General features: G+C 53.2%; 115 protein-coding genes, 1 pseudogene and 1 riboswitch (1 of these 117 cut by a window edge). Of the genes and pseudogenes, 88 read left to right on the top strand and 28 right to left on the bottom strand.

Annotated elements, in window-relative coordinates:
• The 30 genes and pseudogenes from KGP16_RS18355 to KGP16_RS18215 form a co-directional block, all read left to right on the top strand.
• A protein-coding gene (locus tag KGP16_RS18355; protein WP_223500149.1) for a DUF6236 family protein crosses the window boundary here: on the top strand, positions 1–297 show its 3' portion. The gene continues 564 nt to the left of window position 1, outside the view; the window shows 297 of its 861 coding nt (coding positions 565–861); the start codon falls outside the window, past its left edge; it ends in the stop codon at positions 295–297.
• Between the two features lie 110 nt (positions 298–407).
• Complete coding sequence (locus KGP16_RS18350) at positions 408–1,052, top strand: hypothetical protein (RefSeq protein WP_223500148.1); 645 nt, start codon at positions 408–410, stop codon at positions 1,050–1,052.
• A 143-nt stretch (positions 1,053–1,195) separates the two neighbouring features.
• Positions 1,196–1,807, top strand: a complete 612-nt coding sequence (locus tag KGP16_RS18345; protein ID WP_223500147.1) for an RNA polymerase subunit sigma-70 — start codon at positions 1,196–1,198, stop codon at positions 1,805–1,807.
• Complete coding sequence (locus KGP16_RS18340; RefSeq protein ID WP_223500146.1) at positions 1,779–3,755, top strand: phage terminase large subunit family protein; 1,977 nt, start codon at positions 1,779–1,781, stop codon at positions 3,753–3,755. The genes KGP16_RS18345 and KGP16_RS18340 overlap by 29 nt, the downstream gene beginning before the upstream one ends.
• 6 nt (positions 3,756–3,761) lie before the next feature.
• Positions 3,762–4,001 carry a gpW family protein gene (locus KGP16_RS18335; protein WP_223500145.1) on the top strand — a complete coding sequence of 80 codons (240 nt, stop codon included), beginning with the start codon at positions 3,762–3,764 and terminating at the stop codon, positions 3,999–4,001.
• A 2-nt stretch (positions 4,002–4,003) separates the two neighbouring features.
• On the top strand, positions 4,004–5,638 hold the full coding sequence (locus tag KGP16_RS18330) for a phage portal protein (RefSeq protein ID WP_223500144.1): 1,635 nt from the start codon (positions 4,004–4,006) through the stop codon (positions 5,636–5,638).
• 5 nt (positions 5,639–5,643) lie between these two features.
• On the top strand, positions 5,644–6,498 hold the full coding sequence (locus KGP16_RS18325) for a S49 family peptidase (RefSeq protein WP_223501548.1): 855 nt from the start codon (positions 5,644–5,646) through the stop codon (positions 6,496–6,498).
• Position 6,499: 1 nt separating this feature from the next.
• Positions 6,500–7,093 (top strand): hypothetical protein, encoded by a 594-nt coding sequence (locus KGP16_RS18320; protein ID WP_223500143.1) that lies wholly within the window; start codon positions 6,500–6,502, stop codon positions 7,091–7,093.
• Positions 7,093–7,485 (top strand): head decoration protein, encoded by a 393-nt coding sequence (locus KGP16_RS18315; protein WP_211136565.1) that lies wholly within the window; start codon positions 7,093–7,095, stop codon positions 7,483–7,485. Before KGP16_RS18320 ends, KGP16_RS18315 begins: the two co-directional genes overlap by 1 nt.
• Positions 7,486–7,561: 76 nt before the next feature.
• Positions 7,562–8,608, top strand: a complete 1,047-nt coding sequence (locus KGP16_RS18310) for a major capsid protein (RefSeq protein WP_223500141.1) — start codon at positions 7,562–7,564, stop codon at positions 8,606–8,608.
• 101 nt (positions 8,609–8,709) lie between these two features.
• Positions 8,710–8,841, top strand: coding sequence for a hypothetical protein (locus KGP16_RS27600; RefSeq protein ID WP_256461124.1), 132 nt, complete (start codon positions 8,710–8,712; stop codon positions 8,839–8,841).
• 44 nt (positions 8,842–8,885) lie between these two features.
• A complete protein-coding gene (locus tag KGP16_RS18305; RefSeq protein ID WP_223500139.1) occupies positions 8,886–9,053 on the top strand; it encodes a hypothetical protein in 168 nt (55 codons plus the stop codon).
• The gene (locus KGP16_RS18300) at positions 9,053–9,400 is read left to right on the top strand and encodes a hypothetical protein (RefSeq protein WP_223500138.1); all 348 of its coding nucleotides are present in this window, start codon (positions 9,053–9,055) and stop codon (positions 9,398–9,400) included. Before KGP16_RS18305 ends, KGP16_RS18300 begins: the two co-directional genes overlap by 1 nt.
• Positions 9,397–9,939 carry an ATP-binding protein gene (locus tag KGP16_RS18295; RefSeq protein ID WP_223500137.1) on the top strand — a complete coding sequence of 181 codons (543 nt, stop codon included), beginning with the start codon at positions 9,397–9,399 and terminating at the stop codon, positions 9,937–9,939. The genes KGP16_RS18300 and KGP16_RS18295 overlap by 4 nt, the downstream gene beginning before the upstream one ends.
• Before the next feature lie 4 nt (positions 9,940–9,943).
• Complete coding sequence (locus KGP16_RS18290; RefSeq protein ID WP_223500136.1) at positions 9,944–10,141, top strand: DUF2635 domain-containing protein; 198 nt, start codon at positions 9,944–9,946, stop codon at positions 10,139–10,141.
• Positions 10,141–11,643, top strand: coding sequence for a phage tail sheath subtilisin-like domain-containing protein (locus tag KGP16_RS18285; RefSeq protein ID WP_223500135.1), 1,503 nt, complete (start codon positions 10,141–10,143; stop codon positions 11,641–11,643). The genes KGP16_RS18290 and KGP16_RS18285 overlap by 1 nt, the downstream gene beginning before the upstream one ends.
• 9 nt (positions 11,644–11,652) lie before the next feature.
• Positions 11,653–12,021, top strand: a complete 369-nt coding sequence (locus KGP16_RS18280; RefSeq protein WP_223500134.1) for a phage tail tube protein — start codon at positions 11,653–11,655, stop codon at positions 12,019–12,021.
• Between the two features lie 2 nt (positions 12,022–12,023).
• Complete coding sequence (locus KGP16_RS18275) at positions 12,024–12,314, top strand: phage tail assembly protein (protein WP_223500133.1); 291 nt, start codon at positions 12,024–12,026, stop codon at positions 12,312–12,314.
• A 120-nt stretch (positions 12,315–12,434) separates the two neighbouring features.
• On the top strand, positions 12,435–14,327 hold the full coding sequence (locus KGP16_RS18270; RefSeq protein WP_223500132.1) for a hypothetical protein: 1,893 nt from the start codon (positions 12,435–12,437) through the stop codon (positions 14,325–14,327).
• 8 nt (positions 14,328–14,335) lie between these two features.
• A complete protein-coding gene (locus KGP16_RS18265) occupies positions 14,336–15,091 on the top strand; it encodes a hypothetical protein (protein ID WP_223500131.1) in 756 nt (251 codons plus the stop codon).
• 71 nt (positions 15,092–15,162) lie between these two features.
• Complete coding sequence (locus KGP16_RS18260) at positions 15,163–16,566, top strand: DNA circularization protein (protein ID WP_223500129.1); 1,404 nt, start codon at positions 15,163–15,165, stop codon at positions 16,564–16,566.
• Entirely contained in the window at positions 16,563–17,636 is a 1,074-nt protein-coding gene (locus KGP16_RS18255) for a phage baseplate assembly protein (protein WP_223500128.1), read from the top strand. Before KGP16_RS18260 ends, KGP16_RS18255 begins: the two co-directional genes overlap by 4 nt.
• Positions 17,633–18,220, top strand: a complete 588-nt coding sequence (locus KGP16_RS18250) for a phage baseplate assembly protein (RefSeq protein WP_223500127.1) — start codon at positions 17,633–17,635, stop codon at positions 18,218–18,220. Before KGP16_RS18255 ends, KGP16_RS18250 begins: the two co-directional genes overlap by 4 nt.
• On the top strand, positions 18,217–18,654 hold the full coding sequence (locus KGP16_RS18245; RefSeq protein ID WP_223500126.1) for a phage GP46 family protein: 438 nt from the start codon (positions 18,217–18,219) through the stop codon (positions 18,652–18,654). The genes KGP16_RS18250 and KGP16_RS18245 overlap by 4 nt, the downstream gene beginning before the upstream one ends.
• Before the next feature lie 3 nt (positions 18,655–18,657).
• Positions 18,658–19,806: a baseplate J/gp47 family protein gene (locus tag KGP16_RS18240; RefSeq protein WP_223500125.1), complete on the top strand. Its 1,149-nt coding sequence runs from the start codon at positions 18,658–18,660 to the stop codon at positions 19,804–19,806.
• Positions 19,803–20,483, top strand: coding sequence for a YmfQ family protein (locus KGP16_RS18235; RefSeq protein ID WP_223500124.1), 681 nt, complete (start codon positions 19,803–19,805; stop codon positions 20,481–20,483). The genes KGP16_RS18240 and KGP16_RS18235 overlap by 4 nt, the downstream gene beginning before the upstream one ends.
• A 263-nt stretch (positions 20,484–20,746) precedes the next feature.
• Positions 20,747–21,373 (top strand): annotated as a pseudogene (locus KGP16_RS27620) (glycine-rich domain-containing protein); the annotation flags it as partial.
• Positions 21,370–21,588, top strand: a complete 219-nt coding sequence (locus tag KGP16_RS18225) for a hypothetical protein (protein WP_223500122.1) — start codon at positions 21,370–21,372, stop codon at positions 21,586–21,588. The pseudogene KGP16_RS27620 and the gene KGP16_RS18225, both read left to right, overlap by 4 nt.
• A gap of 72 nt (positions 21,589–21,660) precedes the next feature.
• Positions 21,661–23,520, top strand: coding sequence for a hypothetical protein (locus KGP16_RS18220; RefSeq protein WP_223500121.1), 1,860 nt, complete (start codon positions 21,661–21,663; stop codon positions 23,518–23,520).
• 1 nt (position 23,521) lies between these two features.
• On the top strand, positions 23,522–24,448 hold the full coding sequence (locus KGP16_RS18215; protein ID WP_223500120.1) for an arabinofuranosidase catalytic domain-containing protein: 927 nt from the start codon (positions 23,522–23,524) through the stop codon (positions 24,446–24,448).
• Positions 24,449–24,490: 42 nt separating this feature from the next.
• Here KGP16_RS18215 and KGP16_RS18210 read toward each other — a convergent pair whose 3' ends face one another.
• Positions 24,491–26,446, bottom strand: a complete 1,956-nt coding sequence (locus KGP16_RS18210; protein WP_223500119.1) for an acyltransferase family protein — start codon at positions 26,444–26,446, stop codon at positions 24,491–24,493.
• A 388-nt stretch (positions 26,447–26,834) separates the two neighbouring features.
• Positions 26,835–27,785 carry a formate/nitrite transporter family protein gene (locus tag KGP16_RS18205; RefSeq protein WP_021806076.1) on the bottom strand — a complete coding sequence of 317 codons (951 nt, stop codon included), beginning with the start codon at positions 27,783–27,785 and terminating at the stop codon, positions 26,835–26,837.
• A 237-nt stretch (positions 27,786–28,022) separates the two neighbouring features.
• Here KGP16_RS18205 and ccmA point away from each other — a divergent pair, with 237 nt between their 5' ends.
• From ccmA to mlaA, 10 genes are all read left to right on the top strand, one after another.
• Positions 28,023–28,655: a cytochrome c biogenesis heme-transporting ATPase CcmA gene (ccmA, locus tag KGP16_RS18200; RefSeq protein WP_037375630.1), complete on the top strand. Its 633-nt coding sequence runs from the start codon at positions 28,023–28,025 to the stop codon at positions 28,653–28,655.
• Positions 28,655–29,314 carry a heme exporter protein CcmB gene (ccmB, locus tag KGP16_RS18195; RefSeq protein ID WP_094982019.1) on the top strand — a complete coding sequence of 220 codons (660 nt, stop codon included), beginning with the start codon at positions 28,655–28,657 and terminating at the stop codon, positions 29,312–29,314. Before ccmA ends, ccmB begins: the two co-directional genes overlap by 1 nt.
• A 117-nt stretch (positions 29,315–29,431) precedes the next feature.
• Entirely contained in the window at positions 29,432–30,169 is a 738-nt protein-coding gene (locus tag KGP16_RS18190; protein WP_021806073.1) for a heme ABC transporter permease, read from the top strand.
• A complete protein-coding gene (gene ccmD / locus KGP16_RS18185; protein WP_021806072.1) occupies positions 30,166–30,417 on the top strand; it encodes a heme exporter protein CcmD in 252 nt (83 codons plus the stop codon). Before KGP16_RS18190 ends, ccmD begins: the two co-directional genes overlap by 4 nt.
• A complete protein-coding gene (ccmE, locus tag KGP16_RS18180; RefSeq protein WP_021806071.1) occupies positions 30,414–30,908 on the top strand; it encodes a cytochrome c maturation protein CcmE in 495 nt (164 codons plus the stop codon). Before ccmD ends, ccmE begins: the two co-directional genes overlap by 4 nt.
• Positions 30,905–32,875, top strand: a complete 1,971-nt coding sequence (locus KGP16_RS18175) for a heme lyase CcmF/NrfE family subunit (protein ID WP_223500118.1) — start codon at positions 30,905–30,907, stop codon at positions 32,873–32,875. The genes ccmE and KGP16_RS18175 overlap by 4 nt, the downstream gene beginning before the upstream one ends.
• The gene (locus tag KGP16_RS18170) at positions 32,872–33,423 is read left to right on the top strand and encodes a DsbE family thiol:disulfide interchange protein (RefSeq protein WP_021178627.1); all 552 of its coding nucleotides are present in this window, start codon (positions 32,872–32,874) and stop codon (positions 33,421–33,423) included. The genes KGP16_RS18175 and KGP16_RS18170 overlap by 4 nt, the downstream gene beginning before the upstream one ends.
• Positions 33,420–33,887 carry a cytochrome c-type biogenesis protein gene (locus KGP16_RS18165; RefSeq protein ID WP_065683037.1) on the top strand — a complete coding sequence of 156 codons (468 nt, stop codon included), beginning with the start codon at positions 33,420–33,422 and terminating at the stop codon, positions 33,885–33,887. The genes KGP16_RS18170 and KGP16_RS18165 overlap by 4 nt, the downstream gene beginning before the upstream one ends.
• The gene (gene ccmI, locus KGP16_RS18160; RefSeq protein WP_223500117.1) at positions 33,887–35,101 is read left to right on the top strand and encodes a c-type cytochrome biogenesis protein CcmI; all 1,215 of its coding nucleotides are present in this window, start codon (positions 33,887–33,889) and stop codon (positions 35,099–35,101) included. Before KGP16_RS18165 ends, ccmI begins: the two co-directional genes overlap by 1 nt.
• Positions 35,102–35,136: 35 nt before the next feature.
• On the top strand, positions 35,137–35,898 hold the full coding sequence (gene mlaA / locus KGP16_RS18155; RefSeq protein ID WP_021178624.1) for a phospholipid-binding lipoprotein MlaA: 762 nt from the start codon (positions 35,137–35,139) through the stop codon (positions 35,896–35,898).
• A 72-nt stretch (positions 35,899–35,970) separates the two neighbouring features.
• Here mlaA and KGP16_RS18150 read toward each other — a convergent pair whose 3' ends face one another.
• Entirely contained in the window at positions 35,971–36,141 is a 171-nt protein-coding gene (locus tag KGP16_RS18150; protein ID WP_021806069.1) for a hypothetical protein, read from the bottom strand.
• Positions 36,142–36,224: 83 nt separating this feature from the next.
• Between KGP16_RS18150 and KGP16_RS18145 the strand changes: the two genes are divergently transcribed.
• Together KGP16_RS18145 and KGP16_RS18140 are read left to right on the top strand one after the other, a co-directional pair.
• Positions 36,225–36,851 (top strand): OB-fold-containig protein, encoded by a 627-nt coding sequence (locus tag KGP16_RS18145; RefSeq protein ID WP_223500116.1) that lies wholly within the window; start codon positions 36,225–36,227, stop codon positions 36,849–36,851.
• A 51-nt stretch (positions 36,852–36,902) separates the two neighbouring features.
• On the top strand, positions 36,903–38,690 hold the full coding sequence (locus KGP16_RS18140) for a flotillin family protein (protein ID WP_094982015.1): 1,788 nt from the start codon (positions 36,903–36,905) through the stop codon (positions 38,688–38,690).
• An 80-nt stretch (positions 38,691–38,770) separates the two neighbouring features.
• On the opposite strand, the gene fadL is transcribed toward KGP16_RS18140, so the two are convergent.
• Positions 38,771–40,093 (bottom strand): long-chain fatty acid transporter FadL, encoded by a 1,323-nt coding sequence (gene fadL / locus KGP16_RS18135; RefSeq protein WP_021806066.1) that lies wholly within the window; start codon positions 40,091–40,093, stop codon positions 38,771–38,773.
• A gap of 407 nt (positions 40,094–40,500) precedes the next feature.
• On the opposite strand from fadL, the gene KGP16_RS18130 reads away from it, so the two are divergent.
• The 4 genes from KGP16_RS18130 to sixA all read left to right on the top strand — a co-directional run bounded on the left by KGP16_RS18130 (position 40,501) and on the right by sixA (position 45,363).
• Positions 40,501–40,797, top strand: coding sequence for a YfcZ/YiiS family protein (locus tag KGP16_RS18130; RefSeq protein ID WP_074032198.1), 297 nt, complete (start codon positions 40,501–40,503; stop codon positions 40,795–40,797).
• A 198-nt stretch (positions 40,798–40,995) separates the two neighbouring features.
• Positions 40,996–42,309 carry an acetyl-CoA C-acyltransferase FadI gene (fadI, locus tag KGP16_RS18125; protein ID WP_024485084.1) on the top strand — a complete coding sequence of 438 codons (1,314 nt, stop codon included), beginning with the start codon at positions 40,996–40,998 and terminating at the stop codon, positions 42,307–42,309.
• Positions 42,306–44,474 (top strand): fatty acid oxidation complex subunit alpha FadJ, encoded by a 2,169-nt coding sequence (gene fadJ, locus KGP16_RS18120; RefSeq protein WP_223500114.1) that lies wholly within the window; start codon positions 42,306–42,308, stop codon positions 44,472–44,474. Before fadI ends, fadJ begins: the two co-directional genes overlap by 4 nt.
• 406 nt (positions 44,475–44,880) lie before the next feature.
• A complete protein-coding gene (gene sixA, locus KGP16_RS18115) occupies positions 44,881–45,363 on the top strand; it encodes a phosphohistidine phosphatase SixA (RefSeq protein WP_021806062.1) in 483 nt (160 codons plus the stop codon).
• A gap of 55 nt (positions 45,364–45,418) precedes the next feature.
• Here the strand turns inward: sixA and KGP16_RS18110 are convergent, their stop codons facing one another.
• The 3 genes from KGP16_RS18110 to smrB form a co-directional block, all read right to left on the bottom strand.
• Positions 45,419–47,080, bottom strand: a complete 1,662-nt coding sequence (locus KGP16_RS18110) for a ShlB/FhaC/HecB family hemolysin secretion/activation protein (RefSeq protein WP_223500113.1) — start codon at positions 47,078–47,080, stop codon at positions 45,419–45,421.
• Positions 47,081–47,240: 160 nt separating this feature from the next.
• The gene (locus KGP16_RS18105; protein ID WP_115158239.1) at positions 47,241–49,343 is read right to left on the bottom strand and encodes a filamentous hemagglutinin N-terminal domain-containing protein; all 2,103 of its coding nucleotides are present in this window, start codon (positions 49,341–49,343) and stop codon (positions 47,241–47,243) included.
• 451 nt (positions 49,344–49,794) lie between these two features.
• On the bottom strand, positions 49,795–50,325 hold the full coding sequence (smrB, locus tag KGP16_RS18100; RefSeq protein ID WP_021806058.1) for an endonuclease SmrB: 531 nt from the start codon (positions 50,323–50,325) through the stop codon (positions 49,795–49,797).
• Between the two features lie 182 nt (positions 50,326–50,507).
• On the opposite strand from smrB, the gene prmB reads away from it, so the two are divergent.
• From prmB to KGP16_RS18070, 6 genes are all read left to right on the top strand, one after another.
• Positions 50,508–51,440: a 50S ribosomal protein L3 N(5)-glutamine methyltransferase gene (gene prmB / locus KGP16_RS18095; protein WP_021178614.1), complete on the top strand. Its 933-nt coding sequence runs from the start codon at positions 50,508–50,510 to the stop codon at positions 51,438–51,440.
• 84 nt (positions 51,441–51,524) lie between these two features.
• A complete protein-coding gene (aroC, locus tag KGP16_RS18090) occupies positions 51,525–52,610 on the top strand; it encodes a chorismate synthase (RefSeq protein ID WP_021806057.1) in 1,086 nt (361 codons plus the stop codon).
• 9 nt (positions 52,611–52,619) lie between these two features.
• Entirely contained in the window at positions 52,620–53,447 is an 828-nt protein-coding gene (gene mepA, locus KGP16_RS18085) for a penicillin-insensitive murein endopeptidase (protein WP_021806056.1), read from the top strand.
• Between the two features lie 105 nt (positions 53,448–53,552).
• A complete protein-coding gene (locus KGP16_RS18080) occupies positions 53,553–54,353 on the top strand; it encodes a sulfite exporter TauE/SafE family protein (RefSeq protein ID WP_021806055.1) in 801 nt (266 codons plus the stop codon).
• A 76-nt stretch (positions 54,354–54,429) separates the two neighbouring features.
• The gene (locus KGP16_RS18075) at positions 54,430–54,975 is read left to right on the top strand and encodes an elongation factor P hydroxylase (RefSeq protein ID WP_021806054.1); all 546 of its coding nucleotides are present in this window, start codon (positions 54,430–54,432) and stop codon (positions 54,973–54,975) included.
• Between the two features lie 32 nt (positions 54,976–55,007).
• Positions 55,008–55,289, top strand: a complete 282-nt coding sequence (locus KGP16_RS18070) for a YfcL family protein (protein WP_021806053.1) — start codon at positions 55,008–55,010, stop codon at positions 55,287–55,289.
• A 42-nt stretch (positions 55,290–55,331) separates the two neighbouring features.
• Here KGP16_RS18070 and mnmC read toward each other — a convergent pair whose 3' ends face one another.
• Entirely contained in the window at positions 55,332–57,353 is a 2,022-nt protein-coding gene (mnmC, locus tag KGP16_RS18065) for a bifunctional tRNA (5-methylaminomethyl-2-thiouridine)(34)-methyltransferase MnmD/FAD-dependent 5-carboxymethylaminomethyl-2-thiouridine(34) oxidoreductase MnmC (protein ID WP_223500112.1), read from the bottom strand.
• A gap of 170 nt (positions 57,354–57,523) precedes the next feature.
• Between mnmC and fabB the strand changes: the two genes are divergently transcribed.
• The 7 genes from fabB to KGP16_RS18030 all read left to right on the top strand — a co-directional run bounded on the left by fabB (position 57,524) and on the right by KGP16_RS18030 (position 67,130).
• The gene (gene fabB / locus KGP16_RS18060; RefSeq protein WP_021178607.1) at positions 57,524–58,738 is read left to right on the top strand and encodes a beta-ketoacyl-ACP synthase I; all 1,215 of its coding nucleotides are present in this window, start codon (positions 57,524–57,526) and stop codon (positions 58,736–58,738) included.
• A 289-nt stretch (positions 58,739–59,027) separates the two neighbouring features.
• Positions 59,028–59,198, top strand: a riboswitch (M-box (ykoK) riboswitch).
• Positions 59,199–59,257: 59 nt separating this feature from the next.
• The gene (locus tag KGP16_RS18055) at positions 59,258–60,268 is read left to right on the top strand and encodes a magnesium transporter (protein ID WP_021178606.1); all 1,011 of its coding nucleotides are present in this window, start codon (positions 59,258–59,260) and stop codon (positions 60,266–60,268) included.
• 192 nt (positions 60,269–60,460) lie between these two features.
• On the top strand, positions 60,461–60,889 hold the full coding sequence (locus tag KGP16_RS18050; RefSeq protein WP_223500111.1) for a hypothetical protein: 429 nt from the start codon (positions 60,461–60,463) through the stop codon (positions 60,887–60,889).
• Positions 60,890–60,959: 70 nt separating this feature from the next.
• Positions 60,960–61,280 (top strand): copper-binding protein, encoded by a 321-nt coding sequence (locus KGP16_RS18045; RefSeq protein WP_021806049.1) that lies wholly within the window; start codon positions 60,960–60,962, stop codon positions 61,278–61,280.
• Between the two features lie 11 nt (positions 61,281–61,291).
• Positions 61,292–62,548 (top strand): TolC family protein, encoded by a 1,257-nt coding sequence (locus KGP16_RS18040; protein WP_223500110.1) that lies wholly within the window; start codon positions 61,292–61,294, stop codon positions 62,546–62,548.
• Complete coding sequence (locus tag KGP16_RS18035) at positions 62,548–63,990, top strand: efflux RND transporter periplasmic adaptor subunit (protein ID WP_223500109.1); 1,443 nt, start codon at positions 62,548–62,550, stop codon at positions 63,988–63,990. The genes KGP16_RS18040 and KGP16_RS18035 overlap by 1 nt, the downstream gene beginning before the upstream one ends.
• A complete protein-coding gene (locus KGP16_RS18030; protein WP_223500108.1) occupies positions 63,987–67,130 on the top strand; it encodes an efflux RND transporter permease subunit in 3,144 nt (1,047 codons plus the stop codon). Before KGP16_RS18035 ends, KGP16_RS18030 begins: the two co-directional genes overlap by 4 nt.
• Positions 67,131–67,180: 50 nt before the next feature.
• Here the strand turns inward: KGP16_RS18030 and apbE are convergent, their stop codons facing one another.
• Complete coding sequence (gene apbE, locus KGP16_RS18025; RefSeq protein ID WP_223500107.1) at positions 67,181–68,212, bottom strand: FAD:protein FMN transferase ApbE; 1,032 nt, start codon at positions 68,210–68,212, stop codon at positions 67,181–67,183.
• A 145-nt stretch (positions 68,213–68,357) separates the two neighbouring features.
• Here apbE and KGP16_RS18020 point away from each other — a divergent pair, with 145 nt between their 5' ends.
• Together KGP16_RS18020 and KGP16_RS18015 are read left to right on the top strand one after the other, a co-directional pair.
• Positions 68,358–69,473: an SLC13 family permease gene (locus tag KGP16_RS18020; protein ID WP_179251737.1), complete on the top strand. Its 1,116-nt coding sequence runs from the start codon at positions 68,358–68,360 to the stop codon at positions 69,471–69,473.
• A gap of 48 nt (positions 69,474–69,521) precedes the next feature.
• Positions 69,522–69,974: a rhodanese-like domain-containing protein gene (locus KGP16_RS18015; protein ID WP_021806043.1), complete on the top strand. Its 453-nt coding sequence runs from the start codon at positions 69,522–69,524 to the stop codon at positions 69,972–69,974.
• Here KGP16_RS18015 and flk read toward each other — a convergent pair.
• Positions 69,971–70,996, bottom strand: coding sequence for a flagella biosynthesis regulator Flk (gene flk / locus KGP16_RS18010; RefSeq protein ID WP_115158230.1), 1,026 nt, complete (start codon positions 70,994–70,996; stop codon positions 69,971–69,973). The genes KGP16_RS18015 and flk overlap by 4 nt on opposite strands.
• 180 nt (positions 70,997–71,176) lie before the next feature.
• Between flk and KGP16_RS18005 the strand changes: the two genes are divergently transcribed.
• From KGP16_RS18005 to KGP16_RS17990, 4 genes are read left to right on the top strand one after another with little or no spacing between them, the layout of a single operon-like run.
• A complete protein-coding gene (locus tag KGP16_RS18005; RefSeq protein ID WP_166733032.1) occupies positions 71,177–71,545 on the top strand; it encodes a copper resistance protein in 369 nt (122 codons plus the stop codon).
• 49 nt (positions 71,546–71,594) lie between these two features.
• Positions 71,595–73,628, top strand: coding sequence for a protein-disulfide reductase DsbD (locus KGP16_RS18000; RefSeq protein ID WP_223500106.1), 2,034 nt, complete (start codon positions 71,595–71,597; stop codon positions 73,626–73,628).
• The gene (locus KGP16_RS17995) at positions 73,628–74,344 is read left to right on the top strand and encodes a DsbA family protein (protein WP_021806039.1); all 717 of its coding nucleotides are present in this window, start codon (positions 73,628–73,630) and stop codon (positions 74,342–74,344) included. The genes KGP16_RS18000 and KGP16_RS17995 overlap by 1 nt, the downstream gene beginning before the upstream one ends.
• The gene (locus KGP16_RS17990; protein WP_021178592.1) at positions 74,337–74,837 is read left to right on the top strand and encodes a protein disulfide oxidoreductase; all 501 of its coding nucleotides are present in this window, start codon (positions 74,337–74,339) and stop codon (positions 74,835–74,837) included. Before KGP16_RS17995 ends, KGP16_RS17990 begins: the two co-directional genes overlap by 8 nt.
• Here KGP16_RS17990 and KGP16_RS17985 read toward each other — a convergent pair.
• Positions 74,834–76,288, bottom strand: a complete 1,455-nt coding sequence (locus KGP16_RS17985; protein ID WP_021806037.1) for a PLP-dependent aminotransferase family protein — start codon at positions 76,286–76,288, stop codon at positions 74,834–74,836. The genes KGP16_RS17990 and KGP16_RS17985 overlap by 4 nt on opposite strands.
• Before the next feature lie 168 nt (positions 76,289–76,456).
• Here KGP16_RS17985 and KGP16_RS17980 point away from each other — a divergent pair, with 168 nt between their 5' ends.
• Positions 76,457–77,443 carry a DMT family transporter gene (locus KGP16_RS17980; protein WP_094982003.1) on the top strand — a complete coding sequence of 329 codons (987 nt, stop codon included), beginning with the start codon at positions 76,457–76,459 and terminating at the stop codon, positions 77,441–77,443.
• A gap of 183 nt (positions 77,444–77,626) precedes the next feature.
• Complete coding sequence (locus KGP16_RS17975; RefSeq protein ID WP_021178589.1) at positions 77,627–78,256, top strand: CatB-related O-acetyltransferase; 630 nt, start codon at positions 77,627–77,629, stop codon at positions 78,254–78,256.
• Positions 78,257–78,337: 81 nt separating this feature from the next.
• Here KGP16_RS17975 and KGP16_RS17970 read toward each other — a convergent pair whose 3' ends face one another.
• Genes KGP16_RS17970 through KGP16_RS17960 form a run of 3 tightly spaced genes read right to left on the bottom strand, consistent with a single transcriptional unit; the run spans position 78,338 to position 81,296 of the window.
• Complete coding sequence (locus KGP16_RS17970) at positions 78,338–79,858, bottom strand: tripartite tricarboxylate transporter permease (RefSeq protein WP_021178588.1); 1,521 nt, start codon at positions 79,856–79,858, stop codon at positions 78,338–78,340.
• Positions 79,859–79,869: 11 nt separating this feature from the next.
• A complete protein-coding gene (locus KGP16_RS17965) occupies positions 79,870–80,301 on the bottom strand; it encodes a tripartite tricarboxylate transporter TctB family protein (RefSeq protein WP_021806035.1) in 432 nt (143 codons plus the stop codon).
• Positions 80,302–80,315: 14 nt separating this feature from the next.
• Positions 80,316–81,296 (bottom strand): tripartite tricarboxylate transporter substrate binding protein, encoded by a 981-nt coding sequence (locus KGP16_RS17960; RefSeq protein ID WP_021806034.1) that lies wholly within the window; start codon positions 81,294–81,296, stop codon positions 80,316–80,318.
• Between the two features lie 123 nt (positions 81,297–81,419).
• Here KGP16_RS17960 and tctD point away from each other — a divergent pair, with 123 nt between their 5' ends.
• Both tctD and KGP16_RS17950 read left to right on the top strand, forming a co-directional pair.
• A complete protein-coding gene (gene tctD / locus KGP16_RS17955; RefSeq protein WP_223500104.1) occupies positions 81,420–82,094 on the top strand; it encodes a transcriptional regulator TctD in 675 nt (224 codons plus the stop codon).
• Positions 82,081–83,493 carry a sensor histidine kinase gene (locus tag KGP16_RS17950; RefSeq protein ID WP_223500102.1) on the top strand — a complete coding sequence of 471 codons (1,413 nt, stop codon included), beginning with the start codon at positions 82,081–82,083 and terminating at the stop codon, positions 83,491–83,493. Before tctD ends, KGP16_RS17950 begins: the two co-directional genes overlap by 14 nt.
• A 33-nt stretch (positions 83,494–83,526) precedes the next feature.
• On the opposite strand, the gene KGP16_RS17945 is transcribed toward KGP16_RS17950, so the two are convergent.
• Positions 83,527–84,420 carry a DMT family transporter gene (locus KGP16_RS17945; RefSeq protein WP_223500101.1) on the bottom strand — a complete coding sequence of 298 codons (894 nt, stop codon included), beginning with the start codon at positions 84,418–84,420 and terminating at the stop codon, positions 83,527–83,529.
• Between the two features lie 108 nt (positions 84,421–84,528).
• Between KGP16_RS17945 and KGP16_RS17940 the strand changes: the two genes are divergently transcribed.
• Positions 84,529–85,302: a helix-turn-helix domain-containing protein gene (locus KGP16_RS17940; RefSeq protein ID WP_223500100.1), complete on the top strand. Its 774-nt coding sequence runs from the start codon at positions 84,529–84,531 to the stop codon at positions 85,300–85,302.
• A 16-nt stretch (positions 85,303–85,318) separates the two neighbouring features.
• Here the strand turns inward: KGP16_RS17940 and KGP16_RS17935 are convergent, their stop codons facing one another.
• On the bottom strand, positions 85,319–85,900 hold the full coding sequence (locus KGP16_RS17935; protein ID WP_223500099.1) for a common pilus major fimbrillin subunit EcpA: 582 nt from the start codon (positions 85,898–85,900) through the stop codon (positions 85,319–85,321).
• A 214-nt stretch (positions 85,901–86,114) separates the two neighbouring features.
• Here KGP16_RS17935 and pdxB point away from each other — a divergent pair, with 214 nt between their 5' ends.
• The 7 genes from pdxB to dedD all read left to right on the top strand — a co-directional run bounded on the left by pdxB (position 86,115) and on the right by dedD (position 93,204).
• Positions 86,115–87,236, top strand: coding sequence for a 4-phosphoerythronate dehydrogenase PdxB (gene pdxB, locus KGP16_RS17930; protein WP_223500098.1), 1,122 nt, complete (start codon positions 86,115–86,117; stop codon positions 87,234–87,236).
• A gap of 103 nt (positions 87,237–87,339) precedes the next feature.
• Positions 87,340–88,350: an aspartate-semialdehyde dehydrogenase gene (locus KGP16_RS17925; RefSeq protein ID WP_223500097.1), complete on the top strand. Its 1,011-nt coding sequence runs from the start codon at positions 87,340–87,342 to the stop codon at positions 88,348–88,350.
• Positions 88,350–89,171 (top strand): tRNA pseudouridine(38-40) synthase TruA, encoded by an 822-nt coding sequence (gene truA, locus KGP16_RS17920; RefSeq protein WP_223500096.1) that lies wholly within the window; start codon positions 88,350–88,352, stop codon positions 89,169–89,171. Before KGP16_RS17925 ends, truA begins: the two co-directional genes overlap by 1 nt.
• An 80-nt stretch (positions 89,172–89,251) precedes the next feature.
• Complete coding sequence (locus KGP16_RS17915) at positions 89,252–89,914, top strand: DedA family protein (protein ID WP_024485601.1); 663 nt, start codon at positions 89,252–89,254, stop codon at positions 89,912–89,914.
• 231 nt (positions 89,915–90,145) lie between these two features.
• On the top strand, positions 90,146–91,054 hold the full coding sequence (gene accD, locus KGP16_RS17910) for an acetyl-CoA carboxylase, carboxyltransferase subunit beta (protein WP_021178576.1): 909 nt from the start codon (positions 90,146–90,148) through the stop codon (positions 91,052–91,054).
• 155 nt (positions 91,055–91,209) lie between these two features.
• The gene (gene folC / locus KGP16_RS17905) at positions 91,210–92,475 is read left to right on the top strand and encodes a bifunctional tetrahydrofolate synthase/dihydrofolate synthase (protein ID WP_223500095.1); all 1,266 of its coding nucleotides are present in this window, start codon (positions 91,210–91,212) and stop codon (positions 92,473–92,475) included.
• Entirely contained in the window at positions 92,476–93,204 is a 729-nt protein-coding gene (dedD, locus tag KGP16_RS17900) for a cell division protein DedD (RefSeq protein WP_223498131.1), read from the top strand.
• 426 nt (positions 93,205–93,630) lie between these two features.
• Here dedD and KGP16_RS17895 read toward each other — a convergent pair whose 3' ends face one another.
• Positions 93,631–94,806: an IS4 family transposase gene (locus KGP16_RS17895; protein ID WP_059199164.1), complete on the bottom strand. Its 1,176-nt coding sequence runs from the start codon at positions 94,804–94,806 to the stop codon at positions 93,631–93,633.
• A gap of 318 nt (positions 94,807–95,124) precedes the next feature.
• Here KGP16_RS17895 and cvpA point away from each other — a divergent pair, with 318 nt between their 5' ends.
• The 7 genes from cvpA to hisP all read left to right on the top strand — a co-directional run bounded on the left by cvpA (position 95,125) and on the right by hisP (position 101,242).
• A complete protein-coding gene (gene cvpA, locus KGP16_RS17890; protein WP_024485212.1) occupies positions 95,125–95,625 on the top strand; it encodes a colicin V production protein in 501 nt (166 codons plus the stop codon).
• A gap of 21 nt (positions 95,626–95,646) precedes the next feature.
• The gene (purF, locus tag KGP16_RS17885; protein ID WP_021178572.1) at positions 95,647–97,164 is read left to right on the top strand and encodes an amidophosphoribosyltransferase; all 1,518 of its coding nucleotides are present in this window, start codon (positions 95,647–95,649) and stop codon (positions 97,162–97,164) included.
• Positions 97,165–97,312: 148 nt separating this feature from the next.
• On the top strand, positions 97,313–97,885 hold the full coding sequence (locus KGP16_RS17880) for a UbiX family flavin prenyltransferase (RefSeq protein WP_024530661.1): 573 nt from the start codon (positions 97,313–97,315) through the stop codon (positions 97,883–97,885).
• A gap of 297 nt (positions 97,886–98,182) precedes the next feature.
• A complete protein-coding gene (hisJ, locus tag KGP16_RS17875; protein ID WP_223500093.1) occupies positions 98,183–98,965 on the top strand; it encodes a histidine ABC transporter substrate-binding protein HisJ in 783 nt (260 codons plus the stop codon).
• Positions 98,966–99,061: 96 nt separating this feature from the next.
• Positions 99,062–99,748, top strand: a complete 687-nt coding sequence (locus KGP16_RS17870) for a histidine ABC transporter permease HisQ (protein ID WP_223500091.1) — start codon at positions 99,062–99,064, stop codon at positions 99,746–99,748.
• A complete protein-coding gene (locus KGP16_RS17865) occupies positions 99,745–100,452 on the top strand; it encodes an ABC transporter permease (RefSeq protein WP_024485209.1) in 708 nt (235 codons plus the stop codon). The genes KGP16_RS17870 and KGP16_RS17865 overlap by 4 nt, the downstream gene beginning before the upstream one ends.
• A gap of 16 nt (positions 100,453–100,468) precedes the next feature.
• Complete coding sequence (gene hisP / locus KGP16_RS17860; RefSeq protein WP_021178567.1) at positions 100,469–101,242, top strand: histidine ABC transporter ATP-binding protein HisP; 774 nt, start codon at positions 100,469–100,471, stop codon at positions 101,240–101,242.
• A 46-nt stretch (positions 101,243–101,288) separates the two neighbouring features.
• Here the strand turns inward: hisP and KGP16_RS17855 are convergent, their stop codons facing one another.
• The 3 genes from KGP16_RS17855 to yfcG form a co-directional block, all read right to left on the bottom strand.
• Positions 101,289–102,194, bottom strand: coding sequence for a TIGR01777 family oxidoreductase (locus KGP16_RS17855; protein WP_024485206.1), 906 nt, complete (start codon positions 102,192–102,194; stop codon positions 101,289–101,291).
• A gap of 27 nt (positions 102,195–102,221) precedes the next feature.
• Complete coding sequence (gene folX / locus KGP16_RS17850) at positions 102,222–102,599, bottom strand: dihydroneopterin triphosphate 2'-epimerase (RefSeq protein ID WP_021178565.1); 378 nt, start codon at positions 102,597–102,599, stop codon at positions 102,222–102,224.
• 160 nt (positions 102,600–102,759) lie between these two features.
• Positions 102,760–103,389, bottom strand: a complete 630-nt coding sequence (gene yfcG / locus KGP16_RS17845; protein WP_223500089.1) for a GSH-dependent disulfide bond oxidoreductase — start codon at positions 103,387–103,389, stop codon at positions 102,760–102,762.
• Between the two features lie 376 nt (positions 103,390–103,765).
• Between yfcG and KGP16_RS17840 the strand changes: the two genes are divergently transcribed.
• From KGP16_RS17840 to KGP16_RS17825, 4 genes are all read left to right on the top strand, one after another.
• Positions 103,766–106,459, top strand: coding sequence for a ZirU family protein (locus KGP16_RS17840; protein ID WP_223500088.1), 2,694 nt, complete (start codon positions 103,766–103,768; stop codon positions 106,457–106,459).
• Positions 106,460–106,540: 81 nt separating this feature from the next.
• Entirely contained in the window at positions 106,541–107,239 is a 699-nt protein-coding gene (locus KGP16_RS17835) for a ZirU family protein (RefSeq protein WP_223500087.1), read from the top strand.
• Between the two features lie 76 nt (positions 107,240–107,315).
• Positions 107,316–108,932 (top strand): Ig-like domain-containing protein, encoded by a 1,617-nt coding sequence (locus KGP16_RS17830; protein WP_223500086.1) that lies wholly within the window; start codon positions 107,316–107,318, stop codon positions 108,930–108,932.
• A gap of 107 nt (positions 108,933–109,039) precedes the next feature.
• Complete coding sequence (locus KGP16_RS17825; protein ID WP_223500085.1) at positions 109,040–109,330, top strand: chorismate mutase; 291 nt, start codon at positions 109,040–109,042, stop codon at positions 109,328–109,330.
• A gap of 355 nt (positions 109,331–109,685) precedes the next feature.
• On the opposite strand, the gene KGP16_RS17820 is transcribed toward KGP16_RS17825, so the two are convergent.
• The 8 genes from KGP16_RS17820 to KGP16_RS17785 all read right to left on the bottom strand — a co-directional run bounded on the left by KGP16_RS17820 (position 109,686) and on the right by KGP16_RS17785 (position 115,266).
• Positions 109,686–109,955 (bottom strand): PAAR domain-containing protein, encoded by a 270-nt coding sequence (locus KGP16_RS17820; RefSeq protein ID WP_223500084.1) that lies wholly within the window; start codon positions 109,953–109,955, stop codon positions 109,686–109,688.
• A 76-nt stretch (positions 109,956–110,031) separates the two neighbouring features.
• Positions 110,032–110,784, bottom strand: a complete 753-nt coding sequence (locus KGP16_RS17815) for a hypothetical protein (protein ID WP_223500083.1) — start codon at positions 110,782–110,784, stop codon at positions 110,032–110,034.
• A gap of 43 nt (positions 110,785–110,827) precedes the next feature.
• The gene (locus KGP16_RS17810; protein WP_223500082.1) at positions 110,828–111,790 is read right to left on the bottom strand and encodes a hypothetical protein; all 963 of its coding nucleotides are present in this window, start codon (positions 111,788–111,790) and stop codon (positions 110,828–110,830) included.
• 17 nt (positions 111,791–111,807) lie between these two features.
• Entirely contained in the window at positions 111,808–112,692 is an 885-nt protein-coding gene (locus tag KGP16_RS17805; RefSeq protein WP_223500081.1) for a hypothetical protein, read from the bottom strand.
• Positions 112,693–112,727: 35 nt separating this feature from the next.
• Entirely contained in the window at positions 112,728–113,756 is a 1,029-nt protein-coding gene (locus tag KGP16_RS17800) for a hypothetical protein (protein ID WP_223500080.1), read from the bottom strand.
• Between the two features lie 51 nt (positions 113,757–113,807).
• Positions 113,808–114,008, bottom strand: coding sequence for a hypothetical protein (locus KGP16_RS17795; RefSeq protein ID WP_223500079.1), 201 nt, complete (start codon positions 114,006–114,008; stop codon positions 113,808–113,810).
• 81 nt (positions 114,009–114,089) lie between these two features.
• Positions 114,090–114,674 (bottom strand): DUF4123 domain-containing protein, encoded by a 585-nt coding sequence (locus KGP16_RS17790; protein WP_223500078.1) that lies wholly within the window; start codon positions 114,672–114,674, stop codon positions 114,090–114,092.
• Positions 114,664–115,266, bottom strand: a complete 603-nt coding sequence (locus tag KGP16_RS17785) for a hypothetical protein (protein ID WP_223500077.1) — start codon at positions 115,264–115,266, stop codon at positions 114,664–114,666. The genes KGP16_RS17790 and KGP16_RS17785 overlap by 11 nt, the downstream gene beginning before the upstream one ends.
• Between the last annotated feature and the right edge of the window lie 77 nt (positions 115,267–115,343).

Raw genomic sequence — 115,343 nt, 5'->3', positions numbered from 1 at the left:
AGGCTGGTTAAAGCTATACAAGATATAAACTCACTTAATAACGAAGGGTGGAGAACTCCGTTTAAAATAAATATTACGGCGTCATTTGAAACAGATGTAAATAGTATTTTAACGGGTGCGTTATCTGCGTACACTGCTGCTTCATTGACAGATGCGGTAACGACTGTATTGACAGGAATAGGTGGTTTTGTTTTAGGTGGTTTGAAATTAAACCCAGTAAGACAGCGGGTTTTAAATGGTAATTCTGGAAGCCTTGTATATCTATCCAATGCTTCGAAAGAGAATATAACTGCTTAGTGATTTTTGTTAATGATAATGTATTTTATTTTTTAGGGCTGGGTTGTTACAGCCCTTTTCGTAACGATCTTTGTCTTGGATTTAAATTGGTTCTGTCTGGTGGGTAATATATGGCTGGAATAAAAGAACTATCAGCTCAACTCAAGAATATAAAAAAACAGGTGCCATTTGCAACAGCACAGGCATTAACAAGCGTAGCCAGAAAGATTGAGGCTGCAGAGAAAGTTGCATTTCAGCGTCATCTAGATAATCCAACACCTTTTACAGTCAATTCTGTTCGATCGTTCGGTGCCCGAAAGAACAGTCTCACGGCCAAGGTGTTCGTGATGGATACCGCTGCCAGCTACCTAGAGCCATTCGAGTTTGGCGGGCAGCATAAGTTGAACAGCCAGGCCCTGTTAAACCCTAAGAACATTAAGCTGAACAAATACGGCAACCTGACACGCAACAAGATGACGCAGCTTAAGGCTAAGCCAGATGTGTTTGTTGGGGCGGTTGGTGGTGCAAACGGCGTGTGGCAACGTACCAAGGCGAAGAAAGGCAAGAAGGGTAAGAAGCGGCGCAAGCGCTCAGCTAACGGTACCAGGCAGCCGCGCATGAAGATGCCAGCGCCGAAGCTGCTGATCCAGTTTGGTGATGCGCTGTCGGTCAAACCGACACTTGGTTACTTCGATCGGGCGCAGGCCATGGCCAGTGCATTGATGCCGACCGAACTGAGCAGAGCAATGGCTGAGGCGATGCGAACGGCGAAATAATACCAGGCAGCCACCCCTCTGGGCCTCCAGAAAAAAATGGGTCCTTCCTAGCACTTTTGTAAAGCACGGGCATTGCGCGCCGCGTTCTGCGTCTAGCTATCAACTTTTGAAATTTGGGTAACAGGTAACACCTGAGGTAACACATGAACCAGTCAGATTTTGCCAAACTTCACAGCGTCAGCCGCAAGACGGTTACAACCTGGAAGGCCCGTGGTTGGCTGGTTCTGGACGGTGACGACATCGATGTTGACGCGTCTAATGCCAACATTGAGCGCTTTCGAAAAACTGTTACCCAGCCTGCTAAAAAAACAGCAGGTAACACGCAAGGTAACAAACAGGGTAACAAGACGGGTAACAGATCGTCAGGTAACAAGTCGGGTAACAAAAAAGATAAAGACTCTGCCGAACCAGCCGCCAAAGTTATCGAGCGAATGATCGCTGAAAACGGCGTGACGATGACACGCGATGAAGCATTGACGATGAAAGAAAACTTTCTCGCTCTGCTTACTCAACTGGAATACGACATCAAATCCGGGCAGGTACTTCCCTACAAAGACATGATCGAAGCAGTTGGCAAAGAGTATTCCCGCATGCGCACCCGTTTGATTGCGATTGCTCCTGAACATGGCCCCCGACTTCGGGTGCTGGCTTCAACCACCAACGACGCGGAGTTTGTACAGGCACTGCAAGAGGTGGTTTACGAGGCGATGGAGGAATTAAGCCTTGATGCAGATAACAACCGAGGAGAGAACTAACGCAGCCTGGCATAACTTCACGCAGGAGTTGCGCCAGCGCCGCTCCGATATTCGTCCTCCTGAGCCGCTCTCACTGAGCGAATGGGCAAATAAATACGCCGTTCTATCAAAAGAAACCAGCGCACAGACTGGCCGCTTTCGTTCATTTGCCTATCAAGATGGCATTATGGATGCCATCACTGATCCCTCTGTAACCCAAGTATCGGTGATGAAGTCTGCCCGTGTTGGGTATACCAAGATTCTTGACCACGTTGTGGGCTATTACCTGGCCCATGACCCTTCGCCGATCCTGATTGTTCAGCCTCGTGTTGAGGATGCTGAGGATTACAGTAAAACTGAAATCGCGCCCATGCTGCGTGATACGCCGGTTTTGGCGGAGATTTGTGGTGCTCCAAAAGCAAAAGATAGCAACCAAACCATTCTCAAAAAAACGTTTGTGAATGGAGCCAACTTAACGCTGGTGGGGGCTAATAGTCCCGGTGGATTCCGCCGTATTACCTGCCGGGTGATCCTGTTTGATGAGGTAGATGGTTATCCGTCTGGTGGTGCCGGTGTTGAGGGTGACCAGATAGCTCTGGGAATCAAGCGTTCGGAAACGTTCTGGAATCGCAAGATAGCGCTGGGTTCAACTCCAACGGTTAAAGGTACAAGCAGAATAGAAAAGGCGTTTGAAGAAAGTGATCAGCGTCGCTATTACGTTCCCTGCCCTCAGTGCGGTGAATATCAGGTACTTGAATGGGGTGGGCCTGATACTCCATATGGCATCAAGTGGGATAAGGATGAACATGGGGAAGGTATTCCTGACTCAGCTTATTACGTATGCCGCCACAATGGTTGTGTTATTCACCATAACGAAAAGGCTTCAATGGTTAAGCTCGGTGAATGGCGGGCAGCAAAACCATTCAAAGGACATGCTGGTTTTCATATCTGGGCGGGATATAGCCTGTTTCCAAATGCCGCATGGAAATACCTCGTAGCTGAATGGTTACGGGTTAAAAACGATCCGCTCATGCGGCAGACCTTCATTAACTTGGTGTTGGGGGAACCGTATGAAGACCGTGGTGAGAAAGCACTGAGTGAAAAACGGTTGCTGGAGCGATGTGAGGTTTATGCGGCTGAAGTCCCTGATGGAGTGGCCGTGCTGACCGCTGGCATTGATACCCAGGATGGTCGCTTTGAAATTGAGGTTACTGGCTGGGGCCGCAACGAGGAGAGCTGGTCCATTGCCTTTGACGTTATTGAAGGCGATCTGGAGACTGATGAGCCATGGCAGCGCCTTGATGTCTATCTCAAACAGATTTGGCGTCGTGCTGATGGCCGAGGATTCACGATCATGGCGGCTTGCATAGATTCAGGCGGGCATCATACCCAAAAGGTGTACGAGTTTGCTAAAGAGCGTCTTGGTCGCCGTATTTGGGCAATCAAGGGTGAGTCCGCACGCGGGGGTAAACGTTCGCCGGTTTGGCCAACTAAAAAGCCCACCTCTAGATCGAAATCCAGTTTCAAGCCAATCATCATTGGCGTGAATGCGGCAAAAGATACCGTTCGTGGACGTTTGCATATTGAGGCACCTGCTCCCGGCGAGTCGGCCGCCAGCTTTATGCATTTTCCTGCCGATCGTGACTTGAACTATTTCGGCCAGTTGCTGGCGGAGCGATCGGTGCTCAAAGTGTCAGGCGGCCAGCGTTATCGCGTTTGGGAGCAAATACCTGGGCGAGCTAACGAGGCATTGGACTGCCGGGTATACAGCTATGCGGCGTTATGTGGGTTGTTCTATCTCGGCTTTAAACTGAATAAGCTAGCAGACATTATCTCTGTCAATCCTGATCGCTTGTTGCCAGTACCACAGCAGCCGGAGGATAAGCCGAACCTTCGTCTACCAGGTGTAATTATTCAGGAGGCAACACAGCCTACCCACCGCAAACGTATCTCTCAATTATTACCGTGAGGACTTATGTCAACATTAACCGGGATACCGGCTGAGCGGCTTCGCATCATTCTTGGGGAAGCCCAGCAAGCAAAATTTGACCTCATGCTGGGTAAGCGAGGGATTTCATTCTCATATACACAGGGGGATGGCACTCGCTCAGTCACGTACCAACAGACCAATATAGATCAACTAAATGAGTTGATTACAGAAATTCAAACCGCGCTCGGTATTGGTCGCCGCCGCGCAGTGAGATTCAGGTGGTAGGTATGGGTGAAGTCAGAATATTAGGACTAAATGGACAGCCTCTGGCTCCGTCCCGGCCAAAAATATCAGCGCTTAATAGCTCAAGTGGAATTCCCTATGATGCTGCGGATATCAGCGGCGATCATATGGCTAACTGGCAACCGTCGTTGTGGTCCTCTGATAATGAGATCAACATCTATCGTGACCGCATTGTTTCCCGCGTTCGCGATATGGTTCGTAATGATGGGTGGGTCAGCGGCAGTGTTACGCGAATACTTGATAATGCAATGGGGGCGAACTTCCGGCCCATTATCAAACCTGATTACCGGGCATTAGCATTGATGACCGGAAATAATGCTTTTGATGCTACATGGGCTGATGAGTATGGCCGAGTGGTTGAGGCACATTGGCGTACCTGGTCAGGGGATTCCGGGCGTTATTGCGATGTGGAGCGCAAGCAGACGGTTTCACAGATGCTGCGGTTGGGATTTCGTCACAAACTGGTTGATGGTGATTCATTGCTGGTTATGCAGTATCGCACTGATCGACTGGGCAATGGTCGGGCGCAATACGCAACCACGGTTCAGGTTATCGACCCCGATCGACTGAGCAATCCTAATGGCGTTTTTGACATGCCAAACATTAGAGGTGGTGTAGAGATTGATGCTGATGGTGCTCCCATTGCTTACCACATCAGGGAAGCTCATATGGGGGACTGGTGGAGCGGTGCCAAAACAATGACGTGGCAGCGTGTACTACGTGAAACAGATTGGGGTCGCCCGATAGTCATTCATGATTTTGATCATGAGCGTGGTTCTCAGCATCGAGGCACAGGGATTTTAACCCCTGTTGTCCAGCGAATGAAAATGCTGATCAAGTACGATCAGACGGAACTTGAAGCAGCAATAATAAATGCGATTTTCGGCGCATTTATTGAATCACCCTACGATCGCGATATGGTTGAATCAGCCCTAGACACCGAACATACAGAACTTGGTGAGTATCAAAGTGGTCGAGTGGAGTTTCATAATGATCGCCGCCTATCGCTTCAAAATGGTGCTCGAATGCCCATTCTTTATCCGGGAGAAAAAATAGGAACAGTTACTGCTGAACGACCAAACAGTAATTTCAAAGAGTTTGAGTCAGCCGTATTGCGTAACTTTGCGGCTGCTACCGGGTTGTCTACTCAACAGGTAACCCAAGACTGGAGTGATGTTAACTACAGTTCCGCCCGGTCGGCGTTACTGGAGGCATGGAAAACACTCACCCGCCGCCGCACAGACTATGCGAACGGCACCGCCCAACCTGTTCTCTCCGCATTTATTGAGGAGTTGCATGATACACAAGACCTACCGCTTCCGGCTGGTGCTCCTGATTTTCTAGAAGCAAAAACCGCCTATTGCCGTGCGCAGTGGATGGGACCGGGTCGCGGATGGGTTGATCCTGTCGCAGAGAAAAAGGGGGCAATTCTGGGCATGGAAGCAGGGTTATCCACACTTGAAATCGAAGCTGCTGAAAACGTAGGGGAGGATTGGGAAGAATTACTCGATCAGCGACAGCGTGAGATTGCCGCATATAAAGAGCGCGGTTTACCGCTTCCAAGTTGGGCGCAGGCAGATGCCTTTGCTCCTGAGCCACAAAAACCGGAGGTACAGTGAAAGGCATAAACCTGCCGCACCTGGCACAGAGAATGTTCAACACGCCACTGGCTATACATCCGCGTAAAGCTGAAGTAGTTATGGCGGCGATGGCTGAACGTTTTGGTATTACACGTATACGTGCGATGCCGGATGATTTTTGGGGGGATGACGACGACTTCAATTCTGAAGCTGAAGATAAGGGGTATGAGGTTGTGGGGGGAGTGGCTGTTATTCCCATCCAGGGGACCCTAGTTCAGAAGTTGGGAACGTTGCGACCCTACAGTGGAATGACGGGGTACGACGGAATCCGGCAATCATTCCTGACAGCGCTTTATGATCCTGAGGTATCTGCTATTTGCCTTGATATTGATTCACCCGGTGGGGAGGTCGCCGGGTGCTTTGACTTGGTTGATGAGATTTATGGGGCCCGAGGGCAAAAGCCTATTCACTCTATTCTGAGCGAAAGTGCTTATTCAGCCGCCTATGCTCTCGCCAGTGCGGCAGACCGTATTACTGTACCGCGTACCGGTGGCGTTGGCTCAATTGGCGTAATCGTTATGCATGTTGATTGGTCACAACGTATTAAAGCTGATGGGTTTCAGGTCACCATAATTACTTACGGTGACAGGAAAGCAGAGACTAATCCCTATACACCGCTATCTGAGCAGGCCGCTAAAGCTATTCAGGATGAGGTTAACTCAGTTGGTCAGCTTTTTGTCAGCACCGTTGCTCGCAATAGAGGAATAACTGAGAAGGTTATACGCGATACACAAGCCGCATGCTTTATGGCTGCGGATGGCGTCGCTCTTGGGCTGGCGGATGAAATTATCACCCCTGACAGGGCATTTTTAAATTTGTTAAATAAAATAGGTAATTGAAATGGCTAAGCAGAAATTATTTAGTTTTGCTCACTTAATCGGGCGCGGTGCTTCTGCGTCGGAAGAGGATGAAAGTAAAAAGTCTAAGGCAAAAAAAGCAGAGGATGATGATAAGGAAAAAGATGATCCGGATGCCGATAATGGGGAGGCGGGCGACGATAAGGATAAGGACTCCAAGGCAAAAGGTTCTGATGATAATCCCGATGATCCAGACGCTGATGATGATCCAGACGCTGAAGAGGGTGATGATGATGGCGAAGATGATGACGACAATAAGGATGTTAAGAAGGGACGTCGTGCGGAACGCCAGCGTTGTGCTGCTATTTTTGGCAGTAAGCACGCGGCCAAAAATCAGGCTTTGGCAGCATCGCTGGCATTTAACACTGCAATGAGTTCTAAAGATGCAATTAACGTTATGGCTACCTCGGGTAGTGTAAGCGTTGCGTCGCCTCCTCGCCGTCAATCTCTTGATGAGCGCATGCGTGGAAATAGCCCACATATCGGGCCTGACGCCACGAATGCAGAAAAAGGCACTCCCCAGGCGCTGGCCGGAAGTATGACCAGTCTCTATAACAAGATGAAGGGTAAGAAATAATGGCCGGACAAAATCCTTTTGCACCTGGCATGACCAGCGATGTTTTTATTCCCGATCAGTTGGTCAGTGGGCCGTTACAGGTAGTGACTGAAAACGGCACTATCGGGCAGGCTGGTTTGCTAAAACGCGGTACTATCCTTGGGAAAATCACCGCATCAAAAATCTATGTGGCGTGTGTGAAAACTGCCAGTGATGGTAGTCAGTCGCCAGTAGCAATCTTGGTTGACGATATTGATACAACGGCAGGTGCCAAAAACGGTGGCGTGTATTTGATGGGTGAGTTTAATGCTGCGCGGGTGATTTATGACCCCAGTTGGACATCTGTCGATGATTTGCGCATTGCAATGCGCCCCCTGGCTATTTTCCTGCGTAACGCTACACCTGCCGCATAATTTCGGGCACTCCTTCTAAAATCATTTTTGCCCACTCTCCGGGTCGGGCTGCACTCGTCTAAATTCGAGGATATTCATGGATATTTACAGCACAAACGTGTTGGTTCAGGTCGTGCCTAATTTGCTGACCTCGCAAAACTGGCTCCTGGACCGTTTTTTCCCGAACGTTGTGGAATATACAACTGAAGAGGTTAGCATCGATGTCGATGTTGGCCGCCGTCGTATGGCCCCGTTCGTTTCTCCGCTGGTTCAGGGTAAGTTGGTTGAGAGTCGCCGCTTTCAGACCAATACCTTTAAGCCAGCATACATCAAAGACAAGCGCGCCCCAGACCTGCGCAAGCCTATTCGCCGTCAAATTGGAGAGCGTATTGGTGGTGAACTGACACCGGCAGAGCGTGAACAGCTGAACCTCATGTATGAAATGACCGATCAGATCGACATGATTAACCGCCGCTTGGAATGGATGGCTGCAAACGCACTGGTATCAGGGAAAATTACCGTTATCGGTGATGGCTTCCCAACTACCGTCATTGATTTTGGGCGCTCCAGCAGTCTGACGATCACGTTGAGTGGCGCTGATAAGTGGCCGCTGAGCGTAGCGGCAAATGCCACAAATAACGTGCCATCACAGGCCATTGAAAAATGGCAAACTCAGGTGCTGAAAGAGTCCGGTTCCGTTGTAACTGACTTGGTATTCACAAACAGTTCATGGACGGCATTCCGCCTGGATACATCAATCAAGGATAACGCGATCACGTTTCCTGCATTGAGTCCATTTGGTAATCAGGTCGATGCCGGGCCGCGTGTTGAGAAAGGGGCGGTTTATAAAGGCCGCTGGGGCCAGTTTGATTTGTGGCTGTACAACGACTGGTTTATTGACCCGCTCGACGAAATTGAAAAGCCGATGATCCCCGATGGTGCCGTTATTATGTCCGGCGCTGATTTAATGGGTACGCGGGCATTTGGGGCAATTATGGACCCGGCATTCAATTATGGCCCGATGGCATTCGCGCCAAAATCCTGGCTGGTGGAAGACCCTGCTCAACGCTTCCTGATGATGCAGTCTGCACCTTTGGTCATCCCAAGCCGGGTAAACGCCGCGCTGTGCGCGATGGTGGTCTGATATGGCAAAACTAACCAAAACTGTGCAAAACCAAACTGACTTGGGCGGCTTGCCTCCCGAGTTAATGGTTGATGGGCAAATAGCAGCGGTTGATTTGCCTAATGGGCCCGTGTTCGATAACGCTGGTGACGCTGGTGACGCTGGTGACGCTGGTGACGCTGGTGACGCTGGTGACGCTGGTGACGCTGGTGACGCTGGTGACGCTGGTGACGCTGGTGATCTGGACGGTCTGACCTCAGTCGTCGTGCTGAAAGGGAACCTTATTCGGCATAACGGGGTGGACTATGCAGAAAATGCAAGTTTTTCCCTTGATGGCAATGATGCTGAGCGCCTTATAACTCTGGGTGTTGTAGCTGATGTTGCCCAATTGCGTCAGCAAGCTGTAGCCAACGATGGACCAACAATCACTGTAGCCGATGGTGTTCAGGTAAACCGGGGGCCGTAATGGGCATCGATTGGGATAAACATCTGCTTGAACCATTGCAAAAGGTGTTCGGTGACTCTGTGGAGTATCGCCCCCACGGGGGGGGCACTCCTTACACCATCAGTGGTATCTTCGATCGTGCCTATACCCAGGATGTTGAACCTCTTGATGACGGTTCAACAATCAATACTACATCCCCTGTACTGGGTATTCGCGATATTGAAATGAAGTCTAAGCCTAAGCAGGGGGATAGGGTATTTATCAGCGTTGTTGGCGGAACGGTGGTTAATACATTGTTCACGGTATCCGACGTTCAGCCTGATAGCCACGGAGGCACGAAACTTATCCTGAATAGGGTTAAATCATGAATGCTGCCGGTATTAGGGACCTGGTTGTTTCAGCTCTGGTGGGTAAGACGGATGCAGCGGAACGTGTTTACTCGCCACGTACCTGGCCGACCACGGAAAGTATGTACCCTGTAATTCTGGTACAGACCCCGATCGACGTTAAAAACTCGCTGGGGCGTAATGTCCCTCAATTCAATACAGTGACAACCGTTCGCATTACTGGCCGTCTGCAAGAACTTGATGATGAAGCTGAGGATAACGGCGCTATTAAAGCAGAAATAGCGCTAGAGCGGCTACGTGAACAAATTGAGCGGGCCGTGATCAACAGTTATGAGTTGACCCGCAAAACTCAACAATATTTGCAGGTCCGTTCAACTATCGATGTTGATGCAAGCGGGGAAGGGCATACCGCGCAACTACTGATGGAGCTGGATATTGAATATTACCAAGGCCCCGAAGAGTTTTATGAAATCGAAGCAGAGCCTCTTAAAGGGATGGACGTAACGATTTCTATGCCTGACGGCACCCCTGAACCTCTCGTAAGAATCGACCTGGAGTAACCCTATGTTTGTGAAACCCGTACCGGGCCGCGTTGTGCGCGATCCGGTCAAGGGCACCTTTTTGCCTGAATCCGGCGAACTGGTCCCCAACAATATTTTTTGGAGTCGTCGCCTACATGATGGTGATGTCGAAATAGTGGCCCCTGAAGAAGCTGCGCCATTAAAGGCGGTGAAAGGGAAAAATAGCCAGGAGAGTGAGTAATGATTCCATTTAACCGCCTCCCTTCAAATCAACGTGCCCCGTTCTTCTATGCTGAGTTTGATAACTCGATGGCGAACCGGGCAACGGCAATTCAGAGAACGTTGTTGATCGGGCAAATGCTGACGTCTGCAACTCCGCCGTTTTCGCCGGGAATTCCTCAGCGGATGTCGTCTGACTCAGCTGTAGCTGGTACATGTGGCAGTGGCTCGATGTTGCATAACATGATGACGGCTTATCTCGCTAATGACACATCGGCAGAAATCTGGATTTTACCGCTGGTAGATGCTACGACAGGCATGACAGCCGCGAAAGGCGGGATTCAGGTGACATCCGGTGCTAGCGCAACCGGTGTGTTGTCATTGTATATTGCGGGGATGCGCGTTCAGTTGACAGTTGTCGAGTCAGACGCTCCAGCCGCTGTAACTGCTGCAATCGTTGCAGCGGTGAATGCACAGAGCCGTTTACCTGTAATTGCTACTGTAAAAGCCCCTGACTCTGTGGAGTTCACTGCAAAAAATAAGGGGGCGCATGGCAACATGATCGACATCCGCCTCAATTACCACGGGACAGCAGGCGGTGAGGAAACTCCTGCTGGGTTAGCATTGGTGATCACCCCGATGGCGAGTGGTGCAGGTGCGCCTGAGTTAATGGGGGCCTTGGGTAATTTGCAGGATCGGGAGTTTGATTTCATTGTAAACCCATACACCGATACCACTTCCTTGGATGCTCTTAAGGAGTTCCTATCAGATACGGTAGGCCGTTGGGCGTACAACCAGCAGATTTACGGTCACGCCTTCAGCGCCATATCTGGCACCTATGGGTCATTGGCGGCAGCGGGTGAGTTACGAAATAACCAGCATGAAACCCTGCTTGGCATTTCTGATTCACCTACACCGGCTTACTTGTGGGCGGCAGCGCATACTGGAGCCATTGCACCGAGCTTGCGTATCGACCCAGGCCGACCAACACAAACACTGACGATTAGCGGCGTATTGGCACCACCGCTGGAAAGCCGCCTGATGCTCACCGAGCGAAACAATCTGCTATTCAGCGGGATTTCCACCTTCAATGTGGCTGATGATGGTTCTGTGCAGGTTGAAAAAACGATTTCAACGTACCAGAAAAACAAGTTTGGCGATCCTGATGATAGCTACCTGAACATCGAAACGCTGTTTACTCTGATGTTCGTGACGCGATTCCTTCGGACGCAAATCACGTCTAAATTCGGCCGTATGAAGCTGGCGAATGATGGCACCCGGTTTGTACCAGGCTCCGCAATTGTTACGCCGAACGTTATCCGTGCTGAACTTATCGCGCAATATCGAACGCTGGAGAGGAATGGCTACGTGCAGGATGCTGCTGCATTTGCCAAGTCTTTACAGGTCGAGCGTAACAGCAGCAATACTAAGCGCATTGATGTGTTGTGGACTGGTACGCTGATCGACCAGTTGGAAATTTTCGCATTGCTCAATCAATGGCGTCGGGCAGAAACCGTAGCCTAAGGGGGATTCATGGGAGATACAAGCAATCGCCTGGCCGGTACTGCCTACGTGACCGTTGATGGCGTCACGGTAATGGTTGCAGGCCAGTTCAAGTACAGCGTTTCTAAAGTAGAGCGCACAACGTTAACCGGTATGGATTGGGTTCATGGGTATAAAGAAAAGCCCCGTGCACCGTTTATTGGCTACCAGGGTCGTGATAGTGGCGGAACCTCATTGGAGGGGTTGAACGATGCCACAAACGTTACGGTTGTAGTTGAGCTCGCAAACGGTAAGACGATTATTGGCGAAAACATGTGGTCTGTTAACACGCAAGATGTTGACAGTGAAGAAGCAACCTTCGATATGCGCTGGGAAGGCGGATCGGTCACGGAGTATTAATTATGTTGGAAGAAGCCAAAACTATCACGCTTAAGAAGCCCTTGGAAACGGCGGGGGGCAAGCTCGTATATTCAGAATTAGAACTGAAAGAGCCTGTACTTGTGCAGGCGGAGCAGTTTTACGAGCGCAGAGAGCAAAAGGGGGCGCTCAACGCCATGCGCCTGCTTATCAGCCTGGTTTCTGGCGTACCAGAAGGCCCGTTAGCCAACATGCATTTTACCGATTACAAGCGTTGTGAGGTGTACATGTTGGGTTTTTTGAGCTTCGATCCCTCGAAGGATGGCAGCAGTTAGCCGCTGAGGTAACGAAGTATTATGGATGGGGGCCACAGGATGCGTGGGCCCTGAGCCGTACCAGGTTGAATTTCTGGGCCGAGCAGGCACGCAGGATGAATAAGATAAAGGCAGGCAAAAATGGCTAACTCGTTTGACTTTGAACTGCATGCCGATGATCAAGTTTCGGCTGCTATTCAACGGATTGATGATGTCGTTAAACGGCTAAATCCATTATTGGAAACGACAACCGACAATCTGAAGCTTGGTGGCCAGGACTCTCTTGATGGTTTGGATTCATTGAGCGAACGCCTGTCACAAATATCAACCTTTGCGCGTGATAACGTCCAGTTTATCGGCGATATGGTGCCGCCGTTGAAAATGGTAGGCGAACTGGGGGGGAAGCTTGGCGGGGCACTAAAATTCGGTGCAGCAGGAGCGGCTGCGTACGGTATTGGTAAAGGGGTTGCCTACATGGCTGGCAGTTTGCAGGATGCCAGCCATAGCGCCTATGAGCTAGATGTAGCAGCGAAAAACGCAGGCATGCGGGTTGATGATTTCTCCCGTTTGTCTGGTGCTATGCAGATTTTGGGTATAAACGCCGAATCCGCCAATCAGTCAACCGAGGGATTGTTTTATACATTTAACGAGGCATTGCAGGGTAGAAACAATGGCACTCTTGCTGCGTTACAGCAAATAGGCGTACAGATTGTACAAAATAAAAATGGCACAGCAGACGTGGTGGCTACTATGGAACGCATGGCGCGAGTATTACCCACTCTCACATCAGAAAAACAAAAAACAGTTACTGATGCCATAGGGCTTGATGCAAATCATTTAGCGTTACTGCGTGAAGGGCTCAGGCTCAAGGAATTACTTTCTAAATCGGATAAATTCGGCTTAACTGTTGACCCAGATCTGAGCGGTGAATTAACAGCATTAAGTGGCACCTTTAATGAGTTGGGGGCAGCATATGAAGGGCTTAAAAAAAGGACAAAGAGTGGTATTTTTGAATGGTTGTTATCTGACGGTTCGGTTAAGGATGGCCTGGAGGGTATAACAGATGTACTCTCTAACGGATTGGACAGTATTTCTCTCGGCCACGCAATTGGTTTAAATAGAGGCAAGGAGTCTGAACAATTACGGTGGGGTTATAATAATCCTGAATTTTATAAAACGCTTGGTGAGTGGGATAAAATCGCCCTTGATTATGGCTATATGACTGACGGTTACCGTGATAAGTACCAAGCTTGGCAGCGACCAAACGAAGCAGTTAATCAGCTTCAGGCGGATATTTCAAATAGTGCAGAACCATTTTACGGTTCTGGCGTGTCTTATGAACAACAGAAAAATAATGCGAGGGGGTTGCGGAACAACAATCCAGGTAACGTTAGAGCTGCACCAAATGCTATAGGTTATGATGGTAGTTTCCCAATCTTTGCTTCAGCGAAAGATGGTAATGCTGCTATGGCTCGTCAACTGATGCTTTATGGTGATCGGGGCAATAACACTCTGAATGGCATAATCCATACCTATGCACCCTCCAATGAGAACGACACTCAGGCATATGTCAATGATGTTGCGAAACAAACAGGCTTTGATCCAAGAGCAAGACTTGACCTGAGCTCACCTGAGACTCTCAATAAATTAATGGCTGCAATGATTAAGCATGAAAATGGGTCCCAACCGTTCAGTAACGATGACCTTATGGGTTCTATTCATGATGCAGTGTTTGAGCCTCGATGGAGTGGAAAAAGAGATAAAAATACTTTAATTAATCAACGCGATGGATGGGAGTCATCACTTGCTGGGGATGGTAGTCCAACCCAAGATGCAGGGAAAGCATCAATACTCGCTCCAGTTAGTATTCAGCAAGAGGACCTAAGTAAGGTTTCAGAAGCCATGTCTAAGGCCATCAGTGAGAATAAATTCCAGCTTGAGGTTACCCTGATAAACAGCCAAACTGGTGAGCGACATAAGGTGCAAGCCGATGGTGGTGGCCGAGTTTCTTTACCGATGCAATATAATGGATAGAGGGTGCTATGGGTAGATTATTAAAGGTGTTATTTACTATTTCCTTTTTGCTATTTTCTCATGCGGGATTATCAGCTAATTTAGGGTGTAATTATAGTAATGATGAACACCCTTTTTTTTCGTTCCTCCAACAAAATGATAATAATGGTGAGTATCGTTCTAAAGTCGTTAATGCCTGTCTTGGTAACCGAGATGTGACTTCGTGGATTGCTGATAGTAAAACTGGGGTGGTGACATCTTCAATTAAGCCTAATAAAAATATGGAGTTCTTTTATGTAACAACATTCGACCCGCAAACTGATAAGAGCATGATTGTAGCAGTATATCTCTTGTCAAATGGTCAGCCGATGAAAAAAACGTTAATGGTGGGGAACAGGAATTACGAAAACCCCAAAGCGCTACTTCGGGAGATGTTGCTAGAGGGATTTGATGAATTACATAAGGTTTTATATTTTTCAGTGCCAGCATGGGCCACAAGTGACGCAATTCACTCGTTTTCTGTACCCGTAGATATGGATGCAAGACTTCTTCCTATAAAACCGATATTTGTGACAGATGGTAATTACAAATATATGAATGTCCTGGCAGATGAGTGCCGAGGATGTATTGCGGTGACAAAGATCAAACATGATGATGTTGGAGCATATTTCCCTGTGTTTATGATCGATTGGAAGGGTAATACAGTATGCCAACTGGATACGAGAACTGAAGAATTTGGCGATCTGAAGTGCCTCCCTGCTGGGGTTGATTTTAGGCCTAGATAAGACCGCTTTTCTTGCGAAAAAAATCGTTATTAAAACCCGCCACCTGAGCGGGTTTTTTTATGGGGGGAGTAATGGCACTAATTACAGATGCATTGTCATCTCTGCTGGGGAGTGGGCAGAAATGGAACTGGCAAGCGCATATTCATCCTGCTTCATTTCGTGGGGTGCCATTTGCAATCGTTAGCGGTGAAGGGGTTTTTGGCCGCCGCCAGGCCGTGCATGAATATCCCTACCGCAATACCGCGTGGGTGGAGGACTTGGGGCGTGGTACCAGAAAGTTAACTTTGCGCGGCTTTATCGTGCAGGATAGTTTGGTATATGACGCACCAGATGTCATGACTCAACGAGATTCGCTGGTGGCCGCATGCGAAATGGAAGGGGCGGGTATTTTGGTTCACCCAACGTTGGGTGAATTGACGGTCAGCATTCCAGACGGCGGGTTACGGGTTCAGGACAGCATGGAGACTGGCCGAGCTTTCGAGTTTACGTTAACTGTTATCGAGTCAGGGCTAAAGGTGTTCTCCATCACCGGTAACACTGCTGCCAGTTCCACGGTTAATGCCAATTGGCTACGCACGGCTGCAACATCAGCGGTTAAGTTTATTGCAACGGTTCGCAGTGAACTGAGAACAGTTACCCAAGCTATTAAAACTTTGAAGAATACGGCGGCGTTCTGGGGCGGTTTTGTGCGAGGTACAACCAATGAGGTAACAAACCTCAGTAATGTATTGAAATCAACGTTCGGCAGTGCCCGTTATGGTCGCTACAACAAGGGAACAGTAGGCGGCAGCGTATCTGGTCTAACAGGTGTTGTGACCAGAAAAGAAGACACAAATGATTATGCCGGTCTGGTGCAGATTAAAATGGCTGAAGCGGTCACCGGACGGGCAAAACTGCTAGCTGAAGTCGATGCATTGGAAAATATCAATTCGATTGAGGCGTTCTCGGACGGTGTGAGGGCTATTGTTGATCAGATAATTTTTCTGAGCGGCAGTATTGAAGAAAAAATCCGTATGTTAGAAACGCTTGCGGCATTCCGAAATAACACGTTTTACTCGACAGATAGCGATTCAGCTATTTCAAACAGTGCCACAATTCTAATTTGTACGCTCTCTGCTGGCGCGATGGCCGTAGTTGCCGTTGATTATGAGCCAGACAGCTACGACGATGCGATCGCCATGCTTAACCGCGTGTGTGACACGCTCGATAATGTTTTACTGACAGTGGCTGATTCGGGGAACGATGAGAGCTATCTCAGCCTGTTGAGAACGCGTGATGCGCTTGTTAATGCTTTCACGGTAAAAGGGGCGCAACTCAGTTCATTGACTCAGGTTTCTATGCCTGCATCACTACCCGCACTCACCTTAGCTAACCGGCTCTATCAAGATGGTGCCCGTGCAGATGAACTTATCCAGGCCGTACAGCCGCGACACCCTGCCTTCATGCCATTAACTTTTAGGGCGTTGAGAAAATGACAGATGAGCTGATTCTGAAAGTGGGCAATCGGTTAATTCATGGGTGGGATTCGGTAAGGGTTACGCGTGGCATTGAGCGATTGCCTTCAGATTTCGACTTGTCTCTCATGGACTACTACCCCGGTTCTGGAGAGGAACAACTTGTTAAAAAAGGGGAACCGTGCCAAGTAACGTTGGGAGGCGACCTGGTAATTACTGGCTATATAGACCGCTGGAACCCATCAATATCCAAATCTCGGCATGAAGTCAGAGCTACTGGGCGCAGCAAGTGCCAAGACCTGGTTGACTGCTCGGCAGAGTGGCCGAACAACGTGATCAGCCAAGCCAACGCGCTGCAAATTGCCCAGCGACTGGCCGCGCCCTACGGTATCAGCGTTTCCTCCGATGTAACTGATATGGCTACCGTACCTCAATTTACACTGAATTGGGGCGAGTCGTCACAGGAGGTTATCGATAGGATCAGCCGGTGGGCGGCACTTCTATATTTTGATACCCCTGACGGTAATTTGCTGTTAACCCGAGTTGGTACCCGTAAAGCAGCCAGCGGTGTGGAATTGGGGAAGAATATCGAATATGCCTCATTTACCGATGCCATGGACGAGCGATTTTCAGATTATGTGGGTGTATCGATGTCGATGACTCCGGTAATGGAAATATCACCAAACAGTGGATATTCATCGGTAACGCTTGCCCGAGCTCGTGATCCAGAAGCGGCAGAAATGCGATATCGCAACCGCATAATTATTGTCGAAAGCACCATGATCGCAAATCAGCAGGCGCAAAACTGCATTGATTGGGAAATGAATCGGCGATATGGCCGTTCAAAGCAGCTACAGGTAACGGTTGATAGTTGGCGGGATAGCGAAGGGAAATTATGGGAACCTAATACCCTTATCCCGATCAGTATTTCTAAGTTTGGTTTACGTGACGAACTTTGGTTGCTATCAGAAGTGACGTTTATTCGCGATGGCAACGCAGGTACAACAGCTCGAATGGTATTAATGCCGCCTGCTGCATTCTCAGTTCAACCCTATCAATTTTATAGCCAGATGCTGGAGCTAACCCGATGAACGATGTTATCAGGCAACTGGGAAGACGTGTATCAATGATGCTAGGTATTGGCCGGATCACTGCGCACAATGATTCTGGTGGTGTTCAGGAGGTACAGTATCAAACACCGCTTGAGGTTCGTGATAAAACTCCGCGCATGGCTGAATTCGGCTTTTCATCCGGGTTACCCGTAGGAACGGATGTTGTGTTGGCATTTTTGGGAGGGGATCGCTCAAGTGCGGTGATCGTAGCCAGTAATAACCCATCATTCCGGCATACGGGGCTGAGTTCTGGGGAGACAGTGATTTATAACCAGTGGGGTATGTACGTAAAGCTGACGGAGAAAGGGATTGTGATTGAAGCCCAAGGCAAGCCAGTTGATATCAATAATGCGTCAACTGTCACGGTAAAGGCTACCGAGTCCATTCGCCTTGAAACGCCATCCATATTCTCTACTGGAGACATAACCGATCATTGTGATGAGAACACAGTCACGCTAAAGCAGTTGAGGGATGCATATAACCGCCACAATCACGACGTTAAAAATGTTCAGGGTGGTAGCGAGACGAAAACCAGTGAGAGGCCGAGGGAGATAGTTGAATGAGCGATATCAGTTCTTTTTGGGATGTTGACCGGCTGCGAGCTGAGTGGCGAGAAGGGCAAGGTGACCTAGTATCTGGTAATGACCTGCAAACTGCCATTATCATCAGTTTGTTTACCGATCTTCCGGCCCGGCCTGATGATGATTTTGACGGCAACGATCGCCGAGGGTGGTGGGGCAATGCCGGAGAGGAAAAGGCGGTAGGGTCATTACTCTGGCTGCTGCGTCGTAGCAAACTCACCCCCGCAGTGGCACTTAAAGCCGAAGGGTATTGCAGCGATGCATTATCCTGGCTGGTTTCTGATGGTGTGGTTGCATCTATTGATGTTGCCACACAAATTATATTTCCCCGCCGCTTAAACATTTTTCTCCGCTATCAGCAACCAGGTGCTACAGACAGCACAGATCTGCGTTTCTTTTGGGTATGGGAGCAATAATAAATGCCATTCAAACGGCCCACTCTAACCGAATTACGTGAGCAGAATCGCACACAGTTACAGGCTGAGTTAAGAAAAACCGGCTCCCTGTTGCGATTTTCAAACATGAAAATATTGGCCGATGTTGATGCTGGGATGGCGCATTTACATTACGGCTATCTCGATTACATCGCGCTTCAAGCAACACCTTACACGGCTACAGACGAATGGTTATCTGGCTGGGCGGCTATGAAGTCTGTATATCAGAACGCAGCCACAGCAGCCCAAACGGAAAATTATCAATTTACCGGTACTGTTGGGGCCAGTATTGGCTCTGGGGCCATTCTAAACCGTGGCGATGGCTATCAGTATCGCTTGGATGACGGTGTGGCGATTGGCTCTGATCGCACGGCAACAGGCAAATTGACTGCAATTCTACCTGATATCGTTAATGACCCTACTGGTGGTGGGTATGCGGGTAATGCCCCCACAGGAACTATCCTTACACTTGACACAGCAACCCCTGGAATAGACTCAACGGGCAGGATGATAGAGCCAGCAGTAGGTGGGGCTGATATTGAGGATAAGGAGAATTTCCGGGCTCGTATGCTGCTGGCATATCAAAACCCACCCCAAGGTGGTAGCGATACAGATTATAAGCAATGGGCTCTTGCTGTGCCTGGTGTTACCCGCTGCTGGATAAAGCGTCGCCTGATGGGTGCAGGGACTGTTGGCGTGTATATCATGTGTGACGGCAACGACGAAACAAACCACGGTTTTCCGGTGGGTACTGACGGGATCAGCCAGTTAGATGATTGGGGGGCAGCAAAAGCAACAGGAGATCAGGGGCGTGTAGCTGACTATATTTATCCGTTGCAGCCCGTAACAGCTTTGGTTTACGTCTGCTCCCCGGTTGAAAAAATCATTGGTTTTGAAATCAGCGGGATCAGCAATGTAGGAAGTGATGTAACCACGGCCATCAATAACGCGATTGATAACGTATTTTTTGAAGACGGAAACCCGGACGGGACCGGGAAAATATATATTTCTGATTTGAATCGGGCGATCGGTGATGTGGATGGAACAGCAGGATTTATATTGGTATCACCCAGCGTAAACATTACCTTGGAAGTTGGTGATCTTCCTGTTCGTGGAGAGGTGACCTACACATGAGCCAGTACCCTGCTGAAAGTTATAGTCAGGCGCTGCAATCATTAATTCCTCTGGGCTTGGCGTGGCCACGTGATTCTGGTGCAGTGCAAACTGCGGTGACCCGCGCACTTGCAACCACTTTTGAGCGTAGCGATAGTGACGCCATTTCCCTCTTAAAAGGCGGGTTTCCCGCAACAGCAACCATTTTATTGACCGAGTGGGAAAAATCACTTGGTTTACCTGATGATTGCTCGATTGGTGAAGTAGATACGATTGCAAAGCGACAGTCTGCGGTGGTATCAAAACTCATCAGTACCGGTGGCCAGTCTAAATCTTATTTTATCGGCATAGCTAAAGCGCTCGGATATACGATAACGGTTAAAGAGTTTCGTCAGGCTCGCTCCGGATTATCAGCATGTGGCGACGGCTTAAATGGCGATGACTGGCCATTTGTCTGGCTTGTGGAGGCTGAAGATACAACACTAGTTCGTGCCAGATGCGGGTTATCTTATTGTGGTGACCCATTGGCCTCGTGGGGGAATAAACAATTAGAGTGTCGTCTTTCTTCATTATCACCTTCACATACAATAGTGAAATTTGGTTATATATATTTTGGTTTTAATGAAGAGGGTGTTTACGATGTAACGCCAGAATTTGCTGGAATGTTTGATGTAACTTCCGGACATCTTTCGCAATAAATACAGTTAATATTTAATAAAAATCATTCCTTGAGTGAGGATTAGTCATGCAAAAAATTGGTAGCGTAACGGATACCGCAGATCAGAATGGTGAATTTACGAATGGGAATGTTGCCCAGGGTGTTACGCCTACTGTTCTATTGGCTGAAATATTTAATACATGGCAAAGAGAATTAGTAAATATTGTTGAAGGCTCAGGTATGGTGCTTGACCCGAGTGATTACGGTCAAATATTGAAAGCCATCAATAAATCAGTAGGCCCAGGGCGCTTACTAAGCACTCAGTCTTTTAGAGCATCAGGAACTTACATACCAACACCAGGAACCAAGAAAGTCCGCATCACAATGACAGGTGGCGGCGGTGGTGGTGGCGGGTGTCAGGCATCAAGTTCCGCAGAGACATTTTCTGGTGCAGGTGGTGGTGCTGGGGGAACTATCATAACGACGTTCCTGCTAACAGGCGCTACTAGCTACCCCGTAATAATTGGTGCGGGCGGTGCGGGTGGAAATGGACCTGCAAATGGTTCAGATGGTGGTTCGACAACTTTCGGCTCCCTGGTTGCCACAGGTGGAGGCGGTGCAGGTAAGTCCAGCGCTTCAAATACCGCAGGCGGTAACGGAGGAGTTCCGCTGACGGGAGATATTCGGATAGCTGGTGGATACGGCAACGATGGACAATCTGGTGTGCTATTTCTTACTGGAAGCGGGGGAGCCTCCTACTTTGGAGGCGGTGGTCGTTCCGGTGCAGGTGCGGGAACTGGCGGCGGCGGGGTGAATGGCAGCGCACCAGGGACCGGTGGTGGCGGGGCATACGACCCGGCATACAGTGGGTTATCGGGGCGCGGCGGTAATGGTGCTGCGGGGATTGTGATTATTGAGGAACTATCATGATACAAACAGATAATTATGCCATGTTAGAAACTGATTCCAATTACGTTGAGAATACAATTGTCGCAGATGATAAATTCTCAGTTGTCGGTTTTAAATTAATAAAAATAGAGGTTGATACCTTTTGCCAGTCCGGTATGTATTTTAATGATGTTGATGGTTTATTCTACGATGATGAAAAATTTACCAGTATAAATAACAGCCCAGCAAACAAGTAATAACACTTCATTTTCAATAATTAATGCTGAAGTTATTAAGTTTATTCGCAAAAAAAATGAATAAGAGGACATATGGCTGAGCGCTTTAACACCAAAAACCCACGCCCTTCTAACAGCATGAAGGATCTAAATGATAATGCTTTAGCATACGATGACTTCATAAACAGCGATGCAGATGAGGCTGTAGATAGGTTTAACAAGCCATTCCCAACAGTTCGCAGACAGGTTTCTGATCGTATAGATGAATTGGTGGGGGCCAGCCAAAATGCAATAGAGTCAGCTGATATCGCTAAAGCGGCAGCGCAGAGTGCCACTATTGCTGCAAACCTGTACACAACGCTGGCGCAAGCTCAGAAGGCCATTGAAGACGGATTTATACCGTTAAATGCGATGTTTAACGTTTCTGTGGACTTCGCCTCCACGCCCCCAAGATTCGCAGACCAATATCAAAACGTTAATGGTGTGGCTACGCCAACTGGTGTGAGCTATCCAAGCTCAGAGTCGTTGAATGAAATCACCAAATTGATTAACACCCAAGATTCAGAGAGTGTTGCATTTTCGTTTGAGGATTCTCTCGGGCGCTCATGCGCCATAATTTACGGAGATGGGCGATTTCTTTTGCCTTTAACAATCCAAGAGGAAGTGAAATCAACCAAATCAGCAGACGGCTGGGTTTGGACTGTTAGGGGGGATAACGGAAATATTCTGGCAGGATTCAACGATCGCGGCGAGGCTGTCGGATTTTACACCCCACCAGTTGAAGCCAACGCACCAACAGCCAGAAACGAATCATTATTTTTAACGCCTAACAGCTTTGATGGTGCAACACAAACAGATCGAATAAAAGCTGCTCTGGATTTAATTGAATTTAACGGTGGTGGGACGCTGACGCTGGGCATCGATACTGTTACGGTCCCAAACACGAATACTTGGCTTATATCTGAGTCCTTGTTACTTCCTGACTATACGACGTTGTACATCGATAACTCCAAGTTAAAGCTTCAGAATGGTGTGTTTGATAACATCATCCGCAACAAAGGCATTGTGGTTGATCCAGCCAACCCATATAGCTACGCTTTAAAGCTTAATGAGAATAGAGGAATAAGGATAAAAGGCAGTGGTATTACAACTGCTTTCATAGAAGGCCCTGACGTTCCATACGTAGCGCCGCACCCAGTAACTGGTGGGGCACCCGTTGCGTGGGTTGGTGATGCGTATGGCTGGCGAACACTCGGCATCTTGCTCGCGAACACGAAAGATTACGAAATTTTCAATTTTAAAATGCAAAAAACAACCTGCTGGGCCATTTCTCAAGAACATGGCTGCGATGGGATGTATTTGCATGATCTTGACTTCAACACAACCGTTAAAAATGGAGACGGCATAGACTTTAGGAAAGGGTGTTCTAACGGAAGGGTTGAGAGAATAACGGGTGTAACTGCTGACGATACGATAGCAATGACAGCGCTATTGAATTTTATCGAAACGTATCCGTTTGGTACCTATATTTATCCGCTGCAAGTCGGTGGCGATAAGCCTAGCCCACTGGGTGACAACATTACTAATATTTCTATCTCTGGCGTATCAAGTAAGTCAGCGCATAATCAGGTTCGTATTTTGCCAACTGGCGGATCGGTGATTGATACTGTGAGCATTTCTAATATTGAAGACACTGCCGCAACGGGGGGGAGCCAAGTATTGGTTTCCACTTCATCGTCATACGGCAGGCCTGCATACTTGACAGATATGCGGAATATTGTAGTGAACGGCATTAAGTCTAATTTTTCTCAAAATCCGCTGACCATCAGTGGCCCTTTGATTAACGCCAGATTTAACTCTATTCGACAGGCTAAAGCGGGCGGGAGCCTTTACGTTCAAAGTTCCGCATTCCCGTATGTCAATGTTTCAATTACCAACGCAAAGGCTGTTTAACATGGCGACAAAAATAATTGCCTCAGGAACTGTATTCACTAACTTTATCGGCGCCGATCGCCTGCTTGGCATGTACCCGGGTGCTGCTGCAGCTTACAGTCTGCGCCAGGTGGGTAGTGGTATTTATGCTGGGCCACTCGTCACCATTCGTCGTTCTTCTGACAACTTAACCATGGATTTCTACGCGGTTAACAACGCCGTTAGTATCGATGACGTCAAACTGTTCGTCGGCAGCGGGGATGGGACGGTAGTGACTCTCTATGACCAGACCGGAAACGGCTTGCATGCAACACAACCTACAGCCGGATACCAACCTAAGGTAATATCCGGAGGCACTCCTGTTCTTCTGAACGGTAAGCCTTCAATTATGTTCGACGGTGTCGATGATTTTCTTTCCGTTCCCCAGGCTCTGCCTCAGCAGTTCACTGCGGCAAACGCCAGCCTATCGATGTTCTTCGTTGCAGAAACAAAGACGACCGCATCGTTTACAGTGCTCTCGATGGCTGCCAGGGATTCAACGGTAGCGAATGATAACGATTTGCTGCTGTTCCAGTGCAACGGCCAGTATTCCGGAGTGAATGGAGGGGTGGGGATGTTCCTGCGAATCTCCCGGACTTCCACAGCAATAAAATCTGTCGTATCACCAACAGCCTTGAAAATTGCAGGTCGTTCTGGCGGTGTGATTCGATCCGGATTAACGGCCTTTGCTGTTGATGGGGCTGTGGTGGGCGCGCCTGTCGATATGAATGCTATCGCAATGCACCTGGAACAGGCGACGATTGGTGCTACGCGCAGGGGGATAAATCCAACTACTGAGGGTTCAAACCCCAATAGTAAAATCGCTGAAATCGTCATCTATCCAAGTGATAAGGGAGCAGTTAATCAGGGGATCATCGGCAACATGGCAAGCTATTACAACACCATTTGAAGAGAAAAGGCCGGGAACTACCCGGCCAGATATTGCTGTTGTTTAGAACATTTTTTGGAACATGGGAACAAGCAACTTATTCCCATACTCGCTTAAATGGTCATCATCGTAATAGATTGGCCTGCCATCATGTACGCTTTCACATGTGCCATTTTTGCACAGCAGCGGTAATGGGTTAAGTATCTTTATGCCACACTTTTCTGCTGCCTTGTCTTGGGCAGCCCATACAAACGAGTGACGCTTCATATAATCTGTTTGGCTTAAAGAAATATGTGGAGTTTCCTTGCCAAACATCATCGCTCTAGATAACGTTTTTGGAACATCAAACATCATCTCCGGGATAGGGCGAACCATAAACACCGGGCGAGTTGCAGCAATTTCGCATGCCGTATTAATCAGCCCCTTTTCAAATTCACTCAAAAATTCAGGGGTTGGAGTGCGGTAAACGGAGGAGAAGTAGACGATCGGCGTATTCATCTTTTCTACAATGTTATGTTGTCCAAATGCATATGCTGAAGTTCTGTTTATGATGACCACAGGTATGGATTTATCCATAGTGGCCAGCTTCTTTTTTTCCCACTGATTGTACTCAAAGCAATGCTGGTTATCAGGGGCTTCACCTGGAATAACTTTCGCACTATAGATGGTTGGGCAGTTCGCGTAAGTCAGGTCTAACACGCCATCACTCTTTGAAGGAAGTGCAGCCTCAACCGCAGTTGTCATAGCGTCAGCATGGCTATCACCAACAACAATCGCCTTGATATCACTCCCACCATACACACAGGCATTGGAGGTTGAGCCTGATGTCGAGAAGCACTTATCCCGGTTAGGTTTGATGTTGTAGCTTTCGTTTGCGATGAGATCAATCTGCGCAGGGACGCGGCTTGAAAAATTAAATTTATAGATGGCGAGTGATGCTACGCTGATTATCACCATGCATAGAACTATTGTTAATGCGTTGCCCCATGGTGTTTGTTTTGATAACCCTTTGCGAGTTGGGTTTTCAATCAGACGGAGGGACAGTTCGCCAAGTACGAGGCTGACGATGATCCCGATTACTATCCACTGCCACTGGTGCGCAGTTTCAGTGTATGTCAGCAAAACTACTACCGGCCAATGCCAAAGGTAGATCGAGTAGGACGATACGCCCAGTCGTTCTGCTATGAAATTGGACGTAAATATTGAGTTTTGGCGGGCAGCACCGAGGACGAGCATTGCCCCAATAACAGGAACTGCTGCATACAAGCCCGGCCACGCAAGTGAAGAGCTAAAAAGCACAATTGACGCGATAATCAGAATAAAGCCAAGTAGCTCGATCTGTTTGGCTTTTGGCGCTGAAAGTGCGGTATTGCGAGTCACCCACCAGACTGCACCGCCAGCCAGCATTTCCCATGCACGTGTAGGCAATAAGAAAAATGCAGCTGCTGGTGTTTTAAAGGCCAGATAGCTTGACAGTGCAAAGGAAAGAATGCAGCCAGCAAAAATAACGAATTTAATCCCATTCGTTTTCCAGAAACGCCACATTACCATGAGAGCGATTGGTAATATTACATAGAACTGCCATTCAACGGACAAAGACCAAGTATGAAGTAGCCATTTCTCATGTGACGCAGCATCGAAGTATCCTGCTTCCCTCCAAAACTTCACATTTGAAATGAAGAAAATTGCTGATAATGCATGGGTAGAGAGTGTTTTATAGTCTGCGGTTGTCAGCCAAAACCAACCTAAAACTAACAGACACAGACACAAGGCAAGGAGTGCGGGGATGATCCTCCTGGCTCGTGCAAGGTAAAACTTCCAAATAGAAAACTTGTCTGCCTCAAGGCCGTTGACGATGATTTGCGTCATCAGGAAGCCAGAGATGACAAAGAATACATCTACGCCTACAAAGCCACCGCTGAAGCCAGGGATGCCAAAATGAAACAACACAACTGCGATGACAGCCCAGGCTCTAAGTCCATTAATGTCATGCCGAAAAGTCCTTGCGTTTGAAGACATAATCTTACTCGATTGGAAATGTGATGGTGCTTGTTAGTAGAGTGCGAACATTTTGCTACAAAAACTGACATTCACCTATACCTTGATGAACTTATGAGAGTTTAATGATTATGCTGAAATCATGGGGGAGGTGATTTTTGTGTACATATGTGAGTACATATTTATTATTTAAATTGAGGTTAGTGTGTTGTTTTTATTGTTTTATTTTTCTATTGTTAGTTATATCCATTTAACTAAGGGGACACGGCGGGCGCAGTATACCCATTTTTGCGCTTGGGTTTAAGGGGCTATTGGTCTGATTGCCTGAAATATAATCGGTTTTCTCCCGTTATGCCCCATTTTCCCGATTATCCACCTTTTACTGTGCCGCGAACGGGTTGGAGAAGTTTTATTCGCGGTCTGATTTATCCGTGAGTTCCTTCCTGGGTTGATTCTCCCGTTGTGCCTTCAACCGTTCTGCCTTGGCCTTGTCACTCATATCGTTACGGATCTGCGCATGGCTGATTAGCGCGAAGATAAAGCTGCCGCCGATGATATTGCCCGCCAACGTCGGGATGGCGAACGGGTAGAAGAACTCCTGCCAAGGGAGTGCGCCGCTAAACACCAGGTACAGGATCTCGACGGAACCGACCACGATATGGGTCAGATCGCAAATCGCCACCAGGTAGGTCATCAGTACGATCACCCAGATTTTGGCAGCCCTGGCCGAAGGGAACATCCACACCATCGTGGCGATGATCCAACCCGCCAGGATGCCGTTGGCAAACATCTCTCCCGGGGTGTTATGCATGATTTCCTGTGACAAGCTGGTGAAGGCCGCACGGGTATTCTCATCAAAAATAGGCATATAGATAAATGCCAGCGCGGCCAGGCCAGTGCCGAGCAGATTCCCCAACAGCACTATCCCCCACAGGCGGAACAGAATGACGAAGTTCTTCGGCGTCGGTTTATGCATGATGGGCAACACTGCAGTGACGGTGTTTTCCGTAAACAGCTGCTGGCGAGCCATGATGACGATGATAAAGCCGAAGGTATAGCCGATGTTCTCGATAAAAAATCGGCTTGGGTCGTCCGGTAGCCGTGCGTGAAAAATTCCTTTAGCTGCCAGAGAAGCCCCCATCGACAAGCCGGCGGCCAAGGCTGACAGCAATAGCGCCAGCCAGTCACGCTCCAGTTCTTTCTCCCCCTCCATGCGGATTTGTTCATGCACGGCAGCGGCGCGCGAGGGCAGTTTTTCCTCATCGACCTCAATGGTGGATTTGCCCCGATCGTGCTCTTCGCTTTCGACCTTGACGCTGTTTTCATCGCTGTTGGCTGGACGATCTGGTTTTGTGCTCAATGGTCATTCTCCTATTGGCTGATAACTAAAGCGTAGTTGCTGATGGGGCGAAGGAAAGTGCGCCGGAAAAATGATGAAAAAGTAACGAAATTTTAACGTTGATGATTTTTTCTACGCAATTTTGATCTGATGCGCAATATTACCCCTAATGGAGTACATCCAAGCCAGGCTGCGGGCTACGAGCGCACTGTGGCTTATGCTATGATTCGCTATCCCAAAGAAAAATATGAGTCCTCCATGCTGGAAGCCAAAAATCTTAGTTGTGTACGAGATGAACGAACTCTGTTTGACAGGTTGAGTTTTTTGGTGAGCCCGGGCGACATTATTCAGGTGGAAGGCCCTAATGGCGCTGGCAAAACCAGCTTGCTGCGTATTTTGGCCGGGTTGGCGCAGCCAGACGCAGGCGAAGTGCTGTGGCAGGGCGAAAATACGCGCCATCGCCGTGAGCAATATCATTTGGACCTGCTGTTTCTGGGGCACCAGCCAGGGATTAAATCCATGCTGACCCCGTTTGAGAATTTGCAGTTTTACCAGGCGGTTAGCCAGTCATCCGATCGTCAGGCCATCTGGCAGGCGTTGGAGCAGGTAGGCTTGGTCGGTTATGAGGATTTGCCGGTGGCGCAGCTTTCCGCCGGGCAGCAGCGGCGCGTGGCGCTGGCACGGCTCTGGCTCAGCAAATGCCCGCTGTGGATCCTGGATGAACCCTTGACGGCCATAGACAAGCAGGGCGTGTTGGAGCTGACCGCGCTGTTTGAGCAACATGCGCAACAGGGCGGTATGGTGCTGCTAACGACGCATCAAGATTTAACCGGTACACGGCAGGCGGTAAGGAAAATTCGCCTGACACAGACCAGCGCGGAGATCGCCTGATGTTCTTCATCATACTGCGGCGGGAACTGAAAATTGCCTTTCGTAAAGGCTCCGAGATCGTCAACCCGCTGTGGTTCTTCCTGATCGTGATCACGCTGTTTCCCTTGGGCGTTGGGCCAGAACCGCAATTGCTGGCGCGTATTGCGCCGGGGATTATTTGGGTAGCGGCGCTGTTAGCCTCGTTGCTTTCGCTGGAGCGATTGTTCCGTGATGACTACCTCGATGGCTCTTTGGAACAGTTATTGTTATTGCCAACGCAGCTGCCAATGACGGTGTTAGGCAAAGTGTGTGCTCACTGGGTAGTGACCGGATTGCCGTTGTTGATCCTGTCGCCGTTGGTGGCGCTGCTGCTGTCGCTGGATGTGAATACCTGGATGGCGATGGCGCTGACCCTGCTGCTGGGTACCCCAACGCTGAGCCTGATTGGCGCTATCGGAGTGGGGTTGACGGTGGGGCTACGCAAAGGCGGTGTGCTGCTGAGTTTGCTGGTGCTGCCGCTGTATATTCCGGTACTGATTTTCGCTACCGCGGCGATAGATGCCGCCTCGATGGGGATGCCGATCGACGGTTACCTGGCCATCCTGGGCGCGATGCTGGCGGGCAGCATCACGCTGGCGCCTTTCGCCACCGCAGCTGCGTTGCGTGTAAGCGTACACTAGCTGGAAATTTAATCGCGGATGAATGCCTATTAAGAGCTTTTCCGTGCGCAAGACTTTCGCCGTTCTGCCATCAGGGAGCGGTTACTGAATGATTTCTTACCGTGAGCAATGACGACAATGTGGAAATGGTTACATCAATTTGCCAAGCCGGAACGGCTGTACCATGTCTGTGGCCGCTTTGTCCCCTGGTTGGGGATAGCGGGCGCCATCTGTCTGCTGATCGGCTGGGTGTGGGGCTTCGGTTTCGCACCTAAAGATTATCAACAGGGTGACAGCTTCCGTATCATGTACATTCATGTTCCGGCGGCTATCTGGTCGATGGGCATTTATGGCTCGATGGCGATAGCGGCGTTTATCGGCCTGGTCTGGCAGATGAAAATGTCCGATACCGTGGTCGCGGCCATGGCTCCGGTCGGTGCGGTGTTCACTTTTATTGCTCTGGTCACCGGATCTGCCTGGGGCAAACCGATGTGGGGCACCTGGTGGGTGTGGGATGCTCGCCTGACCTCGGAGCTGGTGTTGCTGTTCCTTTATATGGGCATCATTGCGTTGTATAACGCTTTCGACGATCGCCGCCTGGCCGGACGAGCCGCCGGTATTCTGGTGCTGGTAGGGGTGATCAACATTCCGATTATTCACTTTTCGGTCGAATGGTGGAATACCCTCCACCAGGGCTCAACCAATATGCAGCAGAGCATTGCGCCAAGCATGCGTTACCCGCTGCGTTGGGCGATCTTCGGTTACCTGTTGTTCTTTATTACGCTGACCTTGATGCGCCTGCGCAATCTGATCCTTTTCCAGGAACGTCAGCGCCCTTGGGTCGCCGAATTAGTTAGCAAGGAGCGTCAGTCATGAATGCTGCATTCAGTTCCTGGCAGGCGTTTTTCGCCATGGGCGGTTATGCGTTTTACGTTTGGTTGGCCGTGGCCGTAACCCTGCTTTCCCTGTTGGGGCTACTGGTCCACACCCTGTGGCAGCGTAAGCAGCTACTGGCCGAAGTCAGCCGCCAGGCGTCGCGTGAACGGCGGATCCGCCAGTCACAACAGTCAAAGCAATCCGCGGCTACACCGCAGCCTGTTAACTCGCGGGAGAAATCACAGTGAATCCACGTCGTAAAAGCCGCCTCTATCTGGTCATTGTCGTACTGATTGGTGTCGCGCTCACCGCCACGCTGATGTTGTATGCCTTGCGCTCCAATATCGACCTGTTCTACACCCCGAGCGAGATCCTGCAAGGCAAGGGTGAAAAGCATGAAAAACCGGAGGTGGGCCAGCGCCTGCGTATCGGTGGCATGGTGATGCCTGGCTCGGTCAAACGCGATCAGCAAAGCCTGCAGGTGAGCTTCAAGGTATATGATGCCCACGGAGCCATCGAAGTAACCTACAACGGGATTTTGCCGGATCTGTTCCGTGAGGGGCAGGGCGTTGTGGCACAGGGCGTGCTGGGGGAAGGTAATGTGGTCAACGCGCGTGAAGTGCTGGCCAAACACGATGAAAAATATACGCCACCAGAAGTCGCGGATGCCATGAAAGAGAATCATAAAAGCCCGGCCGCTACCTATAGCAGTTCGCCGGACGGGGGCAACAAGTCATGATGCCGGAACTTGGAAGTTTTCTGCTGTGCCTGGCGTTGGCGATTTCGTTGCTGCTGAGCATTTACCCGCAATGGGGAGCGGCGCGCCAGGATACGCGCATGATGGCGGTAGCCCGCCCGTTAACCTATGGCATGTTTATCGCCATCGCCCTGGCATTTGCCTGCCTGGTGTATGCGTTTATTACCAATGATTTTACCGTCTCCTATGTAGCCGCCAACTCCAACACCAAGCTACCGGTGTATTACCGCATTGCGGCAACATGGGGGGCGCACGAAGGTTCCCTGCTGCTGTGGGTGTTGCTGCTGAGCTGCTGGTCACTGGCGGTTGCCATGTGCAGCCGTGCAATGCCGCAGGATGCCGTAGCGCGTGTGTTGTCGGTGATGGGGATGATCACCGCCGGGTTCTTGCTGTTCATCATTATGACCTCCAACCCGTTTACCCGCACCTTGCCGAGTTTCCCGATCGACGGGGGCGACCTTAACCCGCTGTTGCAGGATATCGGGCTGATCTTCCACCCGCCGTTGCTGTATATGGGCTACGTGGGTTTCTCGGTGGCCTTTGCCTTCGCCATTGCCTCACTGATGGCCGGGCGGCTCGATACGGCCTGGGCTCGTTGGTCGCGTCCGTGGACTACGGCGGCCTGGGTCTTCCTGACCATGGGCATCGTGTTGGGATCGGCGTGGGCTTACTATGAGCTGGGCTGGGGCGGCTGGTGGTTCTGGGATCCGGTCGAAAACGCCTCCTTTATGCCATGGCTGGCCGGTACGGCTTTGATGCACTCGCTGGCGGTCACCGAAAAACGTGGGACCTTCAAAGCCTGGACGGTGCTGCTGGCGATCACGGCCTTCTCCCTGTGTCTGTTGGGCACCTTCCTGGTGCGTTCCGGCGTGCTGGTTTCCGTTCACTCCTTTGCCTCCGATCCGGCGCGCGGGATGTTTATCCTCGCCTATCTGGTGATCGTGATTGGCGGCTCGCTGTTGCTGTATGCCGTGAAGGGCGGGCAGGTGCGTAGCCGGGTGCAGCATGAAACCTTCTCGCGGGAAACCTTCCTGCTGGGCAACAACGTCCTGCTGATCGCCGCCATGCTGGTGGTGTTGCTGGGGACCTTGTTGCCGTTGGTGCATAAACAGTTGGGGCTGGGCAGTATTTCCATCGGCGAGCCTTTCTTCAACACCATGTTTACCTGGTTGATGGCACCGCTGGCGCTGCTGTTGGGCATCGGGCCGTTGGTGCGCTGGCGTCGTGACGAACCCACCAAGCTCTGGCGTCGCCTGGGCGTGGCGCTGGTGATCACGCTGGTGCTGTCAATCCTGCTGCCTTGGCTGCTGCAAGACAGTATCGTCGGCATGACGGTGGTTGGGCTGATCATGGCCATCTGGGTGATCCTGCTGACTCTGAGGGAGCTGCATGAGCGAGCCACCCATCGCCACGGATTCTGGCAGGGGCTCAGGCACCTTTCCCGTAGCCATTGGGGCATGGTGTTAGGCCATCTGGGCGTGGCGGTCACGGTGATCGGGATCGCCTTCAGCCAAAACTACAGCGTTGAGCGTGATGTCCGCATGAAAGCCGGTGATAGCGTGGAAATTCACGACTATCGCTTCATCTTCCGCGACGTTCACGATATCCGCGGTTCAAACTACACCGGCGGTGTCGGGATTATCGATGTCACCCGCAACGGTAAGGCAGAAGCCACCCTGCATGCGGAAAAACGTTATTACAGCGTGGCGCGCAGCATGATGACGGAGGCCGCCATCGACGGTGGCCTGACGCGCGATTTGTACGCCGCGTTGGGTGAAGAGTTGGACGATGGCTCCTGGGCCGTGCGGCTTTACTACAAACCTTTTGTCCGCTGGATCTGGTTCGGTGGGGTGTTTATGGCGATCGGCGGCGTGCTATGTATTCTTGATCCGCGCTATCGCATGAGCAAAAAACTCAAACGTGAAGCCAAACAAGGGGGGCAGGCATGAACCGCAAACTGTTATTTATTCCGTTAATCCTGTTCCTGCTGTTGGTGGTGGCTTTGTTGGTACAACTGACGCGTAACGCCGGCGGGGAAGATCCCACCATGCTGGAGTCTGCGCTGATTGGTAAACCGGTGCCGACCTTCAAGCTGGAATCCCTGGAACATCCAGGTAAAACCTTCGATCAGGCGGTGCTGCGCACGGGCAAACCGATATTGTTGAACGTGTGGGCGACCTGGTGCCCCACCTGCCGGGCAGAGCACGAGTATCTCAATACTCTGGCGGCCAAAGGCATCCGCGTAGTCGGGCTAAACTATAAAGACGATCGCCAGAAGGCGGTGGTGTGGCTCAATCAGTTGGGTAACCCTTATGCGCTGAGCCTGTACGACGGCGACGGCATGCTGGGGTTGGATCTCGGCGTGTATGGTGCACCGGAGACCTTCCTGATCGACGGCGAAGGCATTATCCGCTACCGCCACGCCGGGGACATGAACGAGCGTGTCTGGCAGCAGGAAGTGTTACCGCTGTACCGTAAATATGGGGGCGACGCATGAGGCTGATAACCTTACTGGTGGCGGCATTGCTAAGCTGGAGTGCTGCTGCGGCCATCGATACCTACAAATTCAATTCGGTGGAGCAGGAACAGCAATACCGTGAGTTGACCGAACAGTTGCGCTGCCCTAAATGCCAGAACAACAGCATTGCCGATTCCAATGCCATCATCGCGGCGGATATGCGCACCAAGGTGTATGAGCTGATGATGCAGGGGCAAGACAAGCAGCAGGTCATCGACTATATGGTGGCGCGCTACGGTAATTTTGTGACCTATGAACCCCCGGTGACGCCAGCAACCTTGATCTTGTGGGTCGGGCCGCTGCTGTTTGTGCTGATTGGCGGGGCGGTGGTGATACTGCGCACTCGTCAACGGCGGGTGGGCGTAGTCAACGAGGAATTCTCCGAGCAGGAGCAGCAGCGTCTTGCGGCGTTGTTGAAAGAGACTGACAGGAAGAAACCCTAATGGCTTTTTGGCTGATAATTATAGTGCTGTTGGTCGGTGCGAGCGCGTTGCTGGTCGTGCCTGCGATGCGCCAAGGAAAAGAAAGTACGGCGGCCAGCCGCGATACGCTCAACAAGGCGTTCTACCAGGATCGCCTTGACGAGCTGGCACAAGATGAAGATCAAGGGGTAGTTGCGGAACGCCCGGAGCTGGTCAAAGAGCTGCAACAGAACTTGCTGAACGATATTCCTGGGCAACCGGATGAGCAGTCTGCACGGCCTATCAATCGTTGGGCTTTAGTGCCTGGCGTGATGGTGTTGGTGGTGGTATCGGTTGGCTTTTATCTGAAAACCGGCGGTTTGGCTCAGGTTATGGCCTGGCATCAGGTAGAATCCCAAATGCCGGAACTGCGTGCGCGGGTGGCGAATGAGCGTGCCCAACCGCTGAGTATGGAAGAGATCGCCCGTCTTGGCTTGGGTTTACGCACCTCGTTGCAGGACGATGACAGGAACCTGAACGACTGGCTGATGCTTGGCCGTGTCGGGATGGCATTGAATAATGCCACCACCGCGACCCAGGCTTTTGCTCGAGCTTACAGCCTGGATCCGACCAATATGGAAGTGCGCCTGGGCTATGCCGAAGTGCTGACGCGCTCTGGCGATCCGGAAGACAACAAGCAGGCCACCGCAATGCTGCGCACCATGGTGGCAGAAGATCACACCAACGTGCGCGTACTGAGCCTGCTGGCGTTCAACTCCTTTGAGCAGGGCGATTACCAACAGGCGATCGGTGCCTGGCAGGTAATGTTGAAACTGTTACCTGCCGATGACCAGCGTGTTGCAGTGATAAAGCGCAGTATTGAACAAGCAAAAGTTCAGGTGGGCGCAGAAACTGTTAAACTCTCCGTCACTGTCACGCTGTCGCCAGAGGCGGCAAAAGCATTACCACAACAAGGAACGCTGATCGTTTCGGTTACCGATGGCACCAACCCGGTGCCGGTAGCGGTCAAGCAATTGCCACTGAGTCGTTTCCCGCTATCATTCACATTGGATGACAGCAACGCCATGATGCCTGAGCGGCTGCTCTCGGCTCAGCAGAAGGTGAAGGTGCACGTCAGGCTGTCACAGGATGGTTTGGCAACGCCACAGGCGGGCGACTGGTTTGGCGATAGTACGCTGCAAGCCTATAGCGGCAAGGAACAGGTCAGCGTTCAGATTGATAAACAGGTTCCCTGATAAAAAAGAATCCAAGGGTTTTCATGGAGATAAATATGAACTTTCGCCTGACTGGGCTGGCTTTCGCAACGGTGTTATTGGTAGGCTGTGCCAGCTCGCCTGGTGACGATCCGCAAGGGCGTTCCGACCCTCTTGAAGGGTTTAACCGGGCGATGTTTAACTTCAACTATAACGTGATGGATCCCTACGTGCTGCGCCCGGTTGCGGTGGCATGGCGTGATTACGTCCCGATGCCTGCGCGTAATGGCTTGAGCAACTTTACTTCCAACCTGGAAGAGCCGGCCAGCATGGTGAACGAATTTCTGCGTGGTAACCCTTATCAGGGCATGAAGCACTTCAACCGTTTCTTCCTCAACACCCTGTTGGGGATGGGCGGGTTGATCGACGTGGCCAGTATGGCTAACCCGAAACTGGCGCGTGAAGAACCACGCCGCTTCGGTGGCACCTTGGGGAACTACGGCGTAGGTTACGGCCCGTATGTCCACTTACCGGTCTACGGCAGCTTCACTATTCGTGAAGACGGTGGCGATTGGGCGGATAGCGTTTATCCGGTGCTGAGTTATCTCACCTTCTGGATGTCGGCGGGGAAATGGGTAGTGGAAGGGGTTGAAACCCGTGCTCAACTGCTGGATTCCGATGGGTTGCTGCGCAACTCTTCCGATCCCTATGCGATGGTGCGTGACGCCTATTTCCAACGCCATGACTTCCTGGCGAATGGCGGGGTGCTCAAGCCGCAGGAAAACCCGAATGCCAAGGCGATCCAGGGCGATCTGGACGAGATCGACTCCGCCAACTAAGGATTGTTCTTTCAACTTATCCTGTGGTGAATACCGTTTGAAAAAGGATCCCGGAAGTGTAGGGATCCTTTTTTATTTATGTAAATGATAATCATTTTTATTGATGATTTTCTGGGATGGCGCGGCAGTAAATGCTAAAATCTGCGCCAGGCGACTGCCGCTGGTGACTTGGAAGGCAGAGCCCGTGGCTTGGGAACCGGCTTGTGTGGCACAAGGAACGTTTATAGCGGATTGCAGCATCATCTTTACCGCGTTTTGTACCCTCTTTCCTGCCGGTTTTCTGCTGCCGCGATATTTTCGCTGTGATGTGCACGGAGAACGCCAATATGGACCTACTTTCTTCAGGCAATGCCCCTTTCTTGATCGCTCTGCTCCTGCTGCTGTTTATCGGCATGCTGGAAACGCTGGCGGTGTTTCTCGGTGCTTCCCTTTCCAGCCATTTCGATGCGGCTATAGACTCCCATCCGGATATTACCCTGGGTGAGAACGTTTTCGCCCAGGGTCTGAGCTGGCTGCATATCGGGCGTTTGCCGCTGCTGATCATCATCGTGCTGTTTCTCGGCGGTTTTTCACTGAGTGGCCTGATACTGCAATGGCTGGCAGGCGGTGAACTACCGGTGTGGCTGGCGGTGATCGTTGCCTTTATCGTCGCTGTGTTCAGCGTACGCTGGTGTGGCCGCGGCATTGCTCGCTACTTGCCACGTGACGAAAGCAGCGCCGTTTCCACGGACAGCTTTATTGGCCGGATGGCAATCATGACTGGCGCAACGGCCACGGCTGGCTCCCCGGCAGAAGCCAGATTGACTGACGAGCACGGGCGTACCCATTACATTTTGATCGAGCCGGATGAGGCGGACGCCGCCTTTGTGCGTGGAGCCAAGGTGCTGGTTACGGCGCGCATCTCCGGGTCCCGCTTCAGCGGTAGCGCCAACCCTTGGCCGGACCTGCTGTGAACGCGGTTTTAACGGAATTATTTTGATAATACTGATGGAGAGGTAGCCCTAGTGATAATTAGTGATGGTCTTACGTTTTGGGGTTCGATTGCGGGTGGTATCTTTGTCGTCCTGCTGATTATCGGACTGATTTTTTCACGTCTGTATCGCCGCGCTTCGGCGGAACAGTCGTTGGTACGTACCGGTCTGGGCGGTCTCAAGGTGGTGCTGAGCGGTGGTGCCATCTCCCTGCCGGTGTTTCATGAGATTGTTGAAATCAACATGAAGACCCTGAAGCTGGAGGTCAGCCGTGCCATGCACGACAGCCTGATCACCAAGGACAGAATGCGCGTCGACGTGGTGGTGGCATTTTTTGTCCGCGTGCAACCGACCATTGAGGGGATCTCCACTGCCGCACAGACTTTGGGCCAGCGTACGCTGTCACCGGAAGATCTGCGCCAACTGGTGGAAGACAAGTTTGTTGATGCCCTACGCTCCACCGCAGCGCAGATGACCATGCAAGACCTGCAAGATACGCGCGAAAACTTCGTGCAGGGCGTGCAGAGCACGGTATCCGAAGATCTGGCGAAAAACGGCCTGGAGCTGGAAAGCGTATCGCTGACCAACTTTAACCAGACCTCGAAAGAGTATTTCGATCCTAACAACGCCTTCGATGCCGAAGGGCTGACCAAGTTGACGCAGGAAACCGAACGCCGTCGTCGCGAGCGTAACGAAGTTGAGCAGGACGTGGAGGTCGCCGTACGCGAGAAAAACCGCGATGCCATGGCACGCAAGCTGGAGATCGAGCAGCAGGAAGCCTTCATGTCGCTTGAGCAGGAGCAGCAGGTCAAGACCCGCAGCGCCGAGCAAAGCTCCCGGATCGCCACCTTCGAAGCGGAGCGCCGCCGCGAGGCCGAACAGAGCCGCATCTCCGCCGAGCGCCAGATCCAGGAGGCGGAAATCGAGCGTGAGCAGGCGGTACGGACCCGTAAGGTAGAGGCGGACCGTGAAATCCGCGTCAAAGAGATCGAGCAGAATAAAGTCACTGAAATGGCCGCCATCGAGCAGAAAAAAGTGACGGAAATCGCCGAACAGGATAAGGCCATCGCCATTGCTGCCAAGTCCGAGCAGCAGTCCCAGGCTCAGGCGCGCGCCAATGACGCGTTGACCGAAGCGGTGAAAGCGGAGCAAAACGTGGAAACCACGCGCCAGACTGCCGAAGCCGATCGTGCCAAACAGGTTGCTCTGATTGAAGCCCGTCAAGGGGCAGAAACCGAGGCGATGCAACTGACGCTGAAAGCCCGTGCGGAGAAAGAGGCCGCTGAACTGCAGGCCGCTGCCATCATTGAACTGGCCGAAGCCGCACGTAAGAAAGGCTTGGCAGAGGCGGAAACCCAGCGTGCGTTGAACGAAGCGGTCAACATGCTTTCCAGCGATCAGACCAGCCTGAAGTTCAAACTGGCACTGCTGCAGGCACTGCCGGCGATCATCGAGAAGTCCGTTGAGCCGATGAAGGCCATCGAAGGCATCAAGATCATGCAGGTGGATGGGTTGAACCGTTCTGGCGGTATCGCAGGGGCGACGGCGGCTTCGGTCGGCGGCGGCAACCTGGCCGAGCAGGCGATGTCTGCCGCGCTCGCTTACCGCACGCATGCACCGGTCATCGATTCCCTGTTACAGGAAATCGGAATCAGCGGTGGTTCATTGCAGGCGTTGACCGCTGCTTTGCCGCAGGCGCAGCCAGTTGCTCCGGTGGCGGAGCCTGACGCTGTAGTCGTTCAAGAAGAAATTACGGAACAAAAGCCGGAGTCGTATGCTCCGTCGACTGAGCACAGCATCACGACGGTAAGCCTTTCCTGAGTTACGACTGGATGGGGTTAATAGAATAAAAAACGGCGGGATAATCCCGCCGTTTTTACGTTTCTGTCCAGGAAAACAGATTAGAAACGGTAGTTGAAGCCAGCACCGTACAACCAGGCTGAACCCTTCGATTCGAAGGTATATGGGCCTTCTTTGATGGTGACTTTCTGGCCGTGCATGTAGGACACACCCACGTCGACAGAAGCGTCTTTATTGAACGCGTAAGTGGTACCGGCGCTGATCCAGGTGCGATCCTGATCCGGGATTGAGATAGAGCGGTTTTGTGCCGGAACCGGGCTATCATCGAAGGCGATACCGCCACGGAAGGTCCAGTTATCGTCGTAGAAGTAGGTGGTACCCAGCGCGATACGGTAAGCGTCACGGAAGCCTTCATGCTTCTGGAACAGCGTTTTGCCGTTGCTGTCTGTCGCTTTCAGCTCCTGGAACTGGCTCCAACTGGTGTAGGCCATGCTGTAGTGGATCGCCCACTGCTGTGCCACTCGGTTATACCCGGAGACCTCCCACATTTCTGGCAGGTTCAGGGTCAGAGAACCCGGGACGTTGTTACCGTCGGTCCCCATTGGTAGGCCAAACTGCCCGAGCAGGCCGTTATAGGCGGAAGGCAGGCTGCTGCGGTAGTCACCGTCAAAGTCGATTTTCACTTCAGAGCGGTAGGTGAAGCCGTAACGGTTTCTGTCGTCTACTTGATACAAGATGCCAGCGTTCCAGCCGTAGCCCCACTTGTTACCTTCCAGATGAGAGATCTGAGTATCGGCAGGGATCCTGGCTACCTGGCCAGCCAGCGCCGGAGGCAATTTGCCGGAGCCTGCCAGCAGCAGTGGTAAATCGCCGGCGAAGCGATCGATCTTGGCTTTGGCATACACTGCATCGAAGCCCAGACCGAAGCTGAATTGTTGGTTCAGACGGTATGCGAGGCTCAGGTTGAGGTTTGCCGTGGTCAGGTCGGTAGTCCCGCCGACGGAGCCAGCGGTGTAGCCTTCGTTGTATTCGGTGGCCAGGCCATAGTTGCTGGTCACAGAACCGCCAACGGCCCATTGGTCATTCAGCGGTTGGATGTAGTGCAGGTTGGGTACCCAGGCGGTCGGGGCAATGTTCTTCGCATCCAGGCTGCGGCCTGAAGGTGAGGTGCCGGTAATGTTAACGTCTGGGTCAATAAAAACGGCGCCCGCAGAGAAAGAAGGGCGGTCAAACATCATCATGGTCGCCGGGTTACGGCTTGCTGAGGCTGCGGTATCCGCCACTGCGCCTTCGCCAGAATAGGCTCGCCCTAAACCAACTGCCGAGAACTCGTTCAGCTGGAATCCTGCGGCATACACGTTCGAAGAAATAATTGCCACTGCAGCTGCGAGAGCTGATTTAGTGAATAGGTTTTTCTGGCTCATGACCAAAACCTCATTTTATGTGTTTATTATTTAAACAATGTTACACAAAGTAACATGGAGCGCGCGATTGTAGGGTCCGTTATCAATCTGACAAATCAGACCAGTGGCTGAATTATAGGTCCGACCTGTTAAGATGTTGCAAGTTTGTTTTTGAAATATTTCCAAATTGATATCAGAAAAGAGATCCACATAACAAAAAATGACCTGCACATAACAAAACTCTTATGTTTTTTTACCAAGTGGCGATTTAGTTATGTGATTTCCGTCACTTAAAATGCTTACAAAAAGTAAGGCTAGTGATTGGCAAGCCCGAGGAGTAAAATAAACACAGAATTTTGTTTATTTGCGCCAGATCATAAATGGCTATTTGGGCGAGCTTAACCGCGGCCCGTGAGGAGATTTCAACTATGTCAGATGCAATCAATAAATGTAACGCTCAGGAAACTGCGGCCTGCTGCTGTGTCGATGTCGGAACCGTGATGGATAACACCGATTGCACCGCTTCCTACAGCCGAGTGTTTGCCAATCAGCAAGATGCAGAGCAAACCCTGGCAGCACTGACTGAAAAGGCGCGCGGCGTGGAGTCCGAGCCTTGTGACATCAGCAGTAGCATTAAACCGGTTGACGGCGGCGTGCAATTGGATGTGGATTTCACCTTCTCTTGCCAGGCCGAAACCATGATCTTCCAGCTCGGCCTGCGTTAATCCCGACCCGATCCCGTAGGGGCGTACTATGCGCCCCTGCTGGTATCCGCACCGCTTTACCCCCTGCCAGAAAGTTGCTCCCGCTCTCAGTTTTCACTTCTGCCGGTTTGCCAAATGTAAACATTTGGTTAACAATGACCTCATCAGGTCAGACCTCTTTTTGTCCGTTGTATTGACGGCCTCTCTTCAGGAGCGTTTATGAGTAAGGCATTGCCGCTGGTTACCCGTCTCGGCGACCGTATCGCCATCGTTCAAGGGCTGCGCACCCCTTTCGCCAAGCAGGCTACCGCTTATCACGGTATACCTGCGGTCGATCTTGGCAAGACTGCGGTGAGCGAGCTGCTGGCGCGTAGCGGCATCGATCCCGCCCTGATCGAACAACTGGTATTTGGCCAGGTGGTGCAAATGCCTGAAGCGCCGAACATTGCGCGGGAAATTGTGCTTGGCACCGGCATGAGCGTGCACACCGATGCCTATAGCGTTTCACGTGCCTGTGCTACCAGCTTCCAGGCGATTGCCAACGTGGCGGAAAGTATCATGGCGGGCAGCATCAGTGTTGGCATTGCCGGTGGGGCGGATTCTTCCTCCGTGCTGCCGATTGGCGTTAGCAAGGCGCTGGCTCGTACGTTGGTGGACGTCAACAAGGCCCGCACGCTGTCGCAGCGCTTGAAACTGTTCAGCAAACTTAAGTTCCGCGATCTGATGCCGGTGCCGCCCGCCGTGGCAGAATACTCTACCGGTCTGCGCATGGGGGATACCGCCGAACAGATGGCGAAAACCCATGGCATTACTCGCGAGCAGCAGGATGCTTTGGCACACCGCTCGCATCAACTGGCCGCCAAAGCCTGGGAACAGGGGCTGTTGCGCGATGAAGTGATGACCGCCTATGTGCCGCCGTATAAAACCCCGCTGGCCGAAGATAACAACGTCCGCAAAGATTCCAGCCTGGAGTCTTATGCCCGCTTGAAACCGGCATTCGATCGCCGCCACGGTACCGTCACGGCCGCCAACAGTACGCCGCTGACCGATGGTGCGGCAGCGGTGCTGATGATGAGTGAGTCCCGCGCGAAAGAACTCGGCCTGGAGCCTCTAGGCTACCTGCGCAGCTTCGCTTTTGCCGCCATTGATGTCTGGGAGGATATGCTGCTCGGCCCTTCCTATGCTACCCCGTTGGCGCTGGATCGTGCGGGTATTACCCTGGCCGATCTGACCCTGATCGATATGCATGAAGCCTTTGCAGCACAAACGCTGGCCAACCTGAAAATGTTCGCCAGCACCGAGTTTGCCCAGCAGAAGCTGGGGCGTGAGCAGGCGATCGGCGAAGTGGATATGGAAAAATTCAACGTGTTGGGTGGCTCTATCGCCTATGGCCACCCGTTTGCCGCGACCGGCGCACGCATGATTACCCAGACGCTGCACGAGCTTAAACGGCGCGGTGGCGGTCTGGGGCTGGCCACCGCCTGCGCGGCTGGGGGATTAGGTGCGGCGATGATTGTGGAGGTGGACAAATGAGTTTCGAGAACGCATTGCACGAACAGCGTGCCAAGCCTTCGGCATTTCATCTGACCTTGCGCCCGGACAATATTGGCGTGATCACCATCGATGTGCCGGGGGAGAAGGTCAATACGCTGAAGGCGGAGTTTGTTGAGCAGATCAACGACGTGCTGCTCAAGGCACAGCAGCTTGCCACCCTGGAAGGCTTGGTGATTCTGTCCGGCAAGCCAGATTCCTTTATTGCCGGTGCAGATATCACCATGATTGCCGCGTGCCATACGGCCCAAGAGGCACAAACGCTGGCGAAGAAGGGGCAGAGCACGCTGGCACAGATTGCCGCGTTCCCAGTGCCGGTGGTTGCCGCCATTCATGGTGCTTGCCTTGGGGGCGGGCTGGAGTTGGCTTTGGCTTGCCATAGCCGCGTCTGTTCGCTGGATGACAAAACGGCGCTCGGCCTGCCGGAAGTCCAGTTAGGCTTGTTGCCTGGCTCTGGTGGCACCCAGCGCTTACCACGCCTGATTGGTGCCAGCAAAGCGTTGGATATGATGCTGACGGGAAGACACGTTCGCGCGCGTCAGGCGCTGCGTATGGGCCTGGTGGACGAGGCCGTACCGCAATCTATTCTGCTGCAAACCGCCATTGAGCGTGTGAAACAGGGCTGGAAGTCGCGCCGTGCGTTACCGTGGCAAGAACGCCTGCTCAACGGTCCGTTAGGCAGAAGCCTGCTGTTCAGCATCGTGCGCAAGAAGACCCTGGAGAAAACCCACGGTAATTACCCGGCAGCGGAGCGTATTATTCAGGTGGTGCGCACCGGTCTGGATCAGGGTAGTGCCAGCGGCTATGAAGCGGAGGCCCGCGCCTTCGGTGAACTGGCGATGTCACCACAGTCTGCTGCATTACGCAGCCTGTTCTTTGCCTCTACGGCGCTGAAAAAAGAGCGTGGCGGGGATGCTCAGCCCAATGAATTACAGCGCATCGGTGTTCTTGGCGGTGGTTTGATGGGCGGAGGTATTGCCTGCGTCACGGCGACTCGCGGTGGGTTACCGGTGCGCATTAAAGACGTGAATGAGCAGGGGATCAACCATGCGTTGAAATACACCTGGGATCTGCTGGGCAAACGGGTACGTAGCAAACGCATGCGTCCGGCAGAGCGTCAGAAACAGATGATGTTGATTTCCGGCAGCACCGATTACAGCGGTTTTGAACGGGTCGACATCGTGGTGGAGGCGGTATTTGAAGATATCGCGCTCAAGCAGCAGATGGTGGCCGATATTGAACGGTATGCCGCGCCGCATACCGTATTCGCCTCCAACACCTCATCATTACCGATCGGCCAAATCGCGGCGCAGGCAGCCAGGCCGCAGCAGGTTATTGGTCTGCACTACTTTAGCCCGGTGGATAAAATGCCGTTGGTCGAAGTGATCCCGCATGCCACTACCAGCGAACAAACCATTGCCACTACCGTTGCTCTGGCCCACAAACAGGGGAAAACGGCGATCGTGGTCGCCGATCGCGCTGGTTTTTACGTCAACCGTATTCTCGCCCCTTATATTAATGAGGCGGCGCGCTGCCTGCTGGAAGGCGAGCCGATCGAATCGGTGGATAAGGCTTTGGTCGATTTTGGTTTCCCAGTGGGCCCCATCATGCTGTTGGACGAAGTGGGTATCGACGTTGGCACCAAAATTATCCCGATCCTGACGGCGGAACTGGGGCCACGCTTTGCCGCTCCAGCTGCGTTCGACGCAGTGCTGAAAGACGGCCGCAAAGGGCGCAAGAATGGCCGTGGTTTTTATCTGTACCCGGCCGAGGGCAGCAGGGCACGCCAGAAGCGCAAGAGCGCAGACAGCAGCATCTATCCACTGCTGGGTATCACCGCCAAGGCGCATATTCAACATGCGGTGATCGCCCAACGCTGTATGATGATGATGCTCAACGAGGCGGCGCGTTGCCTGGATGAGGGCGTGATCCGTAGCGCTCGCGACGGTGATATCGGCGCGGTGTTTGGCATTGGCTTCCCGCCGTTCCTGGGTGGCCCATTCCGCTATATGGATGAGCTAGGCGCGGAGAAAGTGGTAAAAACCCTGCGCTATCTGCAACAGCAATACGGTGAATATTTTGCTCCTTGCGAACGCCTGCAGCGCATGGCTGAGCAGGGGGAACGCTTCTATCCGCAAGGCAGTTAACCAGCATAGCGGCCCGGTTTGCGCTACAGTTTGAGAAGGAGCCGCATTGTGATCGTCATCACTCCTTGCAATCAGGGCAATCCCGGAAGCTGTACAGGGAGATTGGGGAGGGGTAACGTAGCGTTTTGGTGGGTGGCTCACTCAGCGCTCCCAAAACTTCATAGCAACAAGGTTAAAATTTAACCCGTTGAATTGGTTGTTATGTCAGCGATGAATTTGTGTAAGGGCGCAAATGTTGTAAAAAACAGCGTTTTCTTTACGCGAACTTTCAGGCAAAATGCCCGGCCGCCATAGAGAGACGGCGCGTTATCGTTTGAAGCAGGCCTGTGTTCTTGAGTGCAACTCGGCGATACAGCACGCTCGGCGTTTCTGTATAGCGTTATTTTGTCAACAACAGCGGTGCAATATGCAAGTTTTGATTATGCGTCACGGAGAGGCGGCACTCGATGCAGCCAGCGATTCGGTAAGGCCTCTTACCGTTTGTGGCCGTGATGAGTCACGTCAGATGGCGGCCTGGTTGAACACCAAGTCTGTGGATATTGAACGAGTGCTGGTCAGCCCCTATTTGCGGGCCGAGCAGACGCTGGAAACGGTACGCGAAGCGTTAACGCTGCCGGAAGGTGAAGAAGTGCTGCCGGAGCTGACTCCAGGGGGCGACGCTGGGCTGGTCAGCTGTTATCTGCAGGCGCTGGCGAAAGAGGGCATCGGTGCGGTGTTAGTGGTTTCCCATCTACCGCTGGTGGGTTATCTGGTGGCCGAACTGTGCCCTGGGGAATGCCCGCCAATGTTTGCGACCTCCGCCATCGCTAATGTCGAGCTGTCCGAGGATGGCAGCATCGGCAAGTTTGAATGGCAGGTCAGCCCGTCACAGGTGATGGCCAAGGTCTGAGCTGGTTCCCACCTCAAAGGGCGATGATAAACATCGCCCTTTGTCATTAACGTCATCAAAATTGCCACTGTAACGTAAAGCCGAGGTTAACCGGGCTGGTGATGAAATTATCGGGCTTGGACAGCGGCACCCCAACGAAGGCGTCATAACCGACCGCTTTTACCTTCCCTCGAATACCGGCAACGCTACCGAGCAGGTGACCATCGGCAAAATCGTTACTACCGTCTCCTTTCACCCGGCCATAATCCATACCCAGATATAATTGCTGCTCCAGTTTTGGCAGGTTCAGGTTCAGGTCATTGCGCAGGGAGTAGCCCTTGTTGGCCATCATATTCATTTCACCGTCAAATCCACGTACGGTCCAGCGGTTACCGATACTGAATTGATCCTGAGTGGTCAGGCGGTCCGGACTATATTGCTGGCGAAAGCGGGATTGATAACTCATTGAGAGATCTTGCACGGTAAATGGCGTATAGGTGCTGATATCCAGGTTGAGGATACGGCTTGACGGAGCACTGTCCACCGGTCTTTCGGCACCAAACCAGGCGGTATCACGCTGATAGCTCAACATGGCGTCGACAATGGACTGGCCGACGTAGTGGCGGTGATTGAACTCAATGCTCCAGTTGGCCATATTACGCTGTTGTAACTGCAGTTCCGTATCGTTCAGGTAAAAATGCGAGTTACGCTTGAGGAGCTGAAAACTGAGCGTGTTTTTTTGGCTTGCGTTGCGATACAACAGGCGATTAAATTTTAAGCTAAGGTTGCGATACTTGCCGCGGTAGGAAAAATCGGTATAGATGCCATGGATATTTTGCAAATACTCGCTGCGGCTGGCATATAAATCCACTGACCAAAAGCCGTAGGGCAGCGAGTAGTACAACGAGCCATTATTAGCATGACGGGTCGATTGGAACTGCAAATCACGACCGGCAGAAACGTAGAACAGATCGTTCATCGAGGTCGGGTTATCAATATATAAAGCCAGGCCGCTTTGATAGCGGCCGGTTTGTTTACTGCCTGAGTCATCCAGCCAACCGCCCAAACGCCAGAATGAGGGTTGTTCACGGCTGATTTCCAGGTCGGATTCACCCGCATGTTTGCCTGGGTGGAGTGAAATATTGGCAACGACATCAGGAATGCGCTGCATGTTTTCCAACCCCTGCTCAATAGCACGCAGATCCAGCAGATCCCCTTGGCTGCCAGGGAAGGTGGTGTGCAAGTTGACGTACTTATCGCTGTCATCGGTTAGCCTGACGTTGCCAATGGTGCCGGGCAGGATCTCCAGGGTGAGAAGCCCTTCGGTCAAATTTTGCTGGGGGATCATGACCCTGGTAGTGATATAGCCATGCCCAATCAGGTCATTTTGTAAGGCAGTTGCGAGCGTTTTCACCCCCTGGATCCCCAGGCAGCGCCCTTGTGCTTGTTCTGTCAGTTTGTGCAAGGGTATCCAATGAGGGATCTTGTTGTCCTTATTCAGTTCAACCCGTTGAATGGTGAAGCAGGGTTGTTCTTCAGGAAAGTCAATGTGGGTACTTAGTCCAGCGTTGCCGGCGGAGCGCACGTCTTTACCTACGGTTTCCAATTGGTTGTAGCGTGCTTTTTCCTGTTCCTGCTGGTGGCTCATTTGCTGCTCAATAAACTGGCCATTTTCAGCTGCCTGAACCAAGGGGGTGAGAATAAGCAATAGCCAAGCATGGGGAGAGCGAAAACGCATGTTAACTTCCTTATTAATATGATTTTTCTTAAATCAGACGCGGTATGGATATAGGTAAAAAAAGAAAAACAGCTGATGGCCATTGTTAACATGGCTATCAGCTTGTAATTACCTATCTCGCGATGAATAGATGTGATAGGGGGGCAGCATTAGCACTGGATTAGCGCTTGCTATGGATTTCTACAGTATTGTCTGAGATCAGTTTGCCGTAATTACTGAATTTCCCATCAGTACTGACCTTGATCTTGTTTTTGCCAGCCAAGGTCCCTTGATTATAGAAGCTGCCATCGACCTGCTGACCGCCGGAAAGCGGGCCGCGCTTCATGTTGATCTCTAAAGTATCACCGGCCTCAATGTTTCCAGCAGTGCTGGCCGATGAGCCATTATCTAAACGTGAGGCATTAACCACCAGATTTTCGCCAGCAATCATATTGCCATTGTGATTGCCAATGTTGGCCGCAGTCAGCGTGATGTTTTTATCGCTCCCAATATGCCCATGCTTATTGGCTATGAGATACTTAGAGATAATGGTGATATCACCCTGAGAAGCGATGACACCATACTCATTATTGAGTGAGGAGCTTAAATTTAGGTTCATGTCACCACCGCTGAATATTCCGTATTCTTGGGTCGGATTGTGATAAGCACTATTAACCAGACGAGCGGCGTCGATATTCAAGGCTTCTTGAGCCATGATTTTACCTGAGTTGTTTTTAATCTCTGACGCTTTTATAGCTATGTTGCCTTCTGCCAGGATTTCACCCTGGGTGTTATTCAGTTCGGATGAGACGTTGATAACAACGTCATCCTTGGTTTGGATGAGGCCATATTGACTGCTTATCTTGTAGGCATTCAGCGTCACGCAGCAGTTAGCCTCAATAATCCCTCTGTCGTTGAAGAGCGTGTTAGCGGTATTAACCGTCACGCCACCGACATCTGATACAATTCTACCCACGTAGTTATTCACACCATACTTGGCGTCCAGGGTGACATCGTCCACGGCACTGATGATACCGCTGCTGTTTTTGATTGAGGATCCTTTGGTGCTAATCGTAATCCCCTTTCCAGCGCTGAGTTCACCATTATCATTATCGACCCCTACATTTGAAGATGAGGCTGCGGAAATGTCGATGTTGATATTGCCATCGGCCACCATGGTCCCTTTGATGTTTCTCACGTAAGCGCTTTTAATATCAATATCATTGCCCGCTTCAAGATAACCATCTGGGCTGTTTATTACGTATGTATTGTTGTTACTGGGGGTCAATACCACCCTGAGATCTTTTTGGGCAGAAATAGTCCCCTTATTGGTGAGTGAACCATTCATGTTCATGGTCACATCACCAACAGAAGCGGCGAGGGTGCCAGCGTTATTTACACCCACGCCATTCCCGGTACCGATCAGCGTAATTTTGTTGGCGTACATGCCGCCCAGGTTGGAAACGTCAAGACCTATGCCAGACTGACGAGCAGCAGAGAGCAGGGTGGCTTTGGTGTTGTCGACATTAACGCGGTTTTGGCCATAAGTGACCCTTAGATCCTGAGCCTGCACGTCGGCGTTAATGGCAACGGTGTGGGCAATTAAATCGGTATAGTTGGCGCTGGAACTCTGCAAGCCATCGCCAGTAATGGTAATTTTACCTTTGTTGACAACGTAATCGAGGACGCGCCCATTAGCCACCGAGGCCTTGCCCGTGGTCAAGGTCGCACGATTGGCGTTGATGAAACCGCAGCCGTTACAGGTAATCCCCGATGGGTTGGCAATAATAACCTGTGCATTCTGGCCTGCTACCTCAATCATCCCGTTGAGTTGGCTGGCTTTAGCGGAGTTGACTTCATTGAGGATAACGTTAGCGGCCCCTTTGGCCATATTCTTGTTGCCGTTAATGGCACCCGCCACCTGGGTCGTCGAGTTTTGTGCGCTGTTATTTAGCACCACTCCACCACGGTCTACGTCAAACTGGTTATAGATATTGTGAGAAACGCCCCCTCTGCCGGGCTTATTAATCTCGATAACCGTACCGCCTTTGATGGAGCTGGCACCGAGCGATGGGCCACCTGGTGCGGAAACGATAGCGGCTTGGGTAACGGTGACTCCCTGTAAGGCCAGCAGGCTAAAGAAACAAATTGGCGAAAGTTTGGCAAGAAACGGCTTCTGTTTGTTTTTTAGGGTCATAATATTATTTCCTATAATATTTGAAATGCAAAGGCTATCAATATTGATAGCCGAACTGGTGGAAAAAGGCTTTGCAGCTAACTTCATTTCTGTCAACCATGAGGGATCATCCCCAAGTTGTGCAGGTGGTATATACTATTATTTGATTAACTTAAGGTGCTATATTTGCGATGCGGCTATTTGTAGCAGTTATTAACTGCGCATAACAATGTATACGCTTTATCTACGTATAACAAAATGCGCATTCTACTGACAATATTCCCCTTGTCTACTTTTTGGCGTTAATACAGGATCATTCTCGTAAATTTTAAATCACATCAATGATTTTTGTTTTAAGCATATTTAAAACAAATGTTTTATTTGAAATCCCAGCTTACAGGCGTTTGGTGTATTTAAGTGGATAGGGTACTGGGGAGGGGACTTAAGTTTTTGCCAGGATTGGTAGGGGCTATTTCGTCAAGGTGGTTCCCAACTCATGGCCCCTTTTGGACACCGTCACTGCGGATTGTTTGGCACCGCCAAGTGCCATTTTATTTCGCTATTCGGCTAGTTCGATCAACAGCAGTATGGCTGCGTTACCGCCCCATTCTTTGGGAGCCTGGTGGAACGCCAGCACGTCCGGATGTTGCGCTAGCCACAGCGGAGTTTGCTGCTTGAGGATGTGTTTACCGTGGCCGTGCATCACGCAGGCACAATGCACGTGCTCACGCTTGCAGGCGGCGATCATCGCCCCTAGCTCCTGCTTGGCCTGCATCTGCGTCAAGCCATGCAAATCCAGGAACAGATCCGGCACGTAATCTCCGCGGCGCAGTTTCTTCAACTCATAGTGGCTGTAGCCGGGACGCACATAGCGCGTTGGGCCCTCATCTTCCAACTGCGGTTGAAACTCATCGGAAAAGTAAAAGCTGGCATCCACCTGCTCTTGCAACAGGCGCTGCGGCGCGATCTGTTTGGTTTTCATTTTCGGTTTTGGGTGGACGATGGTGTCCTGCGGCAGCTTCTTTGCTCCCGCTACCGACTCTCTAAAGAGCAATAATTCATCTTTGCTCAGAGGGGGCTTATTCTTCATTATTCGCTCGTCGCCTATCATTTATCGCGCTAGTTTACCTGCTCGAAGGTTTCTGTCGACGCAAAACTGGCACTGAATGCCAACCAGAATGCTGCTACGCTGCTATTGCTGCTGATTTGTCGCAGGCTTCATGGCAAACTACGGGGCTAAATCATGAATCATCGTGCCTGCCGGAGGGCAAATTGGACAAAATTTTCGTCGAAGAAGCAGTGAATGAGCTGCACACCATTCAGGATATGTTGCGCTGGGCCGTAAGCCGTTTCAACGCCGCCAATATCTACTATGGCCACGGAACCGATAACCCGTGGGACGAAGCCGTGCAATTGGTCTTGCCCAGCCTGTTCCTGCCGTTGGATATTCCTGAAGATATGCGCACTGCACGCTTGACCTCCAGCGAGCGTCACCGCATCGTTGAGCGAGTGATCCGCCGTGTCAACGAGCGCATCCCGGTTGCTTACCTGACCAATAAAGCCTGGTTCTGCGATCTTGAGTTCTATGTCGACGAACGCGTGCTGGTACCGCGTTCGCCGATTGGTGAGCTGATCAACGATCGCTTCAGCGCGCTGATCCCACATCCGCCACGCCATATCCTGGATATGTGTACCGGCAGTGGCTGTATCGCTATCGCCTGCGGCTATGCCTTCCCGGAAGCGGAAGTGGACGCGGTAGATATCTCCACCGACGTGCTGGCCGTGACCGAGCGTAATATTCAGGCGCACGGCGTGGAACACCAGGTGATCCCGATCCGCTCCGATCTGTTCCGTGACGTCCCCGCGATCCAATACGATCTGATCGTCACCAACCCGCCGTATGTCGATGCGGAAGATATGTCTGACCTGCCGCAAGAGTTCCGCTTTGAGCCGGAGCTGGGCCTGGCCGCAGGCAGCGACGGCCTGAAGCTGGTGCGCCGCATTCTGGCCTGTGCGCCAGACTTCCTGAGCGATGACGGCGTGCTGATTTGTGAAGTGGGCAACAGCATGGTACATCTGATGGAACAATATCCGGATATTCCGTTCACCTGGCTGGAGTTTGATAACGGCGGGGACGGCGTATTCATGCTGACCAAACAGCAGCTGATTGACTGCAAAGAGCATTTCAGCCTCTACCGCAGCTAACCAACAACCTGGGCTCACCATAGTGCGGGCCTGTATGCCCCGTTTGCATGCGAACGGGATGACAACCAACGGTAAGGAGCCGTGATGGCAGGGAACAGTATTGGGCAGTTTTTCCGCGTCACCACATTTGGTGAATCTCACGGTGTGGCGCTGGGATGTATCGTAGACGGTGTGCCGCCCGGCATTCCGCTGACAGAAGCTGATTTGCAGCACGATCTCGATCGCCGCCGCCCCGGCACTTCGCGCTATACCACCCAACGCCGCGAGCCGGATCAGGTGCGTATCCTCTCCGGGGTATTTGAAGGCGTCACCACTGGCACCAGCATCGGCCTGATGATCGAAAACACCGATCAGCGCTCGCAAGACTACGGCGCGATCAAAGATGTGTTCCGCCCTGGTCATGCTGATTACACTTACGAACAGAAATACGGCGTGCGTGATTATCGCGGCGGTGGCCGTTCTTCGGCGCGTGAAACCGCGATGCGCGTTGCCGCCGGTGCCATCGCCAAAAAATATCTGGCGCAGAAGTTTGGCGTACAGGTGCGCGGCTATCTGGCGCAGATTGGCGATGTGAGTTGCGAGCTGAAAGATTGGGATCAGGTTGAGCAGAACCCGTTCTTCTGCCCGGATCCGGACAAGCTTGAAGCTCTGGACGAACTGATGCGCGCGCTGAAAAAAGAGGGGGACTCCATCGGTGCCAAAGTGACCGTGGTGGCGGAAAACGTCCCGGTAGGGTTGGGCGAGCCGGTGTTCGACCGTCTGGATGCCGACTTGGCGCATGCGCTGATGAGCATCAATGCGGTCAAAGGTGTAGAAATCGGCGACGGTTTTGCCGTGGTCACCAAGCGTGGCAGTGAAAACCGCGATGAAATCACCCCTGAAGGTTTCCAGAGCAACCACGCTGGCGGCATTCTTGGTGGTATCAGCAGCGGCCAGCCGGTGATTGCCCATCTGGCGCTGAAGCCGACCTCCAGCATCATGGTGCCGGGCCGTACGATCAACCGTCAGGGTGAAGCGGTGGAAATGGTCACCCGTGGCCGCCACGATCCGTGCGTCGGGATCCGTGCGGTGCCGATCGCCGAAGCGATGATGGCGATCGTGCTGATGGATCATCTGCTGCGCCAGCGTGCGCAAAACGGTGATGTGATTTCCGACGTACCACGCTGGTAAGGGACTACGATGAAAAAATGGCTGCTGGGTTTCGCTGCGTTGATCGCTTCCAGCTCTGCCTTGGCGTTAACGCCGTGGCAAAAGATTGACCACCCGGTCAGTGGCACTGCGCAGGCCGTTGGCGGTTTCGCCAATGGCTGTATCATCGGGGCGCACCCGTTGCCACTGAATTCACCGGATTATCAGGTGATGCGTACCGACCAACGGCGCTATTTTGGCCATCCTGACCTGCTGGCGTTTATTCAACGCCTGAGCAGCCAGGCCAACCAGAAAGCACTGGGCACGGTGTTGATCGGGGATATGGCCATGCCAGCCGGTGGGCGCTTCAGCAGCGGCCACGCCAGCCACCAATCCGGTTTGGACGTGGACATCTGGTTGCAACTGCCGCGCCAACGCTGGAGCGCTCAGCAACTGTTGAAACCGCAGCCGATCGATCTGGTCTCTGGCGACGGTAAGCAGGTAGTGGATCGCCAGTGGCAGCCGCAGATCGAATCCTTGATCAAGATGGCGGCGCAGGACAGTGAAGTGACGCGGATCTTCGTTAACCCGGCGATCAAACAGCGCCTGTGCCAGGATGCCGGTGCCGATCGCGGTTGGTTGCATAAGGTCCGCCCTTGGTTTGGGCATCGTGCGCATATGCACGTACGCTTGCGTTGCCCGGCGGGGAGCCTGGAGTGTCTGGATCAGGATGCGCCGCCGGTGGGCGATGGCTGTGGTGCCGAGTTGGCCAGCTGGTTCAAACCGCATCAGCCGAATGCCAATCCGGTCAAGAAGGAGCCGCCGCCGCTGCCGCCAACCTGTCAGGCGCTGCTGGATAGCCACTTCGCCAACCGCTGATAGCCTGCTAAAAACGCCTCGAATGGGGCGTTTATTTTTTGAGTTTTAAGGCGTAGTGTGTGCGCAAATAAAAAGTGCGCAAATAAAAAAGTAGGCAGACGACTTATGGATGGGCTGGTGTTAGGTCCCGAATTGCTCGGGATACTGTTTTTGGTAGCAATGTTCGCCGGGTTTATCGATTCGATCGCCGGTGGTGGTGGGCTGTTGACCGTACCGGCTCTGCTGGCCGTTGGCGTTCCTCCCACGCAGGCGCTGGCGACCAATAAATTGCAGTCGGTGGGGGGATCGTTTTCCGCCAGCCTGTACTTTGTCCGCCGTCGCGCTGTCGATCTTAATACCCAGAAGCTGACCATCTTCCTGACGCTGGTGGGGTCGGTGATCGGGGCGATCCTGGTGCAGCATATGCGTGCCGATATACTGCGCCAGATGCTGCCGCTGTTGGTGATCGGTATCGGTGTCTATTTCTTGCTGACGCCACGGCTGGGGGAAAACGATCGTCAGCGTCGGCTGGGGGCGTTACCCTTTGGCCTGGTAGCTGGGGGCTGTGTAGGGTTCTATGACGGTTTCTTCGGGCCAGGAGCTGGTTCGTTCTATGCCTTGGCCTATGTGACGCTGTGCGGTTTTAACCTGGCCAAGGCAACTGCCCACGCCAAGGTACTGAACTTCACCTCCAATCTGGCCAGCCTGGTGCTGTTTATTATTGGCGGCCAAGTGATCTGGAGCATTGGTCTGGTGATGTTGGTTGGGCAGGTGTTCGGAGCCCGTCTTGGGGCGCACATGGTGCTGACCAAGGGCCAGAAGCTGATCCGGCCGATGATCGTGATAGTGTCTCTGATCATGAGCTGCAAATTGCTGTACGACAATCACGGGGCGGAAATCCAGCAATGGTTGGCGTTGCATTTTTAACATTTCAAAGGGGCGGCAAGCCGAGAGATATCGGCTATAATGGCCCCCTTAATTTTGTGGTTATTTGAGTTTTTTTATGCCAAACACACACCAGTATCCGCAACTGATTGAAATCTTTAATCAGTGTTTTAGCGATGAGTTCAATACCCGTCTGGTTAAAGGCGACGATGAGCCTATCTATCTGCCTGCCGATGATGAGCTGCCTTATAACCGCATCGTTTTTGCCCACGGCTACTATGCCAGTGGCATGCATGAAATCTCCCATTGGTGCATCGCCGGTGCCGAACGCCGTAAGCTGGTGGACTTCGGTTATTGGTATTGCCCGGATGGGCGCGATGCCCAGACGCAGAGTGAATTCGAGGCGGTCGAGATTAATCCGCAGGCGCTGGAGTGGATGTTCTGCGTGGCGGCGGGTTTCCCGTTCAACGTCAGCTGCGACAATCTCAGTGGAGACTGCGAGCCGGATCGCATTGGTTTCCAGCGTAAAGTCCGTACTCGGGTGCTGGAATTGCTGGAGCAAGGAATACCCACACGACCTGCGCGCTTTATTCAGGCGCTGCAATCGTTTTACAATACGCCTCCGCTGGCGGCCGAGCATTTTCCCTACCCGGAAGATCTCTGAGGCCAGAGTCTGTTTGTTAACGAGGAAATTTGATGATCGCAGAATTTGAAGCGCGCATTCTGGCGCTGATTGATGACATGGTAGAGCACGCCAGCGATGATGAACTGTTTGCCGGTGGCTACCTGCGCGGTCATCTGACTTTGGCGGTGGCGGAATCGGAAGAACATGCCGAACACAGCGCCGAACAGCTCAAGGTGCGGGTGCAGAGCAGCCTGGACAAGGCCATCAAGGCCGGGGAACTTTCCCCACCGGATCAGGTACTGGTGCTGGGCATGTGGGAAAACCTGTATCAAACAGCGTTGCCGACAGAGTAATTGCTCTAAAGGGGACGGCATCACGCTGGCCCCTCAAGTGAACTATACCTCTCGTCCTTTCAGTAGCTTCCTGACCCACATGCGGTTTGGGTTCAACGCTGCCAACATCTCGCTATCCCCCGGTAAGGGTTCGCCAAACAGCTGAGCCGCTAAAATTTCTGCGGCCAACGGCGCCGAGCACAGGCCGCGTGAGCCCAAGGCTCCGATCATAAACAACCCCGGATACATTGGCGCATCGGCAATGACTTCGCCACGCTGGCGTTGCTGCTGTAAATCGCCATACAGCGCCAGAGTGGCTTGATAGTCTGGCACGGCACCCACCATCGGCATGTGGTCGCGCGTAGCGCTGCGTACGCCACAGCGGGCCTGCTGGCCACTGATATCCACCTCTTGCGGCCAATCCTGTTCTGGCAGACAGCGCAGCAGGCGATCGCGGTTCTCTTCCTGCTCTGCCTGGCTATATTCAGTGCCTGATTCACCACGCTGGTAGCTGGCGCCAATGCAGTGCTGCTGGTTGCCAGGATTCACCGGCGTCAGGTAACCGTCGTAACAAAGCACCTGCTTTAATTCACTTAAGATTGGCGTAGTCGGAATATGTGAAACCTGGCCGCGCACCGCATAGGCCGGTAGAGCGGCGCCAGGTTCCAGTGTAGTGAGTTGGTGCCCGTTCGCCAGGATCACCGTCGCATGTTGGTGAGTTTTTCCCTTAGCAAAATGCAACTGCCAACCTTCATCATGGCGGTTCAAATCGGAAAGCGTATGCAGATAGTGGCAAACCAATCCCTGCCGTTCGGCCAGGGCAATCGCGGCACGCGTCAGGTCGGCAGGGCACAGCCATCCCCCGAGCGAATAGTGGATGCCACCAAATCCCGTATCGATCCCACTCAGTGCGCTAAGCGTAGCGCGGTCGGCCGGATGTGCCAGAGTGTGCGGCCAGGCAACGGCCATGATCTTGGTTATCTTGCCTGCGCTTTTCTCGTCATAGGCCAATTGGCTGACGCCACACCACTGGTGATCGAATTCAACCCGCTGTTGCAGCAAGGCGTCATACTGGCGCCGGGCAAAGGGGAAGGCGGCGCAGAAGAAGTTTTCCAACGCATCGCCCCGGCCATTCAGCAATGGGTACAGCGCCCCCTGTCGATTGCCGGATGCGCCCTCTGCGGGCTGTGCATCGGCGCAATACAAGGTCACCCTGGCCCCACGGCGCAATAAGGCCAACGCGGTGAGCGCACTGGCTACGCCGCCGCCAATAATGGCGACATCGTCGGTATTCTCCGCTGCCGGGCGCAGGAACCACGGGCTTGGATTGACGCTTGCCGGGGTGCCGGCAGGTAGCTGACCGGTGAGCATCTCGCGTTTCTGGCCAAAGCCTTTGCATTTGGTAACCTCAAACCCGGCCTGCTGCAATCCACGGCGGACAAACCCTGCGGCAGTGAAGGTGGCAAAACTGCCGCCTGGGCGGGCAAAACGCGCCATGGTGGCAAACAGCGGTTCGCTCCACATATCGGGGTTTTTGGACGGCGCAAAGCCATCGAGGAACCAGGCGTCAATTTGATCGTTCATGCTGGCGTCAAAGTGCGGCAGCAGGGTATTGACGTCACCGAACCATAAATCGAGCGTGATCTGCCCTTCGGCAAGCAGCAGGCGGTGGCACCCTGGCAGCGGCAAAGGCCACTGGGCGCGAAGCTCATCGGCAAAGGGAGCCAGTTCTGGCCATTGGGCATGGGCTGCCGCCAGATCCTCCAACTGCAACGGGTATTTCTCAAAGCTGATAAAATGCAGACGCTGCAAACTCGCCGCCGGTGTCTCCTGGCGGAAACGGGCAAAGGCCTGCCACAGAGTCAGAAAATTCAGCCCGGTACCGAAGCCGGTTTCAGCCACAATAAACAGTGAGCGAGGGTGATCGCTGAAGCGTTGTGGCAAGCGGTTGCCCCCCAGAAAGACGTAGCGGGTTTCCTCCAGCCCATCCTGGTTGGAAAAATAGACGTCATCAAACTGTTTCGAAACAGGTGTACCTTGTTCATTCCAGCTTAACGCTGCGGTTTGGATGGGGGCATTGCTCACGGTAGGTTGCTCGTAACTCAAGGGATAGCGCGATTTTAACGGGGGTAGCCCCGAGGTGCAAACTGGGTAAAGATAATGCAAAATTATTCTGATCGGACTTGTTCGGCGTACATCTGTACGCTAAAGTGCGTTGCAAAATCCCGAATGTAAATTGTGGAAGAGGTACTTGAATGAAACGTGCAGTGATTACTGGCCTGGGAATCGTCTCCAGCATTGGTAACAACCAGCAGGAGGTCCTGGCAAGTCTGCAGGAAGGCCGCTCTGGGATCACCTTCTCCCAGGAGCTGAAAGATTCCGGCATGCGTAGTCACGTATGGGGTGATGTCAAACTCGACACTACCGGTCTGATTGACCGTAAAGTGATGCGCTTTATGAGCGACGCGTCGGTTTACGCTTATCTCTCCATGGAACAAGCGATTCAAGATTCCGGCCTGGCAGCCGATCAGGTGTCCAACGATCGCACCGGTCTGGTGGTCGGTTCCGGCGGTGGTTCTCCACGTAACCAGGTTGCGGGTTCTGACGGCATGCGCGCCAAAGGCCTGCGTGGCGTTGGTCCCTACATGGTGACCAAGGCGATGGCATCAGGCGTTTCTGCCTGCCTGGCTACCCCATTCAAAATTCGCGGCGTGAACTACTCCATCAGCTCTGCCTGCGCAACGTCAGCACACTGTATCGGCCACGCCGTTGAGCTGATCCAATTGGGCAAACAAGACGTCGTCTTTGCTGGCGGTGGTGAAGAGCTGTGCTGGGAAATGGCCTGCGAATTCGACGCTATGGGCGCGCTGTCTACCAGCTATAACGACACGCCAGAAAAAGCTTCCCGTACCTATGACGCAGCGCGTGACGGTTTCGTTATCGCTGGCGGCGGCGGCATGGTAGTGGTTGAGGAGTTGGAGCACGCTCTGGCTCGCGGCGCACATATCTATGCGGAAATCATCGGTTACGGTGCCACTTCAGACGGTGCCGACATGGTGGCTCCATCGGGCGAAGGCGCGGTGCGTTGCATGAAGATGGCAATGCAGGGCGTTGACACTCCAATCGACTACATGAACGTACACGGCACCTCCACGCCGGTCGGCGACGTGAAAGAGCTGGGTGCGATCCGCGAAGTCTTTGGCGATAACACTCCGGCCATCTCTTCAACCAAAGCCATGACCGGCCACTCACTGGGTGCTGCGGGCGTGCAGGAAGCGATTTATAGCCTGCTGATGGTCGAGCACGGTTTCATTGCGCCAAGCATCAACATCGATAACCTCGATGAGAAGGCGGTAGGAATGAACATCGTGACCGAGCCAACCAAGCGTGAGCTGACCACGGTCATGTCCAACAGCTTCGGCTTCGGCGGTACCAACGCTACGCTGGTAATGCGTAAACTGCAGAAGTAAGCCTAAGGCGTTATATTTTCAAACGGGCACCGTAATAGGTGCCCGTTTTTTTATGCGTTTTTAACGCGATACCTTATATCAGTGAAAATTAAGATTTCTCAGATCAAAAAACTGACAGCAGATAACTTAAACGGCGAGCGTTTTTTCGTTTAATTTAGCCGTGGCCTGACAGGATAATAAATTAACCCGGTTAATTTTTGTCCCAAAAAATAAATAATACCTCAACGAAATTACCATTTCTCCTATACGAATAATCAAACCAGTCATAATGCCCACGCTTTATCTAGCTTTACGATCTCGTTATGGCGAGGCTCCTATACGAACACAAGTTACCGCTCTAATGGCATCGAGAGAGGCCACCAAGGGTAAAACAAGCATTAGCCGAATCAAGGCATTGCTAAGGTAACTTCCCCCTGGGGATACGTTGTATAGTGCTAAACCCAAGACGTGGGGATCGGCTTTTGCTGTCCTGTCTTGTCGCCTCTATGAGACTCCATCTTTCAATCGGGAGTATCTAGAATGTCACATGTTGTATTGCAAGACCTTTATCAAAACGCCAACTTTGAAGACGACGCCATCGCGCGTTATATGAACAAGAAAGTCTCTGTTCTGCATCAGGATCTTTACGTTGGCGAAGCCAGGAAAATATTCGTTAACCAACTTTCCAACGACGATATTCCCGCACAAATCTTTATTGAAGATGGCACCAAACTGGTGGGCGTTCTTTCTGTTAAACGTTTATTGCAGGAAGAACATCATGGCGAGCGTATCAAGGATATGATGGAAACCACCTTCTTCCATGTAAAACCCACGGACGAACGTGAACATATCGCCAAACTGGTGGACAATAATAATTTAGATATTGTGGCGGTGGTCGATAATGGCCGTTTGGTCGGCTGCTTAACCGAGCGCGAAATCGCGCAGATTATCGAGGATGAAAACACCGAGGATGCCCATTTGCAAGGGGCAAGCCTGCCGCTTGATAAGCCTTACCTTGAAATGAGCTCCTTCGAGCTATGGAAAAAACGTAGCGTATGGCTGCTATTGCTGTTCGTCGCCGAGGCTTATACCAGCACGGTTATTCAGCATTTTGAAGAGTCATTGGAAGCGGCGATTGCCCTGGCCTTCTTTATCCCGCTATTGGTGGGTACAGGTGGTAACAGCGGTACGCAAATCACCTCCACCATTGTGCGAGCGATGGCTTTGGGAGAGGTTCGCATGCGCGATTTGGGGCGCGTACTGAGCAAGGAAATGACGACTTCGGTCATGATAGCGTTAACGCTGGCCTGTGCTGGTGCGTTCCGTGGCTGGATGATGGGTATCGGCTATGAGATTACGCTCATTGTGAGCCTGACCCTGGTTTGTATCACGCTGTGGGCCGCGATTGTCTCTTCCGTGATCCCAATGGCACTGAAACGCTTCGGTGTGGATCCTGCCGTAGTCTCCGCCCCGTTTATCACTACGCTGATAGACGGCACCGGCTTGATCATCTACTTCAAAATAGCCCAGTGGACCTTGGGACTAAATTAATCATGGAAACCGGCGAAAGCCGGTTTTTGCTATGATTAACGGGATTTTTTAAGCAGCGTAGTTGACTGAAATCAAAGCATTTCCAGTTTATAGGATCGTTCCGAGGCGGCTTTGTCAGCGGGTGTAAATTCCGTTCCTGTGACGGTTTTCTGCCGATATACTCAGCACGGTTTCTTACTCTGGAATTTTTGCATGTCGGCTTTGGCGTCCATCTCAATATCTATGCACCGGTTGCGCTTCGCCAAGAAGCGGGCTGCAGCATGGCTATTGGCCGTCTGCTGGCTACTGCTCAATAGCCAACTGGCGATCGCCAGCCATCACTGCAACCTGCAACTCACCACCGTTGCGCCAGCCGCGCAGCATACGATGCATATGCAGGCCGCCGATCCGCTAGCCAATGAGATGATGCAGGCCGAAGGGCCGCTGTGTGAAAAGCACTGCGTCCCAGATTCGGCACAGCAAGACCACGGTAGCCTTGCCCTGGCGGCAGTAATACCTGCCAACAGTGAGCTGTTGGTTGCCGATCCTCAGCCCCAGGCGCAGTTCTCCCGCCTCGATTGGCAAACCCCTCCGATAGCAGGCCCGCCGGCAGAGATCGTCTTCTGCCGCTTCCGTGAATAGCTAAACCAACCGCTTTGCCGTCCAGCACGGTGACCTGAGTTGTTTTTGTCTATTCTATGGAGCTATCGTTATGCGTAATCTGATCACTGCCGTTTTCATCTCTCTGATGTTCTCTTCATTCGTCTCCGCTGCGGAGATGCAACATCACCAACATGCCAGCCAAGACGTCGCCGTCTATCACTCTAAAGGGACCGTTAAGGCCTGGGGTGAGCAGAAAGTATCGCTCGCCCACCCAGCCATCCCTGCCTTGAACTGGCCGCCGATGACCATGAATTTCCTTCAGCCACAGCCGCCATTGCCTGCTTTGGCTGCCGGGACTGCGGTGGAGTTTAGCTTCCGTCAGGTTGACGGCGGCTATCAGCTGACCGCCATCCGCGCCAGCCAAGACTAACGGGGGGCACCATGTCCAGACTACTTTCTCACCACTTGCGGGTGGGCTGGCTGCTGCTCGCCTGTTGGACGGCGAGTGCGCAGGCAACCGGCCTGACGTTGGAGCAATCGCTGGCGGCGGCCGAGCGCTATTCCGCCGAGCTCTCGGCCAACCAGCATCAGGTGAATGCGTTGCAAAACATGGCGGATTCGGCGATGGAACTACCCGATCCCAAGCTGAAATTCGGCATTGAAAACGTGCCGGTACAAGGTGGTAACGCCCGACGTTTGACCCGTGAAGGGATGACCATGGAGCGGGTTGGCATCATGCAGGATTACGTCAGCAGTACCAAGCGCCAGCGTAAGGCGGATACCTTGCGTGCCGAGGCCAGTAAAACCGAGGCCAACAGTGCGACAATCCGTGCCCGCTTGCAGCAGCAGACGGCACAGGCCTGGTTGGAACTGGCGTTGAGCCAGCAGACGCTGAAAGATGCCACGGCTTTGCTCAAAGAAAGTGAAAAGCAAATCGCCGCCCAACATGCCGGAGTGGCCAGTGGCAGTTCGCCCGCCGCTAACGTCATCGATGCTCGCTTGACGCTGTTGGCGATGCAGGACCGGCTCAGCGAGGCGCAGCGTGACGTCACCATCGCCCAGGCGCGCTTGACCCAGTTGACCGGGCAGCAGGTTGAGGGGATCGGTGGGCCGTTGCCACGTTTCGAGCGCCTGCCCGCCGAGAGCAACCTGTTGCGACAAGCGATCAAACAGCATCCGGAGGTAGTGCAGGCAAGCCGTGAGGCCGATGTGGCCAAGGCGCGATCGGCACAGTCCGAGGTGGCCGCCATTCCTGACGTGGGCATAGAAGTATCGTATGGCAAACGGGCCGATGGCTATGAGGATATGGCGGGCGTGATGTTTACCGTCGATCTGCCGCTGTTCCGCTCCCAGCGGCAGGATAAGGACTATGCCGCCGACGTTTCCCGTTCGATGGAGGCCAACGATCAGTTGACGTTATTGATCCGCGACCATCAGGCCCAGCTAGATACTCTGTTGGCGCAGTATCAGGCTGCACAGGCGCAATGGCAGCGTCAACAGCAGCAAGCGATCCCACTGCAACAACAGCGCGTGGCGCTGCAACTGGCGCAATACCGCAGTGGCAAAAGCGATCTCTCCTCGGTGTTGGAAGCGCGCCGGGCCTTGCTCGACAGCCGTCTGAGCGCCGGTAAGGCTGCGCGTGAATTGGCGCAGCTGTGGGCAGCCATCCGTTATCTCACCGTGCAGGAGGCAATGTAATGAAAATGCGTTTTAGCCTGACGCTGTTAGCCGCCTTATTGGGCGGTGCTATGGGCGGTTACTGGTTGGCCGGGGAAAGAACTGCGGCGCAACCTGCTAGCGGCGGTGCCGAACGGCAGGTGCTGTATTGGTACGATCCGATGGTGCCAGGCCAGCGTTTTGATAAGCCGGGCAAATCGCCGTTTATGGATATGGAACTGGTGCCACGCTATGCCGATGAACAGCAGGATGACGGTGGTGTCACCATCAGCGCCCGCCAGCAGCAGAATCTGGGCGTCCGTACAGCGGCTGCACAACTGCGTGAATTGAATTTGCAGCTTGATGCCTATGGCAGCGTTGCCACCGATGAGCGCGGTGTGCAGGTGATTGCCGCACGTGCCAACGGTCTGATAGACAAACTCTATGTGCGTGCCAGCCAGCAACAGGTAAAGAAAGGGCAAGCGTTGGCACAGCTATGGATCCCGGACTGGAGTGCTGCACAGCAGGAATACCTGGCGATCCGCAAACTGGGCGATAGCGCACTGACCTCTGCCGCCCGCCAGCGTCTGGCATTGCAGTTTATGCCTGAAGCCATCATTCGCCAGGTTGAACGCAGCGGCCAACCCCAGACCCGCATTACCATTACCGCACCAGAGAGCGGGTTTATCAACAAGCTGGACGCACGGGAAGGGATGCAGGTCACCGCGACGCAGGGCCTGTTTGAGTTGGCCAGTCTCGATCCGGTGTGGATGGTGATTGATTACCCGCAGGCGCAGGCCGGGCTGTTGCAGGTGGGCGATGCGGTAGCAGCCAGCTCCGCCAGTTGGCCGGGTGAACGTTTTACTGGCGAGGTAAGCGAGCTGCTGCCTAACGTCGATCCGCTTACCCGCACCTTTAAAGCGCGTATCGTGCTGAAAAACCCGCAGCAGCGTCTGAAGCCGGGCATGTATTTGCAGGTGCAACTGGCGCAAAACGCCGGGGCCAAGCCGGTGCTGGCTATCCCGCAGGAGGCGCTGATTGGCAGTGGCGATCGCAACCGGGTGCTGGTGGCGGAAGGGAACGGCCACTTTGCTCCGGTTGACGTGGTCGCCGGTCTGGCACAGGACGGCTGGGTAGAAATTAAACAGGGTCTGCAGGCAGGGCAACAGGTGGTGACTTCAGGCCAGTTCCTGATTGATTCCGAAGCCAGCATGCGCAGTGCCTTGCCACAGATGGCCGCGCAGAAGGGGGGAAAACAGTATCAGACGCTTGGCGTAGTCGAGGCGGTGGATAATGATACCGTCACGCTGTCGCACGATCCGGTCGCAGAGTTGCAATGGCCTGCGATGACCATGGATTTCACCTTGCCAGCGGGTGGCTTACCCGCCGGGATTGGCATCGGCAGCAAGGTGATGTTCCACTTTAGCGTGGATGAAAACGGCTCGCACATCAGCCAAATCATGCCGCAAGGAGGCCACCAATGATCGCCTCCGTGATCCGCTGGTCGATACGCAATCGCCTGTTGGTATTACTGGCTTCGATATTGCTGGCCGGGTGGGGCGTATGGGCGTTGCAGAAGGCGCCGCTGGATGCGCTGCCCGATCTCTCTGACGTGCAGGTGATCGTCCGGGCGACCTATCCGGGCAAGGCGCCGCAGGTAATAGAAGATCAGGTGACCTACCCGCTGACCACCACCATGCTAACGGTGCCGGGAGCCAGCACGGTGAGGGGCTTCTCCATGTTCGGCGATGCCTATGTCTACATTCTGTTTGCAGACGGTACCGATCCTTACTGGGCGCGTTCGCGGGTGTTGGAGTCACTCAGCCAGGTCCAGTCCTCTCTGCCGCCACAGGTTAAAGTGGCGCTGGGCCCGGATGCAACCGGCGTTGGCTGGGTCTATGAGTATGCGCTGGTCGATCGTACTGGTAAACACAGCCTGGCGGATTTACGCGCCTTGCAGGACTGGACGCTCAAGTTTGAGCTGAAAACCGTGCCTAACGTGGCGGAAGTGGCCAGCGTTGGCGGCATGGTGCGGCAATATCAGGTGATATTAAATCCGCAAAGTATGCGGGCGCTGAACATTACCCATCAGCAGGTGGTGAGCGCCATTCAGGATGCCAACCAGGAAGGCGGCGGTGCGCTGCTGGAAATGGGGGAGGCTGAGTATATGGTGCGTACCTCCGGCTACCTGAAAAAACTCGCCGACTTTAATAACGTGGTGATCACTGCGCGCGACGGTGTGCCGATCCTGCTGTCGCAGGTGGCAGAGCTACGTGAGGGGCCGGAAATCCGCCGTGGCGTGGCGGAGCTCAACGGTGAAGGTGAAGTGGCTGGCGGCATTGTGGTAATGCGCTACGGTAAGAATGCGCTGGAAACCATTAATGCGCTGAAGGCCAAGCTGCAACAGCTTCAGCACACCCTGCCGCCGGGCGTGGAGATCGTGCCGGTTTATGACCGATCGCAACTGATCGAGCACGCGATCGATACGCTGTCATTCAAGCTGTTGGAAGAGTTCCTGGTGGTCGCGGTGGTGTGCGCCTTGTTCCTGTCCCACTTCCGTTCGGCGCTGGTGGCGATGGTGACTCTGCCGCTGGGGATCCTGGGCGCCTTTGTGGTGATGCACTATCAAGGCGTTAACGCCAACATCATGTCGTTGGGAGGGATCGCCATTGCCATCGGCGCGATGGTGGATGCGGCGATCGTGATGATCGAAAACATGCACAAGGTGCTGGAGCAGTGGCGGCAACGTCATCCCGGCCAGCAGCCCACCTCAAAAGATTACTGGCACATCTCAGAGCAGGCGGCGGTTGAGGTTGGCCCTGCGCTGTTCTGTAGTCTGTTGATCATCACCCTGTCGTTTATCCCGGTGTTTTCGCTACAGGCACAGGAAGGGCGGATGTTTGCGCCGCTGGCGTTCACCAAGACCTATGCGATGGCGGTATCCGCGGGGTTGGGCATCACGCTGGTACCGGTGCTGATGGGCTATTTTATCCGGGGCCGTATTCCGGACGAACATGCCAATCCGATCAATCGTTGGTTGATCCGCATGTATCAGCCGTTGCTGGCGGCGGTGCTGGCACGGCCTAAAACCACCCTGGGGATTTCCGCTCTGCTGTTGCTGCTGACCTTATTCCCACTCAGCCGTCTGGGCAGCGAGTTTATGCCACCGTTGGACGAAGGGGATCTGCTGTATATGCCTTCGACGCTGCCAGGGATCTCTGCCCGTGAAGCGGCACGGCTTCTGCAACTGACCGACCGCTTGATCAAAACCGTACCGGAAGTGGACACGGTCTTTGGCAAGGCCGGGCGGGCGGAGACGGCAACCGATCCGGCCCCGTTGACCATGCTGGAAACCACCATTCGCTTTAAGCCCCGCGACCAGTGGCGGCCCGGCATGACGATGGACAAACTGGTGGCCGAACTGGACAGCGTGGTCAAGGTGCCCGGCATTGCCAACGTCTGGGTGCCGCCGATCCGTAACCGTCTGGATATGCTGGCGACCGGCATCAAAAGCCCGGTAGGCATCAAGGTCAACGGCAGCAATATTGCCGATATCGAGCTGGCGGCCAGCCAGATTGAGCAGGTGGTGAAGCAGGTTCCGGGTGTGACTTCCGTGCTGGCGGAGCGCCTGGCCGGAGGGCGCTATGTGGATATTGATATCGATCGCCAGCGTGCGGCGCGTTACGGTGTTTCGGTGAAAGAGCTGCAATCAGTGGTTGCCACGTTGGTGGGAGGGGAAAACATCGCTGAAACCATTGAAGGGCGCGCGCGTTATCCGATCAACGTCCGTTATCCAAGGGAGATCCGTGATTCGCTGCAAAAGCTGCGTGAATTACCGGTGGTGACGGCGACCGGTGGGCAAGTACCTTTGGCAGAACTGGCGGATATTCGCATCACCGAAGGGCCACCGATGCTGAAAAGCGAGAATGCCCGGCTTTCCGATTGGATCTATGTCGATCTGCGCGGGCGCGATTTGAAATCGGCGGTGGAGGAGATGCAACAGGTGGTGGCGCAGCAGGTGAAGCTGCCCGCCGGGGTTTCCCTCAGTTGGTCCGGGCAGTTTGAGTATCTGGAACGCGCCAGCGCCCAGTTGAAGATTGTGCTGCCGGTGACGCTGGCGATCATCTTTGTGTTGCTGTTTGTCACCTTCAACAGCGTGAGCGATGCGCTGCTGATCATGGCGACGCTGCCGTTTGCGCTGATAGGTGGGGTCTGGCTGTTGTATCTGCTCGATTACAACCTGTCGGTGGCGGGGGCGGTGGGCTTTATTGCCCTTGCCGGGGTAGCGGCAGAGTTTGGCGTGATTATGGTGCTGTACCTTAATCAGGCGCTGGCGAAACATCGTCAACCGGGCCAGCCGTTGAGTCATCAGCAACTGATGGCGGCAATTAGCGAGGGGGCGGTGTTGCGCGTCAGACCCAAGGTGATGACGGTGGCGACCATTATGGCCGGTTTACTGCCGATTATGTGGGGCGGTGGTGCTGGCTCAGAGGTGATGCAGCGGATTGCCGCACCGATGATTGGCGGTATGGTGAGTGCGCCATTGCTATCGATGCTGGTGATCCCGGCGGTGTATTCGCTGCTGCACAGAAAGGATGAAAAACCTGGTGAGAAAGTAGAGTAAATTCACCGATAACGAGCGTAAATCCCCCCTGCTGGGGGGATTTCACAGGGTTACTGCACTAAAAATGCCTTAAACTGCGGCGTCATCACTGCGTTGAATCCGTTATCGGTTTTGCTGATCAGATACACCGCCAATCCTTTCTCTTCGGCCAGTTTCAGCGCTTTTTCCGTACCCAGCACCATCAACCCGGTATCCCAACCGTCGGCCTCCAACGCCGTAGGGGCAATCACCGTAACGGAAACCAGCTTATGGGTGATAGGCCGCCCGGTGACGGGATCGATCACGTGGGAATAGCGCTGGCCATCCTGCTCGAAGTAGTTACGGTAACTCCCCGCAGTGCTGATGCCGTAGCCTTGCAAATCCACCAGCGCCTGCACCGCATTTTCGCGGTCGGTGGGCTTTTGGATTGCTACCCGCCAAGGCTTGTTCTGGCCATTCACGCCGCGTGATGAAACGGCTCCGCCCACCGATACCAGATAGTTGGTGATGCCTTTGCGCGCCATCAACTGGACCAACTGATCCACGCCGTAACCTTCGCCTAGCGTGGAGAGATCGACATACATCTCAGGCAGATCTTTTTGCAGCCATTCACCCCGGCTGTCGCTCAGCAGTTTCAGATGCTGCAAACCAATATGCTGACGGGCTGCATCGATTTGCTGCTGGCTGGGGACTTTGACGGCCCGCTTATCCGGGCCGAAACCCCACAGGTTGACCAACGGGCCGACGGTGATATCCATCGCGTCCCCGGTATCACGGCCAATGCGCTGAGCGGTGAGGATGATATCGGCCATTCCACGGGGGATGGGCTGCGGATCGGCAGAGGTGCTCTGGTTGAAGCGGGATAACACCGAATCGGGGCGGTAAGTGGAAATATCGTCGTTGGCCTGCTCCAGCAGCGCATCGATCTCCTGCTGCAATTGTTGCTTGCTCTCGGTGACAGTGCCGCTGACCTTTACGCTATAGAACGTCCCCATGGTTTTGCCTTCGATGTCGATCTGGGGGCGGGTGTTGGCATCGTTACAGGCGGCTAGCAGCATCAGCGCCGCGCTGAGCAGCAGCCTTTTGGCAATGGAATTGGCCATAGAAAATCCTAAAAGCAGGGAAAGACGACGGGTATAAAACAAAATACGATAAATGGAAAGGGCAACGTGCTTTTTTACTGGCGTAATTCAAGAGCTTCGGCTAACGTCGTTTTCCAGCCTTAGCTTGAAAAATAAGAGTAAATCCATGAGTTCAAATGCGGTGACCAGTTTGTTGAGGCCATTTTTGCATGACCGCTTCCTGCATGCGTTGCTGCTGATGGGAATGTTGTTGTACGCCATTGGGCCACAGTCGCTGAGTGTACTCTCTGGCTTTATCGATTGGCGCACCATCATGACTCTGCTGGGGTTGATGCTGCTGACCAAAGGCGTTGAGGTGAGCGGTTATTTCGATTTTATCGGCCGCCAGATCGTGAACACCCTGCAAAGTGAACGCTCACTGGCTCTGTTTCTGGTGTGTGCCGCTGCGGTGCTGTCGTCGTTCCTCACCAACGATGTGGCGCTGTTTATCGTGATCCCGTTGACCATTACGCTGAAAAAGCTCTCTTCACTGCCGATAGGCCGCCTGATCATCTTCCAGGCACTGGCGGTTAACGCCGGGTCGTTGCTGACGCCGATTGGCAATCCGCAGAACATTTTGCTGTGGAGCAAGTCTTCGCTGACCTTTATGGAGTTTATCGGGCGCATGGCACCGTTCGGCATTATCATGATGCTGAGCCTGCTGGTGGTCACCTGGTTCAGTTTCCCGGCGCGGAAAATTGTCAAAGCCCCGAACACCCAACCTTATCCTTATCAAATGCGCCTGTTGCTGGCCAGTGTCGCGCTGTATGTGGCCTTTCTGATCTGCCTGGATTTGGACGTGCCGTTGTATGGCATGTTACTGGTGTTTGCCGGTTTTCTGCTGTTGGCTCGCCAGGTGCTGTTGCAGATTGACTGGAGCCTGATCTTTGTATTTCTCGCCATGTTTATCAATATTGGCTTGCTGACCCAACTGCCGGCGGTGCAACCGCTGTTTGACCAGATTGCCTCGCTGGCGGATGGTAGCGTGTATGCGTTGGGGATCGCTTTATCTCAAGTGATCAGCAACGTTCCGGCGACCATTTTGTTGCTGAACTATGTGCCGTCCAGCGCCTTGGTGGCCTATGCGGTAAACGCCGGGGGATTTGGCCTGGCGATCGGATCGCTGGCGAACCTGATCGCCCTGCGGATGGCGGGAGAACGTCAGATCTGGCTGCAGTTCCATTACTATTCGATACCGTTCCTGGCCTGGGCTACGTTAGTGGGTTGGCTGCTACTGGGTTAATTTGACTCAAGCACTTTGTCATCACTCTTAATGCATTGGAGTTCTATTATGAGCATCTCTTCATTGGTATTGGCCTATCCCCCGGCTACGGCGGCACAAAGCCTGGATTATCTGGCGGCAAAGCTCGCCTTCTACGCCGACTCGGCGGATGTGGCGGAAGATTTGCGCAATGGCGTCAACGAGATTGTGGTGATCGATACCCGTGCCAGTGCGTTGTACGCCGCCGGGCACATTCCTGGTGCGGTGAGCTTTCCCCATCGTTTAATGGATGAAAGCAGCACCTCATCTCTCGATCGCGACAAGGTCTATGTCACCTACTGCGACGGTATCGGCTGTAACGGTTCCACCCAGGGGGCATACAAGTTGGCCAAGCTTGGCTTTCGGGTCAAAGAGCTGATTGGCGGGCTGGATTTCTGGCTACGCGATGGCCATCCGGTGGCCATCGGTGTTGAGCTGGGTACGATGCAGGGGCGGGATAAAGCACCGGAGTGCGGCTGTTAAAACAGCGCCCACAGTACCAATATCAATACGATAACGCCGACAACCAGCGCCAGAGGCTTACTGAACATCGACTGTAAAGGCTGCGGCAGGGCGGCGATTAGTGGGTTAAGCAATGGCTGTGGCTGTTGGACGTCACTGTGTAATGACGGAGCGTGGCCAGCCTTGTCCAGACGGCGGGTAAACAGCTGCTGGATCACGTCGTTTAACTGTGCGTGGGTCAGCGGCGTATTCAGGTTGCCGTTAAAGCGGCTCTGGCAATAGTCATTGAGCTGTTGCTGCTCTTGCTGGTCTGCTGGCTGTTTCAATACCGCCAGCAGGTTTTGCAGCGTCGGCGCCGTTTGCGGGCTGAGCGCCAATTTCACCTGCATAAACTGACTGAGCAGTTGGAAGTGGCGTGCGGGCAACGGATCGTTGATTTTTACCCCGACCAGATCGAACAGTGCCTGCCAGAGTTTGGCCGTTGTCTCACCGGTGGCCGCGCTAAGCTTGGTGACCTGCAACTGCAAGTGCTGATGTTCCGCAGGCAGCAGCGAACGATCGCTGGTGGCCGTTTGTTGCGGGTGAGGGATTGTCAGTTCGCCGGTTTGCAGCAGGTTCAACACTTGCTGGAGCTGTGGATGGCTCAACTGGCTTAACACCGTATGGCCAAACTGCTGGCGGATAAAGTCGCTGACCGCCTGGCGGTTATTGCCTTGTGGCAACAGTTCGGTGAGCTGTTGCAGCAGTTGGCGGCTGGCATGGCTCTGTTGTGCCACGCCAAGGCGGTTTTGCAGTAGCTGCTCCGCCGGTTGGAAATGGCGCGCCAACAGTTCGCTGTGGTTATCCGCCCCTAATTCATGACGCAGCGTGGCCCAGATCTCGGCGGATTTGGCCGGGCTGAGGGCCATGATCTTGACGATCAGTTTTTCCAACTGGGTGCGTTGGGCTGGGGAGAGCGGTTGATCGTCGGCAGGAGGGATTTTGCCAGCGGTTGGAGGGTGATCGGCTGCGCCAGGAGCGCCAGGTCCACTTAACGGTTGCATATCACCAGTCCTTCGCAGTGTATAAAGTCGACATACCCGGCGAAAAGCACAGGCTTAATCGCTTATGATACCTGTAATTTCGTGCCATCAATACCGCCGCCAGACATTTCTTTACAGGCCAATCGTTGCTTATCCTGTTTGCGCCGCTAAGATAGGCGCAGATACGGCATTGAGGGCGTGATGATAAATCGGCAGCGGATTGCAAAATGGTTTTTAACCCTGGCTTGCCTGGTGGTACTGACGTGCCTCACCCAGCGCATGGCGGGCTTGCATACCTTGCAACTGGCCCTTGGCCTGCCCTCTGTCAGCGTCAGCCAATCCGTGGCCAGCGGTGATGAAGAGGCCACCACCACGACCCCCTGTGAGCTGAGTGCCAAATCGTTGTTGGCCTCCCCACCGGTGATGTTTGAAAACGTGCTGTTTGGCTTGGGGATGTTACTGGTCCTGTTGACCCCGATCATCGCTCCACGCTTGTCGTTCCCTCCTGTACGCGTTATTTCCCCCACCACCCTCAGGGTGCATCTGCGATTATGCGTGTTCCGTGAATGAGTTAATCCCTCGCCAAACCGAGTGACTAATTTATTTATGGAGAACAACTATGTGGAATATCATCAGGCTGGCGTTGGCTTGCCTGTTATTACTTTGGCTACCTGCGACACAGGCGGCGGATAGCGGCTGGCTGCAAAGCCCGCAGAACGATCATGCGCAAGTCAGGCTGCGTGCCGACACCAGCAACGGGGACGAAACCCGTGTGCTGCTCGCTGTTGAGCTGGAAAAAGGATGGAAAACCTACTGGCGCTCACCAGGGGAAGGAGGTATTGCGCCAGCAATCACCTGGCAGGGCAACCCACCACCGGCAACCTGGTTCTGGCCAACGCCGCAGCGCTTTGACGTGGCGGGGATCTCGACGCAGGGCTATCAGCAGCGGGTTACGCTGCCCATCGTATTGAAGGGCGCTGCGCCGCAGCAACTGGCGGGTACGCTTACCTTATCCACCTGTAGCAACGTCTGCATCTTGACCGATTATCCGTTCAAACTGGATCTCACCACCCCGGCTGATCCAAAGTTCAATCACGACTTTGCTCAGGCGATGGGGCAGGTGCCGATTGCCAGTGGGTTGGTGGACAGCCTGCGTGCCGGTTATCACAACGGTGAGTTGCAGATTAGCGCGCAGCGTACCGCGGGCTGGCAACAACCTGAGCTGTTCTTTGATACGGTGGCAGGAGCCGATCTGGGCAAGCCAACGGTCAGCAGTGATGGCGAGAGTCTGCAAGCGCGAGTTCCCGTGAGTGATGGTTGGGGAGACGCAGCACCGGATCTGCGTGGTAAACAACTGCGGCTGGTTATCAGCGATGGAGGGATCGCTCAGGAGGCAACGCTGACCATTGGCGGGCCGCTTGCATTGCCTTCCACCGCGGCTTTCCCCCTGTGGCAAGCGGTGTTGATGGCGTTAGCGGGCGGTTTCATTCTTAACCTGATGCCTTGCGTGCTGCCAGTGCTGGGGATGAAGCTAGGTTCCATATTGCAGGTCGAACAGCGCGATCGGCGTAGCGTGCGTTGGCAATTTCTGGCCTCTTCCTTGGGGATCGTGGTGTCCTTCATGGCGCTGGCCTTGCTGATGACGCTGTTGCGCCTGAGCAATCACGCGCTGGGCTGGGGGATCCAATTCCAAAACCCGTGGTTTATCGGCTTTATGGTGCTGGTGACGCTGCTGTTCAGCGCCAATCTGTTCGGCCTGTTCCACCTGCAACTCTCTTCCTCGTTGAATACCAAGTTGGCTACTCATAACGGGCATGGCTTGAGCGGTCATTTCTGGCAGGGAGCGTTTGCCACGCTGCTGGCGACGCCTTGCTCGGCGCCTTTCCTGGGAACGGCGGTGGCGTTTGCGTTGGCGGCTCCGTTGCCGGTGCTTTGGGGCATGTTTGTGGCACTGGGAATTGGCATGAGCCTGCCTTGGTTGCTGATTGCCGCCTGGCCTGCGCTGGCGTTACGCCTACCACGTCCTGGCCGCTGGATGAACGGGATGAGGTTGGCGCTGGGCTTGCTAATGCTGGTTTCTTCGCTCTGGCTGCTTAGCCTGATGACCAACCATATCGGCGTGAAGCCGACTCTGATTGTCGGTGCCATCTTGCTGCTCGGTTTATTGCTGGCGGTGTGGCAACAGTTAGGTGCCCGGTCAGCGGGGATCGCGACGGCCAGCTTGCTGGTGGTAGGTGGTTTGGCATTGCTGGTGGGATCGTTGACCGCTAACCAGTGGCGACAGCCGTTGCACGACAACATCGCCTGGCAACCGCTTTCTGAACAGGCGATCGTACAGGCACTAGCTGAAAATAAACGGGTGTTTGTTGATGTGACCGCCGACTGGTGTGTGACCTGCAAGGCGAATAAATACAACGTATTGCTGCGTGACGAGGTGCAAAAAGCACTCAGCGCTGATGATGTAGTGGCGCTGCGCGGTGATTGGAGCCGCCCGTCTGAAAGCATCTCGGCCTTCCTGCAACAGCGCGGCAGCGTTGCCGTTCCCTTTAACCAAATCTATGGCCCCGGCTTGCCAGACGGCGAAGTGTTGTCACCGCTGCTCACTCGCGAAGCCGTACTGCAAGCTCTGTCTACTGCCAAAGGAAACCAATAATGAACAAGTTACTGATGTTACTGCTGCTGATCGTCACCCCGGTCTGGGCTGCGGCTCCTTTCACCGCCGAGCAGGAAGTGCGGATCAAAGAGCTGATCCGCGAAACGCTGGTCTCAAACCCGGATATTCTGGCGGAAGCGGTTAATGCTTGGCAGCAGCAAACCAACGGCCAGCAACTCGGTCAGGCGATTGAGCAAAATAGCAAAATCCTGTTCGACGATCCTGCCAGCCCGCGGTTAGGGGCCAAGAATGCCAAGCTGACGCTGGTGGCCTTCACCGATTACAACTGCCCGTACTGTAAGCAGTTTGATCCGATGTTGGAGAAGATCGTCAACAAATATCCCGATGTGGCGCTGGTGGTGAAGCTGTTGCCGTTCAAAGGAGAAAGCTCGATTGCCTCATCGCGGGTGGCGTTGACGGCTTGGGAGCAGCATCCAGAACAGTTCTGGCCGCTGCATCAACGCCTGATGGCGAAAAAAGGCTTTCATGACAACGCCAGCATCGCCGCAGCGCAAGAGAAAACGGGCGTTAAGCCGGTGGCACCTAGCGAGCAGAGCATGACCACGCTGCGTACCAATATGCAGTTGGCTGAACAGTTTGGCGTGCAGGGAACGCCTGCTACCCTGATTGGCGATCAGATGCTGCCGGGCGCGGTGTCTTATGAGGATCTGGAAGCGTTAGTGAAGCAGCAATTGGCGAAGGTGAAAAATGGCTAGGTTACGGCGCTGGACGCGCGAACTGCTGATTCTGCTGTTGCTCGTGCTGGGCGTGACGTTCGCCATGGACTGGTGGCGAGCTCCACAGGCTCCCTTGACCTTTGAGCAGCAAATGCTGGAAACTCTGGACGGAGAGCCGGTGTCGTTGGCGCAGCTCAGCCAGGATAAGCCTTTATTGGTCTATTTCTGGGCCAGTTGGTGCGGAGTTTGCCGCTTTACCACGCCTTACGTGGCCAAACTGGTGGCAAACGGCGGTAACGTGATGACCGTGGCGCTGCGTTCGGGCAATGACCAGCAGGTTGAGCAGTGGCTGGCGGCCAAGAAGCTGCAACTGCCGGTAGTTAACGATGAGCAGGGCAAGCTATCGGCGCAGTGGCAGATTGGCGTGACGCCGACCATCGTGGTGATCTCTCAGGGGAAGGTGGTGCAAAGCACCACCGGCTGGACCAGCTATTGGGGCATGAAACTGCGGCTCTGGTGGGCCAGCGTTTAATTCCCCGTCACCTCAACAATCGCCCGGCAAAGCCGGGCGATCCCTTCGGTAATCAGCTCCGGCGTATTGGCGGCAAAATTCAACCGCAAGCCATGTGCACCGTGCTGCTCCTCAACATAAAAGCATTCGCCACGGGCAAAGGTGACACCCTGTTGCCAGGCTATTGGCATCAAGGTTGTGGTGCTTACGGCAGGTGGCAATTCCAGCCAGATAAACAGCCCTCCCGCAGGGATTTCAAACCGACAGCCCGGTGGCAGGTGCTCGCTTAATGCAGCCACCATAGCATCTCGGTGCTGGCGGTATATCCTTCCCGCCCGGCGCAGCTGCTTGTCGTAGCTGCCAACGGTGACAAAGGCGTCCAACGCGCGCTGGATCAGGTTGGAGCTGGTAAAGCTGTCGACGTGCTTGAGCCGTGAGAATTGCAGATACTGTTCGCTGTCCGCCACCAGATAACCGATGCGCATACTGGGCAGCAGCATTTTGGAGAAGGTACTGACATAGATCACCGTGCCAGCGGGAGCCATGGCGCGCAGTGACGGCAGGCTTTTACCGTTGTAACGCAGATCGCCAACAAAATCGTCCTCCAGGATCACTATCCCGGCCTGTTGCGCCAACGCCAGCAAGCGGCTGCGGCGGACTTCGCTCATACAGCGCCCGGTGGGGTTATTGAAATTGGGGATGGTGTAGATCATTTTGGGCTGATGCCGGGCGATCAGCTCCGGCAGTTGCTCAACGCACATACCGTGACGATCGCTGGGCACTGGAACAATGTTGATCTGGTGCAGGCGCAGCAGTCCCAGAGCTTCGGCATAGGTGGGCTCTTCGACAATCACCGTATCCCCTGGGCGTAATAGCGTCTGGAAAATCAGGCTGATGGCATGTTGCGAGCCGTTGGTGATCAGCACCTGTTCGGCTCGGGTGGGGATACCTTGTGCGGTCAGGATCCGGCTTAGCGTGTCGCGCAGCGGGTAGTAACCACAATAATCACCATAGCTGAAGGCCTCTTCCGCATGACGGCTGAGGATCGACAGCAGGATCTTGCGGAACGCCTCCAGCGGGAACACCTTGGGGCTGCCGACGCCAGCGGCAAAGTTGATGATGTGCTCCGGCAAAGGAATATCCGGATAACCGTCCAGCCGCGACGTGGTGGTGGTGAAGCGATCCGCAGGGAATAGCTCGCTGGATGCTGGCCGTTGCTGCATGGGGGCCGGTTGCAGGTGGCGGACATAGGCGCCGCTGCCACGCCGCTGTTGTAACAATCCTTTGGCCGTCAGTTCGGCGTAGGCGCTTTCCACCGTCAGGCGGCTGACCGAAAGTTCGGCGGCCAGGCTGCGCGTTGACGGCAATTTATCGCCATCGGCAAAGGTGCCGCCAAGAATGGCGCGGCGCAGCGCTTCTTCGATCTGCAGATACAGCGGAATGTCCTGCTGACGATCCAGTGGAATGTGCATGAAATTGGCCCGGTAAAAAAAGTCTGTTTTCACTATATCCCAGAGTAACAAGGCTTGGCACCGATAAAAGTGGCCTGCACAACATCGTAGCAAAGTGGCTATGGTGGCAAAATCTGGCCGCGTTAAAATCTCCGCCAGAGAATTAAGCGGTGGAATTTTGAGGGTGTTATGTCGTTACCGTCGGGTGTTGTAGCAGAACCAGTTGTGGTCAGTGGCGGGATCCTGCGGGGAACCAACCAGGGTTACGTGATCGCCATAATCAGTGCCATGCTGTTGGCGTTTACCGCCATCATCATCCGCGCGCTGACCGAGTATTACCATCTACCGACGTTTGTGCTGGCTTTCTGGCGTGCGGCCTTGGTGGCCTTGGTGTTGTTACCGTTATTGCTGCTGTTCAAACCACAATGGGCTTATCTGCGACGTGAACAGGTGCCGTTCTACGCTGGCTACGGTTTGCTGTTGGCATTGTTTAACAGCTTATGGACGCTGTCGGTGGCGCTCAATGGCGCTTCGGTGGCGACTATTTTGACCTACTGCTCGGTCGGTTTTACCGTATTCCTGGGCTGGATGATGTACAACGAACGCCTCAGCCTGCGCGAATTGCTGGTGATCGTGGTCAGCCTGGGTGGCTGCTTCCTGGTCAGTAACGGCGACAGCATGGGCAACAGCCGTTTTGATCTGTTGGGGCTGATGGTCGGCATGCTGTCCGGCATTGGTTACACCCTGTACACCCTCGGCGGGCGTATCGCCAGCGAGCGGCGCTACCCGGTGTGGAATACCATCCTGTACGTATTCGGTTTTTCCGCCGTGTATCAGTGGTTGTTCAACACCTTGCTGACATTTTTCCCCTTGGCGGCATTTCACGGCATGGCGGGGGACCTGTGGTTTCTATCCCAGGGAGTTCAAGGCATTCAGTGGAGTGGCTGGCTGTTGCTGCTCACGCTGGCCGCAGGGCCAACGCTGCTGGGGTTTGGCCTGTACAATATCAGCCTGAAAACCCTGCCGCTGGCGGTGGCCAACCTTATCCTGTCGCTGGAGCTGGTGTTTACCGCGGTCATCGCCTACTTCCTGTTGGGAGAAAATATGAACCAGTTACAGCTATTGGGTAGCGCGCTGGTGATGGGCGGGGTATTGATGCTGAGAAGAGCGAAGTAGGCTTGGCTTTCTGCGCCGGTTTGTTACCATTGGCCGCGAAACAACAGGGTGCAAACAGCAAATGATCATTAATCCAAGGTTAAAACGAGCGCTTATCGCTTGATTGGGCAGTGTTTTTGAACGGAAAACGCTGCCACTGACATTACGTTCCGTGGCTCTTGCAATAAATTAAGAGAAGATGCCATGTCTGATAAACACTGGTCACAAGTAGAATTACTCCACCAGACGGTAACCAACCCCAATATCCTGATCAAGGGAACCCACAGTTATTACAGCCATTGCTGGGATGACGGCTTTGAACGCTCCGTGGTGCGCTATTTACACGGCGATGCGGTCAGCCAACAGTGGGAGCCACTGGGGCAGCTAGACAGGTTGCACATTGGCGATTATGTCTGTATTGGCGCCGAAGCGGTGATCCTGATGGGAGGGAATCATACCCACCGTATTGATTGGCTGAGCCTGTATCCGTTTATGGAAACCATCCAGGCGTCTTATTTACCTAAAGGTGATACCCGCCTTGGCGATGGTTGTTGGATCGGGATGCGGGCCATGCTGATGCCTGGAGTGACGATTGGCGAAGGGGCGATAGTGGCTGCCGGCAGCGTGGTGACTGCGGATGTCGAGCCCTACGCTATCGTTGGCGGCAATCCGGCCCGGATGATTAAACGGCGGTTTTCTGCGGAGACAATCGAGCGTTTACTCGCGTTGCAGATTTACGATTTGTCCGCCGAAGCGTTCGCCAGCATCCAGCCCTTGTTGGCCAGCGATGATATTACGGCCTTGGAACAGGCTGTTGAGGTTATACGCCAATAATAAGTCGGGCGAGTTAGTCCCGCCCGATTTTTAACCGGCTCACAACATTGGGGCGCTGCATGATGCAGCGCCCTTTTTGCATTACTCAACTTCCGTCGCTTCCCCGCTGATACGACGGTGCTTGCGGAGTTTGCGCAGCAGCGGTGGTAACACCAACACGGCGACGGCCAGCACCAACAGGCATTGGGCAATGGTACTGCTCCACAGAATATCAAAGTTCCCATTGCTGATAGACAACGCCCGGCGCAGGTTTTGCTCCAGCATTTCTCCCAACACAAACCCCAGGATCAGCGGCGACATCGGGAAGTGCATTTTGCGCAGGATGTAGCCAAACACGCCTAGCCCCACCATCAGCAGCAAATCGAAGGTCGTGCTGTGTACCGCATAGACCCCAACGGCGGAAACGGCGGCGATCGCCGGTACCAGGAACCACAGCGGCACGGTCAGCATACGGGTGAACAGCCCAATTAACGGGATGTTCATGATCAACAACATCACGTTAGCGATCAGCAGCGCGGCGATCAGCCCCCAAACGATATCCGGCTGTTCGGTGAACATTGCCGGGCCAGGGGTGATGTTATACAGCGTCAATGCTCCCATCATCACCGCCGTAGTGCCTGAACCCGGTACGCCCAGGGTCAGCATCGGGATAAATGAACCGCAGGCGGAAGCGTTATTGGCGGCCTCCGGTGCGGCGACGCCACGAATATCCCCTTTACCGAACGATTCACTGTTGCCGCTGATGCGCTTCTCGGTCATATAGGTGAGCGCACTGGCAATAGTCGCCCCGGCACCGGGCAGAATACCGACGAAGAAACCGACAAAGGAGGATCGCAGGGTCGGGCCAACGCACTCGGCGGCCTCTTTACGGTTAAACAGCATGCGGCCGGTTTTACGGATCAGCTTCTGGCCCGTGCTGGTGCTTTCCAGCATCAGCAAGATCTCGCTGACCGAGAACAACCCGATCACCACCACAATAAACTGAATGCCGTCGGAGAGGTGTACGCTGTCGAAGGTGAAGCGATACACGCCGGTATTGGCGTCCACCCCCACCGTGGCCAGCCCCAGACCAATCAGGGCCGCCAGCAGGGATTTCAACGGGTTCTGGCTCATCATGCTGCCAAGGCAGGCAATGGCAAAGACCATCAGGGCAAAGTATTCCGCCGGGCCAAACGCCAGCGACCAGCGGGCCAGCATCGGGGCGAACAGAATAATGCCGATAATGGCGACCAGCGAGCCGGTGAAAGAGCTGACGGCGGAGATCGACAGGGCAACTCCTGCACGGCCTTGTTGGGCCATCGGGTAGCCATCCAGCGCGGTCATGATTGCGGCGGCATCCCCCGGGACGTTGAGCAGGATCGAAGAGATCCGCCCACCGTATTCACAGCCGATATACACCGTGGCCAGCAGGATCAGGGCCGACTCGGCGGGTAGCTTCAAGGCGAAAGCCAGCGGTAAGAGGATCGCCACGCCGTTGATCGGGCCAAGGCCCGGCAGCAGCCCGACGATAGTGCCAACGAAGCAGCCGATCAGGGCGATCATCAGGTTCTGGGGCAGTAGCGCCACTTCGAACCCTTGTGATAAATACATCCAGGTTTCCATTATCGCTCCCGTTAGCTCAGCCAAACGCCGAGTGGCAGTGTGACATCCAGTAAATAATCAAAGGCGTAGAACAGAGAAACGCCCATTATGACGCCTGAAATCAAGGCGGCTTTGATACTGGCCTGGAACAGCAGGCCAATGCTGAAAGTCAGCAGAGTCGTTGCCAGTGGGAAACCGAGCCACTCGAATCCCCAGGCGTACAGCACCAGCGTGATCACTAGCACCAGCAGGCGTTGCAGCACGTTTTTATGTGGCCACTCGACTAGCTGTGGCCGACGCAACAGCAGCAATGCGGCACACAGGGCCATCAGGCTCAGGATGGCCAAAGGAAAGGGGCGTGGTCCTAAAGGTTCATAGCTGTATTCGCTCTGGATGCCCCAACCGATAAACAGGCCGCCGCCGCAGAGCAGCAGCCACAGAGCAGCAAAAATACGATCGCTCATGTCAATCCCCTAGGTTATTTGGCCAGCCCGAACGCTTTAGCCTGCTCGCGGTACTGGTTAACCTGGTTTTTCACGTAGGTATCCAGCTCCTTCCCGGTCAGGTTGAATTCAAACAGGCCGCGTAGATCGCGCTGTTGTTTGAACTCCTCGGTTGCCGTCATGGTTTTGAAGGTGTCGATCCACCATTGATACTCGGCCTCGCTGACCTTTGGGCCAAGGTAGAAACCGCGGATGATCGGCCACACCAGATTGAACCCCTGCTCCTTGGCGGTAGGGACGTTTGCCAGCTCGCCTGGCAGGCGTTCTTCGGCATATACCGCCAGCACACGCAGCTTATCGCCCTTCAGGTAAGGCACCATCTCGCTCAGATCGCCGGATACTGCCTGAATGTGATTACCCAGCAGCGCGGTCACCGGCTCGCCGCCCCCTTCAAACGCCACATAGCGCATCTTGTGGGGATCTACGCCAACTTCACGGGCCAGCAGGGCAGTTTTCATCCAATCCTGGCTGCCAATGGAGGCTCCAGCACCAAATACCACGCTGTTCGGGTCTTTCTGGAAGGCTGTCATCAAGTCTTTCAGCGTCTTGTAAGGCGAGTCGGCGCGTACGGCGATCATGCCGTAATCGGTGCCCACTGCCGCCAGCCACTTCACATCATCCACGTTGTAGCGGCCAAACTTGCCTTGTGAGAGGTTCAGCAGGGAACCGCCAGAGAACGCCACCACGGTGCCAAATTCGGCTGGCCGCTGGGCAACGATGGCGTTATAGGCCACCGCCCCCACGCCGCCGGGCATATAGGTGACGCGCATCGGCTTATCGATGGCCTTGGTTTCTTGCAAGGAGACCTGGATCAGTTTGCAGGTGAGATCGAAGCCTCCGCCGGGTTTGGCTGGGGCGATACATTCGGTGCGTTTTGGCGCTTCCACGGCGAATGCCTGGTTGGCGGCGAACAGCAGAACAGTGGCGGTAAGCGTACGGGTAATTATTGTTTTCATGACGTTTCCCCATCGGTTTTGTTTCAGTTTGTGAGAATCCCCGCTGACACGGGGTTGCTAAATTGTTAAAACAGAAACCTTTCATTTACCTTTCAGTGACCGGGAAAGTTTACAGGATGTGATATGCGTCTCTTGTTAGTGGAAGACCACCCCGAGCTGGCTCATTGGTTGCAGAAAGCCCTCAGCGGCCTTGGGTTTGCAGTGGATGTGGCGATAGACGGCGTGGCGGCAGACCATTTGTTGCTACACGAAAGCTATGCGCTGGTGGTGCTGGATGTCGCACTGCCCCGGCTCAACGGCCTCGAACTGTTGGCGCGGCTGCGTAAGCGTGGGCAGACTCTGCCAGTATTGCTATTGACGGCCCGTAGCGAGGTGGCCGATCGGGTTAAAGGGCTGAACCTTGGGGCTGACGATTACCTGACCAAGCCCTTTGAACTTGATGAATTGGAGGCACGCATCCGGGCGTTGCTGCGCCGCAGCGTCGGCGTGACGCAACAGGCATTGCAATACGGTTTGCTGACCTATCACGACGAGGGCTACTTCTTGCTGGCAGAAAAACCCCTGTCGTTAACTCCCCGTGAGCTGGCGGTGTTGACCACCTTGATGCATCGCCGTGGCCGTCCGGTCGCCAAGCAGCAACTGTTTGAGCAGGTGTTTACCCTCTCTGACGAGGCTAACCCCGAAAGCATCGAACTTTACGTCCATCGCGTGCGTAAGAAACTCCAGGGGAGCAACGTGGCGATCGTGACGTTGCGGGGCTTGGGCTACAGCCTGGAGCTGTGCGATGAGGTGGTTTAAAGCACCGCGTTCGTTGTTCTATCAGTTGCTGCTGTTCTTTGGTTTGCCGCTGCTGGTATTGGGTGGGATCTCAATCTACACCCACTATTTCAGCGCGATGAGTGCGGCGACGATGGCCTACGATCGCACCTTATTGGCGTCGGCCCGCACGGTGGCGGAGCGGCTGGTAGTGCGCAATCAGCGCCTGGAGGTGGATGTGCCTTATGTGGTGCTGGACAGCTTCGAGCGCAATATGAACGACCGGCTGTACTATCAGGTTATTTCACCTGAGGGGCAGAGTATTTCGGGCTATAACGATTTGCCCAAGATGCCGCCCTATATTCCTCGTTCCAACCTCTATCCGGCCCTGGTGCATTTTTACGATGCGCACTATCGCGGGCAGCCAATCCGCGTGGCGGCACTGTTCCAGCCGGTGAATGAGGGTGGGGTGATGGGGATGGCGACCATTCTGGTGGCGGAGACGTTAGAGTCGCGGCGCTATCTGGCGCGGCAGATGCTGCTGGCGGCGCTGCTCAGCCAGGGGACAGTGGTGGTATTGACGCTCACTCTGGCTTACATCCTGCTGAAAAAGCTGCTGCAACCGTTGCGCAAGCTGTCCAGCATGATGCTGCGGCGCGATCCGGGGGAGCTGACGCCTTTGCCGATGGTGCTGCCCTGGTCGGAAATGCAGCCGCTGCTGCTGGCATTCAACCGCTATATTGAGCGGCTGCGGTTGATGGTGGCGCGTCAGGAACGCTTTAGTGCCGATGCTTCCCACCAGCTACGTACGCCGCTCACGGTTTTGAAAACCCAGGTGGGGGTGGCATTGGCCAGCGAACGGCCCGAGCAATGGCGTGAGAGTCTGGAAGGGATGAGCGCCACCCTGGACAGTACCGTCGCGTTGACCGATCGCCTGCTATACCTCTCACGGCTGAAGGCGCACGAGCATCAGGCCGAGCGTAAGTTGCAGCCGGTTAATCTGGCGCAGGTGTTACGCGACGCCTGTTTTTCGCGCCTGCCGCAGGCTCGCAGCAAGCGGATCGATCTTGGTTACGAAGGGGTGGGAGTTTGTTGGGTGGCCGGTGAGGCGTTGCTGTTGGCGGAGCTTTGCGCCAACCTGTTGGATAACGCGCTGAAATACACGCCAGCCAAGGGGGTCGTGACCGCCCGTTTATTGATGGTGGATGGGCAGGGACTGTTAGAGATAGAAGACAGCGGGCCAGGCATTGCTCAGGATCAGACGGTCGCTGCGCTGCAACCGTTTCGACGGCTGGATAATGTGGGTGATCAGCCTGGTGCGGGGCTGGGGCTGGCATTGGTCAAAGATATTACCGCTTATCACGGTACCCGTCCGGAACTGCTGAGCTCTGACGCGCTAGGAGGCCTGTTGGTGCGGATACGCTTTAGGCTGTTGGGGTGATAGAGGGTAAGGGGGCGCATCTCCCCCCGAACCTTATGGTGTAACGGTGGTTTTTCTACGCCCTAACGGCGTGCGCAGGCGCTGTGACAGGATCACCCCCAGCAGGGCGACACCGCCACCAATCAGATGGTAGCTATGCAACTGTTCATGCAGGAACAGGACCGCAATTATCGCGGTGAACACCGGTGCCAGGTTCATAAAGATCGACGCCTTGTTGGCTCCCAGGCGCATCACCCCCTGGATCCACAGGAACGGCGCGGCAATCGACGCAGGGATACCGGCAAACAGCACTAGCGGGATGTTCTGGCTGGTAAGCTGCACGTCATGCGCCATCAGGAAGTTCGGCAGCAGCAGTACCACGCCAAACACGATCTGCACATACAGAGACTGCCAGTTGGGCAACGGGATCGCCCAGCGTTTGGTCAACACGCCGTACAGGGCGTAGGAGGCCGAAGCGGCGAACATCATCAGTTCACCTTTGCCAATGCCGTGTTGCAGCAGCAGCCCGGGTTGCCCCGCGCTAACCAGCCACACCAGCCCACCCAGCGACAGGATACTACCCAGTGCGATACCCACGGTGGGGGCAACGCGCAGGACGAATATACCGGTTAATACCGTCAGCAGCGGGATCAGCGAGTTGAGGATGCCCATAAACAGCGCGCTGACGCTATGCGCGGCGTAATAGGCCAGGCTTTGATACAGCACCATCCCCAGCAGGCCGAGGATCATCAGCTTCCACCAGTTGGCGCGAATGGCTGGCCAATTGCGGAGCGCTCCCGGCAGCACGAAAGGGGTGAGTACGATCAGCGCCAATGCCCAACGATAGAAGGAAATGGCCGCCGGATCGATGGCGGTTGCCGATACTTTACTGACTACGGCGTTAATCGACCAGATCAGCACCGCCAGCAGGGGAAAGAGCACGTTCATGATAATAATTCTCAACAACGAATAACATGCTGGCTAGTCTACCCGTGTCCGGTTTATTATATATAGTCAAAATCAGACAGCATTTCGCGAAATCAAGACAACTTCACCATGGCCGAAACCCGTAATTATCCCACCGCAGACGTCGCTGCTCCGCGCACGCTGTTTTTCCGCTGCGAAGAAACCAATGCGGATACCGAATATCTGCCGCACAGCCACGACTGGGGGCAGCTGATTTGCGTCAAAACCGGGGTGATCGCGCTGAATATTGCCGGGCAGCGTTTTTTGGCTCCGCCGGAGTTCGCCGTCTGGTTGCCGCCGGGCATGGAGCATTCCAGCCATAACCGCAAACCGGTGCTGTTCCGCACCATCAATATCGCCAAATCCTTATGCGTCGGGTTGCCAGAAGAGGCCTGTTTGATCAACGTCTCGCCGGTGTTCAGCGCCATTGTTGAAGATTGCCTGGGGCGAAAAATGCTGGAGCCCACGAGTGAAGAGGATCTGCGCCTTTGCCGGGTGCTGATCGACCAACTGCGGATTTCCCCGGTGCAACAGACCTATCTGCCGACCTCGCAAGACAAGTTTTTGGGGCCAGTGTTACAGGCATTGGAACGTTGCCCGGCGGATAACACCTCATTGGCGGTATGGGCCAGCAAGGTGTATACCACTGAGCGGACGCTTTCACGCCGTTGCCAGCAGGAACTGGGCATGTCGTTTAGCGAGTGGCGGCAGCGCCTGCGCTTTTTACATGCGCTTTCGCTGCTCGAACAGGGGAAAACCGTGCAGGATGTCGCACTCGATGTTGGCTACAGCTCGGCTTCCGCGTTTATTGTGATGTTCCAGCAGATCGCCGGTACCACGCCAGAACGTTTGCGCCGGGCATGACAATCCCAACACGACATCAACTGGCCCAGGTTACGTCGAACCGAACGTTCACATCACCACTCCAGGTGCCTGCCGGCAAGGTGCTGAAGTCGGTCACCGGGGTCGTGCCATCAGCCGTCGCACCGATGATAGTGAAATCGAAGTGGTCTTGCGCACTCTGGCGGCCAGGCTGCTTGTCAGCGTTGGCAAGTTTGCTCAGGTTACCGCCTGATATACCGGCCGAAGTATCAATCAGGGTGGTTTGAGCGGTTTTTGTTATCGCAGCGCCGTGGTGTTTAACCCCCACTTCCAGGGTAGAACCGGAGGTGCCTAATTGAGTCAGGGTATTGGAAACCAGTTTGGCGGTCAGTTTAATCGCTGTGCCTTCGCCTTGGAGAGCTACGTCGAACACGCCTTGCTGGCTATTGAAGCGCTTTACGCCTTCAGCATATTGGAAATACAGGTTGCCAATGGGGGTAACGACCAATTGACTGGAGGAGTCTTTCACCGCTATCGCAGGCCAGGTGGCTAATGCTTGTGTAGTCACGTTTTCAGCCTGAGCGCTACCAACGGCTGTGAGTGTTGCAACGATCGCCAGAACAAGTGTCGCTTTTTTCATGGTTAACGCCCTTGATTTTCGATTTGTTTCTGCCCGTTAGCCGGTCGCTAACGTGAAGGTTCGCCTCCTTGCGTGATAATTATCGGAAAGAACTCAATAAAGCTTAGAAGAAAAACATCGTTATTTCACCGGGCATAACAAGCTTGGGTTTCCGAGCCATTCGGTGGCACACTATTTTGTAGTTACTGCTTACCTATACCCGTCGGAGAGTGACGTGAAGATACTGATTGATGAAAATATGCCCTATGCGGTGGATCTATTTAGCCGCTTGGGGGAAGTACAGGCCGTGCCTGGCCGCCCGATCCCAACCGATGCGCTGGCCGAAGCCGACGCCTTGATGGTGCGCTCGGTGACCAAAGTGAATCAGGAGCTGTTGGCTGGCACCAAGATCGGTTTTGTTGGCACCGCTACGGCAGGTACCGACCATGCGGACGAGGCGTGGTTGCAACAGGCGGGGATTGGTTTCTCGGCTGCCCCTGGCTGTAATGCCATTGCGGTGGTGGAGTATGTGCTTTCGTCATTAATGCTGTTGGCGGAGCGCGATGGCTTCTCTTTGCGTGATAAAACCGTTGGGATAGTGGGTGTCGGCAATGTTGGCTCCCGGCTGGATGCTCGCCTGAAAGCCATGGGCGTGCGTACGCTGCTGTGCGATCCACCACGCGCCGATCGTGGGGACAGCGGCGAATTCTGGCCGTTGGAAAAGCTGGTGGCAGAGGCCGACGTGCTGACGTTCCATACCCCGTTGAACAAGACTGGCCCGTATAAATCGTTGCATCTGGCCAACGCGGATCTGCTGGATGCTTTGCCCGACGATCGCATTCTGATCAACGCCTGCCGGGGTGCCGTGGTACATAACGCCGCGTTGCTTAACGTATTGGAGCGGGGTAAGCGATTGAGTACGGTACTGGACGTGTGGGAGCCGGAGCCGGATCTCAGCGTGCCGTTGCTGGATCGGGTGGATATCGGCACCGCCCATATCGCCGGTTACACGCTGGAAGGCAAGGCGCGCGGCACCACGCAGGTGTTTGAAGCCTTTGCCCAGCATCTGGGGCAGCCGCAAGCTATCGAGCTGGCCTCTCTGCTGCCGGTGCCAGAGTTCAGCGAAATCCGCCTCAATGGGCCGCTGGACGAAGGCAAGTTAAAACGATTGATGCACTTGGTGTATGATGTGCGCCGCGATGATGCGCCGCTGCGGCAAGTTGCCGGGCTGCCGGGTGAGTTCGATCGCCTGCGCAAGCATTATCAGGAACGCCGGGAGTGGTCTTCACTGCGGGTGCAGTGCGATGACAGCGCCAGTGCGGAACTGCTGCACAAACTGGGCTTCGGCGTCCTGTAACAGGGCGAGCATAAGGTTGCCTTAAGGCAATTGGCGGTAAAGTTTATCGGGCGGTGAGTGCATCGCCCGTTTGCATTTGAATCAAATACTCTGGAGAAACCCAATGTCTGACGGCTGGAATATCGCTGTGCTCGGTGCCACTGGCGCAGTAGGTGAAGCGTTGCTGGAATTGCTACAGGAACGCCAGTTCCCGGTGGGTGAACTCTTTCCTTTAGCCAGCGAGCGCAGTGCTGGCGCTACGGTGCGTTTCAACGGCAAATCCTTGCTGGTAGAAAATGTAGAAGAATTCGACTGGTCGCAGGCGCAGCTGGCGTTCTTTGTTGCCGGTAGCGAAGCCGCTGCCTGTTACGCCGATGATGCGGGCAACATGGGCTGCCTGGTGATCGACACCAGCGGCCATTTTGCACTTGAGCCGGACGTGCCGTTAGTGGTGCCAGGTGTTAACCCGCAGGTGCTGGCGGATTATCGCAACCGCAATATCGTGGCAGTGGCCGACAGCATGGTGAGCCAGCTGTTGACGGCGATTAAGCCGCTGACCGAACAGGCCGGGCTTTCCCGCTTGCACGTCACCACGCTGATGTCGGTTTCGGCACGCGGCAAGGTCGCGGTGGACGATCTGGCAGGCCAGAGTGCGCGTCTGCTGAACGGCATCCCCGCAGAGCCGGGCGTGTTCGCCAAGCAGTTGGCGTTTAACCTGCTGCCATTGATGACCGATGAGCAGGGCAGCGTGCGTGAAGAGCGTCTGATCGTCGATCAGGTGCGTAAAGTGTTGCAGGATGAAGGGCTGCCGATTTCGGTGAGCTGCGTTCAGTCGCCGGTGTTCTACGGCCACGCACAAGTGGTGCATCTGGAAGCGCTGCGCCCAATCGCGGCAGAAGAAGCTCGCCACGAGCTGGAGCAAGCTGAAGATATCCAACTGAGCGAAGAGGACGATTATCCAACCCAGGTTACCGAAGCTTCCGGCAGCGATATGCTGAGTATTGGCTGTCTGCGCAATGATTATGGTATCCCCGAGATGCTGCAGTTCTGGTCGGTGGCCGATAACGTGCGCTTTGGCGGCGCGTTGATGGCGATCGAAACCGCTGAACGGCTGTTGCAGGAGCAGATGTACTGATGTCCGAGGTGGAGTTGCCAACCCAACCAATGCTGAAAATTGCGCTGGGGATTGAGTATGACGGCAGCCGTTATTACGGCTGGCAGCGTCAGCAAGAGGTTACCAGCGTCCAGGCATGCCTGGAAAAAGCGTTAAGCAAGGTGGCGGATGCGCCGATCGGCGTATTCTGCGCCGGGCGAACCGATGCCGGAGTGCATGCCACCGGGCAGGTGGTGCATTTCGAAACCGCCGCACAGCGCAAAGACGCCGCCTGGACGATGGGGGTGAACAGCCATTTGCCACCGGATATCGCGGTACGCTGGGTGAAAGAGGTCAGCAGCGATTTTCATGCTCGCTTCAGCGCCACCGCGCGGCGTTATCGCTACATTATTTATAATCACCGCTATCGCCCGGCGGTCTTGCAGCAGGGGGTGACGCACTTTTATCATCCGCTGGACGCCGATCGCATGCATCGTGCCGCACAGGCCCTGCTGGGGGAAAACGATTTTACCTCCTTCCGGGCGGTGCAATGCCAGTCACGCACGCCGTGGCGAAACGTAAAACACGTTAAGGTTTCGCGCTATGGCGAATATATCGTGGTAGATATAAAGGCCAACGCCTTTGTCCATCATATGGTGCGCAACATTGTTGGCAGCCTGATGGAGATTGGCTGTGGCAATCAGGGTGAGAACTGGATGGGCGAACTGTTGGCGCTCAAAGATCGCAGCCTGGCGGCCGCTACCGCACGAGCCGAAGGACTGTACCTGGTTGCGGTTGATTATCCCGAGTCGTTTGCCTTACCCCGGCCGCCGATGGGGCCGCTGTTTTTAGCCGACGATTAACTGGCAGGCTGGCAGATTAATACGTTATTTACTGGTGCCAACGCCGGGTGAGAGAGACACCTGGTCAATTGAGAGAGTTTATGGACATCATCAAGTTTCTGATTGATTTTATTTTGCATATTGATGTGCACCTGGCAGAACTGGTCGCGCAATACGGTATGTGGGTTTACGGTATTCTGTTCCTGATCCTGTTTTGTGAAACCGGGCTGGTGGTTACGCCGTTCCTGCCGGGGGATTCTCTGCTGTTTGTCGCTGGTGCGCTGGCCGCGTTACCTTCGAACGATCTCAACGTGCATACCATGGTGGCATTGATGGTGATTGCAGCGGTGATTGGCGATGCCGTCAACTACACTATTGGTCGGCTGTTCGGCGAAAAGCTGTTCAGCAACCCGAACTCGAAAATTTTCCGTCGTAGCTATCTGGACAAAACCCACCAGTTCTACGAAAAACACGGCGGAAAAACCATTATTCTGGCGCGATTTGTGCCGATCGTGCGCACCTTTGCGCCGTTCGTGGCCGGCATGGGACATATGTCCTATCGCCACTTTGCTGCCTATAACGTGATTGGTGCGCTACTTTGGGTGCTGCTGTTCACTTATGCTGGCTACCTGTTTGGCGACTTGCCGATCGTGCAGGAAAACTTGAAGTTGTTGATTGTTGGCATCATCCTGGTTTCAATTCTGCCGGGCATTATTGAAATCTGGCGCCATAAACGCGCGGCTGCCCGCCAACAAAAACAGTAAAAACACCGCTTAACCCGTCGGTTCGACCAGTTTTTTGTCCACACAATCGGGCCGATATGGTTTAATGAGCGACATTTATGGTCTGTTCCCGCGAACGACCCTGAAGCCAATGCCTTGGTAGCGCACCTGTTGCGCTGAGCTCGGCATTTTTGCATTGGGTGTGTTCCGGGAGGATTGTTAAGGCATGAACAGCGGACTAGGGTCTGCCAGGTTCAAACAGAAAGGTCATCGATGAGCTGGATTGAACGAATTCTCAACAAAAGCAATGTTACGCAAACCCGTAAGGTGAGCATTCCTGAAGGGGTCTGGACCAAATGCGATAGCTGTGGTCAGGTCCTTTACCGTGCCGAACTGGAGCGTAACCTTGAGGTCTGCCCCAAGTGCGACCACCACATGCGCATGTCAGCCCGTATGCGTCTGCATACCTTGCTGGATGAAGGCAGTGAAGTGGAACTGGGCAGCGAACTGGAGCCGAAAGACGTTCTGAAGTTCAAGGATTCCAAAAAGTACAAAGATCGTCTGGTTGCCGCACAGAAAGCAACCGGCGAGAAAGACGCGCTGGTGGTGATGAAGGGCACGCTGTATGGCATGCCGATCGTCGCGGCCTCCTTCGAATTCGCCTTTATCGGTGGTTCGATGTCTTCCGTGGTCGGTGCGCGCTTTGTGCGTGCGGTTGAGCAGGCGTTGGAAGATAACTGCCCGCTGGTGTGCTTCTCTGCCAGTGGCGGTGCGCGTATGCAGGAAGCGCTGATGTCGCTGATGCAGATGGCGAAAACCAGCGCCGCGTTGGCCAAGCTGCAAGAGCGTGGCCTGCCGTATATTTCGGTACTGACCGATCCAACCATGGGGGGCGTATCCGCCAGCCTGGCGATGCTGGGCGATATCAACATTGCCGAGCCAAAAGCGCTGATCGGCTTTGCCGGGCCACGGGTTATCGAACAAACCGTACGTGAAAAACTGCCGCCGGGCTTCCAGCGCAGTGAGTTCCTGATTGAAAAGGGTGCCATCGACATGATCGTGCGCCGTCCGGTGATGCGTCAGACCCTGGCCAGCATTCTTTCCAAGCTGACTAACCAGCCGCAGCCGCATTTCGATGAGGCGGCGCCGGTCATCGCTCAGGAAAATCAGGCCGACGCCTGAGGAGCAGACAAAGACCCGATATAGGTGCAAGCCTGCGCCGGGTTCCGCCGCCATTTTGTGGCTAAGTAGCGGCGGGAAACGAAGAGCATCGCTTTTGACGTCGTCAGGGCGATGCGTCTTACGGATTTATGAACCCAAAGTCAGTGATGGGACTCATGCAAAACCACCAAATTCCCCAAGCCACGTCGCCATTGAGCTCGTGGCTTTACTATCTGGAACGTCTGCATAGCCAGGCGATCGAACTCGGCCTGGAGCGTGTGCAACACGTTGCGGCGCACCTTGACCTTCTCACTCCTGCTCCTACGGTATTTACCGTTGCCGGTACTAACGGCAAAGGCACCACCTGCCGCACGTTAGAGGCCATTTTGCTGGCTGCCGGGCTGCGGGTCGGGGTTTACAGTTCACCGCATCTGGTGCGTTATACTGAACGGGTGCGCATACAGGGTGAAGAGCTGAGTGAGGCTGAACACAGCCGCTCTTTTGCCGCGATTGAAGCTGGCAGGGGGGAAACCTCGCTGACCTATTTCGAATTTGGCACCCTTTCGGCATTGCAGCTGTTTAAACAGGCTAAGCTTGACGTGGTGATCCTGGAAGTGGGGCTAGGTGGGCGTCTGGATGCGACCAATATCGTCGAGCCAAGCGTCGCCGTGGTGACCAGCATTGCGCTGGATCACACCGACTGGCTAGGCCACGATCGTGAAAGCATCGGCCGCGAGAAGGCGGGGATATTCCGTGGCGGCAAGCCTGCCGTGGTCGGTGAGCCGGATATGCCACATAGCATCCAGCAGGTAGCGGAAGATCTCAGCGCTCAACTGTACCGCCGTGATGAAGCCTGGTCGTTCAGCGAACAGGGCGAACGCTGGCAATGGGAAGGGGGCGGCACACGCCTGACCGATCTCCCCATGCCTAACGTCCCCTTGGCCAATGCGGCAACGGCATTGGCTGCGCTGCACTATTCAGCGCTGGAAATCGACGAGAAGGCGATTTTTGCCGGTCTACAGCAGGCCGCTTTGCCAGGGCGTTTTCAGACCGTGCAGCAGAACCCGCAGTTGATCCTGGACGTTGCCCACAACCCCCATGCTGCGGCCTATCTGGCTGGGCGACTGGCGAAACTTCCCCGCAATGGCGGTGTAGTACGCGCGGTGGTGGGGATGCTGTCAGACAAGGATATTGCCGGTACGCTGGCCTGCCTGAGCGAGCAGGTGGACGAGTGGTATTGTGCGCCGCTGGAAGGCCCGCGCGGAGCCAGCGTTGAGCTGCTGGCACAGTATTTAACGGAACCACGCAAGTTTGCCGATGTCGAAACTGCCTGGCGTCAGGCTATGCAGGACGCGGATATTCAGGATATTGTGATCGTCTGTGGGTCTTTCCACACTGTTGCCCACGTGATGGCGGCGTTAGACGAGAGGCGGGGAGTGTGAGTGGCAAGTAAATTTCAGAATCGACTGGTTGGAACCGTGATTTTGGTTGCCCTGGGGGTGATTGTCCTGCCGGGGCTGCTTGACGGCAAAAAGAAGCATTATGAGGATGAGTTTGCGGCGATCCCGTTAGTGCCCAAACCGGGGGATGCTCATGAAATCGACGTGATCCCACCGGCCAATCAGGCGCTACCTTCGGTTCCACCGGAGGGGGCTGGCGCTTTGGTTGAGCAGCAGCAGGCCGCCGCCGAGGCTTCCGCCCAGCAGGCGGCTAATCAAACGACTCAACAGCAGCAGCCTGCGGTTGTTGCTCCGCCGCCCATCGAAACCAAACCGGTTCAGCCAACTAAACCTAAACCGGTAGAGGTGAAGCCGGTGGAAGTGAAACCTAAGCCAGTGCCAACACCGCCAAAGGTAGAGCCAAAGCCGGAAGTGAAACCAGAGCCAAAGCCTGAAACCAAACCTGCGGTTGAAGAAAAGGCACCGGTTGGTCAGGCCTATGTGGTGCAGTTGGGGGCGTTGAAAAATGCTGCCAAGGTCAATGAGATCGTCGCTTCGCTGCGCCTGTCTGGGCACCGGGCTTATACCGTGCCTTCGACGCCGGTGCAGGGTGAGATCACCCGCATCTACGTTGGCCCTGATGCCTCGAAGCAGAAGCTGCAGGCTTCGCTGGCGGAGCTGAATGGGATCAGTGGGCTGAGCGGGCAGGTTAAGGCGTATAGCGCACGTTGATACATTGGGGCTGTCATATGTATGCCCCTCACCCCGACCCTCTCCCACAGGGAGAGGGGGCGTTCCCTCAAGCATTGTGCGTAGAGGGGGAGGGGTTCTAATATTCTTGCTCACTTAATCCAAGGTTCGGGTAAGTTGGAATTGTGTCACAACCGCTAAGCGCGACTCGGACGATCCGTCTCTCTGTGGGAGAAGGTACGGGGGAGTTGGAATTGTGTCACAACCGCTAAGCGCGACTCGGACGATCCGTCTCTCTGTGGGAGAAGGTACGGGGGAGTTGGAATTGTGTCACAGCAGCTCACAGCGATTTGGACGATCCTTTCCCTGTGGGAGAAGGTACGGCGAAGTTGGAATTGTGTCACAACCGCTAAGCGCGACTCGGACGATCCCCTCTCCCTGTGGGCTGAGTGATCCCCAGTAATATGGTCAGCATCCCATGACCATATTACTGTACTCATTCCCTAACTTTTTCAGCATATTAACTATATTCATCCGTCTCACTATTCCCGCTCTGTCTCTCAGGACCTCACCAGCAAGCCTCAGATACGACAGGATCCGTCTCCCTTTCTCACTATTTGCCTGATAATGCCTATGAAGTTGTTTCTTTTCCGCCATATACCCCGTCAGCCACATCACCAGGCTGGCCATCGCTGCCACTACACTCAGAACCGCCAGGCGACCCCAGCCCTGGCTGCGGCTTAGTCTCAGCCCATATCCGAAGCGCGGACTTTTTTCGTCGCGGAAGTTCTGCTCTATCTGCATCCGACGACTGTACAGGGTCATTATCTGATGAGGCTCCAGGCCTTCAACATTACTGAACAGCAACCACGGTTCCTGAGCGCTACTTCGATGCTCTTTCTCCGTTTTTGACCGTCTGCCTTTTCCGTGACGTCCCGCCGATGGGCGCTTTTGCAGATAAAAGCTACCGTAACAAGGCATCCTCGGCTTACGAGCAAGTACACCGTAACCGACTTTTATGGGAGTGCTCTCCGCCTGCAAGTCACTGATTTTCATCCAGCGGGTGCTTCCTTCCAACTGGAAGCAGACGAGCCCTCTGACCCTGCCCGTAAAACACCAGCCCAGTTGGCTTATGTGCCTGAACCAGTCAGTTCTGAAGCCCGCATCCGTGATTATTGTGACGGGTTTTCCGTCGGGAATGGCCGCGTGGAGACGGTCAAGGAAGGCGCACTGAACCTGGCTGTTTTGTGCCAGCCAGGCGGGCACCACTTCGCTCATCAGAGGGAGGGAACGGCCATTACAGACTAGGCTTGCTCGCAGCAGATGCCAGTTTTTGTCATGCCATCCGCTCCAGTCGACAGCAATAACGCAGAACGGCATCAGTGAGGTGATAGACCGCGTAAGCATCTGTTGAATAAGGGGAAGTTCGTGATGAATAGCGGTATTACCGAGGGCCCGATCGACACGTTTAATTTTATTTTTGACGTGAGCTCTGCCTGGAAGCGAACGGCCGAGACTGGTTAGCGTCAAGTCAGCGCCGTTGCAAAGTGCAATGGCCATAGAGATAAGTACATTGATCCGAAAGGAATGAATACCACGTAAAGACGCGGAGAAAAATTTCTGGCAAACTGTTTGTAAAGGCACGATGAGGTCTCTTCTGTTTTGTTAGCGCAACCAGTAGATCACACTTCATCGTGCCTTTCATTTTTTTGTGGGGATTCCTCAGCCCTGTGGGAGAGGGTTAGGGTGAGGGGCCAGTGCTCAAGGAGGAGGATTGCCAAATCGCCACAAAAATTGTGCCTTTCAGGGGCCGGATATCCTATGTAGGCGCGGCGATTGGCAATTTTAACATCGCCGTTTTTTATTTGTTACGTGGTGGGAAATCCGCTACGCAAACGTTTTCTTTTTCTGTTAGAATTCGCCGCGATTGGATGCAGGGGCGATTCATCATTGGAATAGTTCATGGTCTGGATTGATTACGTCATTATAGCGTTGATTGGATTTTCGGCTCTGGTGAGCCTGATCCGAGGTTTTGTTCGCGAAGCATTGTCACTTGTGACATGGGGATGTGCGTTTTTTGTTGCCAGCCATTTCTACCCATACCTTGCAGCCTACTTCACCCGTTTTGAAGATGAGCTGGTACGTAACGGCATTGCGATTGCCATTTTGTTTATCGCAACGCTGATTGTGGGCGCTATCGTTAACTATGTGATTGGGTCACTGGTAGAGAAAACCGGATTATCGGGCACCGATCGGGTGCTGGGCGTGTGTTTTGGCGCACTGCGCGGCGTGTTGATCGTGGCAGCGATACTGTTCTTCCTGGATACCTTTACCACCCTGTCGCAAAGTGCGGACTGGAAACAGTCACAGCTGATCCCCCAGTTCAGTTACATCATCAGATGGTTCTTTGACTATCTGCAAAGCACGTCGAGTTTCTTACCAACCCAATTACCGGGGCGGTAGCGGCTTAGAGGAAAAGACAACATGTGCGGTATTGTCGGTATCGCCGGTTTTATGCCGGTAAACCAGTCGATTTATGATGCATTGATGGTGCTCCAGCATCGTGGACAGGATGCCGCTGGCATCGTCACTATTGATGCCCATAATGGGTTCCGCCTGCGCAAGGCAAATGGTCTGGTGAAAGATGTTTTTGAAGCCCGCCATATGCTGCGCCTGCAGGGCAACATGGGCATTGGCCATGTACGTTACCCAACGGCTGGCAGCTCCAGCGCTTCAGAAGCTCAACCTTTCTATGTCAACTCGCCGTTCGGCATTACGCTGGCACACAACGGCAACCTGACCAACGCCCACGAACTGCGCCAACAGCTGTTTGAACGTGGCCGTCGTCATGTCAACACCACTTCCGATTCCGAGATCCTGCTGAACGTGCTGGCCACCGAGCTTGACCGTTTCCCGCATTATCCACTGGAGTCCGACAACATTTTTACCGCCGTTGCCGCGATGCATCAGCAGCTGCGTGGCGCTTATGCCTGCGTGGCCATGATTATCGGCCACGGTTTGGTGGCGTTCCGCGATCCCAACGGCATTCGCCCACTGGTGATCGGCAAACGTGAGCTGGAAGATGGCCGCTGTGAGTACATGGTGGCTTCTGAGAGCGTGGCGCTGGATACTTTGGGCTTCGACTTCCTGCGCGACGTAGCGCCGGGCGAAGCGGTGTATATCACCGAAAAAGGCCAACTGTTCACTCGCCAGTGCGCAGAGAACCCAAAAACCAATCCTTGCCTGTTCGAGTATGTCTATTTTGCCCGTCCTGACTCCTTTATGGACAAGATCTCCGTCTACAGCGCCCGCGTGCGTATGGGGCAGAAATTGGGCGAGAAAATTGCGCGCGAATGGGAAGATCTGGATATCGACGTGGTGATCCCGATCCCGGAAACCTCTTGCGATATCGCGCTGGAGATTGCCCGTATTCTGGATAAGCCGTATCGCCAAGGCTTCGTCAAAAACCGTTATGTTGGCCGTACCTTCATCATGCCGGGTCAGCAGGCTCGTCGTAAGTCGGTACGCCGCAAGCTGAACGCCAATCGTGCCGAATTCCGCGATAAGAACGTGCTGCTGGTTGATGACTCCATCGTGCGTGGTACCACTTCAGAGCAGATCGTGGAGATGGCACGTGACGCCGGGGCCAAACGGGTTTATCTGGCCTCCGCCGCCCCGGAGATCCGCTTCCCTAACGTGTACGGTATCGATATGCCGAGCGCGACGGAGCTGATTGCCCATGGGCGTGAAGTGGACGAAATCCGCCAGATTATTGGTGCCGACGGCCTGATTTTCCAGGATCTGGATGACCTGATCGCTGCTGTACGCGAAGAGAACCCGGACATTGCCCAGTTCGAATGCTCGGTGTTTAACGGCATCTACGTGACCAAAGACGTTGACCAGAGCTATCTGGAGTATCTGGAAACGCTGCGTAATGACGATGCCAAAGCGTTGCGCGGCCAGACGGAAGCAGAAAATCTGGAAATGCATAACGAGGGCTAACGCGCCCGCGTAGCTCACCAAAACGGTGCACCGTAGCGTTGGTTACGGTGCATTGTCTTATTTCCACCTCGAATCTACGAAGGTTTGCTGCCAAACCTGCCCCTATTCGGCTATCCTTACGGCATATTTCCCGACAAAGGCCAGCTTGATGAAAAGACTCATTATCGGTATTTCCGGCGCCAGCGGCGCTATCTACGGCGTGCGCTTATTGCAGGTGCTGCGTGGGGTAGAAGAGGTGGAAACCCACCTGGTAATGAGCAACGCGGCACGCCAGACGCTGGCCCTGGAAACTTCTCTGAGCCTGCGTGACGTTCAGGCCTTGGCCGATGTGGTGCACGATGCGCGTGATATTGCCGCCAGTATTTCCTCCGGATCGTTCAAAACCATGGGGATGGTGATTTTGCCATGCTCAATCAAAACGTTATCTGGCATCGTCAACAGTTACAGCGATGGGTTGTTGACTCGCGCCGCCGATGTGGTGCTCAAAGAGCGTCGGCCACTGGTGCTCTGCGTGCGCGAAACGCCGTTGCACCTGGGCCATCTGCGGCTGATGACCCAGGCAGCGGAGATGGGGGCGGTGATTATGCCGCCGGTACCGGCTTTCTACCATCGTCCGCAAACCGTTGACGATATTATCGATCAGACCGTTAATCGGGTTATCGACCAGTTTGACATCGAACTGCCGCAAGATCTCTTCACGCGTTGGCAAGGCGTTAATTAACTAACTTACCCTCAAATTTATACATTTGTGCAACATCGCACTGATTTAGTGCGATTGATGCATCATAATGATCCTGCTTCCCCATGCACTCTGTTTCAGTATCTTGCTGGTTTTCCGTGGCGAAGCCCGAGTTTGCCGTTCATTTTGTCGTTGATTGTCTCTGGGAAGAGCTTTGAACAGAGCGTGGCCGTTCCCCGCGCTCGCTAATGACAAAGTGGCATGATTACTGCAGATCCTGTGTGTGATGAAAGTAATGCCCGTAGTGGCATCGGCAAAAATATCCATTTGAGGGTAATTATGAAAAAGCTTGTTAAAGTTCTCCCTTTAGTTTTGGCTTTGAGCGCGGTTAGCAGTGCATTCGCCGCATTACCTTCCACGCTGAAAATCGGTACCGATCCCACCTATGCGCCGTTTGAGTCGAAAAATGCGCAGGGTCAACTGGTTGGCTTCGATATCGATCTGGCCACCGAGCTGTGCAAACGCATAAATACCAAGTGTATCTTTGTGGAAAGCGATTTTGATGCGCTGATCCCCTCCCTGAAAGCGAAGAAAATCGACGCAATCATCTCTTCTCTGTCCATTACCGAAAAACGCCAGCAGGAAATTGCCTTTACCGACAAGCTGTTTGCGGCCAACTCACGCCTGATCGCACCAAAAGGCTCCAAGATCCTGCCTACCGTCGATGCGCTGAAGGGCAAAAGCATCGGCGTATTGCAGGGTACCACCCAGGAAACCTTTGCTAACGCCAACTGGCAGCCAAAAGGCGTGACCGTGGTGCCTTACCAGAATCAGGATCTGGTGTACGCGGATCTGGCTTCCGGGCGTATTGACGCAGCGTTTCAGGATGAAGTCGCCGCGAGCGAAGGTTTCCTGAAACAGCCTCCAGGCAAGGAGTACGCGTTTGCCGGTGAGTCGGTGAAGGACGATAAATTCTTTGGTGTCGGCACCGGTATGGGCCTGCGCAAGGATGAAACCGAGCTGAAAGCGGCGTTGGACAAAGCCTTTGCCGAAATGCGCAAAGACGGCACCTACGATAAGTTCGCGAAAAAATACTTCGACTTTGACGTTTACGGCGGCTAATTCCTGTCGGGTACTCTCTATGGCAACAGGCCCGGTTCTCCGGGCCTGTTCTGGCTGGAGTGTCATGACGTGCTCAATGACGACAGGGTGACGTAAATGCTACAAGGTTACTCCCAACTGATATTTGAGGGGGCTCTGGTGACGCTGGAGCTGGCCCTCAGCTCCGTATTGCTGGCGGTGGTGATTGGTTTGATCGGCGCTGGCGGTAAACTTTCGCAAAACCCTGTTATTTCCACGATCTTTGGTGCCTATACCACCTTGATCCGTGGCGTGCCGGACCTGGTGTTGATGCTGTTGATCTTCTACGGTCTGCAAATTGCCCTCAACAGCGTGACGGAGTTTATTGGCTTCTCACAGATTGATATCGATCCGTTGGGGGCGGGCATCATTACTCTGGGCTTTATCTACGGAGCCTATTTCACCGAAACCTTCCGGGGAGCCTACCTGGCGGTGCCTCGTGGTCAGATCGAGGCGGCTACCGCCTTCGGTTTTTCCAACGCGCAGATTTTCCGTCGCATTCTGTTTCCGGCCATGATGCGCTTTGCGTTACCCGGCATCGGTAATAACTGGCAGGTGATCCTCAAGGCGACGGCCTTGGTCTCCATTCTTGGACTCAACGATCTGGTAAAGGCCACGCAGCTGGCAGGAAAGGGCACCTATCAGCCTTTCTTCTATGCCATTGTCGCAGGCTTGGTGTATCTGTTATTCACCACGATTTCCAACGGCGTGTTGCTGTGGCTTGAGCGGCGTTATTCACTGGGCGTCAAAAGGGCCGAACTATGATCGATATCCTGCATCAGTATTGGCAGCAACTGCTGTGGACCGATGGCTATCGTTATACCGGTGTGGCGGTGACGCTGTGGCTGCTGATCTCCTCGGTGGTCATGGGTGGGCTGCTGGCCATTCCGATGGCGGTAGCTCGGGTTTCTTCCACCCGTTGGGTGCGTTATCCGGTATGGCTGTATACCTATGTTTTCCGCGGTACGCCACTGTACGTACAATTGCTGGTGTTTTATTCCGGTATGTACAGCCTGGAAATCGTGCGGGGCACCGAACTGCTCAATGCGTTTTTCCGCAGCGGATTAAACTGCACCATTTTGGCGCTAACGTTGAATACCTGTGCCTATACCACGGAGATTTTTGCCGGGGCCATTCGTTCGGTGCCGCACGGAGAAATTGAAGCGGCCAGGGCCTATGGGTTTTCCAGCTTTAAGCTGTATCGTTGCATTATTTTGCCTTCGGCGCTGCGCTCGGCACTACCGGCGTACAGCAATGAAGTTATTCTGATGCTGCATTCGACCGCGCTGGCCTTTACCGCCACGGTGCCGGACCTGTTGAAGGTAGCCCGTGATATCAACGCGGCGACCTACCAGCCGTTTTATGCCTTTGGCATTGCGGCCGTGCTGTATCTGATTATCTCCTACACGTTGATCAGCCTGTTCCGCAGGGCAGAAAAACGCTGGATGGCGCACGTAACTCATCGATGAATGACGGGGATCCACCATGCCTGAACAAAAATTAGCCGTCACCGAACTGCACAAGCGTTATGGTGACCATGAAGTACTGAAAGGGGTCTCCCTGGCGGCCAATGCGGGCGATGTGATTAGCATTATCGGTTCTTCCGGCTCCGGTAAAAGTACCTTTCTGCGTTGCATCAACTTCCTGGAAAAGCCCAGCGAAGGCTCCATCAGCCTGAATAATGAAAATATTCGCATGGTGCGCGACAAGGATGGTCAGCTCAGAGTCTTTGACAAGAAACAGCTGCAGTTGCTGCGTACCCGCCTGACCATGGTGTTCCAGCATTTCAACCTGTGGAGCCACATGACGGTGTTGGAGAATGTGATGGAAGCTCCAATCCAGGTATTGGGGCTGAGCAAGGCCGAGGCGCGTGAACGGGCGGTGCGCTATCTGGATAAGGTCGGCATTGACGCGCGGGCGCAAATCAAATACCCGGTGCACCTCTCCGGTGGGCAACAGCAACGTGTTTCCATTGCCCGGGCGTTGGCAATGGAACCGGAAGTGCTGTTGTTCGATGAACCGACTTCGGCGCTGGATCCTGAACTGGTGGGCGAAGTGCTGCGCATTATGCAGAAATTGGCGGAAGAGGGGAAAACCATGGTGGTAGTGACGCACGAAATGGAATTTGCGCGCCATGTCTCCAGCCACGTCATTTTCCTGCATCAGGGGGTGATTGAAGAGCAGGGGCCACCTGCGGAGTTGTTTGGTAACCCTAAGAGCCCGCGTTTGCAACAGTTCCTTTCTGGAGCGCTGAAGTAGATATTTTTCCTCTCACCGTCTCCCGCAGGGAGACGGTGAGAGGGCATCAAGCCTGTTGATTGATCACATCATCCAGCGCTTGTTCCAGTTCAAAGAAACGGAAAACAAATCCCGCCTCTTCCAACCGCCTCGGCACTGCCCGTTGCCCCCCTAATACCAACACCGCCGCTTCACCCATCAGTAACCGCATGGCAAAGGCGGGCGCACGAAGAAACGCCGGGCGATCCAGCACCTTGGCCAGGGTGGCGGTGAACTGTTCATTATGCACCGGATAAGGTGCCACCATATTGAAGGGCCCACGCAGTGGAGGATTGTCCAACAGGTAAATGATGGCATTGACCATATCGTCGATATGGATCCAGGGCAGATACTGGCGGCCATTGCCGATTGGCCCGCCTAACCCCATACGGAATGGCGGTAGCATCTTCGCCAGCGCTCCCCCTTTGGGAGACAAGACAACGCCAGTACGCAGCAGGCAAACGCGTGTGTAGCTACTTTGTGCCCGAAGGGCCAGAGCCTCCCAGCGTTGGCACAGCTGGTGGGTAAATTCATCGTGCGGAGGTTCTTCTTCTGTTACCACCGCCTGGCCTTGATCGCCGTAATAGCCGACCGCCGAGCCGGAAATCAGTACCGAAGGTGGCGTATTGCTGGCGGCGATCAGCGTGGCTAGTCGTTCGGTCAAATCCCAACGGCTGCGGCATAGCAGTTCTTTCTGCGCCTTGCTCCAGCGCTTGTCGGCAATGGGCTCACCCGCCAGGTTAATCACGGCATCAAAGCCGTCCAGAGAGCGTTGTTCATCAAGCGAAGCCCAGTAGCTGAGCCGATCGCCGAACTTATCCCGTGCCTTGGCGACGTTGCGCGTCAACAGGGTGAGCTCATGCGAAAGGTGCAGCAGTTGCCTGGTCAGGCTACTGCCGATCAACCCAGTTGCGCCGGTAATCAGGATCTTCATGGTCGGCCTCCCTGGTAGGGGTGAGTGCTAAGCGGTTTCTCGTCGGTAACTCATGGTCATGGAAACCGAGTCGGCATAACGTAGGGCCAGCAATTTATCTATCTCTACTTCAGCATAGGTTACCCATGGATGTTGTTTTACTATGTCGAGCACATCCTGAGTTAATTTTTCCAATAGCGCGAAGCGATTGTCTTCAATATGGCGAATGATCGCCTTGGTGATGGTGCGATAGTTGAGGGCGTCGCTAATGTCTTCGCTGTTACGCGCCTTGTCTGCCGGGTAGTGGATCGCCACGTTGATCAGTACATCCTGACGGTTGTTGATTTCTTCTTCCTTGATACCGATGAAGGTGCGTAACCGCAGGTTTTTAATACGGATAATGGCATCGGGTTGCTGGCATGGCATCAGAGATTCTCCGGAGGTCTGATTGTTTGTACTCAGAATACACGGAAAGTGAAGAAAAGATAATGTTGCCAGACGCTTAAAGAGAGCAACGCGGGGGAGATCACACCGGTTTCCCCTCTCCGATGTGTACACGATGTAAGAGAGGGGGGGGAGGGCAGCGTTAGGCTTGATCTGCCAATTTATAGGCACGCTCCGTTGCCGGGCGGTTGCGGATGCGTTCAAACCAGTTGCGCACCGCCGGATAATCCGCCAGATCGATGCGCTGGCGCGGATGAGACACTACCCAGGGGTAAGTCGCAATATCGGCAATGCTGTAATTGTCACCGCCCAGGTAAGGATGCCGTTGCAACTCGGTTTCCAGTACGCTGTACAGGCGCTTGGTTTCCTGCTGGTAGCGTTCTATCGCGTAGGGGACAGGTTGTGGTGCGTAGTGGTTGAAGTGATGATTTTGCCCAAGCATCGGCCCAAATCCGGCGACCTGCCAAAATAACCACTGTAGCGTTGCTGCCCGTTCGCGAACCCCTTTGCTTAGCAGCTTGCCGGTTTTCTCTGCCAGATAGAGCAGGATCTCACCCGATTCAAACAGGCTGATGGGAGCCCCACCGTCAACGGGTTGTTGATCGACGATTGCCGGGATTTTGTTGTTGGGAGAAATGGCTAAAAACGCTGGTGTGAATTGATCGCCAGCACTGATATTTACGCGATGGATACGATAAGGTAAACCAACCTCCTCCAAAAGCAGGGTAATTTTGTGCCCATTGGGAGTCGGTGCGTAATACAGATCAATCATATGATAATACTCCTTATAAAACATCAAGATAAGATGAGCATAGATCGGTTGGTTCGCTTGAGGCTATGCGAGCATCCGCTTGGGCTTTATCGGTGGCCCTATCGCGGATGCAGAGGGTACCGTTACAGCTTATACGATCGCGTGATGTTCGATCCAGGCTTTGGTCATGCGGAGTACCGCAGATGGAGAGGGTGTATGAAGGAAAATGCTTTACCGTAGCCAGCAGAGTTAACCACGCTGGACTGGTTCAACAACCGCTGATGACGGGAGCGTGCCTCGGCTTGAAGCCAGTATAGTGTTGTTCAATGCCTCCTCCCATTTGTGAAGAAACAAAAGCCCAACTACTCTAACTGATATCCCGTTAGAGTTTTCCTACGTGGCATTCAAACCTCTTGTTGTGTGGATTAATATTACCTTGCAACTGTTATTGCCGTTGAGCCTTTCCTTTGCCCCAGTAATAGCCAAAATGCTTGCCCCGGCTCCCCTAACCAAGCCTGTTACGCTGTATGAAACCGAGCCATATACCTTGTCGTTAGGTGAGACAGTCTATAGTGTTGCCAAAAAACAGCATATTACGCTGGATGAGTTAAAAAAGGCTAATCAGTTTCGCTCATTTTCAAAACCGTTCAATCAACTGGGGAGCGGCGATGAAATTGATATCCCGACTGCAGCATCATTGCGCTTAAAAAACCAGCAAGCGGAAGCTTCCCCAGCGGTACCCCCTTCTCAACATAATGAGAGGCTGGCACATGGCCTGTTAAAGGGGACCACACTGTTAGCCGATGATAACACCCCGTTGGCAGCGGCAGGCATGGCGCGTTCGATGGTGGTGGGTGAAATCAATGATTCGGCACAACATTGGCTGAGTTCGTATGGTACCGCGCGCGTTCAACTTAATCTTAATGATGACTTCAGCCTGGAAGGGAGCTCGGTAGATCTTCTGGTACCGCTTTATGATGACAAGAAATCGCTTTTATTCAGCCAGTTAGGGATGAGAAACCAAGACGGCCGCAACACCGTCAATCTCGGGGCGGGCGTTCGGACTGTGCAAGATAATTGGATGTATGGGGTTAACGCCTTTTATGATCGTGACATGACCGGTAAGAACGACCGTGTCGGTTTTGGGGTTGAAGCCTGGACGGATTACCTGAAACTGTCGGCTAACAGCTATCTGGCTCTCACCGATTGGCATCAATCCCGGGATTTTGCCGATTACAATGAGCGCCCTGCCAACGGCTATGATCTGCGGGCAGAGGCTTATTTGCCCGCTTATCCTCAGTTGGGTGGAAAGTTGATGTTTGAGCAGTACCGGGGTGACGAAGTGGCCTTGTTTGGTAAGGATGACCGGCAGAAAAATCCTTATGCGATCACTGCGGGGATCAACTATACGCCGATCCCCCTGATCACTATCGGAGCAGAGCACCGTGCTGGCAAAGGTAGCCGTAACGATAGCAACATCAGTGTGCAACTGAACTACCGTTTGGGCGAATCATGGCAGGCGCAAATAGATCCCTCTGCGGTGGCAGCAAGCCGTACGCTGGCAGGTAGCCGTTATGATCTGGTGGAACGTAATAACCAGATTGTGCTGGAGTACCAGAAACAGACGTTAATCCAATTGGCATTGCCGGATCAAATGACCGGAAGTGCCTTTGAAACCATCAAAGTGGATGCACAGGTGACGGCGAAATATGGGCTTGAACGAATCGATTGGGATAGCGCATCGTTGGTGGCTGCCGGGGGGATGGTTATACAAACCTCTTCACAAAGCATTTCGCTAAAATTACCCCCTTATAGGGCAGGCAATAATAGCTATACGTTAGCTGCCGTGGCTTATGATAATCAGGGCAATGCTTCAAACCGCAGTGCCACGCAGATCGTTGTGACACAACAAAATGTCAGCACGGTCAATTCCAGCATTCAGGCTTCCCCGGCCGAAATACCTGCTGATGGCGTTGCCAAGAGTTTGATTACCTTGAATTTAAAAGATGTTAACAACTTGCCGGTTAAGGGAATGGGAGACCAACTGACTGCGGAGTTGCATTTTACACCGAATACGGGGGCAGCTCAGCCTGTCAGTAACCCGCTGTTGAGTGCCGTTACCGAGACCGCACCGGGGGTCTACACCTATCAGTTAACGGCAGGTTTCTCCCAGGGAGAAGCTATTATTGCTCCAACCCTTAATGATATCTCTCTGGCTTCAGCTAAAGTTAATTTAATCGTGAGTAGTCAGGTACTGAGCCCGGAAAACTCCCTTTTTAGCGTAGAACCGGCAGAAATTATTGCTGATGGTTTACAGACCAGTACGTTGGACTTTACTGCCCAGGATATCAATCACCAGCCTATTAACGGGTTAACGGTGGCCTTTGAGGTTACAGGTATTCCCGAGGTTACTCTGAGTGCGGTAACGGAAAATAACGGCGTGTACAGCGCCAAACTGAGTGGAACAGCCGCAGGCACGGTAACCGTAGTTCCTACAGTAAATGGTGCCGCCGTGGAGATGAAGTCGCACAACGTGGTGCTCACCGCCGATCGCGGTACTGCGGCCATTGAGCTGATGGTGATTAGCGATCATGCATACGCTAATGGCGTCGATGTGAATAAGGTTGAAGCAAGGGTAACCGATAGCCATGGCAATCCTATCGATGCTACCGCAGTGGAGTTTGAGGTAGACAATGGTGCGACGGTCCTGTCCTCTTCGGCCAGAACAGATAATGAGGGGCTGGTGACGGTGGAGCTTGTCAATGTTAATGCCGGAGTCACCACGGTGACCGCCACCATCGGTGATCATCTGGCCAGTACAGAGCTCTCTTTTGTGCCAGAAACACCGGTCAAATTGTTGATATACAGCAACGGCACCGAGCTGGCTGGGCATCCTGTCGTTGGGGATAACCTCCTGGCCGTTGCAATGTGTTCAATTGCCTTGTGTAACGGAATACCAATGAATTATCAGTGGGAAGTCGAGTCATCTGCGGGTTCGGGGGTCTTTGTCGCAATTCCTGGTGCAACCTCTGAAACATTGACGGTGACGGCAAACTTACAGAAACGGGCTGTTCGAGTGGTATCGCATTAAGACCGGGGTTTTATCATTCTTCCAGGCAGGTCTGGAAGGTGATTCAAACATTGATTTTGAGTACAGCAGAGGAAAGCAACAATGGACAACAAGATTGGCTCACGCAGAGGGCTGGTGTCCCTGCTAGCGGGGATGTTACTCAGCATGCTGATAGTCGGTTCTGCCTGGTCGGCGGTGACCTCCAGCCCGACTTCTACCGTAAGAGGGCGGGCCCCGGTAGTGACGCAGAGCACCATCGTTTCTGACAATGCCAGTGGCAACGGCTTGATCGATATCGGCGATACCTTGAGTATTGCTACCGCAGGGGCGTTCAGCGATGCGGATGGTGATACGGCGATACCGGAGACCTACCAATGGCAGGCTGATGGTGCAGATATTGCAGGGGCTACCGGCAACACCTATACCATTGTTGCCGGAGACTTGGGCAAAGCCATTACCGTGTTAGTGACTCCGCACACCGACCCGGCCATTACCGATCCTGCGGTGGGTTTAGTGGTTCCTTCCAATACCTTGACCGTTATTGCTGGTGGGACAGTTACCGGTGTGACGGTTACCGGTGAAGTAGGTGGCTATCCACAGGTTGATTCTACTCTGACTGCGACAGCAACTTGCGCGGGGGGGACCTGTACTGGCTTGACCTACCAGTGGCAGCTTGAAACTGGCCAGGGAACAAATACGTACAGCAACATAAGCGGGGCAACCAGCAGCACCTATACTCCAGTGCGGACAGACCAGAGGCTGAGAGTCCAGGTTGTTGTCAGCAACCCTGCGGCTCAGTAATCAAGAGTCAGCCCAGGCATGCTTAAGGTGTGCCTGGGTCAGTTGGTTTAACAAATCAGTATGATGGATACGCTGGATGTTGCATCGCAATAATCTCTTTAAGGTTTTTGTATTCAGGATATTACTGGTTCTGATCGTCTTGATGAGCCAGGTGGTGCAGGCTGCCCAGCAATCTACCCAGCCAGTTCACGGGCGAGCACCGACCACCACGCTCTCGGTAGACAACGCCAAGCCGCGGGCTGGGGAGGTCATTACCGTGACATCGTCCTTCAATGATGTGGATGGCGATACGGAACAGGGAACGACCTACCAGTGGATGCTGAACGGTACTGCCATTAATGGGGCAACCAGCCCGAGTTATACTCTGGAGCTCAGCGACATCCTGGCGGGCAGTGAGTTGAACGTGATCGTAACCCCTCAAACCAACCCCGATATTACCATTCCAAGTGAAGGGCTGCCGGTTCAGCTAGCTAGCCCTATCAATATCAAGTGGCAGCGGATGCTTTCCAGCCTGGTATGGGCCGAGTCTCCCCTGGGAGCGATTGCCGATGGGCTGGCGGTGAATACCGTACATGCTACCGTTCAGTATCTGGACGGTACACCTGTTGTGGGCGCAACGGTGCTTTTCGATGCCGATAATATGGGCGCGATTTCGGCCAGTGCGCAAACTGGAATTGAGGGCGAGGCAACGGCGTATGTGACGAATGTGATTGCAGGTACCACTCAGGTAACGGCCAGGATTGATGATGATGCTCAGACGGTCAATACGCTGTTTGTTGCCGGCCCAGTGGTGGTTGTGCATGCGGAAGTCACCCAGGACAATGCGCTGGCCAACGGCATTGACGATAATAATGTGGTGGTTTATGTCGAAGACCGTCATGGCAACAGTATTGAGGGTGAAACGGTAAACTTCACTGCGACCAACGGCGTAACGCTGCTGGCTACCAGTGGCGTTACGGACAGCAACGGTGAGGTGAAAATAGCCCTGACCAGTGACACGGCCGTCAATAGTGACGTCACGGCCACCACTGCTAACGGTGTTTCTGCTACCGTCAACGTTGCGTTTTTTGATGACGTGCAGATGACGCATATCTTGGCCAACGGCGCCTCTTTCTCGGCTGATGATGGCTTCCCTAAAACAGGCTTTATCGGTGCGGAATTTCAGTTGGTGGTTGGCGAGGATCCAGCCGGGAACAGCTCCTATAGCTGGAGTAGCGATCAGAGTTGGGCCAGTGTGGATGGCGGCGGTAATGTGAGGTTTAATCAAGAACCTACATCGGCTAATAATCGGGTCACCATTACGGCCGAACATACAGGCAATGGCTCAACGTTAACCTATCAATTTACCGTCAACCGCTGGTTCAGGAATAATAGCCACTTCCTTATGGAACCCAGTGAGGCTGCCGCGTGGTGCAGTTCCCAAGGGGGCGGCTATGCGGTGCCGAGCTATAGTGAGATGACAGACCGAACCCCGATAGCCCAGACCGGGGCCAACCGGGATGCCAATGCCAGATTATGGAATGAATGGGGCAGCATGAGTCGATACTCTAACGGTTGGTTTGGGGGTAACTACTGGGGGAGGGAACTTACCGCTGCCGGAAATGAACGGCATTATGTTTACCTGGGGAACGGTAATTTATTCAGTTTCCCGTTAGACGGCGTAACCTATGTGACTTGCTCAACCTCTCTATAGGCGAATGTGGCAAAGGCAGCAGGACCCGATAGGAAGCTTAAAAAGGGTAGGACAGACATCGATAGCTATGATAGCGTGTACTTCTGAACTAGCTATGGAGTACAAGAGTGCATTTTTCTACTATCGAAGACGTAAGAAAGGCCATAGATGGCATCGACTCCCAACTTGTTTCACTCATTGCCGAACGTGGTCGGTTGGTGAAAGCAGCCGCTGGATTCAAAAAAGATCAGGATGCTGTTCGCGCGCCTGACAGGGTTCAGAGGGTCATTGACAAGGTCAGGGCAGAAGCCGCGGTGGTCGGACTCCCCGAAGACATTATTGAGAAAGTTTACCGTACGATGATTAACGCATTTATTGATTATGAGCTGGAACAGCACCGAATTCTGGTACAAAAGTAGTCTCGGCCAAGGCATTGCGAATAGGTTCGGAACAACAAGGGCATGCGGGTATATTTCCAGACAAACGATTGAGTCCGGCATCACAGCGTCGGCATCGATAGTTTTGATGGTTTTGTCTTGTTTGCTGATCCGGTCGTCCAAACGAAGCGACTTGAAGCCGCACTTGGGCAACAAGTCATTTCAAACGGGAAATGCTTCAAATAGTGGATCAGGCGATCGGCCTCTTGATGCAGAGACTCCGGCAGATAAAGGTAATAGTTGATCTCAGGTTCATAAATCACGTTACAAATATCGTTTTATTCTCTATAGCTATGGCCTTCTCGGGGAGATAGCTACGGGAGCGTAATGCTACCCGTTATCCAGAATGAGTTGTGCCATGCCTGCTAGCTATCAAACGTGCACCACAACTGGTTTGGTCCCCTTCACGAGCGACATTTTTACCACTAACGCTAAATCCTTGAGCATGGCCAACAATCACTGTAGAACCATGTTGTGGGCACACGACGGTATCTCCTTCACAGGCGACCATGGCACCCTGATTTTTAAAGCCTGAACAGGCAGAGGCAGTAGTAACAACTCCGCCATGATCAGTTTTATCGCCAAGTACAATCAATGGTTTAGACATGTTAATCCTGTTCTCTGAGTGATTTTTCTACGGATAGGTATGAACCGGGTTTCCAACAAAGGTAAGCACTTTTCCATCACACTATTTGATTTGACCATTGCATGAAACATTGTTGGAGATGATAAACCCTCAAGGAGATCTCTTTTGCCGCCAAGCAGTTGTGCCAACGTGGGCGTAGAGGATCATTGAAACAATAAGCCCCATCATAATATTGGGCAATGGTTAGCAATAGGTGGGCATGATCATCGCCGTTAACTGGCAGGGCTTGGGTGCTGATCTTGTGCAAAGCCTGATACATCGCAGAGAACTCTGCGAAATCAGCGGGCATATAGCTTCTCCCTTCTGCGACAAAGAGTTTATTGATTGCCAGAGAAGGATCATGCCACTGAGGTTGGTTGGTCTCTGGCTGATGTTGGGGTACTACAATGCTGAGGATCAGTGACATCTGTTCTTCAAACCAATCCCGAGTCCAATCTTGTTGATACTCAACGAGATAGCCATGGATCGGATCATCATCAGCTAAGTAGAGAGCATTCAACTCTTGCAGGACAATCTGTTTTAAAGTGTGAAAACGACTATCTTGCATGAAGAAAGAACCAAAACAGAGCCTGGCTGAGCATACCCGTATTGCCAACAATTGGCTTGGGCGGCCATTGTCCTCAGTCCACTGATAACTCTGTGTGACTGCCTGTGCCAGAGCCTCCTCTGTGATGTTATGCATGGCTATCAAGGTCGAGAAGTTAGCCGAGAGATTTTCTACCCCATTGGTAACGAAATCCCGCGTTCGATTGTCATAAATAGTGTCATGCATAGCAGACGTTATTTTCATTTTTCGTTACCTCTGGTGGCTGTTGTAAGGACCGTTAAGTCAATTACTTAAATAAATCAGGCAAGAAAGCCAACGCTGGATTAGCTTCTTTTAATTTGTCCATAACAGGCTGGAACCACTCCGGTTTATGCCATTGGCTGAAATCGGGGCGATGATCAATAGCCATCGGGGTTTTCAACAACGGATGAGCAATTTCTGGTGTGGTTAACCCATGACGTGCCCGGAAGTTTTTTACTGCCTGATATTCAAAAGGCCAAAGTAATAACACTGGCTGTTCAATCTCATGGCCGGTAATACTACTTTGGTTATTATCCAAAAATAATGATACCCATTTCAGATGGTTATCACAAAGCTCCATAATCCACTCTTTAACAATGCTTTCATCTTTTTCATAAAGCGCTTCTTGACAGAAACGTACATAGAAAGGGTCTGTTGGAATATTAACTGAATGCCAGTCAATGGTTTGCTTATACTCACTAGCCATCATCTCAATAGCAAGAACACCTAGCCTCTGAGGCGTTGGCGGAACAATGTTTCCTTCGCCATCCCCTCCCCATGCCAATGATTTACTCATTTTACCATTTAGTAGACTTTCTTTGATTTTCGGATAGCAATGTTCGATTAAATCAAATCTATTACAAGCGAATGACATCAATAGCATTTCACCTTGATAGGCCAAGCCATTATTGAATCGTTCATTTTTATTGTTATAATAGTCACAGAAAATGCCGGCAATTGATGTCATGTAATATTTGCACAAGAATTCATTTGATGTGCTATTTGGGGTTGTAAATACATCACTAAGGTAAACCGTACCATAAAGACTTTTACCTAAATCTAATGAAGTCGCAGTGAATGATAAAATCTTCTCCTTTCCTGAGTCCAAACTATCTTGAATGTCATCAACGATATCACTTTCAATATTATTGATGTATTCATCTTTTTTTTCACTCTTTACAATCTGTCCGATGATTATATATTTTTCAATTTCATTTAAATTAGGCATTGTTATTTTCCTCACTCTTATTTTATCTCATTACAAACAATCATTGTACTATATTTTTTATTTTCTGCGAGATTAAAACCTTCTATCAAACCGACATTTGCAACATATCCTTTTAGTTCCAATGGATTATTGCCTATTTCTTTTATGATTTTTCTAAACTCCTTAAATTGTTCTGGTGTGAGATTATAGCGATTAAGGCCGCGGAAGTCAGAAGTTGCATCCTTTAAATGTTTTAATAAGTTTGTGAAAGGATCTTTCTGTTCATCACTCAACGATGGTCCCTTTGGTGTACCATGATCAGTAAAACCTCCTCTTAATGTTGCTTTGGCATCCAAGGTGATCCACCGCGGTGGCGGAGGTGTTGGGATGACTTCACAAAGAAAATCCACACCGTGTCCACTTTTATTTTGTATTGCCCAAACTTTATCTTTCAGTATCGTTTTACCACTAAAGCTTTTAAATGATTGCGCAGTAGCTCGACCTCCGACCTTAAAGAACATTTTATCATGTAATACACCTTGAAGGGCAAAGTTCATGATGTGCTGTTCTGCAATATAACCCGTGTACTGGTTTAATTTAAGTGTAGCAAGGCCTTGGTAAAACTCTTTTTTCTGCACATACTCCATCAGTTCTTTACCCGACAGGTTTATTTCTACATGCGCTTTTAAAAGCTTTCCTTCTTGAGTCAGCTCTTTAGTGTTGGCCAAAATACGCATCACCGTTGAGCCATTGGGAAGTGGGCCTAAAAACTCAATCTTTGCTCCACGCACATTCTCAGTGAAAAATTTAGTGATAGCTCGCATCGAAGGATGATGCTGTAATCTTAATCGTTCAGCAACAGCATGGTTAGCAGCCTTCTCTTTATTCACTATTTCCATGATGACTTTTGGTGTTGATGCCATAATTCGTTATCCCTTATTAACGAGTTTAGAGCAGGCTATTGCCCTCCTAAAGAGGCTGCTTTTTCATAAGACTCTACTGGTTTTTGCGTCAACGTCCCGCTTTGTAATACATAGGTCATGCCTCCCCCTGCGATACCTGAACCCAGCGTTGTCAAAATTTTCGTCGACGGACGTTTGCCGAAAGTCATCATCATGTTCAAACCGTGAAACGTGTATTCAATCATACGGCTGTTATTACCCGTTTGTTTATCCAGCATTTTGGCGGCTTCTAACAGCGGGTTGTAACCTTTTTCTCGAACGCCTAAAAAACGCACAGCCGCATCGGTGGCATTACTGCTTTCCAGAATGATCATCCCTATATAGGCAGCGCGGATCAGTTTTGCTCCCCCTGCAACGACCGCTCCGACGCCACTGACAATAGCTGCAACAGTGATGAGGATTTCAACCGCGGTTAATGTTTTGTCTGTCCACCAATCAACGGTATTGTTTAGATCCACCGTTTGATAGATTGTATCGATCAGCAAGTCGGCCAGTTCATCAAGCGTTTTCTTCGATACGGGTGAGGGCTTGCCGACATAAAGTCCGCTCATGACCGTTTCGGTGAATTCTTGTGCGACAACGATTTCAAAATTGTCATTGCAAAATGTTGTTCCACGCCGAAACACATTATCACCGTACTCTGGCGCGATAGGTGACCTACCGACAACATAAACAGTATGGTCAAGCCGCTGATGGAAGGTCACCTTAAACTGGGCGCTCTTCATAGGCACTTTTTTGCCATTCAGGGTCACATTCCATTTTCCCTTGTTATCTTCCGTGCGGCTAGCCAGTGAGAACAGGGCTAAAAACGTGGCAAACTCTTTTTCACCCACTTTTTGGCGCACTTTGTCAAACAACAGATCCATATTACTGATTTCTTGCGCAACCTTGTGTATTGCTTCTGGCTTTGAGGCTTGGCTATTATTCTTTATATGCGCCATCAGTGAGCTGTAGGATGCGCCCATGGGCAAGGCTTCTTCCTGTGCCAACTTTGTGGGATCCTGCGGGTCGGGGAGCTCTTCCATGACCATATCCAGTGGGCTGGCTATGTTTTTGAATGCCTGCTCCGCCTCCTTTTAATCATCAATTTGCAGGATAAAATCCAGTACCTGACAAGGTGCTGTCTGAACCTGTTGGCTGACTGGCTCATCTGGGAAACTTGCGGTGGTTACAGCCGCTGGCTGCTGGTAGTTTTGCAGCCTTGGAAAGGACGGTTTTTTTACATAGGTATTGTCAATCGCAGTCTTTTGCCAAATTGGCTTTGGTTCCAGTCCCATAACGTGTGCTCTCCTAGCGTGGCGTACTGACGGGCAGTAATATTGCTCGGTTCATATCAAGTGCCTTGTCCCCAACTGGACTCAGATAATCACAATCTGCCTGCCATCAAGATCTTCCGCAATCACCCGAGTGAGTCCATCAGTAAACTCAATAAAGGTTTGGGCAGGTAAAAAAGGCAGCAGTGTTTTCACCGTATTGGGGGCGTAGTAGCGGAACATAAGCCAACGCGCCTGAACCTCGTCATAGACCTGATTGAATTTTCTCAAGTGGTGACTCACTACGGGTAATGGTAAGTAGCTGCGCAGAAAAATCCCCCAGTTTTTGCCCCATCCTTCAGCCAGTAACCATTGGGTGAAGTCACTTTCTGGTTCCAGGTGAACCAGATAAGGGGCATGAAAGGCAAAACGTTCTGCGCTGTCTCCCTTCCATAAGCAGCTCCATTCTGTTTCATAAGCCTCCAGCAGGACGGCAATATCTGAACGTTGCAACGCATCAATCACTGCGTAGGTATGACATGGGGCCGAGGAAGATTCACTGATCACTTCTCTACCCTGAGTAGAGAAGGGGGCCACTTCTCCAAACAGTGTCTCTTTGATTATCGCTTGTGCTTCGTTGGCATCGTCAGGCAACGCTATGCGGCGCAATCGTTGATTGTTACTGACCATTTTTAGCTGCCTCTTCTGCCGCTTTCTTCGCTTTGGCACAAATCTCGCAGAATGGCGCACCTTCCTGCAGCATCGCGGTAAGTGCTTCTATCTGATCCGCACCGCCAGATTTAACTTCTACATTGGGGGCAGCCAAGATAATTTGCTTCCCTTTGAGGGTAATGCCACTGGAATCAATAGTGATACTGCCTCCGGGGCCTGCCAATGTGATGGTTTGGTCGGCATGCATAATGTAAGTAGGAGAGCGAGAGAAGATTTTGCTTTTCACTATCTCGTCGTAGACGCCTTCAATTTCAAGCCGGCTGTTACCCCCAATCTGCTCAATGGAATCAGCATAAATAACGTTCTTTTTCGAGCTGTTGACGACCAAAGTACGGTTGTTCTCTACCTGTATTTCCTGATCTTTCATTACCCTGATAACAGCGTTATTACCTATGGTTTCAAAATGATCTCGCCCCACGTTAGTGCGTTTGTCCTGGCCGATTTCTTCCTGTTGGTCAACGCCGACAGATTTGGTACGGTTGTGGCCGATAGAGTGGAACCACGGCCTTCTTTTTAAAGAAAAGGTTTCGCCATACGCCGTGCTTAACATCGAGACCGCCCCGCGTGACGGAGACGTGGATAACGCCATGAGTTTCAGTGCAGCGGGGACAAACAACATCAATCTTT

The organism is Serratia sp. JSRIV006 (assembly GCF_019968685.1).
Classification (GTDB): Bacteria; Pseudomonadota; Gammaproteobacteria; order Enterobacterales; family Enterobacteriaceae; genus Chania; species Chania fonticola_B.
This window is presented reverse-complemented; position numbering and strand designations above follow the sequence as displayed.

Coding starts and splice junctions, on each gene's coding strand:
- KGP16_RS18030 (WP_223500108.1), top strand. CDS start 63,987: ATGATCGCCTCCGTGATCCGCTGGTCGATACGCAATCGCCTGTTGGTA.
- KGP16_RS18175 (WP_223500118.1), top strand. CDS start 30,905: ATGATGCCGGAACTTGGAAGTTTTCTGCTGTGCCTGGCGTTGGCGATT.
- fabB (WP_021178607.1), top strand. CDS start 57,524: ATGAAACGTGCAGTGATTACTGGCCTGGGAATCGTCTCCAGCATTGGT.
- KGP16_RS18050 (WP_223500111.1), top strand. CDS start 60,461: ATGTCGGCTTTGGCGTCCATCTCAATATCTATGCACCGGTTGCGCTTC.
- KGP16_RS17865 (WP_024485209.1), top strand. CDS start 99,745: ATGATCGATATCCTGCATCAGTATTGGCAGCAACTGCTGTGGACCGAT.
- hisP (WP_021178567.1), top strand. CDS start 100,469: ATGCCTGAACAAAAATTAGCCGTCACCGAACTGCACAAGCGTTATGGT.
- KGP16_RS17855 (WP_024485206.1), bottom strand. CDS start 102,194: ATGAAGATCCTGATTACCGGCGCAACTGGGTTGATCGGCAGTAGCCTG.
- KGP16_RS18015 (WP_021806043.1), top strand. CDS start 69,522: ATGAGCATCTCTTCATTGGTATTGGCCTATCCCCCGGCTACGGCGGCA.
- KGP16_RS18190 (WP_021806073.1), top strand. CDS start 29,432: ATGTGGAAATGGTTACATCAATTTGCCAAGCCGGAACGGCTGTACCAT.
- KGP16_RS18070 (WP_021806053.1), top strand. CDS start 55,008: ATGATCGCAGAATTTGAAGCGCGCATTCTGGCGCTGATTGATGACATG.
- KGP16_RS17965 (WP_021806035.1), bottom strand. CDS start 80,301: ATGAGCGATCGTATTTTTGCTGCTCTGTGGCTGCTGCTCTGCGGCGGC.
- KGP16_RS18345 (WP_223500147.1), top strand. CDS start 1,196: ATGAACCAGTCAGATTTTGCCAAACTTCACAGCGTCAGCCGCAAGACG.
- KGP16_RS18130 (WP_074032198.1), top strand. CDS start 40,501: ATGTCAGATGCAATCAATAAATGTAACGCTCAGGAAACTGCGGCCTGC.
- smrB (WP_021806058.1), bottom strand. CDS start 50,325: ATGAAGAATAAGCCCCCTCTGAGCAAAGATGAATTATTGCTCTTTAGA.
- KGP16_RS17830 (WP_223500086.1), top strand. CDS start 107,316: ATGTTGCATCGCAATAATCTCTTTAAGGTTTTTGTATTCAGGATATTA.
- KGP16_RS17990 (WP_021178592.1), top strand. CDS start 74,337: ATGGCTAGGTTACGGCGCTGGACGCGCGAACTGCTGATTCTGCTGTTG.
- KGP16_RS17870 (WP_223500091.1), top strand. CDS start 99,062: ATGCTACAAGGTTACTCCCAACTGATATTTGAGGGGGCTCTGGTGACG.
- KGP16_RS18075 (WP_021806054.1), top strand. CDS start 54,430: ATGCCAAACACACACCAGTATCCGCAACTGATTGAAATCTTTAATCAG.
- KGP16_RS18040 (WP_223500110.1), top strand. CDS start 61,292: ATGTCCAGACTACTTTCTCACCACTTGCGGGTGGGCTGGCTGCTGCTC.
- KGP16_RS18335 (WP_223500145.1), top strand. CDS start 3,762: ATGTCAACATTAACCGGGATACCGGCTGAGCGGCTTCGCATCATTCTT.
- KGP16_RS18275 (WP_223500133.1), top strand. CDS start 12,024: ATGTTGGAAGAAGCCAAAACTATCACGCTTAAGAAGCCCTTGGAAACG.
- tctD (WP_223500104.1), top strand. CDS start 81,420: ATGCGTCTCTTGTTAGTGGAAGACCACCCCGAGCTGGCTCATTGGTTG.
- KGP16_RS17805 (WP_223500081.1), bottom strand. CDS start 112,692: ATGGCATCAACACCAAAAGTCATCATGGAAATAGTGAATAAAGAGAAG.
- KGP16_RS17935 (WP_223500099.1), bottom strand. CDS start 85,900: ATGAAAAAAGCGACACTTGTTCTGGCGATCGTTGCAACACTCACAGCC.
- KGP16_RS18320 (WP_223500143.1), top strand. CDS start 6,500: ATGGCTAAGCAGAAATTATTTAGTTTTGCTCACTTAATCGGGCGCGGT.
- KGP16_RS17950 (WP_223500102.1), top strand. CDS start 82,081: ATGAGGTGGTTTAAAGCACCGCGTTCGTTGTTCTATCAGTTGCTGCTG.
- KGP16_RS18290 (WP_223500136.1), top strand. CDS start 9,944: ATGTTTGTGAAACCCGTACCGGGCCGCGTTGTGCGCGATCCGGTCAAG.
- KGP16_RS18000 (WP_223500106.1), top strand. CDS start 71,595: ATGTGGAATATCATCAGGCTGGCGTTGGCTTGCCTGTTATTACTTTGG.
- ccmI (WP_223500117.1), top strand. CDS start 33,887: ATGGCTTTTTGGCTGATAATTATAGTGCTGTTGGTCGGTGCGAGCGCG.
- KGP16_RS17985 (WP_021806037.1), bottom strand. CDS start 76,288: ATGCACATTCCACTGGATCGTCAGCAGGACATTCCGCTGTATCTGCAG.
- KGP16_RS18315 (WP_211136565.1), top strand. CDS start 7,093: ATGGCCGGACAAAATCCTTTTGCACCTGGCATGACCAGCGATGTTTTT.
- purF (WP_021178572.1), top strand. CDS start 95,647: ATGTGCGGTATTGTCGGTATCGCCGGTTTTATGCCGGTAAACCAGTCG.
- KGP16_RS18225 (WP_223500122.1), top strand. CDS start 21,370: ATGATACAAACAGATAATTATGCCATGTTAGAAACTGATTCCAATTAC.
- KGP16_RS17940 (WP_223500100.1), top strand. CDS start 84,529: ATGGCCGAAACCCGTAATTATCCCACCGCAGACGTCGCTGCTCCGCGC.
- KGP16_RS18145 (WP_223500116.1), top strand. CDS start 36,225: ATGGACCTACTTTCTTCAGGCAATGCCCCTTTCTTGATCGCTCTGCTC.
- KGP16_RS18035 (WP_223500109.1), top strand. CDS start 62,548: ATGAAAATGCGTTTTAGCCTGACGCTGTTAGCCGCCTTATTGGGCGGT.
- KGP16_RS17810 (WP_223500082.1), bottom strand. CDS start 111,790: ATGCCTAATTTAAATGAAATTGAAAAATATATAATCATCGGACAGATT.
- KGP16_RS18295 (WP_223500137.1), top strand. CDS start 9,397: ATGAATGCTGCCGGTATTAGGGACCTGGTTGTTTCAGCTCTGGTGGGT.
- KGP16_RS18340 (WP_223500146.1), top strand. CDS start 1,779: ATGCAGATAACAACCGAGGAGAGAACTAACGCAGCCTGGCATAACTTC.
- KGP16_RS18210 (WP_223500119.1), bottom strand. CDS start 26,446: ATGTCTTCAAACGCAAGGACTTTTCGGCATGACATTAATGGACTTAGA.
- accD (WP_021178576.1), top strand. CDS start 90,146: ATGAGCTGGATTGAACGAATTCTCAACAAAAGCAATGTTACGCAAACC.
- KGP16_RS18215 (WP_223500120.1), top strand. CDS start 23,522: ATGGCGACAAAAATAATTGCCTCAGGAACTGTATTCACTAACTTTATC.
- KGP16_RS18055 (WP_021178606.1), top strand. CDS start 59,258: ATGTCACATGTTGTATTGCAAGACCTTTATCAAAACGCCAACTTTGAA.
- sixA (WP_021806062.1), top strand. CDS start 44,881: ATGCAAGTTTTGATTATGCGTCACGGAGAGGCGGCACTCGATGCAGCC.
- KGP16_RS17815 (WP_223500083.1), bottom strand. CDS start 110,784: ATGAAAATAACGTCTGCTATGCATGACACTATTTATGACAATCGAACG.
- ccmD (WP_021806072.1), top strand. CDS start 30,166: ATGAATGCTGCATTCAGTTCCTGGCAGGCGTTTTTCGCCATGGGCGGT.
- KGP16_RS17795 (WP_223500079.1), bottom strand. CDS start 114,008: ATGGGACTGGAACCAAAGCCAATTTGGCAAAAGACTGCGATTGACAAT.
- KGP16_RS18280 (WP_223500134.1), top strand. CDS start 11,653: ATGGGAGATACAAGCAATCGCCTGGCCGGTACTGCCTACGTGACCGTT.
- KGP16_RS17915 (WP_024485601.1), top strand. CDS start 89,252: ATGGACATCATCAAGTTTCTGATTGATTTTATTTTGCATATTGATGTG.
- KGP16_RS17960 (WP_021806034.1), bottom strand. CDS start 81,296: ATGAAAACAATAATTACCCGTACGCTTACCGCCACTGTTCTGCTGTTC.
- KGP16_RS18045 (WP_021806049.1), top strand. CDS start 60,960: ATGCGTAATCTGATCACTGCCGTTTTCATCTCTCTGATGTTCTCTTCA.
- KGP16_RS18330 (WP_223500144.1), top strand. CDS start 4,004: ATGGGTGAAGTCAGAATATTAGGACTAAATGGACAGCCTCTGGCTCCG.
- KGP16_RS17970 (WP_021178588.1), bottom strand. CDS start 79,858: ATGGAAACCTGGATGTATTTATCACAAGGGTTCGAAGTGGCGCTACTG.
- KGP16_RS17945 (WP_223500101.1), bottom strand. CDS start 84,420: ATGAACGTGCTCTTTCCCCTGCTGGCGGTGCTGATCTGGTCGATTAAC.
- KGP16_RS17785 (WP_223500077.1), bottom strand. CDS start 115,266: ATGTTAAGCACGGCGTATGGCGAAACCTTTTCTTTAAAAAGAAGGCCG.
- ccmB (WP_094982019.1), top strand. CDS start 28,655: ATGTTCTTCATCATACTGCGGCGGGAACTGAAAATTGCCTTTCGTAAA.
- fadI (WP_024485084.1), top strand. CDS start 40,996: ATGAGTAAGGCATTGCCGCTGGTTACCCGTCTCGGCGACCGTATCGCC.
- KGP16_RS18020 (WP_179251737.1), top strand. CDS start 68,358: ATGAGTTCAAATGCGGTGACCAGTTTGTTGAGGCCATTTTTGCATGAC.
- KGP16_RS18170 (WP_021178627.1), top strand. CDS start 32,872: ATGAACCGCAAACTGTTATTTATTCCGTTAATCCTGTTCCTGCTGTTG.
- folX (WP_021178565.1), bottom strand. CDS start 102,599: ATGCCATGCCAGCAACCCGATGCCATTATCCGTATTAAAAACCTGCGG.
- KGP16_RS18285 (WP_223500135.1), top strand. CDS start 10,141: ATGATTCCATTTAACCGCCTCCCTTCAAATCAACGTGCCCCGTTCTTC.
- KGP16_RS17925 (WP_223500097.1), top strand. CDS start 87,340: ATGTCTGACGGCTGGAATATCGCTGTGCTCGGTGCCACTGGCGCAGTA.
- KGP16_RS18150 (WP_021806069.1), bottom strand. CDS start 36,141: ATGATGCTGCAATCCGCTATAAACGTTCCTTGTGCCACACAAGCCGGT.
- KGP16_RS18240 (WP_223500125.1), top strand. CDS start 18,658: ATGCCATTCAAACGGCCCACTCTAACCGAATTACGTGAGCAGAATCGC.
- KGP16_RS18005 (WP_166733032.1), top strand. CDS start 71,177: ATGATAAATCGGCAGCGGATTGCAAAATGGTTTTTAACCCTGGCTTGC.
- KGP16_RS17880 (WP_024530661.1), top strand. CDS start 97,313: ATGAAAAGACTCATTATCGGTATTTCCGGCGCCAGCGGCGCTATCTAC.
- KGP16_RS17980 (WP_094982003.1), top strand. CDS start 76,457: ATGTCGTTACCGTCGGGTGTTGTAGCAGAACCAGTTGTGGTCAGTGGC.
- KGP16_RS18105 (WP_115158239.1), bottom strand. CDS start 49,343: ATGAAGTTAGCTGCAAAGCCTTTTTCCACCAGTTCGGCTATCAATATT.
- KGP16_RS18255 (WP_223500128.1), top strand. CDS start 16,563: ATGACAGATGAGCTGATTCTGAAAGTGGGCAATCGGTTAATTCATGGG.
- KGP16_RS17800 (WP_223500080.1), bottom strand. CDS start 113,756: ATGGAAGAGCTCCCCGACCCGCAGGATCCCACAAAGTTGGCACAGGAA.
- mlaA (WP_021178624.1), top strand. CDS start 35,137: ATGAACTTTCGCCTGACTGGGCTGGCTTTCGCAACGGTGTTATTGGTA.
- hisJ (WP_223500093.1), top strand. CDS start 98,183: ATGAAAAAGCTTGTTAAAGTTCTCCCTTTAGTTTTGGCTTTGAGCGCG.
- KGP16_RS18110 (WP_223500113.1), bottom strand. CDS start 47,080: ATGCGTTTTCGCTCTCCCCATGCTTGGCTATTGCTTATTCTCACCCCC.
- flk (WP_115158230.1), bottom strand. CDS start 70,996: ATGCAACCGTTAAGTGGACCTGGCGCTCCTGGCGCAGCCGATCACCCT.
- mepA (WP_021806056.1), top strand. CDS start 52,620: ATGAAAAAATGGCTGCTGGGTTTCGCTGCGTTGATCGCTTCCAGCTCT.
- KGP16_RS18270 (WP_223500132.1), top strand. CDS start 12,435: ATGGCTAACTCGTTTGACTTTGAACTGCATGCCGATGATCAAGTTTCG.
- KGP16_RS18080 (WP_021806055.1), top strand. CDS start 53,553: ATGGATGGGCTGGTGTTAGGTCCCGAATTGCTCGGGATACTGTTTTTG.
- KGP16_RS17995 (WP_021806039.1), top strand. CDS start 73,628: ATGAACAAGTTACTGATGTTACTGCTGCTGATCGTCACCCCGGTCTGG.
- fadJ (WP_223500114.1), top strand. CDS start 42,306: ATGAGTTTCGAGAACGCATTGCACGAACAGCGTGCCAAGCCTTCGGCA.
- KGP16_RS18220 (WP_223500121.1), top strand. CDS start 21,661: ATGGCTGAGCGCTTTAACACCAAAAACCCACGCCCTTCTAACAGCATG.
- yfcG (WP_223500089.1), bottom strand. CDS start 103,389: ATGATTGATCTGTATTACGCACCGACTCCCAATGGGCACAAAATTACC.
- KGP16_RS27600 (WP_256461124.1), top strand. CDS start 8,710: ATGGGCCCGTGTTCGATAACGCTGGTGACGCTGGTGACGCTGGTGACG.
- fadL (WP_021806066.1), bottom strand. CDS start 40,093: ATGAGCCAGAAAAACCTATTCACTAAATCAGCTCTCGCAGCTGCAGTG.
- KGP16_RS18235 (WP_223500124.1), top strand. CDS start 19,803: ATGAGCCAGTACCCTGCTGAAAGTTATAGTCAGGCGCTGCAATCATTA.
- KGP16_RS18250 (WP_223500127.1), top strand. CDS start 17,633: ATGAACGATGTTATCAGGCAACTGGGAAGACGTGTATCAATGATGCTA.
- truA (WP_223500096.1), top strand. CDS start 88,350: ATGTCCGAGGTGGAGTTGCCAACCCAACCAATGCTGAAAATTGCGCTG.
- KGP16_RS17975 (WP_021178589.1), top strand. CDS start 77,627: ATGTCTGATAAACACTGGTCACAAGTAGAATTACTCCACCAGACGGTA.
- aroC (WP_021806057.1), top strand. CDS start 51,525: ATGGCAGGGAACAGTATTGGGCAGTTTTTCCGCGTCACCACATTTGGT.
- KGP16_RS18300 (WP_223500138.1), top strand. CDS start 9,053: ATGGGCATCGATTGGGATAAACATCTGCTTGAACCATTGCAAAAGGTG.
- KGP16_RS18245 (WP_223500126.1), top strand. CDS start 18,217: ATGAGCGATATCAGTTCTTTTTGGGATGTTGACCGGCTGCGAGCTGAG.
- KGP16_RS18165 (WP_065683037.1), top strand. CDS start 33,420: ATGAGGCTGATAACCTTACTGGTGGCGGCATTGCTAAGCTGGAGTGCT.
- cvpA (WP_024485212.1), top strand. CDS start 95,125: ATGGTCTGGATTGATTACGTCATTATAGCGTTGATTGGATTTTCGGCT.
- KGP16_RS18310 (WP_223500141.1), top strand. CDS start 7,562: ATGGATATTTACAGCACAAACGTGTTGGTTCAGGTCGTGCCTAATTTG.
- apbE (WP_223500107.1), bottom strand. CDS start 68,212: ATGGCCAATTCCATTGCCAAAAGGCTGCTGCTCAGCGCGGCGCTGATG.
- KGP16_RS18265 (WP_223500131.1), top strand. CDS start 14,336: ATGGGTAGATTATTAAAGGTGTTATTTACTATTTCCTTTTTGCTATTT.
- KGP16_RS17835 (WP_223500087.1), top strand. CDS start 106,541: ATGGACAACAAGATTGGCTCACGCAGAGGGCTGGTGTCCCTGCTAGCG.
- folC (WP_223500095.1), top strand. CDS start 91,210: ATGCAAAACCACCAAATTCCCCAAGCCACGTCGCCATTGAGCTCGTGG.
- ccmA (WP_037375630.1), top strand. CDS start 28,023: ATGCTGGAAGCCAAAAATCTTAGTTGTGTACGAGATGAACGAACTCTG.
- KGP16_RS17820 (WP_223500084.1), bottom strand. CDS start 109,955: ATGTCTAAACCATTGATTGTACTTGGCGATAAAACTGATCATGGCGGA.
- KGP16_RS18260 (WP_223500129.1), top strand. CDS start 15,163: ATGGCACTAATTACAGATGCATTGTCATCTCTGCTGGGGAGTGGGCAG.
- KGP16_RS18350 (WP_223500148.1), top strand. CDS start 408: ATGGCTGGAATAAAAGAACTATCAGCTCAACTCAAGAATATAAAAAAA.
- KGP16_RS17790 (WP_223500078.1), bottom strand. CDS start 114,674: ATGGTCAGTAACAATCAACGATTGCGCCGCATAGCGTTGCCTGACGAT.